Origin of the sequence: Pseudarthrobacter sp. NamE5, from assembly GCF_005796225.1 — a bacterium.
In the GTDB taxonomy this organism is placed as follows: domain Bacteria; phylum Actinomycetota; class Actinomycetes; order Actinomycetales; family Micrococcaceae; genus Arthrobacter.
The window spans coordinates 57,672-169,173 of the sequence record NZ_VAHO01000005.1 but is presented as its reverse complement, the minus strand read 5'-3'; the positions used below and the strand labels follow the sequence as shown (position 1 = coordinate 169,173).

General features: G+C 65.3%; 107 protein-coding genes, 2 pseudogenes and 1 riboswitch (2 of these 110 only partly in view). Of the genes and pseudogenes, 60 read left to right on the top strand and 49 right to left on the bottom strand.

What is annotated here, in order from left to right:
- Window positions 1-773, bottom strand: the 5' portion of a protein-coding gene (locus FDW84_RS08640; protein ID WP_138608509.1) for a bifunctional methylenetetrahydrofolate dehydrogenase/methenyltetrahydrofolate cyclohydrolase. 127 nt of this gene lie to the left of the window's left edge; only the first 773 of its 900 coding nucleotides appear in the window; its start codon is at window positions 771-773; the stop codon falls past the left edge of the window.
- A 4-nt stretch (window positions 774-777) separates the two neighbouring features.
- On the bottom strand, window positions 778-2,076 hold the full coding sequence (gene glyA, locus FDW84_RS08635) for a serine hydroxymethyltransferase (RefSeq protein ID WP_138608507.1): 1,299 nt from the start codon (window positions 2,074-2,076) through the stop codon (window positions 778-780).
- A 273-nt stretch (window positions 2,077-2,349) separates the two neighbouring features.
- Between glyA and purU the strand changes: the two genes are divergently transcribed.
- Both purU and FDW84_RS08625 read left to right on the top strand, forming a co-directional pair.
- The gene (purU, locus tag FDW84_RS08630; RefSeq protein WP_138608505.1) at window positions 2,350-3,210 is read left to right on the top strand and encodes a formyltetrahydrofolate deformylase; all 861 of its coding nucleotides are present in this window, start codon (window positions 2,350-2,352) and stop codon (window positions 3,208-3,210) included.
- 106 nt (window positions 3,211-3,316) lie between these two features.
- Entirely contained in the window at window positions 3,317-3,838 is a 522-nt protein-coding gene (locus tag FDW84_RS08625; RefSeq protein ID WP_138608503.1) for a gamma carbonic anhydrase family protein, read from the top strand.
- A gap of 6 nt (window positions 3,839-3,844) precedes the next feature.
- On the opposite strand, the gene FDW84_RS08620 is transcribed toward FDW84_RS08625, so the two are convergent.
- Window positions 3,845-5,578: a flavin monoamine oxidase family protein gene (locus FDW84_RS08620; RefSeq protein WP_171046727.1), complete on the bottom strand. Its 1,734-nt coding sequence runs from the start codon at window positions 5,576-5,578 to the stop codon at window positions 3,845-3,847.
- The gene (locus FDW84_RS08615) at window positions 5,575-7,122 is read right to left on the bottom strand and encodes an APC family permease (protein WP_138608501.1); all 1,548 of its coding nucleotides are present in this window, start codon (window positions 7,120-7,122) and stop codon (window positions 5,575-5,577) included. Before FDW84_RS08615 ends, FDW84_RS08620 begins: the two co-directional genes overlap by 4 nt.
- 108 nt (window positions 7,123-7,230) lie before the next feature.
- On the opposite strand from FDW84_RS08615, the gene FDW84_RS08610 reads away from it, so the two are divergent.
- The gene (locus tag FDW84_RS08610; RefSeq protein ID WP_138608499.1) at window positions 7,231-8,853 is read left to right on the top strand and encodes a PucR family transcriptional regulator; all 1,623 of its coding nucleotides are present in this window, start codon (window positions 7,231-7,233) and stop codon (window positions 8,851-8,853) included.
- On the opposite strand, the gene FDW84_RS08605 is transcribed toward FDW84_RS08610, so the two are convergent.
- On the bottom strand, window positions 8,832-9,632 hold the full coding sequence (locus FDW84_RS08605; RefSeq protein WP_138608497.1) for a nitrilase-related carbon-nitrogen hydrolase: 801 nt from the start codon (window positions 9,630-9,632) through the stop codon (window positions 8,832-8,834). The genes FDW84_RS08610 and FDW84_RS08605 overlap by 22 nt on opposite strands.
- Window positions 9,633-9,832: 200 nt before the next feature.
- On the opposite strand from FDW84_RS08605, the gene FDW84_RS08600 reads away from it, so the two are divergent.
- The 9 genes from FDW84_RS08600 (at window position 9,833) to FDW84_RS08560 (ending at window position 21,210) form a co-directional block, all read left to right on the top strand.
- Entirely contained in the window at window positions 9,833-11,023 is a 1,191-nt protein-coding gene (locus tag FDW84_RS08600; RefSeq protein WP_138608495.1) for an ROK family transcriptional regulator, read from the top strand.
- Between the two features lie 134 nt (window positions 11,024-11,157).
- Window positions 11,158-12,714, top strand: coding sequence for a multiple monosaccharide ABC transporter ATP-binding protein (mmsA, locus tag FDW84_RS08595; protein WP_138608493.1), 1,557 nt, complete (start codon window positions 11,158-11,160; stop codon window positions 12,712-12,714).
- A gap of 45 nt (window positions 12,715-12,759) precedes the next feature.
- A complete protein-coding gene (gene mmsB, locus FDW84_RS08590; RefSeq protein ID WP_138133965.1) occupies window positions 12,760-14,046 on the top strand; it encodes a multiple monosaccharide ABC transporter permease in 1,287 nt (428 codons plus the stop codon).
- A gap of 50 nt (window positions 14,047-14,096) precedes the next feature.
- The gene (locus tag FDW84_RS08585; RefSeq protein WP_138608491.1) at window positions 14,097-15,194 is read left to right on the top strand and encodes a substrate-binding domain-containing protein; all 1,098 of its coding nucleotides are present in this window, start codon (window positions 14,097-14,099) and stop codon (window positions 15,192-15,194) included.
- Window positions 15,195-15,366: 172 nt separating this feature from the next.
- Window positions 15,367-16,437, top strand: coding sequence for a Gfo/Idh/MocA family protein (locus tag FDW84_RS08580; protein ID WP_138608489.1), 1,071 nt, complete (start codon window positions 15,367-15,369; stop codon window positions 16,435-16,437).
- Window positions 16,438-16,613: 176 nt separating this feature from the next.
- On the top strand, window positions 16,614-17,540 hold the full coding sequence (locus FDW84_RS08575) for a hypothetical protein (RefSeq protein ID WP_138608487.1): 927 nt from the start codon (window positions 16,614-16,616) through the stop codon (window positions 17,538-17,540).
- A gap of 86 nt (window positions 17,541-17,626) precedes the next feature.
- Entirely contained in the window at window positions 17,627-19,177 is a 1,551-nt protein-coding gene (locus tag FDW84_RS08570; protein ID WP_138608485.1) for a beta strand repeat-containing protein, read from the top strand.
- A 279-nt stretch (window positions 19,178-19,456) separates the two neighbouring features.
- The gene (locus FDW84_RS08565; protein ID WP_138608483.1) at window positions 19,457-20,683 is read left to right on the top strand and encodes a serine/threonine-protein kinase; all 1,227 of its coding nucleotides are present in this window, start codon (window positions 19,457-19,459) and stop codon (window positions 20,681-20,683) included.
- Window positions 20,680-21,210 (top strand): hypothetical protein, encoded by a 531-nt coding sequence (locus tag FDW84_RS08560; protein WP_240721442.1) that lies wholly within the window; start codon window positions 20,680-20,682, stop codon window positions 21,208-21,210. Before FDW84_RS08565 ends, FDW84_RS08560 begins: the two co-directional genes overlap by 4 nt.
- Before the next feature lie 3 nt (window positions 21,211-21,213).
- Here the strand turns inward: FDW84_RS08560 and FDW84_RS08555 are convergent, their stop codons facing one another.
- Complete coding sequence (locus FDW84_RS08555; RefSeq protein WP_138608481.1) at window positions 21,214-22,128, bottom strand: LysR family transcriptional regulator; 915 nt, start codon at window positions 22,126-22,128, stop codon at window positions 21,214-21,216.
- A gap of 83 nt (window positions 22,129-22,211) precedes the next feature.
- Between FDW84_RS08555 and FDW84_RS08550 the strand changes: the two genes are divergently transcribed.
- Window positions 22,212-23,135, top strand: a complete 924-nt coding sequence (locus tag FDW84_RS08550; protein ID WP_240721441.1) for an EamA family transporter — start codon at window positions 22,212-22,214, stop codon at window positions 23,133-23,135.
- Between the two features lie 76 nt (window positions 23,136-23,211).
- On the opposite strand, the gene FDW84_RS08545 is transcribed toward FDW84_RS08550, so the two are convergent.
- Window positions 23,212-25,431, bottom strand: coding sequence for an NADP-dependent isocitrate dehydrogenase (locus tag FDW84_RS08545; protein ID WP_138608479.1), 2,220 nt, complete (start codon window positions 25,429-25,431; stop codon window positions 23,212-23,214).
- A 344-nt stretch (window positions 25,432-25,775) separates the two neighbouring features.
- Between FDW84_RS08545 and FDW84_RS08540 the strand changes: the two genes are divergently transcribed.
- Window positions 25,776-26,741 carry a trypsin-like serine peptidase gene (locus tag FDW84_RS08540; protein ID WP_138608477.1) on the top strand — a complete coding sequence of 322 codons (966 nt, stop codon included), beginning with the start codon at window positions 25,776-25,778 and terminating at the stop codon, window positions 26,739-26,741.
- Window positions 26,725-26,943 carry a hypothetical protein gene (locus FDW84_RS08535; protein ID WP_138608475.1) on the top strand — a complete coding sequence of 73 codons (219 nt, stop codon included), beginning with the start codon at window positions 26,725-26,727 and terminating at the stop codon, window positions 26,941-26,943. Before FDW84_RS08540 ends, FDW84_RS08535 begins: the two co-directional genes overlap by 17 nt.
- A 135-nt stretch (window positions 26,944-27,078) precedes the next feature.
- Here FDW84_RS08535 and purH read toward each other — a convergent pair whose 3' ends face one another.
- Window positions 27,079-28,764, bottom strand: a complete 1,686-nt coding sequence (gene purH, locus FDW84_RS08530; RefSeq protein WP_138608473.1) for a bifunctional phosphoribosylaminoimidazolecarboxamide formyltransferase/IMP cyclohydrolase — start codon at window positions 28,762-28,764, stop codon at window positions 27,079-27,081.
- 142 nt (window positions 28,765-28,906) lie between these two features.
- Here purH and FDW84_RS08525 point away from each other — a divergent pair, with 142 nt between their 5' ends.
- Window positions 28,907-30,259 (top strand): MFS transporter, encoded by a 1,353-nt coding sequence (locus FDW84_RS08525; RefSeq protein WP_138608471.1) that lies wholly within the window; start codon window positions 28,907-28,909, stop codon window positions 30,257-30,259.
- Between the two features lie 69 nt (window positions 30,260-30,328).
- Here FDW84_RS08525 and FDW84_RS08520 read toward each other — a convergent pair whose 3' ends face one another.
- The gene (locus FDW84_RS08520; RefSeq protein WP_171046726.1) at window positions 30,329-31,264 is read right to left on the bottom strand and encodes a hypothetical protein; all 936 of its coding nucleotides are present in this window, start codon (window positions 31,262-31,264) and stop codon (window positions 30,329-30,331) included.
- A gap of 148 nt (window positions 31,265-31,412) precedes the next feature.
- Complete coding sequence (gene purN / locus FDW84_RS08515; protein ID WP_138608469.1) at window positions 31,413-31,982, bottom strand: phosphoribosylglycinamide formyltransferase; 570 nt, start codon at window positions 31,980-31,982, stop codon at window positions 31,413-31,415.
- Between the two features lie 39 nt (window positions 31,983-32,021).
- Between purN and FDW84_RS08510 the strand changes: the two genes are divergently transcribed.
- The gene (locus FDW84_RS08510; RefSeq protein WP_138608467.1) at window positions 32,022-32,453 is read left to right on the top strand and encodes a hypothetical protein; all 432 of its coding nucleotides are present in this window, start codon (window positions 32,022-32,024) and stop codon (window positions 32,451-32,453) included.
- A 30-nt stretch (window positions 32,454-32,483) separates the two neighbouring features.
- Here the strand turns inward: FDW84_RS08510 and FDW84_RS08505 are convergent, their stop codons facing one another.
- A complete protein-coding gene (locus FDW84_RS08505; RefSeq protein WP_138608465.1) occupies window positions 32,484-33,797 on the bottom strand; it encodes a cell division protein PerM in 1,314 nt (437 codons plus the stop codon).
- Between the two features lie 154 nt (window positions 33,798-33,951).
- Here FDW84_RS08505 and FDW84_RS08500 point away from each other — a divergent pair, with 154 nt between their 5' ends.
- A complete protein-coding gene (locus FDW84_RS08500; RefSeq protein WP_138608463.1) occupies window positions 33,952-34,413 on the top strand; it encodes a DUF4383 domain-containing protein in 462 nt (153 codons plus the stop codon).
- Window positions 34,414-34,604: 191 nt separating this feature from the next.
- On the opposite strand, the gene FDW84_RS08495 is transcribed toward FDW84_RS08500, so the two are convergent.
- Window positions 34,605-35,474: a PRC and DUF2382 domain-containing protein gene (locus FDW84_RS08495; RefSeq protein ID WP_138608460.1), complete on the bottom strand. Its 870-nt coding sequence runs from the start codon at window positions 35,472-35,474 to the stop codon at window positions 34,605-34,607.
- Window positions 35,475-35,734: 260 nt separating this feature from the next.
- Here FDW84_RS08495 and FDW84_RS08490 point away from each other — a divergent pair, with 260 nt between their 5' ends.
- Entirely contained in the window at window positions 35,735-36,892 is a 1,158-nt protein-coding gene (locus FDW84_RS08490; RefSeq protein ID WP_205754739.1) for a glycosyltransferase family 4 protein, read from the top strand.
- 11 nt (window positions 36,893-36,903) lie between these two features.
- Window positions 36,904-38,295 carry a UDP-glucose dehydrogenase family protein gene (locus FDW84_RS08485; RefSeq protein WP_138608650.1) on the top strand — a complete coding sequence of 464 codons (1,392 nt, stop codon included), beginning with the start codon at window positions 36,904-36,906 and terminating at the stop codon, window positions 38,293-38,295.
- A gap of 15 nt (window positions 38,296-38,310) precedes the next feature.
- On the opposite strand, the gene FDW84_RS08480 is transcribed toward FDW84_RS08485, so the two are convergent.
- Window positions 38,311-39,177, bottom strand: coding sequence for an HAD hydrolase family protein (locus FDW84_RS08480; protein ID WP_138608458.1), 867 nt, complete (start codon window positions 39,175-39,177; stop codon window positions 38,311-38,313).
- A gap of 222 nt (window positions 39,178-39,399) precedes the next feature.
- Between FDW84_RS08480 and FDW84_RS08475 the strand changes: the two genes are divergently transcribed.
- Complete coding sequence (locus FDW84_RS08475) at window positions 39,400-39,669, top strand: GlsB/YeaQ/YmgE family stress response membrane protein (RefSeq protein ID WP_013600240.1); 270 nt, start codon at window positions 39,400-39,402, stop codon at window positions 39,667-39,669.
- A gap of 422 nt (window positions 39,670-40,091) precedes the next feature.
- Here the strand turns inward: FDW84_RS08475 and FDW84_RS08470 are convergent, their stop codons facing one another.
- The gene (locus FDW84_RS08470) at window positions 40,092-40,559 is read right to left on the bottom strand and encodes a hypothetical protein (protein ID WP_138608456.1); all 468 of its coding nucleotides are present in this window, start codon (window positions 40,557-40,559) and stop codon (window positions 40,092-40,094) included.
- A gap of 233 nt (window positions 40,560-40,792) precedes the next feature.
- Between FDW84_RS08470 and FDW84_RS08465 the strand changes: the two genes are divergently transcribed.
- Window positions 40,793-41,344, top strand: a complete 552-nt coding sequence (locus tag FDW84_RS08465; protein WP_138608454.1) for a dihydrofolate reductase family protein — start codon at window positions 40,793-40,795, stop codon at window positions 41,342-41,344.
- Between the two features lie 28 nt (window positions 41,345-41,372).
- Here the strand turns inward: FDW84_RS08465 and FDW84_RS08460 are convergent, their stop codons facing one another.
- Window positions 41,373-41,867: a hypothetical protein gene (locus FDW84_RS08460; protein ID WP_205754738.1), complete on the bottom strand. Its 495-nt coding sequence runs from the start codon at window positions 41,865-41,867 to the stop codon at window positions 41,373-41,375.
- Between the two features lie 112 nt (window positions 41,868-41,979).
- Here FDW84_RS08460 and FDW84_RS08455 point away from each other — a divergent pair, with 112 nt between their 5' ends.
- Window positions 41,980-42,192 carry a hypothetical protein gene (locus tag FDW84_RS08455; protein WP_138608452.1) on the top strand — a complete coding sequence of 71 codons (213 nt, stop codon included), beginning with the start codon at window positions 41,980-41,982 and terminating at the stop codon, window positions 42,190-42,192.
- A gap of 51 nt (window positions 42,193-42,243) precedes the next feature.
- On the opposite strand, the gene mmuM is transcribed toward FDW84_RS08455, so the two are convergent.
- Window positions 42,244-43,209: a homocysteine S-methyltransferase gene (gene mmuM, locus FDW84_RS08450; RefSeq protein WP_138608450.1), complete on the bottom strand. Its 966-nt coding sequence runs from the start codon at window positions 43,207-43,209 to the stop codon at window positions 42,244-42,246.
- 98 nt (window positions 43,210-43,307) lie between these two features.
- On the opposite strand from mmuM, the gene FDW84_RS08445 reads away from it, so the two are divergent.
- The 3 genes from FDW84_RS08445 to FDW84_RS08435 all read left to right on the top strand — a co-directional run bounded on the left by FDW84_RS08445 (window position 43,308) and on the right by FDW84_RS08435 (window position 45,435).
- Window positions 43,308-43,754 (top strand): hypothetical protein, encoded by a 447-nt coding sequence (locus FDW84_RS08445; protein ID WP_138608448.1) that lies wholly within the window; start codon window positions 43,308-43,310, stop codon window positions 43,752-43,754.
- Window positions 43,751-44,509, top strand: coding sequence for a cyclase family protein (locus tag FDW84_RS08440; RefSeq protein WP_171046725.1), 759 nt, complete (start codon window positions 43,751-43,753; stop codon window positions 44,507-44,509). The genes FDW84_RS08445 and FDW84_RS08440 overlap by 4 nt, the downstream gene beginning before the upstream one ends.
- Before the next feature lie 158 nt (window positions 44,510-44,667).
- Complete coding sequence (locus FDW84_RS08435) at window positions 44,668-45,435, top strand: IclR family transcriptional regulator (RefSeq protein WP_138608446.1); 768 nt, start codon at window positions 44,668-44,670, stop codon at window positions 45,433-45,435.
- 3 nt (window positions 45,436-45,438) lie between these two features.
- On the opposite strand, the gene FDW84_RS08430 is transcribed toward FDW84_RS08435, so the two are convergent.
- Window positions 45,439-46,230: an IclR family transcriptional regulator gene (locus FDW84_RS08430; RefSeq protein ID WP_138608644.1), complete on the bottom strand. Its 792-nt coding sequence runs from the start codon at window positions 46,228-46,230 to the stop codon at window positions 45,439-45,441.
- Between the two features lie 146 nt (window positions 46,231-46,376).
- A complete protein-coding gene (locus tag FDW84_RS08425) occupies window positions 46,377-47,822 on the bottom strand; it encodes an amino acid permease (RefSeq protein WP_138608444.1) in 1,446 nt (481 codons plus the stop codon).
- A 271-nt stretch (window positions 47,823-48,093) separates the two neighbouring features.
- Here FDW84_RS08425 and rlmC point away from each other — a divergent pair, with 271 nt between their 5' ends.
- Window positions 48,094-49,221 carry a 23S rRNA (uracil(747)-C(5))-methyltransferase RlmC gene (gene rlmC / locus FDW84_RS08420; protein WP_138608442.1) on the top strand — a complete coding sequence of 376 codons (1,128 nt, stop codon included), beginning with the start codon at window positions 48,094-48,096 and terminating at the stop codon, window positions 49,219-49,221.
- A 27-nt stretch (window positions 49,222-49,248) separates the two neighbouring features.
- On the opposite strand, the gene FDW84_RS08415 is transcribed toward rlmC, so the two are convergent.
- On the bottom strand, window positions 49,249-49,872 hold the full coding sequence (locus tag FDW84_RS08415) for an FMN-binding negative transcriptional regulator (RefSeq protein ID WP_138608440.1): 624 nt from the start codon (window positions 49,870-49,872) through the stop codon (window positions 49,249-49,251).
- A gap of 22 nt (window positions 49,873-49,894) precedes the next feature.
- Complete coding sequence (locus tag FDW84_RS08410; protein ID WP_138608438.1) at window positions 49,895-50,830, bottom strand: DMT family transporter; 936 nt, start codon at window positions 50,828-50,830, stop codon at window positions 49,895-49,897.
- On the opposite strand from FDW84_RS08410, the gene FDW84_RS08405 reads away from it, so the two are divergent.
- A complete protein-coding gene (locus tag FDW84_RS08405; protein WP_138608436.1) occupies window positions 50,829-52,238 on the top strand; it encodes an aminotransferase-like domain-containing protein in 1,410 nt (469 codons plus the stop codon). The two genes, FDW84_RS08410 and FDW84_RS08405, sit on opposite strands and share 2 nt — an antisense overlap.
- Before the next feature lie 59 nt (window positions 52,239-52,297).
- Here the strand turns inward: FDW84_RS08405 and FDW84_RS08400 are convergent, their stop codons facing one another.
- Window positions 52,298-53,122 (bottom strand): SDR family NAD(P)-dependent oxidoreductase, encoded by an 825-nt coding sequence (locus FDW84_RS08400; RefSeq protein WP_138608434.1) that lies wholly within the window; start codon window positions 53,120-53,122, stop codon window positions 52,298-52,300.
- Between the two features lie 146 nt (window positions 53,123-53,268).
- On the opposite strand from FDW84_RS08400, the gene FDW84_RS08395 reads away from it, so the two are divergent.
- The gene (locus FDW84_RS08395) at window positions 53,269-53,655 is read left to right on the top strand and encodes a TfoX/Sxy family protein (protein ID WP_138608432.1); all 387 of its coding nucleotides are present in this window, start codon (window positions 53,269-53,271) and stop codon (window positions 53,653-53,655) included.
- 88 nt (window positions 53,656-53,743) lie between these two features.
- Complete coding sequence (locus FDW84_RS08390; RefSeq protein WP_138608430.1) at window positions 53,744-55,327, top strand: alkaline phosphatase D family protein; 1,584 nt, start codon at window positions 53,744-53,746, stop codon at window positions 55,325-55,327.
- Between the two features lie 79 nt (window positions 55,328-55,406).
- Here the strand turns inward: FDW84_RS08390 and FDW84_RS08385 are convergent, their stop codons facing one another.
- On the bottom strand, window positions 55,407-56,810 hold the full coding sequence (locus tag FDW84_RS08385; protein WP_138608428.1) for a GntP family permease: 1,404 nt from the start codon (window positions 56,808-56,810) through the stop codon (window positions 55,407-55,409).
- Window positions 56,811-56,852: 42 nt separating this feature from the next.
- Window positions 56,853-57,398: a gluconokinase gene (locus FDW84_RS08380; RefSeq protein ID WP_138608426.1), complete on the bottom strand. Its 546-nt coding sequence runs from the start codon at window positions 57,396-57,398 to the stop codon at window positions 56,853-56,855.
- 191 nt (window positions 57,399-57,589) lie between these two features.
- Between FDW84_RS08380 and FDW84_RS08375 the strand changes: the two genes are divergently transcribed.
- Complete coding sequence (locus tag FDW84_RS08375) at window positions 57,590-58,324, top strand: FadR/GntR family transcriptional regulator (RefSeq protein ID WP_138608424.1); 735 nt, start codon at window positions 57,590-57,592, stop codon at window positions 58,322-58,324.
- Window positions 58,325-58,458: 134 nt separating this feature from the next.
- On the opposite strand, the gene FDW84_RS08370 is transcribed toward FDW84_RS08375, so the two are convergent.
- On the bottom strand, window positions 58,459-58,662 hold the full coding sequence (locus FDW84_RS08370) for a cold-shock protein (RefSeq protein ID WP_009372930.1): 204 nt from the start codon (window positions 58,660-58,662) through the stop codon (window positions 58,459-58,461).
- A gap of 358 nt (window positions 58,663-59,020) precedes the next feature.
- Between FDW84_RS08370 and FDW84_RS08365 the strand changes: the two genes are divergently transcribed.
- On the top strand, window positions 59,021-59,890 hold the full coding sequence (locus FDW84_RS08365; RefSeq protein WP_171046724.1) for a Rho termination factor N-terminal domain-containing protein: 870 nt from the start codon (window positions 59,021-59,023) through the stop codon (window positions 59,888-59,890).
- A gap of 155 nt (window positions 59,891-60,045) precedes the next feature.
- Window positions 60,046-60,495 carry a DUF4383 domain-containing protein gene (locus tag FDW84_RS08360; RefSeq protein ID WP_138608422.1) on the top strand — a complete coding sequence of 150 codons (450 nt, stop codon included), beginning with the start codon at window positions 60,046-60,048 and terminating at the stop codon, window positions 60,493-60,495.
- Window positions 60,496-60,858: 363 nt separating this feature from the next.
- Here FDW84_RS08360 and FDW84_RS08355 read toward each other — a convergent pair whose 3' ends face one another.
- Window positions 60,859-62,127, bottom strand: a complete 1,269-nt coding sequence (locus tag FDW84_RS08355) for a S8 family serine peptidase (protein WP_138608420.1) — start codon at window positions 62,125-62,127, stop codon at window positions 60,859-60,861.
- Window positions 62,128-62,398: 271 nt separating this feature from the next.
- Here FDW84_RS08355 and FDW84_RS08350 point away from each other — a divergent pair, with 271 nt between their 5' ends.
- Window positions 62,399-63,940 carry an alanine/glycine:cation symporter family protein gene (locus FDW84_RS08350; RefSeq protein WP_138608419.1) on the top strand — a complete coding sequence of 514 codons (1,542 nt, stop codon included), beginning with the start codon at window positions 62,399-62,401 and terminating at the stop codon, window positions 63,938-63,940.
- Window positions 63,941-64,111: 171 nt separating this feature from the next.
- Here the strand turns inward: FDW84_RS08350 and FDW84_RS08345 are convergent, their stop codons facing one another.
- The 3 genes from FDW84_RS08345 to FDW84_RS19700 all read right to left on the bottom strand — a co-directional run bounded on the left by FDW84_RS08345 (window position 64,112) and on the right by FDW84_RS19700 (window position 67,141).
- Window positions 64,112-65,071, bottom strand: a complete 960-nt coding sequence (locus FDW84_RS08345) for a metallophosphoesterase family protein (RefSeq protein WP_240721449.1) — start codon at window positions 65,069-65,071, stop codon at window positions 64,112-64,114.
- A gap of 362 nt (window positions 65,072-65,433) precedes the next feature.
- Window positions 65,434-66,687, bottom strand: coding sequence for a S8 family peptidase (locus FDW84_RS08335; RefSeq protein ID WP_138608415.1), 1,254 nt, complete (start codon window positions 66,685-66,687; stop codon window positions 65,434-65,436).
- Window positions 66,688-66,949: 262 nt separating this feature from the next.
- Window positions 66,950-67,141, bottom strand: a complete 192-nt coding sequence (locus tag FDW84_RS19700; protein WP_240721440.1) for a nucleoside hydrolase — start codon at window positions 67,139-67,141, stop codon at window positions 66,950-66,952.
- 377 nt (window positions 67,142-67,518) lie between these two features.
- On the opposite strand from FDW84_RS19700, the gene FDW84_RS08320 reads away from it, so the two are divergent.
- Entirely contained in the window at window positions 67,519-67,878 is a 360-nt protein-coding gene (locus FDW84_RS08320) for a hypothetical protein (RefSeq protein ID WP_138608413.1), read from the top strand.
- Window positions 67,879-67,933: 55 nt separating this feature from the next.
- Here FDW84_RS08320 and FDW84_RS08315 read toward each other — a convergent pair whose 3' ends face one another.
- Entirely contained in the window at window positions 67,934-68,848 is a 915-nt protein-coding gene (locus FDW84_RS08315; RefSeq protein ID WP_138608411.1) for a LysR family transcriptional regulator, read from the bottom strand.
- 278 nt (window positions 68,849-69,126) lie between these two features.
- On the opposite strand from FDW84_RS08315, the gene FDW84_RS08310 reads away from it, so the two are divergent.
- From FDW84_RS08310 to FDW84_RS08280, 7 genes are all read left to right on the top strand, one after another.
- Window positions 69,127-70,206: a PrpF domain-containing protein gene (locus FDW84_RS08310; protein ID WP_138608409.1), complete on the top strand. Its 1,080-nt coding sequence runs from the start codon at window positions 69,127-69,129 to the stop codon at window positions 70,204-70,206.
- A gap of 66 nt (window positions 70,207-70,272) precedes the next feature.
- Entirely contained in the window at window positions 70,273-71,466 is a 1,194-nt protein-coding gene (locus FDW84_RS08305; RefSeq protein ID WP_138608407.1) for a type 2 periplasmic-binding domain-containing protein, read from the top strand.
- A gap of 8 nt (window positions 71,467-71,474) precedes the next feature.
- Window positions 71,475-73,445, top strand: coding sequence for a tripartite tricarboxylate transporter permease (locus FDW84_RS08300; protein ID WP_138608405.1), 1,971 nt, complete (start codon window positions 71,475-71,477; stop codon window positions 73,443-73,445).
- A gap of 81 nt (window positions 73,446-73,526) precedes the next feature.
- Window positions 73,527-73,910 (top strand): universal stress protein, encoded by a 384-nt coding sequence (locus tag FDW84_RS08295; protein ID WP_138608403.1) that lies wholly within the window; start codon window positions 73,527-73,529, stop codon window positions 73,908-73,910.
- Window positions 73,911-74,129: 219 nt separating this feature from the next.
- The gene (locus FDW84_RS08290; protein ID WP_138608401.1) at window positions 74,130-74,393 is read left to right on the top strand and encodes a hypothetical protein; all 264 of its coding nucleotides are present in this window, start codon (window positions 74,130-74,132) and stop codon (window positions 74,391-74,393) included.
- Between the two features lie 16 nt (window positions 74,394-74,409).
- Window positions 74,410-75,852 carry an SLC13 family permease gene (locus FDW84_RS08285; RefSeq protein ID WP_138608399.1) on the top strand — a complete coding sequence of 481 codons (1,443 nt, stop codon included), beginning with the start codon at window positions 74,410-74,412 and terminating at the stop codon, window positions 75,850-75,852.
- A 245-nt stretch (window positions 75,853-76,097) separates the two neighbouring features.
- Complete coding sequence (locus FDW84_RS08280) at window positions 76,098-77,396, top strand: CBM96 family carbohydrate-binding protein (RefSeq protein WP_240721439.1); 1,299 nt, start codon at window positions 76,098-76,100, stop codon at window positions 77,394-77,396.
- A 32-nt stretch (window positions 77,397-77,428) separates the two neighbouring features.
- On the opposite strand, the gene FDW84_RS08275 is transcribed toward FDW84_RS08280, so the two are convergent.
- Window positions 77,429-78,394, bottom strand: coding sequence for a metallophosphoesterase family protein (locus FDW84_RS08275; protein ID WP_240721438.1), 966 nt, complete (start codon window positions 78,392-78,394; stop codon window positions 77,429-77,431).
- On the opposite strand from FDW84_RS08275, the gene FDW84_RS19695 reads away from it, so the two are divergent.
- Window positions 78,387-78,557, top strand: a complete 171-nt coding sequence (locus FDW84_RS19695; protein WP_240721437.1) for a hypothetical protein — start codon at window positions 78,387-78,389, stop codon at window positions 78,555-78,557. The two genes, FDW84_RS08275 and FDW84_RS19695, sit on opposite strands and share 8 nt — an antisense overlap.
- Window positions 78,558-78,728: 171 nt before the next feature.
- Here the strand turns inward: FDW84_RS19695 and FDW84_RS08265 are convergent, their stop codons facing one another.
- A complete protein-coding gene (locus tag FDW84_RS08265) occupies window positions 78,729-80,222 on the bottom strand; it encodes a GntP family permease (protein WP_171046722.1) in 1,494 nt (497 codons plus the stop codon).
- Window positions 80,223-80,369: 147 nt separating this feature from the next.
- Here FDW84_RS08265 and FDW84_RS08260 point away from each other — a divergent pair, with 147 nt between their 5' ends.
- Together FDW84_RS08260 and FDW84_RS08255 are read left to right on the top strand one after the other, a co-directional pair.
- Entirely contained in the window at window positions 80,370-81,104 is a 735-nt protein-coding gene (locus FDW84_RS08260; protein WP_371419149.1) for a FadR/GntR family transcriptional regulator, read from the top strand.
- A complete protein-coding gene (locus FDW84_RS08255; RefSeq protein ID WP_138608393.1) occupies window positions 81,101-81,874 on the top strand; it encodes an SDR family NAD(P)-dependent oxidoreductase in 774 nt (257 codons plus the stop codon). The genes FDW84_RS08260 and FDW84_RS08255 overlap by 4 nt, the downstream gene beginning before the upstream one ends.
- 232 nt (window positions 81,875-82,106) lie before the next feature.
- On the opposite strand, the gene FDW84_RS08250 is transcribed toward FDW84_RS08255, so the two are convergent.
- From FDW84_RS08250 to FDW84_RS08210, 9 genes are read right to left on the bottom strand one after another with little or no spacing between them, the layout of a single operon-like run.
- Complete coding sequence (locus tag FDW84_RS08250) at window positions 82,107-82,802, bottom strand: SDR family NAD(P)-dependent oxidoreductase (RefSeq protein ID WP_138608391.1); 696 nt, start codon at window positions 82,800-82,802, stop codon at window positions 82,107-82,109.
- Window positions 82,795-84,054 carry a sialidase family protein gene (locus FDW84_RS08245; RefSeq protein WP_138608389.1) on the bottom strand — a complete coding sequence of 420 codons (1,260 nt, stop codon included), beginning with the start codon at window positions 84,052-84,054 and terminating at the stop codon, window positions 82,795-82,797. The genes FDW84_RS08250 and FDW84_RS08245 overlap by 8 nt, the downstream gene beginning before the upstream one ends.
- 5 nt (window positions 84,055-84,059) lie before the next feature.
- The gene (locus FDW84_RS08240; RefSeq protein ID WP_138608387.1) at window positions 84,060-84,836 is read right to left on the bottom strand and encodes an HpcH/HpaI aldolase family protein; all 777 of its coding nucleotides are present in this window, start codon (window positions 84,834-84,836) and stop codon (window positions 84,060-84,062) included.
- 48 nt (window positions 84,837-84,884) lie between these two features.
- Window positions 84,885-85,874 carry an aldo/keto reductase gene (locus FDW84_RS08235; protein ID WP_138608385.1) on the bottom strand — a complete coding sequence of 330 codons (990 nt, stop codon included), beginning with the start codon at window positions 85,872-85,874 and terminating at the stop codon, window positions 84,885-84,887.
- Between the two features lie 52 nt (window positions 85,875-85,926).
- On the bottom strand, window positions 85,927-86,754 hold the full coding sequence (locus tag FDW84_RS08230; protein ID WP_138608383.1) for an ATP-binding cassette domain-containing protein: 828 nt from the start codon (window positions 86,752-86,754) through the stop codon (window positions 85,927-85,929).
- Window positions 86,751-87,680 (bottom strand): ABC transporter ATP-binding protein, encoded by a 930-nt coding sequence (locus tag FDW84_RS08225; RefSeq protein WP_138608381.1) that lies wholly within the window; start codon window positions 87,678-87,680, stop codon window positions 86,751-86,753. Before FDW84_RS08225 ends, FDW84_RS08230 begins: the two co-directional genes overlap by 4 nt.
- Window position 87,681: 1 nt before the next feature.
- Window positions 87,682-88,605 (bottom strand): ABC transporter permease, encoded by a 924-nt coding sequence (locus tag FDW84_RS08220; protein WP_138608379.1) that lies wholly within the window; start codon window positions 88,603-88,605, stop codon window positions 87,682-87,684.
- Window positions 88,602-89,537, bottom strand: coding sequence for an ABC transporter permease (locus FDW84_RS08215; RefSeq protein ID WP_138133905.1), 936 nt, complete (start codon window positions 89,535-89,537; stop codon window positions 88,602-88,604). The genes FDW84_RS08220 and FDW84_RS08215 overlap by 4 nt, the downstream gene beginning before the upstream one ends.
- A gap of 3 nt (window positions 89,538-89,540) precedes the next feature.
- Window positions 89,541-91,115 (bottom strand): ABC transporter substrate-binding protein, encoded by a 1,575-nt coding sequence (locus tag FDW84_RS08210; protein ID WP_138608377.1) that lies wholly within the window; start codon window positions 91,113-91,115, stop codon window positions 89,541-89,543.
- 190 nt (window positions 91,116-91,305) lie between these two features.
- On the opposite strand from FDW84_RS08210, the gene pdxA reads away from it, so the two are divergent.
- The 4 genes from pdxA to FDW84_RS08190 all read left to right on the top strand — a co-directional run bounded on the left by pdxA (window position 91,306) and on the right by FDW84_RS08190 (window position 95,652).
- Window positions 91,306-93,684 (top strand): 4-hydroxythreonine-4-phosphate dehydrogenase PdxA, encoded by a 2,379-nt coding sequence (pdxA, locus tag FDW84_RS08205; protein ID WP_138608375.1) that lies wholly within the window; start codon window positions 91,306-91,308, stop codon window positions 93,682-93,684.
- Between the two features lie 70 nt (window positions 93,685-93,754).
- Window positions 93,755-94,528, top strand: a complete 774-nt coding sequence (locus FDW84_RS08200; RefSeq protein WP_138608373.1) for a DeoR/GlpR family DNA-binding transcription regulator — start codon at window positions 93,755-93,757, stop codon at window positions 94,526-94,528.
- Between the two features lie 48 nt (window positions 94,529-94,576).
- Window positions 94,577-94,954 carry a hypothetical protein gene (locus tag FDW84_RS08195; RefSeq protein ID WP_138608371.1) on the top strand — a complete coding sequence of 126 codons (378 nt, stop codon included), beginning with the start codon at window positions 94,577-94,579 and terminating at the stop codon, window positions 94,952-94,954.
- A gap of 122 nt (window positions 94,955-95,076) precedes the next feature.
- The gene (locus FDW84_RS08190) at window positions 95,077-95,652 is read left to right on the top strand and encodes an HNH endonuclease (RefSeq protein ID WP_138608369.1); all 576 of its coding nucleotides are present in this window, start codon (window positions 95,077-95,079) and stop codon (window positions 95,650-95,652) included.
- 44 nt (window positions 95,653-95,696) lie between these two features.
- Here FDW84_RS08190 and FDW84_RS08185 read toward each other — a convergent pair whose 3' ends face one another.
- The gene (locus FDW84_RS08185; protein WP_138608367.1) at window positions 95,697-96,074 is read right to left on the bottom strand and encodes a VOC family protein; all 378 of its coding nucleotides are present in this window, start codon (window positions 96,072-96,074) and stop codon (window positions 95,697-95,699) included.
- A 186-nt stretch (window positions 96,075-96,260) separates the two neighbouring features.
- Between FDW84_RS08185 and FDW84_RS08180 the strand changes: the two are divergent.
- From FDW84_RS08180 to FDW84_RS08170, 3 genes and pseudogenes are all read left to right on the top strand, one after another.
- A pseudogene (locus FDW84_RS08180) lies at window positions 96,261-96,562 on the top strand (YciI-like protein).
- A gap of 117 nt (window positions 96,563-96,679) precedes the next feature.
- The gene (locus FDW84_RS08175; protein WP_138608365.1) at window positions 96,680-97,462 is read left to right on the top strand and encodes a GntR family transcriptional regulator; all 783 of its coding nucleotides are present in this window, start codon (window positions 96,680-96,682) and stop codon (window positions 97,460-97,462) included.
- Between the two features lie 172 nt (window positions 97,463-97,634).
- The gene (locus FDW84_RS08170) at window positions 97,635-97,937 is read left to right on the top strand and encodes a YciI-like protein (protein ID WP_138608363.1); all 303 of its coding nucleotides are present in this window, start codon (window positions 97,635-97,637) and stop codon (window positions 97,935-97,937) included.
- 61 nt (window positions 97,938-97,998) lie between these two features.
- Here FDW84_RS08170 and FDW84_RS08165 read toward each other — a convergent pair whose 3' ends face one another.
- The 5 genes from FDW84_RS08165 to FDW84_RS08145 form a co-directional block, all read right to left on the bottom strand.
- Window positions 97,999-99,387, bottom strand: coding sequence for an amidase (locus FDW84_RS08165; RefSeq protein WP_138608361.1), 1,389 nt, complete (start codon window positions 99,385-99,387; stop codon window positions 97,999-98,001).
- Between the two features lie 140 nt (window positions 99,388-99,527).
- Window positions 99,528-100,028, bottom strand: a complete 501-nt coding sequence (locus tag FDW84_RS08160; RefSeq protein WP_138608358.1) for an SRPBCC family protein — start codon at window positions 100,026-100,028, stop codon at window positions 99,528-99,530.
- 20 nt (window positions 100,029-100,048) lie between these two features.
- Window positions 100,049-100,786, bottom strand: coding sequence for a mycothiol-dependent nitroreductase Rv2466c family protein (locus FDW84_RS08155; RefSeq protein WP_138608356.1), 738 nt, complete (start codon window positions 100,784-100,786; stop codon window positions 100,049-100,051).
- A gap of 129 nt (window positions 100,787-100,915) precedes the next feature.
- Window positions 100,916-102,256, bottom strand: coding sequence for an LLM class flavin-dependent oxidoreductase (locus FDW84_RS08150; RefSeq protein WP_138608354.1), 1,341 nt, complete (start codon window positions 102,254-102,256; stop codon window positions 100,916-100,918).
- 14 nt (window positions 102,257-102,270) lie between these two features.
- The gene (locus tag FDW84_RS08145; protein WP_138608352.1) at window positions 102,271-103,035 is read right to left on the bottom strand and encodes a 3-oxoacyl-ACP reductase; all 765 of its coding nucleotides are present in this window, start codon (window positions 103,033-103,035) and stop codon (window positions 102,271-102,273) included.
- A gap of 96 nt (window positions 103,036-103,131) precedes the next feature.
- Window positions 103,132-103,227, bottom strand: a riboswitch (TPP riboswitch).
- A gap of 39 nt (window positions 103,228-103,266) precedes the next feature.
- On the opposite strand from FDW84_RS08145, the gene FDW84_RS19300 reads away from it, so the two are divergent.
- The gene (locus FDW84_RS19300) at window positions 103,267-103,431 is read left to right on the top strand and encodes a hypothetical protein (protein WP_171046721.1); all 165 of its coding nucleotides are present in this window, start codon (window positions 103,267-103,269) and stop codon (window positions 103,429-103,431) included.
- Window positions 103,432-103,538: 107 nt separating this feature from the next.
- On the top strand, window positions 103,539-103,817 hold the full coding sequence (locus tag FDW84_RS08140; protein WP_138138778.1) for a DUF4190 domain-containing protein: 279 nt from the start codon (window positions 103,539-103,541) through the stop codon (window positions 103,815-103,817).
- 147 nt (window positions 103,818-103,964) lie between these two features.
- Here FDW84_RS08140 and FDW84_RS08135 read toward each other — a convergent pair whose 3' ends face one another.
- Both FDW84_RS08135 and FDW84_RS08130 read right to left on the bottom strand, forming a co-directional pair.
- Window positions 103,965-104,960: a nucleoside hydrolase gene (locus tag FDW84_RS08135; RefSeq protein WP_138608350.1), complete on the bottom strand. Its 996-nt coding sequence runs from the start codon at window positions 104,958-104,960 to the stop codon at window positions 103,965-103,967.
- 29 nt (window positions 104,961-104,989) lie between these two features.
- Window positions 104,990-106,435 (bottom strand): MFS transporter, encoded by a 1,446-nt coding sequence (locus tag FDW84_RS08130; protein ID WP_138608348.1) that lies wholly within the window; start codon window positions 106,433-106,435, stop codon window positions 104,990-104,992.
- Window positions 106,436-106,583: 148 nt separating this feature from the next.
- Between FDW84_RS08130 and FDW84_RS08125 the strand changes: the two genes are divergently transcribed.
- The 4 genes and pseudogenes from FDW84_RS08125 to FDW84_RS20015 all read left to right on the top strand — a co-directional run.
- Window positions 106,584-107,453, top strand: a complete 870-nt coding sequence (locus tag FDW84_RS08125; protein ID WP_138608346.1) for a ribokinase — start codon at window positions 106,584-106,586, stop codon at window positions 107,451-107,453.
- A complete protein-coding gene (locus FDW84_RS08120; protein WP_138608344.1) occupies window positions 107,450-107,968 on the top strand; it encodes a GNAT family N-acetyltransferase in 519 nt (172 codons plus the stop codon). The genes FDW84_RS08125 and FDW84_RS08120 overlap by 4 nt, the downstream gene beginning before the upstream one ends.
- A gap of 60 nt (window positions 107,969-108,028) precedes the next feature.
- Window positions 108,029-108,160 (top strand): ArsR family transcriptional regulator, encoded by a 132-nt coding sequence (locus tag FDW84_RS20020; protein ID WP_371419148.1) that lies wholly within the window; start codon window positions 108,029-108,031, stop codon window positions 108,158-108,160.
- Between the two features lie 24 nt (window positions 108,161-108,184).
- A pseudogene (locus tag FDW84_RS20015) lies at window positions 108,185-108,403 on the top strand (hypothetical protein); the annotation flags it as partial.
- Window positions 108,404-108,560: 157 nt separating this feature from the next.
- Here FDW84_RS20015 and FDW84_RS08110 read toward each other — a convergent pair.
- Window positions 108,561-108,812, bottom strand: a complete 252-nt coding sequence (locus FDW84_RS08110) for a helix-turn-helix domain-containing protein (RefSeq protein WP_371419147.1) — start codon at window positions 108,810-108,812, stop codon at window positions 108,561-108,563.
- Window positions 108,813-108,825: 13 nt separating this feature from the next.
- Between FDW84_RS08110 and FDW84_RS08105 the strand changes: the two genes are divergently transcribed.
- Window positions 108,826-109,083, top strand: a complete 258-nt coding sequence (locus FDW84_RS08105) for a hypothetical protein (protein ID WP_171046720.1) — start codon at window positions 108,826-108,828, stop codon at window positions 109,081-109,083.
- Between the two features lie 641 nt (window positions 109,084-109,724).
- Window positions 109,725-111,502 carry the 5' portion of an SIR2 family protein gene (locus FDW84_RS08100; RefSeq protein WP_138608341.1) on the top strand. 7 nt of this gene lie beyond the right edge of the window, so the window shows 1,778 of its 1,785 coding nt (coding positions 1-1,778); its start codon is at window positions 109,725-109,727; the stop codon falls past the right edge of the window.

Here is a 111,502-nt window from a genome sequence, read left to right as displayed (position 1 = left end):
ATGTCCCCGTGGACGCGGCTCTTGCCGGTCTCGGGATCCGTCTCACGGGTGACGCCGACGTCCAGCACGGCAGCGCCGGGCTTGACGTCCTCAGCCTTGACAATGTGCTTGGCTCCCGCCGCGCCTACGATGACGTCCGCCTGGCGCAGCAGTTCGGACATGTTGGTGGTGCCGGTGTGAGTCAGCGTCACCGTGGCGTTGATTTCACGCCGGGTGAGCAGCAGGCCGATGGAACGGCCGATCGTCACGCCACGGCCCACCACCACTACGTGCTTTCCCGCCAGGCTGTAACCGTTGCGCTCCAGCAGCTCTATGACCCCTCGGGGCGTGCACGGCAGGGGCGTGGTGATCTCGTTGTTGACGTTCAGGACCAGCCGGCCGAGGTTGGTCGGGTGCAGGCCGTCGGCATCCTTGGCGGGATCGATGCGTTCAAGGATGGCGTCGGTGTCCAGGTGCTTGGGCAGCGGCAGCTGCACAATGTAGCCGTGGCAGGCAGGGTCCGCATTGAGTTCGTCGATGAGGGCCTCGACGTCGGCCTGTGTGGCGTCCGCCGGAAGCTCACGCTGGATCGAGTTCATCCCGATTTGCTCGGACTGTTTGTGCTTCATGGACACATACAGCTGTGAGGCGGGATCCGCGCCCACCAGGACGGTGGCGATGCCGGGCGTGACACCCTTTGCCTTGAGGGCGGCTACGCGTTCGGTCAGTTCAGCCTTGATGGCAGCGGCAGTCGCCTTGCCGTCAAGGATCTGTGCGGTCTTGGTGTCAGTCATCGGATCACCACTGCTCGTGCTGCGGGTACAGCGGGAAGTCGGCGGCGAGCTTGTCCACGCGTGCCTGCAGGGACTCGACGTCGGTGCTGTTTCCGGCCTTCAGCGCGGTGGCGATGATCTCGGCGACCTCGGTGAACTCGGCCGCACCGAAGCCGCGCGTGGCCAGGGCGGGGGTGCCGATGCGCAGGCCGGAGGTGACCATCGGGGGGCGGGGGTCGAACGGGACCGCGTTGCGGTTGACGGTGATGCCCACTGAGTGCAGGAGGTCCTCGGCCTGCTGGCCGTCCAGCTGCGAGTTGCGCAGGTCAACGAGGACCAGGTGGACGTCAGTGCCGCCGGTCAGGACGGAGACGCCGGCTTCGGCAACGTCGGCCTGGTTGAGGCGGTCGGCGATGATCCTGGCGCCTTCCAGGACGCGCTCCTGGCGCTCCTTGAATTCCCCGGTGCCCGCGATCTTGAACGCCACGGCCTTGGCTGCGATGACGTGCATCAGCGGCCCGCCCTGCTGGCCCGGGAAAACGCTGGAGTTCAGCTTCTTAGCCCACTGTTCCTTGGCCAGGATCACACCGGAACGGGGACCTGCCAGGGTCTTGTGCACCGTGGAGGTCACGACGTCGGAGTGCGGCACCGGGCTCGGGTGCAGTCCGGCGGCCACCAGTCCGGCGAAGTGCGCCATGTCTGTCCACAGCAGCGCGCCAACCTCGTCGGCGATGGAGCGGAACGCCGCGAAGTCCAGGTGGCGGGGGTACGCGGACCAGCCGGCAATGATGACCTGCGGCTTCTCGGCGATGGCCTGCTCGCGGAGCTTGTCCATGTCGATCCGGAAGTTGCCTTCCTCCACCTGGTAGGCAGCCACGTTGTAGAGCTTGCCGGAGAAGTTCAGCTTCATGCCGTGCGTCAGGTGGCCGCCGTGGGCCAGGGACAGGCCGAGGATCTTGTCGCCGGGGGTGATCATGGCGGACAGTGCGGCGGCGTTGGCCTGGGCACCGGAGTGCGGCTGAACGTTGGCGTACTCGGCGCCGAAAAGGGCTTTGACCCTGTCGATGGCCAGCTGCTCTGCCACGTCAACGTATTCACAGCCGCCGTAGTAGCGGCGGCCCGGGTAGCCCTCGGCGTACTTGTTGGTGAGGACGGAGCCTTGGGCCTCCATCACGGCCCGGGGGGCGAAGTTTTCCGAGGCGATCATTTCCAGCGTGCCCCGCTGGCGGCCGAGCTCCTGGTCCAGGACGGCGGCGATTTCGGGGTCAAGCTCAGCCAGCGGCTGATTGCTGACGGCGGTGGTTGAGGTGGCTGTAGTAGTCACGAAGAACTCCTGGCTAGGGATACGGGCACTGCTTAGGTCAGGCTACCGGCTAGCGCAACTTCACACCGCCTTGTGACGGGACGTGAAAGAGCGGCAGGCACTGCTCTGCTGGCGCAGGTGCAGCCCCAAATCCGGCAAGACATGACCCTCGGCCCAGGCGTACGATCCGTGGTCTTCGTGATTGCCGCTCCCTGGTGGTTAGCCACCCAACGCCAGTTGCGACCCCACCAGCCTACCAAATCCGGGGACGCCTGCGCGGGTAGGCTTGTACGTGTGAGTAATGAGCAGCTGAACCAAGCGTACGTAGTAACCCTCTCTTGCCCGGACCGCCGGGGAATCGTCCATGCGGTGTCCGGCGCCCTGATGGTGGCAGGGTGCAACATTACTGATTCGCAGCAGTACGGCAGCCCCGCCACGGGCAACTTTTTTATGCGGGTGGAGGTAACCACCCCAGCTTCCCGGCAAGAGCTGCGCACTGCTTTGGACCCGGTGGCCGAGGCCTTTGGCATGCAGTGGAGCCTCAACGCCGTAGGCCAGAAGGTGCGCACCCTGGTGATGGCCAGCACCTCCGCCCACTGCCTCAACGACCTCCTGTTCCAGCAGCGCAGCGGGACCCTGCCCATTGAAATCCCCGCCATCGTCTCCAACCACCAGGACCTGGCCGGACTTGCCGAGTTCTACGGCGTCCCGTTCCACTACATCCCGGTCACCAAGGAGACCAAGGCCCAGGCAGAGGACAAGCTGCGGGCCCTCCTGGCGGAGCACGACATCGAACTGACTGTCCTGGCCCGTTACATGCAGATCCTCTCCGACGAACTCTGCAGCGAGCTCACCGGCAAGGCCATCAACATCCACCACTCCTTCCTGCCGTCCTTCAAGGGTGCCAGGCCTTACCACCAGGCCCACGCGCGCGGGGTGAAGCTGATTGGCGCCACTGCCCATTACGTAACGGCTGCCTTGGATGAGGGCCCCATCATCGAGCAGGAAGTCATCCGGGTAGACCATGCCCGGACGCCTGAGCAGTTCGTCCAGATGGGCCGTGACGTGGAAGGCCGCACGCTGGTCCAGGCGGTTCAGTGGCACGCGGAGCACCGGGTGCTGCTGGACGGCAACCGGACTGTCGTCTTCAACTAGGCCCGGCTCCCCATATCTGGCTGGCACCTAACGTTCCGAAATCGCGTTTTCGCGACGTTAGGTGCGGGCCAGCCAGTTGGGTGGGTGGATGTCCTAGGCTTGGCCCATGGCTCCTCTCTACCCTTTCGCCGGCAGCTCCCCGGCCGTGCACGATTCCGTTTTTGTTGCCCCAACGGCGTCGATCATCGGCAACGCCACCCTCGCCCGGGATTCCAGTGCCTTTTACGGGGTCTCGGTCAGGGCTGACACCGCTCCCATCGCCGTGGGGGAAGGCAGCAACCTGCAGGACAACGTGGTGCTGCACGCGGACCCGGGCTTCCCTTGCACGGTGGGCGAACGCGTCAGCGTGGGGCACGCCGCCGTCGTGCATGGCTGCACCGTGGAGGACGACTGCCTGATTGGCATGGGCGCGACCATCCTCAACGGGGCAGTGGTCGGCGCCGGCTCGCTCGTGGCGGCCGGCGCCGTGGTGCTGGAGGGCACAGTGATCCCGCCGCGTTCACTGGTGGCGGGGGTGCCGGGCAAGGTCCGCCGCGAACTCACCGGGGAAGAGTACGACGGCGTGCGGGCCAATGCGGCGCGCTACCGTGAGCTGGCTGCCGCCCACCGGGAGATGCACGCGCGGTAGAACAGGTCAGTCCAGGCTGGTCGGCCCGAGCTCGTCCAGCAGCTCCCCCGGCCCTGGGTTCCCGGGCGCTGAGGAGCCGCCCAGGTGGTTCAGCACTCCCCAGGCCGCGTTCAGGGCGGTCGTCACGGCTCCTTCAGCCCAGCCGGCTGTGAAGGAGACATCGTCGCCGGCCAGGAAGATGCCGCGCTGGGACTCCGGCAGCTTGTCCTGCTTGAAGTGCGTGAACAGCCGCTGCTGGTACCGGTAGTGCCCGGGCAGGTTGGCCTTGAACGCGCCCATGAAGTTGGGGTCGGCCTCCCAGGAGACCGTGATCGGCTGGCCCACGATGTGCCCGGCGATGTCCACGCCCGGGTAGATCTGCTCGAGCGAATGCAGCATCAGTTCCACGCGTTCGTCCGCGTCCAGCGCCAGCCACTTCAGCGCGTCATCATTCCAGGTGTAGGAGAGCAGGATGACGGCGGGCTGGTCCGGGCCGTTGTCCAGCAGGTAGGTGGCGCGGTTCAGCCGGTCGGTGAGCGTCATGGACAGGACCTCGTTGCCGGTGTCCGGATCGATGTCCTTCCAGAACGGCCGGTCCACCATGACGAACGTCTTGGAGGACTGCATGTAGTGCGAGCGTTCCATGGCGGTCCACAGCTCGGCGGGGAACAGAGCTTCCTCTGTATGGATGCGGGTGGACAGCAGCCAGGACTGGCAGGTGGCCACGACGGCAGGGTAGCTTGCTTCACGGCCCCAGCGTTCGCGGACCCGCAGGTTTCCGTCCGGGTCGCGGCTGATCTTCCCTACGGCGCCGCGCGGCGAACCGGCGTGCAGCGAGGCCAGTGACGTTCCCTGCGGCCAGTGCACCAGGTCCGACGGCGCGTGCTGCCAGAGTGCCTCGGGCAGCCTTTGCGCTCCCCCGCGGATGAGGCGGTGCTGGTCGTCCGCATCGGTGTAGACCACCCGGAGGATTTCCAGGATGGAGTTGGGGAAGTCCGTGTCCCAGCCCCCGGTGCCGAAGCCCACCTGGCCGAAGGCTTCCCGGTGCGCGAAGCCTGCCTTCTTAAAGGAGTCGCTGGCGGCGATGAACCCATAGAAGGTTTGCTCGTCCATCAGCGGAAGCAGTTCGTTCCAGAGCTCCTTGATCCGGGAAGTGTCACGGGCGCGGATGGCTTCCTGCATTTCAACGAACTTTGCGCCATCGTTGACCGCTGCCTTCCAGGCGTCAGCGACCTCCCGGAAAAACGGAGGCAGGTCGCCGGGCTTCTCGGCGTAATGCTTCTTGCCGGCCAGTTCGATCACCGTACTGGAGGTTGCCGGCGACAACGGGTTGGGGAATTCCTGGGTTTCCAGGCCCAGCAGGTCAACGTAGTGGTAAAACGCCTTTCCGGACTCCGGGAACCGCATCCCGCCGAGGTCAGCTACCACTCCGGGCGCCGCCGGGAACGCCGCCGTCCGCAGCCGCCCGCCGATCTGGTCTGCCTCGTACACCACGGGCCGCAGCCCCAGCTTCATGAGCTCATAGGCGGTGACCAGGCCGGAAAGTCCTGCCCCGATGACGGCGACCTCCGTTCCCAGCAGTTCAACCGGCACGGATCCCAGCCCGTGCGGGTGGGACAGGTAGTGGTCGTAGCTGAACGGGAAATCCGGGTTGAGCATGGTGATGGGGCCGGGGGCTGAGCCGTCCGCGGCAGGGGCGGCAGCCCGGGTTGCCGTGGTGCTGGACGGGTCGAAGGCCGGCAGTTCGGTGGCGATGGTCATGGAAGTTCTGCCTTCGTCGTTTCAGGGGTGTGCTGGGGTGAAAGTTGCGGTCCGGCAAGCTCACCGTATTCCTCCGTGCTGAGCGCCGCCACCCGGGAGTTCCGCCGGCCGTAGCCGAAGTAGGCGGCCACACCGACCAGCATCCACACCGCGAAGGTGACCCAGGTGTCGGCGCCGAGGTTGGCCATCAGGTAGGCGCACATGGCCGCGCCAAGGATGGGGGTGAGCGGGAAAAGGGGCACGCGGAAGGTCCGCTCCAGCTCCGGCCGGGTGCGCCGAAGGTAGATGACAGCGACATTGACCAGGGCGAAGGCGAACAGAGTGCCGGTGCTGGTGGCGTCCGCCAGTGCCCCCAGGGGCACCAGGCCTGCCGTGAGGGCGACGGCGATGCCCACCAGGAGCGTGCCTGCCACCGGCGTGCCGGTGCGGCGGGAGACGCGGCCGAAGATTTTGGGAATGAGGCCGTCGCGGGACATGGACAGCAGGATGCGGGTCTGCCCGTACAGCACGGTGAGGACGATGCTGGCGATGGCCAGCACGGCACCCACCGCAAACACCAGGGCAATCCACGGCTGGCCGGTGGTTTCCTCGAGGATTTTCACCAGCGCGGCTTCGGTACCGTCGAACCAGCCCCAGGGGCGGGCGCCGATGGCGGCCACAGCCACCAGGACATAGATGGTGGTGACGATCAGCATGGAAAGCATGATGGCGCGCGGCAGGTCGCGCTTCGGGTCGCGGGCTTCCTCGCCCGCGGTGGAGGCGGCATCGAAGCCGATGTACGAGAAGAAAACGCGGGAGGCTGCGGCGGAGACGCCGGCTGCACCCATGGGCAGGAGCGGCTCGAAGTTTCCGGCATTGAAGGCGGTGAAGGCCACGGCGCAGAAGAAGACCAGGATGCCGACCTTTACCACCACAATGGACGTATTGATCCAGGCACTCTCCTTGGCGCCGCGCACCAGGAGGATGGTGGCCAGGACCACGATGACCATGGCCGGGACGTTGACCATTCCCCCGTCGCCCGGCGGCTGGGACACCGAGTCCGGGAGGACAGTACCGAACACGGCCAGGGTTTCGTTCACGTATTGCCCGGCGCCGACGGCCACGGCGGCAACTGATACGGCGTACTCCAGCACCAGGCACCAGCCGCAGACCCAGGCCATTCCTTCGCCCATGGTGGCGTAGGTGTAGGAGTAGCTGGAGCCCGCCACGGGCACCAGCCCTGCCATTTCCGCATACGAGACGGCGGACAGCAGCGCGGCCAGGCCGGCGATCGCGAAGGAGATCCAGATGGCCGGGCCGGCCAGGGGGACGGATTCGCCCAGGATTACCAGGATGCCGGTGCCCAGCGTTGCCCCTACCGAAATCATGGTCAGCTGCAGGACACCGAAGCTCCGGACCAGGCGCGGACCGCCGTTGTTGGTTTCCGCTTCGCTGACCATCTGGGCGATGGGCTTGCGGCGCAGCAGCTGGGCCCCCAGGGTGGGACGGGCCGCAGTCCCGGTGGCACCGCCCGGGGCCGGGCCGGAGAGTGTAGGCACAGTCATCGTTGACGTCCGTTCATGTCGGTGAGTGGTTGGTCTGGTTTCCCCTCCCACAGCCTATGGTTGTGAGCGGGATCTCAAGATGTGCAAAGTGACCTATAGTCTTCAGTGATGAGACGCAATGCACCAACCGCCGGTGACGGCCACGACCAGCTGGACGCCGTGACGCTGGGGCAGTTCCTGGCCGCACTGCCCGCCGGCGTGTCAGTGGTCAACGACGCCGGCAACGGCCCTGTACCCCTGCGGTGGGTGGAACCCAGCGAACTGGAGGACCCTACTCCCTACCTGCTGGACGGGGAATTCATCCTCACGGCCGGGCTGCCGTTCCGCGGCGGGGACGGCAGCAGCGGAGCCGGGTTTGAAGAGTACGTCGGCAGGCTTGTGGCAGCGGGGGTTGCTGCGCTGGGCTTCGGCCTGGAGCCCTACTTCGACGCCGTTCCGGACCTCCTGGTGGCAGCGTGCCGGGAGCAGGGGCTCACATTGGTGGAGGTGCCGGCCAGCATTCCGTTTGCCGCCCTTGGCCTGGAGTTTTATAGGCTCCTCGAGTCCGGCAACGCCCAGGTGTTCCGGCAACTGGCGGACACCAACCGGCACCTCATGCGGGCTGTCCTGTCCGCCCGGCCGGAGCACGAGCTGCTGGCGGCGCTCGTCCAGCGGGTTCCCGTGTGGGCTGTCCTTTTTGGTGCTGACGGGCGCGTACGCGCCAGGGCCGGTGCCGCCGTCGGGATTCCCCAGCTGCAGCCCCTGCTGAAGCGGCTCCTTGCCGGGAGCGGGCCGCGGGTGGAGACGGAAAGGTTTGACAGCGCCGGGTCTGCGCTGGTGTTTGGCCACCCGCTGCGGAGTACCCGGGACGCGACGCTCGGAGGGCTGGTGCTGGGGACCGACAAGCCTCTCACCCCGGCGCAGAACAACGTGGTCTCCTCGGTGGTGGGCCTGCTGGAGCTGCTTGTCCGGCAGCGGACCAGCGGCTCACTTGCCCCGAGCCAGCTGGCCACCGCCCTGCTTCTGCACCCCGAAAGCCTGTCCGGAAACAGCAGCCGGGAGCTGGAAAACCTGCACGGCCTGCTGGCACAAAGCGCCTCCGGAACCAGGCCCGGGCCGCTGCGGGTGGTCCAGGGAGTACGGGCAGGAACCACTGTTGCGGCTGCCGCTGACGGACCCGTGCGGGAACTGCTGCAATGGCGGCGGCTGTTCGACACCAAAATGGTGGAGCTTACTGACTATGGCTTCGCGGCAGTGACGCGCCTCAAGGTGGACGACTCCCTGCTGGCCGAGGTGGAGCAACTGGGCTGGCGGCTCGTGGTGGGCGAACCCGCAGGACTGCAAAACCTGGCCGAGGCATACCGGCGGGCCACTGCCCTGCGCCCGCGGGTGGCTGCTTCCGGTAAAAGCGTCCGGGAGGAGGAACTGACCTGGTCGGTGACGGGACTGCTGGGTAACGAGGCAGGGGCCCTGCTGGCCGCACGCCTCCTGGCGCCCATCCTGGAACTGGATCCGGAACGGCGGGCTTCCCAGCTTCGGGTGCTCCGGTCCTGGCTGGCTGCCCACGGCAGTTGGGATGCCACCGCCAAGGACCTGGGGCTGCACCGGAACAGCGTGCGGCGGCAGATCAACGCCGTGGGGGAACTGCTGGATCTGGACCTGGGCCAGGCCCAGGCCAGGGCGGAGCTGTGGATCGCCCTGCAGTACGTCGATCTGCCGGCGGGCAGCGGTCAGAAGCCCCAGGAACGGTAGAGGTCAGGCCGGCGTTCAGCCAGGTACGGGACGGTCCGGCGCTCACGGTGTGCGGCGGCAGGGTCCACTTCGGCGAAAAGAAGGTCTGCTTCCCCGCCCGCTTCCGCGAGCAGCCCGCCGTCGGGCCCTGCGATGACACTGCCGCCCAGGAACCTGCAGCCCTCCTCAAGCCCGCAATGGTTGGCGTAGGCGACGGTCAGCTGGCTCTCCAGCGCCCGCGCACGCAGCAGGACCTGGGGGACGTCGTCAAACCCGTGTGCCAGCGCGGTAGGGACCAGCAGCAGTTCGGCACCCCTGATGGCGGCTGCCCGGACCGGCTCCGGGAACTCCACGTCATAGCAGATCACAAGGGAGGTGGGTATGCCGTTGAAGTCCACGACGGCGGGAGGATCGGTGGCCGAGGTGAAAGCGTCCCGTTCTTCGGACCCGAACAGGTGCACCTTGCCGTAGGTGAGCAGGGTGTTGCCGCCGGCATCCAGGAGGGTGGCGCTGATCTGCCATTCACCTTGTTCCGTGAGCCGGGGCAGGCTGTAGACCAGTCCGATGCCGTTGCTGCTTGCGATGCCGGCCAGCCGGTCGTGAAGGGCGGGCAGGCGCGTGGGGTCGAATTCGGAGCGCACCCGGCGCGGAGCGTAACCCACCGGAAAAAGCTCAGGCGTCAGCAGCACGGCGGCACCACGGGATGCGGCGGTGCGGGCGGCGGCCTCGATCGCCTGGCAGTTCGCGTCAACATCGAGGACCGCAGAGTTCGCCTGCAGAAGCGCCAGCAGCACTGCCATCACCTTCCGTCATTGGAGGGGCCCGCGGGATGGGGCCGTGGTTCCAGCGTAACCAGCCTGGTGCAGGCCGGCGGGGTGTATCTGCACCTGCGGCGGGCCCTTCAGGGTCAGATCGTCCTACTTGGGGATACGACTGCCCGAACGGCAGCTATGCGTTAACTTCTTGACTACAAGAGTGGCAATAGGGCAATCTTCTTAGCATGTCCCCAACCCCGCGCTCAACGAGGAGCAAGCCGAAAAATCCCGGGTCCCAGTCAGCCCTGCGGCAGCTGAACCAGCAAAGGATTATCGAGACCCTGATGGGCGGGCCCGCCACCCAGGCTGAGCTTGCCAGGCAGACCGGCCTCTCCACCGCGACCGTCTCGAACATCGTCAAAATCATGCTCGATTCCGGCCTTGCATCCGCCGAGCCGATCACGAGTTCCGGCAGGCGGGCCCTCAACGTGCGCCTGAACAGCAACGGCGCGGTGGCGGTGGGAATCGACTTTGGCCGGCGGCACCTCCGGGTGGTCCTCGCCTCCCTCAGCTATCACGTTATCGCCGAGGAATCCGTCATGCTGCCGCTCGGCCACCAGGCGGATGAAGGCATCCGGGCCGCCGTCGCCCTGCTCGGGAAACTGCTGCGGGAAAGCGGAGTTGAACGCAGCGCCGTGGTGGGTGCCGGCGTCGGAATCCCAGGCCCTATCGACCGCCGCACCGGCACTGTGGCGCAGGGTGCCATCCTTCCGGAATGGGTGGGCATCAACATCCTGCAGCACCTCGAGGAGACCCTGAGAATCCCTGTCTACGTTGACAACGACGCCAACCTCGGGGCCTGGTCAGAGGTCACTTGGGGGCAGCATTCCGGAGTCAGCAACCTGATGTTCCTCAAGATCGGGTCGGGCATCGGCGCAGGCCTGATCCTCAACGGTGCGCCCTACTACGGGAACGTCGGAATCACCGGCGAAATCGGGCACGCCACCATTCATGAACAGGGGCTCGTGTGCCGCTGCGGGAACCGGGGCTGCCTGGAGACCATCGCCTCCACCACCACCATGATCGAACTCCTCAGCCGGGGCGAAGGCCGGCCGCTGACCCCGGCGGACATCGTCAGGAAGGCGCTGAACCGGGATCCCGCCACGCTCCGGGTGGTTGACGACGCTGGCTTTTCCGTGGGACGGGCACTGGGGAACGTGGCCAACCTGATAAATCCTGAAGTCATCGTGGTGGGCGGACCGCTGGCGGGGCTCGGAAACATCCTGCTCGATCCCATCAGGCGCGGACTCGTAAGGCACGCGGTCCCCGTCATCGGAGAGACCACAACCTTGGCCATGTCCTCCCTGGGTGACCGGGCAGAAGCGCTCGGCGCAGCCGCCCTCGTCTTCCAGCATGCGGGTATCAGGAAGACGTAGACCGTTTCGTTATCCCCCTTCTTGCGTTCAAGACTTGACGACAAAGGGAGTGATCCAGTTTACTTTTGCATCAGACGGCCCTGCGCTTTGCCGGCCGGACAAAGAAGTCATTTTGCATTGGAGGGTTAGGGCTCATGACGTCCCAGACCACGCAAACGGAACCGATCATCCTCGAGATGCGGTCCATCACCAAGGAGTTTCCCGGCGTCAAAGCGTTGGACAACGTGAGCCTGCGGGTGAAGGCCGGCGAAATCCACGCCATTTGCGGCGAGAACGGCGCCGGCAAGTCCACCCTGATGAAGGTCCTCTCGGGCGTCTACCCATACGGCAGCTACGACGGCGACATCGTCTACCAGGGCCAGGTCCAACAGTTCCGTGATATCCGCGCCAGCGAGCATGCGGGCATCGTGATCATCCACCAGGAGCTGGCGCTCATCCCTGAGCTGTCCATCATGGAAAACATCTTCCTTGGCAACGAACCCACCAAGCGGGGGGTCATCGACTGGGCCGAAGCGCGGCTGCGCTCCCTGGACCTGCTGGCCAGGGTTGGGCTGCGGGAGGACCCGGACACGCCCATCAAGGAGATTGGCGTCGGCAAGCAGCAGCTGGTGGAGATCGCCAAGGCGCTGAACAAGTCCGTGAAGATCCTCATCCTGGATGAACCGACGGCGGCCCTGAACGAATCAGATTCCCAGCACCTGCTGGACCTGATGCTCGGCCTGAAGGCAAAGGGCATCACCTGCATCATCATTTCGCACAAGCTCAACGAGATCGAGCAGATCGCTGATTCCATCACCATCATCCGTGACGGCAAGTCCATTGAGACCCTGAACGTGAAAGCCGACGGCGTGGACGAGGACCGGATCATCAAGGGCATGGTGGGCCGTACCCTCGAATCCCGGTTCCCGGACCACACCCCGAAAATCGGAGAGGTATTCTTCGAGGTCAAGAACTGGACCGTGGCCCACCCGAATGTGCCGGACCGGCTGGTCTGCAAGAACTCCAGCTTCTACGTCCGCCGAGGCGAGATTGTGGGCTTCGCCGGCCTCATGGGCGCAGGCCGCACGGAGCTGGCACGGTCCATTTTCGGCCGGTCCTACGGTCGATTCATCAGCGGCCAGATTTTCAAGGACGGCAAGGAGATCACGCTCAAGAACGTCCGCCAGGCCATCGATGCCGGGCTGGGCTACGTCACGGAGGACCGCAAGTCCCTGGGCCTGAACCTGCTGGATGACATCAAGACCACCACGGTGGCGGCCAACCTGCGGAAGATCAGCCGCAACTCCGTGGTGGACCCCAACCAGGAATTCACCGTGGCGGAGCAGTACCGCAAGTCGCTGCGCACCAAGACCCCGTCCGTCGAGGAGGGGGTGGCCAAGCTCTCCGGCGGAAACCAGCAGAAGGTGGTCCTTTCAAAGTGGATGTTCACCGACCCTGACCTGCTGATCCTGGACGAACCGACCCGCGGCATCGACGTTGGCGCCAAGTACGAGATTTACGGCATCATCCAGCAGCTCGCGAACCAGGGCAAGGGAGTCATCGTGATCTCCTCGGAGCTCCCCGAACTCCTGGGCCTGTCGGACCGCATTTACACAATTTTCGAAGGCGCCATCACCGGTGTCCTGAACAAAGACGAGGCCAGCCAGGAAAGCCTGATGAAACTGATGACCTCCGCCCGTAAAGCCGCCTGATCCCCTGGATCACTCCCGAACCTTCCGGACACAAGGACAGACACCATGAACGCCCTTAAAAAGCTGTTTGGCGGCAACACCCGCCAATTCGGCATGATCTTCGCCCTGGTGGCACTGATCATCTTCTTCCAGATTGCGACCGACGGCCGGACCCTCACCCCCGGCAACGTCATCAACCTCTTCAACGGCAACTCCTACATCCTGATCCTGGCCATCGGCATGGTCCTGGTGATCATCGCGGGCCACATCGACCTCTCCGTGGGCTCAGTCGCGGCGTTCGTGGGGGTTACTGTGGCCCTGGCAATCCGCGACTGGGGCATCCCCTGGTATGCCGGCGTGCTGCTGGGCCTGGCGCTCGGTGCGGTGATCGGCGCCTGGCAAGGCTGGTGGACCGCCTACGTGGGCATACCCGCGTTCATCGTCACCCTGGCAGGCATGCTCCTGTTCCGCGGCTTCAACCAGTTTGTCGGCAAGTCCAACACCATTCCCGTCCCTTCCGACTTCCAGTACCTGGGCGCCGGCTACCTCCCTGAGGTCGGTCCAAACACCGGATTCAACAACCTGACCCTGCTGCTGGGCATCGCAGCTGCAGCGTTCGTCGTGTGGGGGGAGCTCCGCTCCCGCAACCGCGCCAAGGCCCTGGGTGCCGAAGTGCCGGAGATGTGGGTCACCGCCCTGAAGCTGGTCCTCATCAGCGGCGCCATCCTGTACGCCACGTACCTGTTCGCCACCGGCCGCCCCGGAACCTCCTTCCCGATCCCCGGCCTCATCCTGGCGGTCCTGGTCCTGCTTTACGGCTTCATCTCTTCCCGCACCATCCTGGGCCGCCACGTCTACGCAGTGGGCGGGAACCGGCACGCTGCCGAACTGTCCGGCGTGCAGTCCAAAAAGGTCAACTTCCTGGTCATGATGAACATGTCCATCCTGGCCGGCCTCGCCGGCATGATCTTCGTGGGCCGCTCCACCGCATCGGGCCCCTTCGACGGCGTTGGCTGGGAACTTGACGCCATCGCGGCGGTCTTCATCGGCGGCGCCGCCGTGACGGGCGGCGTGGGCACCGTCGTCGGTTCCATCATCGGAGGTCTGGTCATGGCCGTCCTGAACAACGGCCTCCAGCTGCTGGGCGTGGGCGCCGACCTCACCCAGATCATCAAGGGCCTGGTCCTCCTGATCGCCGTCGCGTTCGACGTCTACAACAAGTCCCAGGGCAAGAAGTCGATCATCGGCCTCATGACCAGGAACTTCAACCGGCCTTCCGGCGGCGGACCCAGCAACCCCCTGCAGCCGGACGAAACCACCTCCACCAAGGAAGCGATCGCCAGGGAAGCCTGAGCTCCGCAGCCTGGACAGAGTTACACCACCACAAAGAAAGAGAACCAACAATGCGAATGATGGGTAAAGCAGGAAAGGCAGCAGCAGTCGCTGCCATCGCAGCACTGGCGCTGACGGGCTGCGGACGGTCAGAGACCACCACAGGCGGCGGCACCGAGGGCGCCGGCGGCTTCGAGCAGGACTCCGCCATCGGCGTCGCTCTTCCGCAGAAGACCAGTGAAAACTGGGTCCTTGCAGAGAAGCTGTTCAACGACGGCCTCAACGAAGCAGGGTTCAAGCCTGACGTTCAGTTTGCCAACGGCGGCGTGTCGGAGCAGCAGAACCAGATCAGCGCCATGGTCACCAAGGGCGCCAAGGTCATCATCGTGGGCGCCATCGACGGCTCCCAGCTGGGCACCCAGCTCAAGCAGGCCAAGGACGCCGGCGCCACCGTCATCGCCTATGACCGCCTGCTGCTGAACACCGAGAACGTGGACTACTACGTGGCCTACGACAACTTCAAGGTGGGTGAACTGCAGGGCCAGGCACTGCTGGAAGGCCTCCAGGAGAAGAAGGGTTCCGGTCCGTACAACATCGAGCTGTTCGCCGGTTCGCCCGACGATGCCAACGCCAAGGTCTTCTTCGACGGCGCCATGAGCGTCCTGAAGCCGAAGATCGACGACGGCACCCTCAAGGTCCTCTCCGGACAGACCGAGTTCGAGCAGGCTGTCACCCAGGGCTGGAAGGCTGAGAACGCACAGCGCCGTGCCGACACTCTGCTCACGGGCAGCTACTCCAGCGAAACCCTGCACGGCGTCCTGTCCCCGAACGACACCCTGGCCCGCGCAGTCCTGACGTCCGTCAAGGCCGCCGGCAAGGAGCTCCCCATCGTCACCGGACAGGACTCCGAGGTGGAGTCCGTAAAGTCCATCATGGCGGGCGAGCAGTACTCCACCATCAACAAGGACACCCGCAAGCTCGTTGAGCACGCGATCACCATGGTGAAGGACCTCCAGGCCGGCAACGAACTGGAAATCAACGACGAGAACTCCTACAACAATGGTGTCAAGACCGTTCCGGCCTACCTGCTGGAGCCGGTCATCGTTACCAATGAGAATGTCAAGGAAGCCTACGCGGGGGACCCGGTCCTCGAACCGATCACCAAGTAAGCAATCCTGAACCAGGAAGTGCCCGGTCCCCTCTTGAGGGCCGGGCACTTCTGCGTCTGGCCTCCATACTTCCACCCGCGCCCTCACACCTTTCGCCAGAATTTTCCGAACGCTCCATCAGCTTCGCCGGGTCGTTCCGGAACCCTCTAACTGAAGTGAGAGGATGGTCACCATGAGTGCGCCCATTGCCAAGCCATGGCTGTTCAGCCAGTCCGATCAGGACCCCCGCTACGCTACCGGTTCTCCCCTGCGCTGGGGGGTCATCGCGACTGGCGGCATCGCCCGTTCGGTATCGCAGGACCTGGCTTTGTTGGCCGACGCCGAGCTTTACGCCGTGAGCTCCAGGGCCCAGGACACGGCAGACGCGTTCGCGGCTGCGTATGACTTCACCCGGGCTTACGGGGACGACGGCGGTGTGCCCGGCTACCAGCGGCTGCTTGCCGACGAGCAGGTGGACGTTGTCTACGTGGCGACTCCCCACGCACAACACCATGAGATCGTCCTTGCGGCGCTCAATGCAGGCAAGCACGTCCTCTGCGAAAAGGCGTTCACCATAAACGCCCGTGAGGCAGCAGAGCTTATCGAGGTAGCCCGAAGCCGCAACCTGTTCCTGATGGAGGCGGTGTGGAGCAGGTTTTTGCCGAGTATGCAGCGCGCCTTCGAAATCGCGGCGTCCGGTGAGCTCGGGAACGTTCGTTGGGTGACAGCAGACCTCGGCTTTCCAGCGCCTTATTCCCCTACCGCCAGGCTTTGGGCGCGGCAGGACGGCGGTGGAGCTTTGCTCGATATTTCGGTCTACCCGCTGCTGTGGGCGCTGGGAACCCTTGGTTTTCCCCAAACGGTGAGTGCTACCGGATTCATCAATGACGACGGAGTGGACGCGCAGAATGCCCTCACGCTGGGCTATAACCATGGGGCGCAGGTGCAGTTGACGTCCTCCCTGCTGGCCCACGGGCCTCGGATTGCCACAGTCGCCGGAGACTTGGGCTTCCTGCAAAGCGTGGGCTCGATCAACAACCCCCGTCAACTGGTAGTGGCTACAGGCCTGAATGACCGCCGCACTGAAACCTTCGAAGCTGTGGGCCGTGGCTACGCCTATGAGCTTCGCGAGGTTACGCGCTGTATTCAGCAGGGCCTGACGGAAAGCCCTGTAATGCCGCTGGAGGACTCACTGAACACCATGCGCCTTTTCGATGGAGTCCGTGCCCAGCTCGGTGTCACCTACCCCAATGACCACCACTGAGGACGCGGGTTCTTACTAGCCCGTTGATACTTGACGGGTATCGGACCGATTGTCATACCGCCGCGACTTAAAGTTTTCCTTTTTGTCGAGTTGTTTTAACAGACCCTAGACTTCCTGCAACAATCGGTTTTAGGCTGTAGACATCGTCGGATGCAACAGTACTGGGGGTGGTACGCATGGCTAGAAAAGTCTCGCCATGGCGTGCGCTCAGGCCGGTGCTGCTTGCTGGAGCAGCCACGTTCACTTGGCTCACGTTCTCAGCAACGGCAGCTTCCGCCGATGCGCTTCCGGATGCAGCATCCGTGTTGGGGGGCGTCACCGCTTCTGTATCCTCGGTGGCGGACAGGCTGCCCGTTCCGGACTCCACGGCTCCGGCCGCCACTGTCTCGGCAGCACAGGCGTCACCATCTGGCCTGCTGAAGCCGATAGTCGGCGGAGTCTCGGGGCTGGCCGATAACGTTGTAGCCTCCGTCCCTGTAGTTAGCCAGGTGGTGCCCGCGGGAACAGTGTCGGCGGTTGCGGTTCCGGTCGCCCAAGTGGCGGATACAACAGCTTCGGAAGCCATAATGGTAGTTGCCGCGCCTGTAGTCGAGGCGACGCCTGTGCTGGAACCGGTACTGCAACCTGTTTCCGCCGTGATCACCGGCAACGCTCCGCTTCCCGTTCCGCTTCCTGACCTTGATGGTGTGCTGGCGCACGAGGATGTTGAGCAGCAGGCGGAAGCGCCAACCAACACCACTGAGACCGTGGCTCCGGGCGCAGTCGCTTCGACTGCGGCCATTGCAGCCGCGGCAGCTTCCGTTATTGCCGGCACCAGCGACTTAGTCTCGGCGGACTCGTCCCGGCTGGAGTGGGTTTTCGCTGAGGCGCAGGTCGGGGAGCAACCCGACACCAACGATCCTTCGTCCTTTCCTTTCCCGGCACCTGGCGTGCCCGCTTCAGGTACGGGAAGCGGAGCATCTTCGGGTGTGTCCTCCGGTGCCGCAGCCTGGTTGAGTCCCTGCGATCTTGACCTGCCTATCACCGGCCCCGCTCCTGCTGGTGAGCTCCTCGAGCACATCCCTGCGCCGGTGTCCTACGACCCCGGCTCCTCTCCTGACTAGTTGAGTCCCCTCTGCCCTTTCCGGCAGAACACGGATCCTACAGGCGCTGCTCAGCGCCGTAACTCAACTATTCAGGAGATACCATCATGAGTTCAAACCTTCGCAGGGGGATGCTTGGCACCCTCTTCGCCGGCGGGCTTTTAGCCCTCGGCTGCACCGCGGCAAATGCCGCGGACACTACCAGCGGATCGGATCTTTCCGCCTCCGCCCTCATCTCGGCGGCGACGTCCGCTGATTCGGCGTCGTTGGGTCTGCTGGGTGATTCAACGCCGTCCGGGTCAACTGGCGTCGCCGCCGCAGCGGATGTAGCACTCGCTGGTGATACAGTCACCGGCATCGACGGCGTCACGGGTGCCCTGGCAGCCGCCGCTACCGTTGATCTGGGACTTGGCAACGTTGGCTTGGCTGACGCGTTCACAATAGATGTGGCCGTAGCTGCAGACGCAACTCTGGGTCTGGGAACCGCTACAGGCACGACGGAACCCGCCGGGGCAGACGTAGTGGCAGTGGCCGACGGCAACCTGTCCCTGGGCGCTGCCGACGTTGCAACCACGGACCTGGCCGTAGCTGCAGACGCAGCGATCGGACTAGGAACAGCGACAGGCACCCCAGAACCTACCGGGGCAGACGTATCGGCAGTTGCCGACGTCAACGTGGCCCTTGGTGCTGCCGACACCGCAACCACGGACCTGGCCGTAGCTGCAGACGCAGCCATCGGACTAGGAACAGAGACAGGCACCACAGAACCTACCGGGGCAGACGTAACGGCAGTTGCCGACATCACCCTGGGCGGCACCAACGGCACCACCGGCGGCAACGGCGGCAACGGCACCCTCGCCGACGCACTCGTCGACATCACCCTCGGCGGGACCAACGGCACCGATAGCAACAACGCCACCGTCGCCGACGCACTCGTTGACATTTCACTCGGCGGCTCCAACGGCACCGACGGCACCACCGGCGGCAACGGCACTATCGCCGACGCACTCGTCGACATCACCCTCGGCGAAACCAACGGCACCACCGGCGGCAACGGCACCCTCGCCGACGCACTCGTCGACATCACCCTCGGCGACACCAACGGCGGCAACGGCGGCGTAAATGCGGGGGCGGGCCTGGGGCTCGACCTGGGCACCGGCAGCAACGGTGAGGCTGACGCAGGACTGGGCGTAGACCTTGACCTTGGCCTCGGTCTGGACGGCAACGGAAACGGGACGGACAATCCCGGTAACGAGACGCCCGCTACTGAGAACCCGGGAACTGATACCCCCGGTGACGGTGCTACCGGCGGTGTTGGCACGGTGAATCCCGGAACGAACACCCCCGGAACCGGCACCGATGTCGGAGCCGGTTCCGGCGACGGAAACACCGGCCAGAACGATGGCAGCGGCTTTGGCACCGTTGACACCGGCAACGGCAACGGCAACGGCACCTTCACGGTAGCCCCCGCTGGTTCCACTTCGGTGGGCGGTGCCATCGCCGTCGACACTTCCGCCGGCAGCGCCAGCCTCCGCAGCACCCCGTCCCAGGGCAGCACCGGCCTGGCCAAGACGGGCGTGGACGCCTCGTTGGCGCCCCTCGCCCTGCTGCTTCTGGCGGCAGGACTCCTGATCCTACGTAAGCGGAAAGTCTCCTAACTCCAAAGACATCCAGAAGCGCCTGCCCACGCGCCTGAAACGGCAGCACCCGGCAGGCTGAGGGAAAGGAGGCATTTCAAACCAACCATCAAAACTATTTAGAACATGTCCTCAGCACACATGTCCTTGTAACCGGTGGTCCGGCGGCGAAAGCCATGTATCTTCGCCGCCGGACCACCGGCATGCCTCCCGTCGCCACGGGCCCGATCGCCCGATTACCCTACTCGCCCGTATAATTTGGGGTACGACAGTGCCGCAGCGCACCGGGAGGAACGGGTCATGGTGGCGGAATCGCCTAGCTCCATCAAGAATGAAGTGGTCGGCGGACGTTATCGGTTGGGCGAAGTCATTGGCCGCGGCGGTATGTCGTCCGTGTACTGCGCCCGGGACGAGAAACTGGGCCGCGACGTAGCACTCAAGCTCTTTGCACCGCAGGCTCCGGACGCGGAAGAACTAAAGCGCCAGGAAGCGGAAATCCAGCTCCTTGCCACGCTGAACCACCCAGGACTGGTGACGCTCTTCGACGCCGGCATCGATACGCGAATACCTGACGAGCCGAGGCCGTTCCTTACCATGGAACTCGTTGAGGGCCAGGACCTCAGGAGCCGGATCCGCCACAGTACGGTTCCCTTGGAGGAGTTGGCCGTCATTGGCGCCGGAATTGCTGACGCACTCGCCTACGTTCACGGTCTGGGTGTCATTCACCGCGACATCAAACCCGGCAACATCCTGCTGGTCCAGATCCGCCCCGGTGAGCCCCTGCGCCCGAAGCTCACCGACTTCGGCATTGCCAGAATCGTGGACTCGACCCGGCTGACAGCCACGGGAACGATGGTGGGCACCGCCGCCTACCTCAGCCCCGAGCAGGCCATGGGGCAGCCCCTCTCCCCCGCCACGGACATCTACTCCTTTGGACTGGTACTGCTGGAATGCATCAAAGGGACTGTGGAGTACCCAGGCAGCGCAGTGGAATCTGCCGTGGCCAGGCTGCACCGCGCACCCGAGGTTCCTGACGGCGTCCCCTCCGAGTGGGCTGACCTGATCCGCTCCATGACAGCGATCAATCCGCTCGAGCGGCCGGCAGCGGCGGACATCGAAACAGTTCTGCGCCAGGCACTGGTCTCGCCCGCGTCCACTCCGGGTGAGCTTGCGCCGGAAACCACCAGGGTCCTGCCGGCCATGCCCTTCCACCCTCCGTCCATCACTGCGGAGGAGTCGGTGGAAGAGATGCGGGAAGCTGCAGGACCTAATGCTCCCTTTACTGGCGCGCTGGCCACGGCGAGCCCTGCGGCTGTCGTGGCGCAGGTACGGGCGAAAGACTCGAAGCGCCGGACCAAGCGCTTCTGGCTCACCGCCCTTTTGGGACTCGTGGTAGTTGCGGCGGCTGTCGCGGCACTGATGATGACCCTGTCCACCCAGGCAACTCCCGACGTCGTACCCTACCCTGAGGTGACCGGCGTCCTCGGCGAACACCTTGAGGAACTCCAAAAGAGCGTGGAACCGTGAGGTTGACGCCTGCCGGCAGCGGCCGGCTGGCGCTGGGATGGTCGGCCGCCGTGCTGGCGGCTGCTTTGCTGGGTGGCTGCGGCACAGCGGAAACCGGCCTGCAACGCGACGCCGCACGGCAGCTGCAGGCCCGTGTGCTGGAGGTGACCCAGGCGTCATCGCAGGACGATCCCGCCGCAGCGCTGAGGGCACTTGAAGGTCTCGAAGCTGAGCTGGAGGCCGCCCAGTCGGAGGGCCGGATTTCCGAGGAACGGCGCAGGAGCATCACCACGATCGCAATCGCTGTGCGGGCAGACCTTAATGAGGCTGTTGCGGCGGCCGAAAAAGCTGCGGCTGAGAAGGCAGCCGAGGAGGAGAGGATTGCCGCGGAAAAGGCCGCTGCCGAAGCTCCGCCGCCGGCAGTTGAAATTCCTGCACCTGCACCTGCACCTGCACCTGTTCCCGTCGCTCCCCCAGCCCCCGGTCCGGAGGCAGACAAGGACGATGACAAAAAGGGCCATGAGGGCAAAGGCAAAGGGAACGGCTGACGCTTAGGGACCAGCAGCGCCAGGCAATCCAGCGGCCCTGCGGGTGATGTGCTCCAGGACCGCCGCGAGTGCCGGCCAGGTGCTGTTGCCGCTCCGGGTCCTTGCGTAGGCGCGCACCCGGACGTCCGGATTGAGCAGTGGAACCAGCGTGACGCCCGGGCGCGGCTCCCTGTCGGAGGGCAGGAGGCCGACCCCCATACCGGCCAGGATGAGGTCTTCCACCAGCTCAAGGCTGTCGGCCTGGTGCCTCACCCGCGGCTCGAAGTCTGCCATTGACGCAAGCAGCCTGAGGACGTCCTCGTCTGCCCTGTTCCGCGAGTTGCCGATCCAGTCGAGGTCCCGGTACGCCCTCAGAACCTCCGGCGCGCTGCCCGCGGCCCCAGCGCCAGCATTTGCAGGAACGCCAAGGCTCCATGGAGTGTTCCAGAGGTGGAGGGAATCGAAGGAGGTTCCGCTGCTGTCCGGGGCGAGGTTGTAGTCATAGGTCAAGGCGAGGTCCACAGTGTCTTCTGCCAGGAGGGCAAGGGCCTCTGCCGGTTCGTGTTCCCTTACTTCGAGTTTCACCTCGGGATGAGTGACGGCCAGGTCCGAAACGATGGGCATGAGGATCTTGCGGACTGCCGTCACGAATCCAGCTACCCGCACCGTTCCAGCCGGCTCGGCGCCCGGATCCAGTTCTGCAGTGGCAGCCTCCACAGCTGCAAGGATGGCGACGGCGTGATGGGCAAGGCGGCGGCCCGCAGGAGTGAGCCGCACGCCCCGGCCGGCGGGTTCGAGCAGCGCGGTACCAGTTTCGCGTGCCAGCGCCGCTATCTGCTGGGAAACGGTGGATGTGGTGGTGCCCAGTGTTTCGGCAACGTTGCGCATGGAGCCCTGCCGGGCGAGTTCGAGCAGGACTTCGAGCCGCCGTGTTTCCATAAAGCTATTGTCCACAAATTCTGGACGATGTGTGAAGCAATGTCACGTGGACGTACACATTCCCTTCACGGTGTACTGAATCCATGCCATCTTCTTCCACACACCACTTCAGCGGAGCGCGCTCCGGTACAGCCATGGCCGGAGCGGCGATGTGCTGCGTGCAATTGGGTCTGGCCGCCTCCGTCGGACTGGCCGACCGTCTCGGTTCCGACGGCGTGGCCTGGCTGCGCCTGGCCTGGGCAGCGCTGATCCTGGTCGCGTTCACCCGCCCCTGGCGTTCCCGGTTCAGCAGGCGCGGGCTGGTGACGTCCATCCTGCTCGGGTTGGTTACAGCGGGGATGACACTGATGTTCATGGCTGCTGCCGTCCGGATACCGCTTGGCACAGCCAGTGCCCTTGAGTTCCTCGGCCCCCTGTCAGTCGCGGTCATCCGCGGAGGGAAGGCAGGCCGCTGGTGGGCCCTGCTCGCCGCCGCCGGCGTTGCGGCTCTGACGGAACCGTGGCACGGCGGCACTGATGTGACCGGCGTCGTGCTTGCCTTGGGTGCTGCCGCCTGCTGGGCCGGCTACATCCTCCTGACCCAGCGCGCCGGCGATGAAGTGAACGGCCTGCAGGCACTGGCAGTCTCCATGCCCGTGGCCGCACTGGCAACCACCGTGTTTGTGGGGCCGGCGGTGGCGGCGCACCTCGACTGGCAGCTGCTGCTGGTGGGCGCGGGCCTGGCGCTGCTGATGCCCGTGGTCCCCTTCAGCCTCGAACTTCTGGCCCTGCGCCGGCTGAAGGCTTCGGCCTTTGGAACGCTGATGAGCCTGGAGCCGGCCATCGCGGTTGCGATTGGATTCCTGGTCCTGGGGCAGCTGCCGGGCCTGAGTGCCGTCCTGGGCATTGTGCTGGTGGTAGCCGCAGGCATCGGGGTGACCCTGCAGGCTGAAAGGGAAAAGCCGGCAGACAGCAGCGCAGTGAACGACGGCGGTCCGGAGACAGTGGAGAGGGCAGCAGTACGTTAGAGGTGGGTGCGAAAGAGGCGGCGCCCCGGAGTTCAGACTCCGGGGCGCCGCCTCTTTCCCGTTGCTGGTGAAGGTCCTAGCCCAGGGTGGCGAGGACCTTGTTCAGCGTGGCCGACGGACGCATCACGGCGGAAGCCTTGGCGTCGTCCGGGTGGTAGTAGCCTCCGATGTCCACCGGGGAGCCCTGCACCTCGGCCAGCTCGCCGACGATCGTCTCCTCCTTGGAGGAAAGCTCGCTGGCGACGGAGCTGAACGCGGCGGCAAGGTCGGCGTCATCCGTCTGCTTGGCCAGTTCCTCAGCCCAGTAGCGGGCCAGGAAGTAGTGGCTGCCGCGGTTGTCCAATTCGCCGGCGCGGCGGCTCGGGGACTTGTTTTCCAGCAGGAAGGTGCCGGTGGCGCGGTCCAGGGTGTCGGCCAGGACCTGTGCCCGGGCGTTGCCCTTGGTGGTGGCCAGGTGCTCGAAGCTGACGGCCAGGGCGAGGAACTCCCCCAGGCTGTCCCAGCGCAGGTGGTTTTCCTTGAGCAGCTGCTGGACGTGCTTCGGGGCAGATCCGCCGGCGCCGGTCTCGAAGAGCCCGCCGCCGTTCATCAGCGGAACAATCGAGAGCATCTTGGCGCTGGTGCCCAGCTCGAGGATCGGGAACAGGTCCGTCAGGTAGTCGCGGAGAACGTTGCCGGAAACGGAGATGGTGTCCTCGCCCTTGCGGATGCGCTCGAGGGTGAACGCGATGGCCTTGACCGGAGACATGATGTGGATGTCCAGCCCCTCGGTGTCGTGGTCCTTGAGGTACTCGTTGACCTTGGCAATGAGGTTGGCGTCGTGGGCGCGCTCCTCGTCCAGCCAGAACACGGCCGGCGTCTGGGACGCGCGGGCACGGGTGACGGCCAGCTTGACCCAGTCGCGGATGGGCAAGTCCTTGGTCTGACAGGCGCGCCAAATGTCGCCCTCGCTGACCTGGTGCTCGATCAGGACGTTGCCGGAGCCGTCGACGATCTGGACGGTGCCCGGTTCCTGGATTTCGAAGGTCTTGTCGTGGCTGCCGTATTCCTCGGCGGCCTGTGCCATGAGGCCGACGTTCGGCACCGTTCCCATCGTGGTGGGATCGTAGGCGCCGTTGGCGCGGCAGTCATCGATGACTACCTGGTAGATGCCGGCGTAGGAGCTGTCCGGCAGGACTGCCAAGGTGTCCGCTTCCTTGCCGTCCGGTCCCCACATGTGGCCGGAGCTGCGGATCATGGCGGGCATGGAGGCGTCCACGATGACGTCGCTGGGGACGTTCAGGGTGGTGATGCCCTTGTCCGAGTCCACCATGGCCAGCGCGGGACCCTCTTCGAGGCCCTTCTTGATCAGGGACTGGACGCCTTCGCGGACGTCCTCCGGGAGGTCCTCAAGGCTGCTCAGGATTGCGGCAAGACCGTTGTTGGGGCTGATGCCGGCGGCGGCGAGCTGCTTGCCGTAGGTCTCGAAGAGCTCGGAGAAGTAGGCCCTGACCACGTGGCCGAAGATGATGGGGTCCGAGACCTTCATCATGGTGGCCTTGAGGTGGGCGGAGAACAGCACGCCCTCTTCCTTGGCGCGGGCAACCTGGGCCTTCAGGAATTCATCCAGCGCTGCGGCGCGCATGACAGTGCCGTCGATGACCTCGCCGGCCTGGACCGGGAAGGCCTTCTTGAGGACCTTAACAGAGCCGTCCTCACGGACCAGCTGGATGGCGATCGTGCCCTCGGAATCCATGACCACGGACTTCTCGTTGGAGCGGAAGTCGTCTTTGCCCATGGTGGCCACGTTGGTCTTGGACTCCGCGGTCCAGGCGCCCATGGAGTGCGGGTTCTGGCGGGCGTAGTTCTTGACGGACAGGGGTGCACGGCGGTCGGAGTTGCCTTCACGCAGGACCGGGTTCACGGCGGAGCCCTTGATCTTGTCGTAGCGCGAGCGGATGGCCGTCTCCTCGTCCGAGGAGGGGTTGTCCGGGTAATCCGGCAGCGCGTAGCCCTGGCCCTGCAGCTCCGCAATGGCGGCCTTCAGCTGGGGGATGGAAGCGCTGATGTTAGGGAGCTTAATGATGTTGGCTTCCGGCGTCTTTGCCAGCTCACCGAGCTCAGCAAGGGCGTCACCGATCTGCTGCTCCGGGGTGAGGTAGTCACCAAACTGGGCGATGATGCGGCCGGCGAGCGAGATGTCGCGGGTCTCCACCTCCACACCTGCTGTCGAGGCGAACGCCTCAATGATCGGCAGGAACGAATAGGTAGCCAGCATCGGCGCTTCGTCGGTGTGGGTGTAGATGATCTTGGACATGCGCGGGCGTCTCCCTGTGGGTCGGCTTGGTTGTGAAAATTCTGTCTATTCCACCATGTACAACTTACCCGAGGACGCGGCTTTGAATCGTACGGGAGTCCGAGCGTTACCCCGCCGTGAGCAGGATTACAGCGATGGAGAACGGACGACGACGGCACGCACCCTGGCGGGCACGCCGCCGTCGTGCTTCCCCCATCCGAACCGCACCCACGGCCCGAGGCGGAGGACCGGCAAAGCCTACATGATACGTCACTACTATTTACAACAGGTGTCACATGGCGGTAAATTCGCTAAGTCACTTTCGGCCCTCCCCGGGGCCTATCCCCGTTCAAGACAGGACAACAATGACACGCACCCGGTCTCTGGCCTCCGGCTTCCTTAGCCTTTCAGCCGCTGCCGTTCTGGCACTCAGCACTGCCGGCGCAACCGCCGCCGCGCCGGCCCTCGAGGACAGGAAAAAGGATCCTTCCGTTGTCAGCATCACCGTTGACAGCACCGGAGTAGCTGAATACTGGACGGCCGAGAAGATGAAGAACGCCATTCCCGGGGATGTCCTGGCCGGGAAAGCGCTGGAACGTGGCAACCGCTCGAAGGACTCCACCGTGGAGAAGGGCAAGGGCAGCGAAGTCAAGGCCACCAAGGGCAAGCCAACCATCGCCCAGAACGAGGCTCCCGTCAGCCATATCGGCAAGGTGTTCTTCAGCCTGGGCGGATCGAACTATGTCTGCTCGGGCAATGCAGTGACCTCAGCCAATAAGAGCACCGTTTCTACCGCAGCCCACTGCCTTAGTGAGGGACCTGAAGCATCCGCCAACTTCGTATTTGTTCCCGGCTACGAGAACGGCGTCGCCCCGTACGGCCGGTGGACGGCAAAATCCCTGCACGTCCCTGTCCAGTGGAGCGCCGCCGGTGACATGGCCTACGACACCGGCTTCGCCGTGATGGACAGGCTTGATCAGAAGAACCTGACGGACGTCGTCGGCGGTTCCGGCGTGGCCTTCAACCAGCCCCGCGGCCTGACATACAAGTCCTTCGGCTACCCGGCCGCTGCACCGTTCGACGGGAAGACACTGAAGAGCTGCACCGGAACAGCTGCAAACGACAAGCGCAACCCACAGTTCAACTCCCAGGGCATACCCTGCGATATGACCGGTGGTTCCTCTGGCGGTCCATGGTTCATCGGTACCGACTCCTCGGGCCCCCAGAACTCGGTCAACAGTTACGGCTACAACAACGGCTCCGCAGTGATGTACGGCCCGTACTGGGGCACGGTCATCCAGGCAACGTACCAAAGTGCGTCAGTCTCCTAGCAGCGAGCCGTCCGGCAACGATTCGGTCAGCCGCTGCGATGTAAACCAGACGCACGACGAGATCCTCGAGTACTGGACAGAGCAGCGGATGGCGGAAGCCAGGCCCCGGGAGCTGCTGCTTCCGGAGGAGGGTCCGCGTCTCAAGCAGAGGGGCGCGGACACCGGTGCATCGGAATCCGGCCCGGAAGCCTCCGCTCCCTAGGAACCTCTAGAACAGCAGGCAACAACAACGGCGCCTGTCCCCACTGCGGGGACAGGCGCCGTCGTTCCTCTTACTTGAGCGCACGCCGGCAGGGTTTCCTGGCCGAGCGCAGCGAGGTTAAGGAGCCGGTGGGGATTAGTGGAAAAAGTGGCGGGCGCCGGTGAAGTACATGGTGACGCCTGCCGCGTTGGCTGCCGCAATGACTTCCTCATCCCTGACGGAACCGCCGGGCTGGACCACGGCGCGGACGCCGGCGTCGATCAGGATCTGCAGGCCGTCGGCGAACGGGAAGAAGGCGTCGGAGGCTGCCACTGCCCCGCGAGCCCGTTGGGGTGCGCCCTCGGTGCTGGTATTCGAGGCACCGCCGGCGCCTTCGATGTCCGACTCCACCTTCACGCCCAGGGTGTTGGCCCGCTCCACGGCCAGCCGGCAGGAGTCCAGGCGGTTGACCTGGCCCATGCCGATGCCAACGGCGGCACCGTCAGCGGCAAGGAGGATGGCGTTGGACTTTGCGGCGCGGCAAGCCCGCCAGGCGAAGGCGAGGTCGGCGAGGGTTTTCTCGTCAGCGGCATCACCGGCGGCAAGGGTCCAGTTGGCGGGGTTGTCGCCGTCGGCATCTACCTTGTCGGTGACCTGTACCAGCATGCCGCCGGATACTTGGCGGAATTCCGTGGGGTAGCGGCCGTAGCCCTCGGGCAGGGCGAGCAGGCGGATGTTCTTCTTCTTGGACAGGATCTCCACGGCCTCCGGCTCGAAGCCTGGCGCGATGACCACCTCAGTGAAGATGTCCTTGACCGTGTTGGCCATGCCGGCGGTCACGGTGCGGTTCGCGGCGATGACACCGCCGAAGGCCGAGACGGGGTCGCAGGCGTGTGCCTTGGCGTGGGCGTCGGCGATGGGGTCGGCCGCGTCCTTGGAGGCGACGGCCACGCCGCAGGGGTTGGCGTGCTTGATGATCGCTACGGCCGGTTCCGTGAAGTCGTAGGCTGCCCGCAGGGCCGCGTCGGCATCCACGAAGTTGTTGTAGCTCATGGCCTTGCCGTGGAGCTGGTCGGCCTGGGCGATGCCCACCGGCGCCGCCTTGTCCACGTACAGGGCTGCCTGCTGGTGCGGGTTCTCGCCGTAGCGCAGGACCTCGGAGCGCTCCAGGGAGAGGCCGGCGTATGCGGGCCAGTCAATGACGCCGTCGCCGTCTTCGTCCAGGAACTGGCTCGCCGTCCAGGAGGCCACCGCGTTGTCGTAGGAAGCGGTGTGGGCGAACGCCTTGGCGGCCAGCCGGCGTCGGGTCTTCAGGTCGAACCCGCCTTCAGCCGCTGCGGTGACCACTTCACCGTAGAAGGAAGGGTCAACAACAATGGCGACGGCGGCGTGGTTCTTCGCTGCCGACCGCACCATGGCGGGACCGCCGATGTCGATTTGTTCAACGACGTCGTCCTGGGCAGCGCCGGACTTGACGGTTTCAACGAACGGGTAGAGGTTCACCACCACCAGGTCGAACGGCTCGATTTCCATTGTAGTGAGCGTTTCCATGTGCGCCGGCACGCGGCGGTCGGCCAGGATGCCGCCGTGGACTCGCGGGTGGAGCGTCTTGACGCGGCCGTCCAGCATTTCCGGGGAGCCGGTGACTTCCTCGACTTCCTGGACCGGAATGCCGGCGGCGGCGATCTTCTTGGCCGTGGAGCCGGTGGACACGAGCTTCACTCCCGCTGCGTGCAGGCCCTGCGCGAGCTCCTCCAGACCGGTCTTGTCGTAAACCGAGATCAGCGCCCGGCGGATGGGAACACGGTCAATGGATACGCGCTCATGCTGCGTGAAGCTCACAAATGTCTCCGTCTTATCTCGCGGAACAACGCCGCGGTTGGTGGGGATACGGCCAGTTTAGCGCGAAGGCGACATTGCCCGGCGTGCCAGCGTGAGTGTGAACGCCAGTGGGCCCGGCTAGAGTTTTCCCCAGGAGGCTGCGATGAATACTTACACCACTGTGCCGAGCGGCGAACAGGTGGTCCAGGAACTGCCATGGCGATGGAAAGTCCAGGGCAGGATCTTTCTGATCGGCGGCCTCGGCTTCATGTTCGATGCCTGGGATGTGACGCTCAACGGCATCCTCATTCCGCTGCTCTCCGCGCACTGGGCTTTGACCCCGGGGGAAGTCGCGTGGGTGGGCACGTCCAACCTGATCGGCATGGCGCTGGGTGCCTTCATCTGGGGCACCATCGCGGACACCATCGGGCGCAAGAAGGCGTTCACTGCGACGCTGCTGATCTTCTCCCTCTTCACGGTGCTGGGTGCCTTCTCCCCCGACTTCATCTGGTTCTGCATGTTCCGCTTCATGGCGGGCTTCGGGCTGGGCGGCTGCATCCCGGTGGACTATGCCCTGGTGGGCGAGTTCACCCCGCGCAAGCAGCGCGGCAAGGTACTTACTGCCATGGACGGCTGGTGGCCCATCGGTGCAGCGCTCGCAGGCTTCGTCTCCGCCGCGCTGGTGGCTTTGTACGGAGACTGGCGGCTGACCATGCTGGTGATGGTCCTGCCCGCCCTGCTGGTCTTCTGGGTTCGGCGGAGCGTGCCGGAGTCCCCGCTGTTCCTGATCCGCAAGGGCCGGCGCGAGGAAGCGGCCAAGGTGATTGACGGCCTGGTGGCAGCCACGGGAGCGGAAGCCCGGGCCTACAGCCTCCCCGATGCGAAGGACGTGCCGCGGCTCTCCGCCGGCAGCGCCTGGACCCAGCTGCGCTCGGTGTGGCAGTTCAATTGGAAGATCACGGCTGCGGCCTGGGCACTGTTCTTCAGCATCCTGCTGGTCTACTACCTGTCCCTGACGTGGATGCCCCGGATCCTGATCGGCGCCGGGTTCGCCGAGTACAAGGCGTTCGTCACCACAGCGTCCATGGCCGCCGTCGGACTCCTGGGCGTGATCGTGGCGGCCCTCCTGGTGGAACGCGTGGGGCGTAAATGGATCCTGGCAATCACCGGGCCGCTGTCCGCGCTGACCCTGGTGATCGTTGCCTTCGTGGTGGACATCCCCACCGCAGCAGTGTTCTGGCTGCTGGTGTTCGGGTTCGTGGTGCAGGTGGCCATTCCGGTGCTCTACGCCTACGTGTCCGAGCTCTACCCCACCGAACTCCGCGGCACCGGCTTCGGCTGGGCGTCAACGTTCTCACGGCTTGGGGCTGGCTTCGGCCCGCTCATCTTCGCGAACTACTTCTGGCCGGAGCTGGGCCTGGCCACTTCCTTTGCGCTGGCCGGCGGACTGGTGCTGCTGGCCGTGCTGTGGATGGCCTTCTTCTCCCCGGAAACCAGGCAGCGCCGCCTCGAGTAGCCCCTCTCCCCTCCCAACTAGGTAGCAGCAGATGTCGTATTGGGCCCGTATTCCGACATCTGCTGCTACCTAGTTGGGCGACCAGCCGCGGCTGAGCAGGGCCGAGCGGACTTTGCCGACGGCAGCCCGTGCACCATGCTCCATGTGCCGCTTCGAAATCCTCACAAGCAGCCAGCCGGCACGGGCAAAGTCCTCCTCACGGGCGATATCCCGGACGATCTGACCCGCCTCGGAGTGTCCCTCGCCGTCGTATTCCACCGCCACTTCCTGTTCCGGATAGCTGATGTCGGGCTGGCGTACGACGCCGGCTCCCAGGTCCATGCGCATGTTCAGGAGGGGTTCGGGCAGGCCGGCATCCTCCAGCGCAAGCCGCAGTTTGGTTTCCCGCGCGGAATCCGAGCCTACCCGTGCACGCTCCAGGGCAACCCGCGCCTTCCTGATACCGGGTGTCCCCTTGTGCCGGTCCAGAATTTCCTCGAGATCATCCCTCGTCGCATACGGCGCGGTCCTGCCCTCAAACTCCGCCCGCGGGATCCGCAGCAAGTGGTCGGCCACAACGGTCAGTTCTTCGATGCACATCTTGCGAGAGCAATCCAACCAGGTCCTTACCCGCGAGGTGATCAGGAGTCCGTTATGAGTCACGATCTCATCCGCAAAGAACTGGCCACGGTGTCCCTGGACTCCGCTGCGGCGCGGAATCGCGAGAGTGTCCGGCCTGGAGATGTGGGTAACGGGATCATCCTTCCCCGGCAGGAACCCGGGAAAGGACCACAACGTGAAGGCTGTGGCATGAGAGGCAGCGCAGAACTCGGTGACCATTGTCAACGGCCGGACAACCGACTCCAGTTCAGGAAGCGGAGGGTGAAGCGGCTGCCTTATCCCCCTGCTCGGCGTAGCGAGAGAATGGTGCCGGAGCCGCCCTGCTGTTACCCCGACGTCGGCCGCTTCCTGGAAGGTGAAGGCGCCGGAAGGCAGCACGTCCGGCATTGGCCGCGGAGTTCTCATGGCTCATGATGACAAAGTGTCCCGGGGAGCTGCAGAAGTTATCCACAGGAACGTCCTCCGTCCCCAACTAGGTAGCAGTAGATGTCGGTATGGGCCCTTATTCGGACATCTGCTGCTACCTAGTTGGGTGGGGAGGAGGGGTGGAGGGTTAGTGGCGGGCTGCGGCGAGGGATGCCAGGGTGGACACCAGGAGCCGGCGTTCCACCACCTTGATGCGTTCGTGCAGGGTTTCCTCGGTGTCCGAGTCCTCAATGTTGACGGCTTCCTGGGCGATGATAGGTCCTGTGTCCACCCCGGCGTCGGCCCAGTGGACGGTGCAGCCCGTGACTTTCACGCCGTATGCCATCGCATCCCGGACACCGTGCGCCCCCGGGAAAGCGGGCAGCAAGGCCGGGTGGGTGTTGAGGTACCTGCCGTTGAAAGCGTCGATAAACTCGGGGCTCACAATCCGCATGAAGCCCGAGGAGACCACCACGTCCGGCTCGAACGCGGCAACGGCCTTCGTCAGCGCCGCGTTCCATTCGGCCCGGTCCGGATATGCCTTGAAGTCCACCACGAAGGTGGGAATGCCTGCCGCAGCGGACCGTTCCACCCCATAGGTCCCCGGACGATCGGCACCAACAGCAGCGATCTGAACGTCCAGTTCCCCTGCCTTAACCGCGTCAATGACAGCCTGGAGGTTGGACCCGGTACCGGAAACGAGGACTACGATGCGCATGGTCCAAGCTTATGGGCAGGCTCGCGTAGGCTGGAAAACATGAACAGCACTCCGGAACCGGCTGGGCAGCAGCGGACGAAACCGCCGCTCAGCGAGGCAGCCAAGGCCTCGCTTGCCAGGACCCATACCCTGTTCCGGATGTTCGTCGTCTCGGTGCTCGGCGCCTTCTTCGTCTACCAGCTGGACGTCAACTACCTGTGGCTGGCGGGAATCCTGACGGCGGCCAGCGTGGCCCTGGGCGTTGTCCTGCTGGTCCGGGCTGCCAGGTTGAAGGAGTCCAGGCTGGTGCTGATCGGCACCATTTCCGGACTGGTGGTGGCAGCGATCATGGTGCTGCTGATCCTGGTCACGTCCCTGTTCTTCGACGAAGTGCGCGAATACCAGGCGTGTGTGGGCCGTGCACTGACCGACAAGGCGCAGTCGGCCTGCCGGATCCAGTTGGAAAATTCCCTGCCCCGCCAACTCCCTTAGCCGGACGGCAAGCAGCAAGGTGCCAACGGCCTAGGACACCAGTTTCGCGTCCGCTTCCTGCGCGGCGTGCTCGCGTTCCAGCCACGGCCCAGCCGCGTTACCAATCACGACGCCGGCCCCCACCTCAACAGCCAGCCAGACTGACGTCCACAACGGGTCCGGGCCGATCTCGGTGAGCCGCCCAATGCCGGCTGAACCGCGGGCCACCCATGCGAGACCAAAAGCCAGCAGCCCCGCAGCCAACCCGACGAGCACTCCGAGGACCAGGGTGGAAACCGTGGCCGTGAACCAGCGGGCACGGACTTTGATGGAAAGCCATTCGTCAAAGTGGTTTTCACCTTCGCGCAGGAACCACCAGCCAGCCAGCACACCGGCCAGCACCGGGACGATCAGCGCAACAAACGCATAGTCGAGCGGTCCAGAGGGAATGGCTGCCAACACCGGAATGGACGGCAGCGGGCCGACTGCCGTGCCCAGCGGGCCCACCTGGGAGCCGGCACCCATGGCGAAACCCGCCCCCGAAGTCCAGGCCAAGGCAAAGACCACGAGGTTGGGCAGGAACCCAAGCTGCGCGATGGTGAGCGCCGCACCTCCGATGGCGCCGGCGTCGAGCGCTTCGTACACCGCGACTACCAGGTTCCAGTGGATGAAGAGGTCAGCGGCCAGCAGCACCGCCGCCAGGGCGAGCGCGGCAATTGCCGCCACAAAGCCTGCCTTGGCAGCCGACGCCAGGTAGGAACCGGCCCAGCGCGAATGCTGGCTGGTGCGGGAAATCCAGTCCACGGCGTCGACGCCGATCAGCCGGCTCCATGAACCGGCCTCGCGCCGTGCCCCGATCACCATGCCCAGCGCGTAGGGAATGAGCGGGATGAACATGGCGTGCAGGGGGTTGATGCCGACGTCCGCTGTTCGGCAGACGAAGCCGGTGGCGGCCCCGAAGGCGGCATAGACAGCCCATGAGCCGAGCAGTGCTTGCCAGAGCTGGTCGGTGTAGGATGCCCGGGCAAGACGGCGGCCCGCCCGCCAGGCCAAGAGGAACGGCAGCAGGGTCAGGCCCAGCGGGATGAGCGAGAGCCCGCCGGCTTCCCCGTTCGCCGCTGCATCGGAACCGGCGGCCCTCAGTTCCAGCGGTACACCGTGGACCAGCAGCCAGGACTGCCCGGCGAGCCGTGCAAGGACATCGAAGGCGCTGTTGTTGAAGCCGGCGGTTGCCCATACCGCGATGATCGGGGCGATAACAACCAGCGCGGAGATGACAGCTGCCTGCGCCGTTTCGAGGGCCCCCTGCAGCCACAAAGGCATGGGAAGGCCGCGGTCTCCGGTCTGATCAGCACGCAGTTTCATCGTGCTCCATAGTGTCACGGCCACCCCCGGCGGCCTGCAAGCGACAGGCTGAATCCCGCAATCCGGGCGAACCTCAAAGAGGCCTGCAGCGGCGCTTTTCGCAAGTCTCCGCCGTAAAATTTAACTGTCCACAAGAGTGGATAGGAGGCAAAGAATGACTACCGCATCCCCACATGCACACGGCGTTCACTTTGGCCGGGCAGACGTCCAAAACGTGGGCATGGGAGTGGGAATTGTTTTGATGCTGGTGGGTGTCCTGGGCTTCATCCCGGGCGTCACCACCCAATACAGCGAACTGATGTTCCTTGGACCGGCTTCGCAAGCCATGCTCTTTGGCGTGTTCCAGGTGTCCATGCTGCTCAACATCGTGCAGCTGGCCGTCGGTGCCACCGGCTGGGCCATGTCCCGCACCGAGCATGGAGCGCGGAACTTCCTCCTGGGGGCAGGCGTACTGTATATCGTCCTGGCCCTCTACGGGCTGATTGTCGGAGTGGACTCAGCAGCCAACTTCCTGGCGCTGAACATGGTTGACAACTGGACCCACCTGGCACTGGGCGTTGCAATGGTTGTTGCTGGCTGGCTGTTCTCCAGGGACATGGCGGAGGACAGGACATAGCCCGGAATCCGTAAGCCGGGAAACAGGAGCCGCGAATGGAAGAAGAACCTAAGTTCTGAAGGTATTCGTCCTACTGGCTGGTGCAGTCACCGCATGGCGGGGGCTGCACCAGCGTTCAAGAAAGAACCGCACGCACGGCGACGCCGGGAGCCCCCAAGTTGGCTCCCGGCGTCGTTCGTCGCGCTGGTGAATTAGCGGCGGGTGTCGCGGTCCACGCCGTCTGCGTCAATCTGCTCCTTGCGGACTTCCTCATTGACCGTGACCTCGTCCTGGACGACGTCCTTGTCCAGGCGGACGCGCTCCACCGGAACTGTTTCCTTTTCCACCACGGGGCGCTCCTCGTGGAGGATGACCTCGTGCTCGTCTTCGCTGATGTCCGGCCCGGACATGGCAGCGCCGCGGTTGGCGTCCGTGATGGGCTCACGCTCCAGGCGGACTTCCTCACGCTGCACGGGGACAGTCGTGGTGACGTTTTCCGTGGTGACGTACTTGCGGAGCCGGGCGCGGCTGGTGGCCTCACGCTCGGTGCCGACGCGGAGCTGCTCCTCGGAGCGGGTCATGGCGTCGTCAGTGTTGGGTCCGGAAGTGTCGTGGCCGACAGTACCGCGGTCCGTGTCATAGTCGCGGTCAGCGGTACCGCGGTCGGATGCAAGTCCCGCCGTCGGGGTTCCCGCGTTGAGGTCGGCGTCGCCCTGGAAATCAACGTCGTTCCGGGTGTCCGACTGGGTGTCTGAATACGTCCGTGCCCCGCGGTCGTAGTAGGTGTAGAGGCGGTCCTCTTCCTCAGGGGTGAGGTGGCCGTCCACGTCCACCCGCGGTGCGTCTTTGACGTGTTCCTTGGTGTACGGAACCACCAGGTCATCGCCCTGGCTGTGTGCGCCTTCAACGGGAACGAAAGACTGGGAGGTGCCGAAGAGGCCCGTCTTGACGGTGACCCATGTGGGCTCGCCCGTGTCGTCGTCCGCGTAAAGCTGCCCGATCGAACCGATCTTCTCGCCGTCGGATCCGATGACGTTGCCGCCCTTGTTGAGCAGGCTTTCAATGTTTTCCCTGTTGAGCATGACGTCTCCTTGGATGTGTCGTTGCGCTGGGCTTAGCTAACAGAATGGATGTCCCGCCACCGGATTCCCGGCAGTCGGCCTCCGCCCCGGCTGCTTGAGGCTTCGCGTTAGCTGCCCTCCTACCGTAAGCATGCTTAGCATCAAATGCAAAGCCTGCTTAGTAATTTTTTTGCGCCCCGGAGGCTGCTGTTCACCCAGCCTTTTCCTCGGGGTAACGCTTTCTCCCCCGCCTTTTCAAGGCAGGCGCCCACCGTGGAGGAGTGAGGATCGCAATTGTTGCTGAATCATTTCTTCCGTTGATGAACGGTGTCACGCATTCCATCCTGCGGGTGTTGGAGCATCTTGAAGGCCGGGGCGACGACGTCCTGGTCATCGCTCCTTCCGCGCAGGACGGCGAAGCGGCCGGCACGGTCAAGGGCGCCGAGGTGCACCGGCTGCCGGCCGTGCCGCTTGCCGGGTACACCAACGTGCGGGTGGCGATGGGCGGTGTGTACCGGGTCAAGCGAATCCTTGCCGACTACGCACCCGACGTCGTCCACCTGGCCTCGCCGTTCGTCCTGGGCTGGCGGGCGGCCCAGGCTGCACACCAGCTGGGCATCCCCACGGTGGCCATCTACCAGACCGAAGTTCCCAGTTACGCGGCGCGGTACGGCGTTCCGTTCCTGGAGAGCTGGGCCTGGAACCGGGTGGAAAACATCCACCTGCTCGCCTCCCGCACCCTGGCGCCCTCCACCTTCGCGCTGAACCAGTTGCGCGGCCGGGGCATCCCCAGGGTGCAGATGTGGCGCCGTGGCGTGGACACCGGCAGGTTCACTCCGGAGAAGCGCGACGACGGGTGGCGGGCCTCGGTGGCTCCCGGCGGCGACCGGATCATCGGCTATGTGGGACGGCTGGCCATGGAGAAGCAGGTGGAGGACCTGGCCGCCCTGGCAGGGGTTCCTCATGCGACGCTCGTCATTGTCGGGGACGGGCCACAGCGGGCCGCGCTCGAGGAGGCCCTGCCGGACGCGGTGTTCACCGGCTTCCTGGCCGGCGATGAGCTTGCCCGCGCCATGGCGTCCTTTGACCTTTTTGTCCATCCGGGCGAGTTCGAAACGTTCTGCCAGACCATCCAGGAGGCCATGGCATCGGGTGTGCCGGTGGTGGCCACAGGCCGGGGCGGACCGCTGGACCTGGTGGAGAACTCCCGGACGGGCTGGCTCTATGAACCCGGGGACCTGTCCGCCCTGCGCGCCCGCGTCCTGGACCTGATGGGCGACGACGCCAAGCGCCGTGCGTTCGCTGCTGCGGCGCATGCCTCCGTCCAGGAGAGGACCTGGCCTGCGCTGTGCGGGGAGCTGGTGGGCCACTACGAACAGGTCATGGCAGCCAATCCTGCAACGTCAGGAGCCGGGATCCGGGCGGAGGCGGCGCAGTGAACGTTCCGGCCCTGAAAATCTCGGCGATTGGCTGCGGGTACCTTGGCGCCGTCCATGCGGCCACCCTCGCCTCCATGGGGCATACAGTGGTGGGGATCGACGTCGATCCGGGCAAGGTGCAGCAGCTCTCCCGCGGTACGGCCCCGTTCCACGAGCCGGGACTGGACGAACTGCTTCAGGACGGCCGAACCAACGGCCGGCTCACCTTCTCCACCAGCGCGGCAGATGCCAAGGCTGCACAGGTGCACTTCCTGTGCGTGGGCACCCCGCAGGATAAAGCGTCCGACGCCGCCGACCTCACCTTCCTGGTCTCCGCGCTGGAAACGCTGCTGCCGCACCTGGTGGCGGGCGCCGTCGTCGTGGGTAAATCCACCGTGCCCGTAGGCACTGTGGACATGCTCCGGCACCTGCTCGCCGGACGTCCTGACGTGCTGCTCGGCTGGAATCCCGAGTTCCTCCGCCAGGGGACCGCAGTGAAGGACTCGCTGGTGCCGGACAGGCTGGTGTATGGAGTGGAGGGCGGACGGGCAGCTGCTTTCAGTCCCGGCACCGGCGCCCCGCTCGGGGTGACGGCAGCGCTGGATGCCGTCTATGAGCCGTTGCTCCAGGCCGGCATCCCCCGCCTGGTGTGCAACTTCAGCACGGCGGAACTGATTAAGTCCGCGGCCAACGCGTACCTTGCCACCAAGCTCAGCTTCATCAACGCGGTGGCGGAACTCTGTGACGCCTCCGGCGCCGATGTCTCGGAGTTGAGTGAAGCCATGGGACTGGACCCGAGGATCGGCGGACGGTACCTGCACGCCGGGCTGGGCTTCGGCGGCGGCTGCCTGCCCAAGGACATCCGCAGCTTCCGCACCCAGGCCGCGCGCGTGGGCGCCACGGCAGTGGATGACTGGATGCGCCTGGTGGATTCGGTCAACCTTGGCCAGCGCGAGCGGACTGTGAACCTGGCCGCGGAGCTTTGCGGCGGCACCGTCTCAGGCCGCTCCATCACAGTGCTGGGAGCGTCTTTCAAACCGGATACCGACGACATCCGCGACTCTCCTGCCCTGGACGTCGCCGACCGGCTTGCCGCAGCGGGCGCCCACGTCACGGTGACGGATCCCAAGGCCGTGAACCACGCCTGGCGCCGCTACCCCGGCCTGCGGTTCGAGTCCGGCACGGAGCGGGCGCTGGAGGGCGCCGAACTGGTGCTGCTGCTGACGGAGTGGGACGAATACCGCTGCCTCTCCCCCGCCGCTGCGGCCGGGATGGTACGACGGCGGGTGGTGCTGGACGCGCGCAACGTGCTGGACGCTGCCGCCTGGCGCAGCCACGGCTGGCTGGTGCGCGGTCTGGGAACGGGACAGGCCATGCCTCAGGCGGTTACCGGCGCCGCCACTGCTGAGCCAGCCGCCCGCTGACCACGGTCCACAAGCTCAGCCCAGGAGGCCCAGCTCGGCAAACGCGAGCGCCACGCCGTTGCCCGCCGGGCCCGGTGTCAACCGGTCCGCCACGGCCAGCACTGCGGGATGCCCGCCTTCCACGGCGATGCCTATCCCCGCATACTCGAGCATCTCAATGTCATTGGCACTGTCGCCGATGGCCACAATGTCCTTCCGGTCCAGCCCAAGATGCGCCTCCACCACCTGGATGCCCACCCCCTTGTGCGTCCCTGCCATGAAGATCTCGCCGGCACGGTCACCCAGTGCCGAAAGCGAGCTGGGGATGAGCCCCACCTCCGGGCCGAAGGTGTCCATGAGCTGCGTCAGCGGCACCGGTGAGTCGAAGCAGGAGACCTTGGCAAAGGAGGTTCCGCTCAGGTCGTCGCTGTACTGCATTGGCCCCAGGATGTCCTCAAGCGGGTCCACGTCCGTGCTGAGCACGCCATCATGCTGCGGGCGGCCGGCAAAAACAGGTCCGAGCACCTGCCGGAGGCGCTGATCCACGCCGGTGCGGCCGTGCAGGGCCTCGGGGGCTTCCAGGATGTAGGCCGCGTGGTGCTTGTCCAGGGTATCGACGATCAGGGCAGCCAGGTCCGGGCTGAAGCGGGTGTCCTTGAGTACCTGCCCGTCCAGCTCCACGCGGGCTCCGGCACCGGTGATGACGCCGTCGAAGCCGGCGTCAAGGATATGCCCGGGCACCATGGACAGCGGGCGTCCGGTGCACACGAAGACAAGATGCCCGCGGCCGCGCGCCGTGCGGACAGCCTCAACATGCGCCTCCGGGGCCAGGCCGTGGTCGGCATAGGTACCGTCGATGTCGAGGAAGACGGCACGCGGCCGGGCGGTCTGGTGGCTGGACATGCCGGAGCTCCTTGCTGGTTGCGGGACACCAATTTTATCCAAACAGCTGCCTCCGCCTGCCGAAACGCCGTGCCGCGCAGACACCTAAAAATGGCACATTAGTACCGGAAACTGACAGTCATCCCGTGATATTCAAACTCTTGCAGAGCAGTAAGCACGCTGATTGAATTATGGAACCGGAAATGGGGGCCCGGCACAACTTACTGATTAAGGAGTGACAACATGGGCATTCTCGGATTTCTCATTTTGGGCCTGATCGCCGGCGCCATCGCCAAGGCAATCCTGCCGGGCCGCCAAGGCGGAGGCTGGGTGGTAACCCTGGTCCTCGGCGTTGTCGGGGCTATCTTGGGCGGCTGGATCGGATCGCTGGTATTCGGCGGCGGGCTGGCCGAATTCTTCGACATCCGCACTTGGCTGCTGGCAATTCTCGGTTCAGTCATCGTGCTGCTGGTTTATGGCGCGATCACCAACCGCAGCCATCGCCGGGTATAGCAACACCGCTCACTTACGCAAACGCAGAAAGCGCCGCCCCCAGGGGCGGCGCTTTCTGCGTTTCCCCCGCGGGCGTGGAAATCAGCCGACGCCGGGATTTGCAGCCCTCAAGGAAACCGGCCCTGATCACCCGCCCAATTCCCGCATCGGCGCTTTATGATGTGCAGGGGTTGGGGAAATGACTGATTCCTGGGGCCGCAGCAGCAGCAACGTCCGGTGCTGCAAACTTTTGGCACAATCCTGGACGCCAGCCCCGATGCACTCCTGGGTATTGCAGCGGGCGGCAGTATCACTGTGGCCAATGCCGCCGCGGCAAAGTTGTTCGGGGTACTCGATGGAGGATCTGCTGGGGCGGGACCACCGGACGTGCGCTCAGCCGGCTCAAAGGGCGGTAAGGACGAATGTCCGACGGCGGTGCGGGGCTAGGCCGCCTGCTTGCGTCCTGCCTGTTTGGGGTGCTTCTTCGGCTGTGATGGCTCCGGGGCGGGCGCCGGCTGGCCTGTGCGAACGTCCTCCGTTGGCTGCGCCGGGACCTCCGGTTCAGCCGCAGCTGCCGGCGGTGCCTGCAGTGTTTCTTCTTCGACCTCACGGGGTTCTTCCACCGGTTGTGGTTCCTCTTGGCCTGCGTCCATGGCCTGCACCGCTTCCTCCGCCCGGGTGCGGCGCCAGCGCCGGACCAGGTCGGCAGCGGCGACGGCCCCTGCCAGCGGGGTGAGGACTGCAGCCGCGTAGACGAACAGCATCCAGGTAAGGGTGGTGAGCGGAGGCTGGTTGTTGTTCAGCAGGGACAGGCCGCCCAGGAGCCCCACGGCCCAGAAAAGCACCACGGCGGTGAGCACGGCACCGGCCGGGAAATACTGGCTGCTCACGATTTTTTTCAGGGTTTCCATGCACTTCCTCCTGCCTGGCCGGGGGACGGCAACAGCCGCTCACCACAAGTATGGGGCTCAGTTTCAGCGAAACCCTGCAAGACGCCACGGCGAGTGATGAACGTAACGTGGCCTCCGGCGTCGGGCGCTTTTGCCCCCTCTTGGCACAGGTGGTTCTACGGCTCAGGACCTTCCGCACGGCGAATCCACCGCATACCTTGGTGCTTGTCCGCTCGATTCCCAGGAGGCTCCTAATGCGTAAAGTGACCGCCGGCCTGTTCCATTCCGTTGACGGTGTGGTGTCAGATCCCTACAAATTCCAGTTCGACAGCTTCGACGATGAACTCGGCGAGGGGCTCACCCGGATGATGGACACCGTCGATACCGTGGTTCTGGGCCGGGTGAGCTACCAGGAGTGGTCGGCGTACTGGCCCAATGCCTCGGTGGATGAGGACTTTGCGGCCTTCATCAACCCTGTGGAGAAGCACGTGGCGTCCCGGACGCTCACCGAACCACTGGAATGGCAGAATTCGCGCCTGATGGACGCGCCACTGCAGGAATTTGTGGCCAAGCTGAAGGAGCGTGACGGCGGCGAGATCGCCGTGTGCGGCAGCATTTCGGTGACCCGGCAGTTGCTGTTCACAGGACTGTTGGATTCGCTGACGCTGATGACGCATCCGGTGGTGGCAGGAACGGGGCGTCGGCTCTTCCAGGACGGCGACCCCACCACCCGCCTGGTACTCCAAGACCAGTCACGGACCAGCAAGGGGAACGTGATCAGCACCTACGGCCGGCTCGCGGAGTAACTGCGGGAGGTCCTGGGCCGTGCACGCCTTAGTGGCTGACGGTCCCGCGCCGGGACTCCAGCACAGGCTTGATCCAGCGGTCCGCCGCCAGGCCCGTGGCCATGGCATACAGCGCCTTGTGGGCCACGTCCACCAGCTGCTCCTGCCTGGGCCAGCTGGTGGGCGGGGCTCCGGCGCCGGTGGCGTTCTCGAGGGTCTGGTCGAACGCGAGGCGGACCACCGCATGTTTGGCATGGGCCAAAGGACCACGGATGCCGGTTACCGCCCAGATTCCCCGCAAGGAGCCTAGGATGGCGCCGGTACCCCAGTGCATCACGTGGTTCCATACCACGGGCTTTTGCGAATCGCCCGGCTGTTGCCCCAGCAGCGTCAGCAGTGTCCGCGCCGGAATGTACGAGTTGGGTCTCTTGGTCAGGGCCTGCTCAACCTTCTCCCCTGCCGTCATCACAGCCACTCCGGCCAGGCCACAGAGCGCCCCCCTTGCGGCTGCCGCCAGCAGTGTTCGTCCTCGGGATTGGGGCACGGTTTCCTCCAGTTGCTGCGGGGGCGGTGACAGCCCATCCGTACCCCTCCGCGCTTCCGCCAAACAGCGGACGGCGCTTCTTTCCTCGGCCGGCCTGTGAAACGATCCGGTTATGAATGACAACATTCACGAGCACGGAGACGACGAGGCCGCCCCCAGCACCGGCGTCAATGACCACGCGTGGGAACGGGAGCACCGGCACCCTACGCCCGAGCAGGCACGCGCCATCGGCTACCGCCGGCGGGATGCGGAGGCGAAGCTGGAACAGCACCAGCAGGAAGCCAGGGAGAAGGCAGGCGAACAGCACGGGGGACACGAGGATTAGCTGCCGCCCAAGGCAGTGCCGGTTGTGCGGTTGTTTCCTGTTGTTCCCGGCCTAAGGGGCTGCGGAAAGAACGCGTCCGACGGCGGCGATGTCGCCAGGGGTGGTCCGGCAGCAGCCGCCGATGATGCGGGCGCCGAGTTCCCGCCAAATTGTGGATTCCTCCGCAAGGTTTTGCGGGCGTTCCTGTCCTTCGGATGCTGCGGACGTTCTTGCCGCGCCCCAGGTTTTGGTCACGGGATCGTAGGTTTCTCCGGAGTTGGGGTAGGCCACCAGGGGTTTGTCCGTTGCTTTACCCAGTGCCTCCAGGGCCGGGGTGACAAGCTGCAGCGGCACGCAGTTAACGCCGATGGCCGCCACACGGGGCTGCCTGCCGAGCAGTGCGCCTACTGCCGCCAGCGGGGTGCCGTCACTGATGCGCGTGCCGTCCTTCAGCGAGAAGGAGAACCAGGATTCGATGCCCAGCTCCGCGGTCAGTGCCAGCAGCGCCTCCGCCTCGGCGAACGACGGCAGTGTTTCGAAGGCAAGAAAATCCACCCCTGCGGCCGCGAGCGCCTCGATGCGTGGACGGTGGAAGGCCGCGAATTCTGCGGCAGCCAGATCGTAGTCGCCCCGGTACTCCGAGCCGTCCGCCAGGTAGGCGCCGTAGGGGCCAACAGATCCGGCAATGAGCAAGGGACCGGCGCCCGGGTTTCGGGCCAGGTGTTCGCGCCGGGCCTCGTCCGCGAGCCGGACGGACATGGCCACGAGTTCCAGCGCCTCCTTTTCCGCCAGCCCCCGCCGCGCGAACCCTTGAGGAGTGGCCTGGTAGCTGGCGGTGGTGGCCACCTTTGCCCCCGCTCCAAAGTAATCACGGTGGACATCCCGGATCAGCTGGGGCTGTTCGAGCAGCACTTTGGCTGACCACAGGGGGTCGTCCAGGTTGCAGCCGCGGGCTTCGAGTTCGGTGGCCAGGGCGCCGTCGGAAATCACGAGATCGTCGGCGTCGAACAGACGGGACAGGGAAGCAGTGCGTGGCATGTAGTCACTATACGCATTTCCATATGCTTGTAATGATTGTTTCTTTCTGTCACGATGGCTGCCGACCGCCGCGCGTTCGGCAGGAAAGAGGACAGGTCTTGGACGTTCAATTGCACCGGGTACGCAAGCTGCGCGTGCACTGGCCCATCAGCGGAGCCACTTTTACCCGGCTTTCCACCGGTGATGCTGCGGCGGTCAGTGCTGACCCTGGAATAGCGTCCCTGCTGCAGGCCCTGTCCCAGTTCGGGGAACTGGGCGACTTTGGCAGCTATAAGCACGTGTTCGAGTCGGGGCTGGGGTTCGAAGGATTCACCACAGCCCCGGGTGCCAACCCCACCCTGGGCCGCGTGGGCGAACAGACGGTGTCCCCCACCTTTATTTTCACTACCTACTTTGATGCGTCGCTGGAAGAAGCTGCCGTTGAGTATCTCGTGCGGCGGCTCGTGGACATCCATCCCTGGGAAGTGCCGGTCATTGAACTTGGCGGCCCCATCAGTGTTTTAACAAGCCCACCGTCATCAGCCCCAGAGGGAGCAGCAGCATGACCGAAATCACCATCGGCACCTTGTCCCTGTGGGAGCACCTGCGCACAGCCCTTGCGGGCAGGCAATTCATTGATCTGACGCATGCCTTCCACCCCGGACAGCCGCACTTTCCGGCCTTTCCCAATGAGGTGCGGGAAGCATTGTTCTCTTTGGAACAAGGTGACGGTTTCACTGCCCACCGGTATTCGATCGTGGGCCAATGGGGAACGCATGTTGACCCGCCCTCCCACTTCATCAAGGGCGGCAGGACACTGGACCAGATCCATGTCAGCGAGATGATCCTCCCCCTGGTGGTCCTGGACATCACTGCGCGGGTAGCAGAGGACCATGACGCCACGCCCACCCTCCGGGACGTGCAGGACTGGGAGCACCGGAACGGCGTTATCCCCGAAAGCGCCTTCGTGGCCTTGCGCACTGGCTGGAGCAGCAGATGGCCGGATCCGGCAGCCATGGCAAACAGGGACGCCGACGGCGTAAGCCGCACCCCCGGCTGGTCCTTGGACGTGCTGCAGTTCCTTATCAAGGAGCGGCAGGTTGCGGCGGTGGGCCATGAACAGACGGACACCGACCCTGGACGTGCCACCTCCCGCCAGGACTTCAGCCTCGAAACCTACGTCCTGGGGCAGGACCGCTGGCAGATTGAACTGCTGGCAAACCTGGACAGTCTTCCCGAAGCCGGGGCGGCCCTCGTGGCAACCTGGCCGAAGCCCGAGGGCGGGAGCGGTTTCCCGGCGCGGGTCTTTGCCATCTGCTGAGCGAAAGCTTCCCCGGGCGCCAGCTTTGCCCCGCAGCCGTCTGCAGCGCAGTCGCGGCAAGAGCGCTCAGTAGCCGGAAGAAACCAGCGTCCCGGCACTGTTCCGGCGAATGCGGGGCGCTGCCCGAGCAGGGAAACGGCTCCACTAGACTCAACCCCATGTCGAAGACCTCCAGCATGGGCCGCGGAATCATGGCCCTACTCGCTGTAGGTTGGCGCCACGAGGCCGGATTTTCCGGCGGTACGGTGGCGGACATCGCCACAGAGCTGGGCAAGGACCGCAGCCAGGTGTCGCGCAACCTGCGCAGCGCTGAGCAGGAAGGATTCCTGGCCCGGACCTCCCAGCGGAAGTACAGCCTGGGCTGGTCCCTCCTGACTGATGCCCAGTTGCTGACCGAGCGCCGGCTGCAGTCCGATGGGGCCACGGCCCTTGAAACCCTTGCCAGGGAAACAGATGAGGCCTGTTTCCTTGGCGTGCTGCATGCCGACAGCACGGTGACCATCGGCGAGAGCGTTCCGCCCAGCAGCAACCTTGTGGGCTCCTGGCTGGGCCGGCCCTACCCTGCCTACTGCAGTGACGCAGGGCAGGCAGTGCTCTGGGAAGCATCAGAGGCGGAGGTGCGCACTGTCTTCGCAGCCACCGAGTTTGTCCGCCATGGCCCTAACACGCCAGCAGGCGTTGAAGACTTCCTGGCCCGGCGCGAGGCAGCCCGGAAGCGCGGCTACTCCATTGTTGACGAGGAAGCCGAGCCGGGGCTCTACTCCCTGGCAGTTCCCATCCGGGACTTTAAGGGCGAGGTGGCGGCGGCGCTGCAGATCGTGGGCATCAAGGCCCGGTTGGAGCCCCGCCGGGAGGCGTGCGCCGCAGCCCTGGTGGCGCAGGGCAGGTGGCTTGAGTCCAGGCTCGGCTACATTCCGAAGGACTGAACGTCAGGGGAACTGGCCGCCGGCAGGACCAGCAGCTTCCTGAAGGAGTCCAAGACGATCGGCGGATCGGCGCAGCACGTCGGCGAAAGCCCCGGCGTCGGCGCCGATGTCCGCCCCGCTCCCGAGGATACTCAGCGAGGCAAGGACGCCTCCCCCGCCGTCCCGCACGGGCACCGCGAGCTCCACCACCCCATGCTCGTATTCCTCATCGGCGGCAATGAACCCCGCTGCCCTGTCACGCACCATCAGATCCCAGACCTGGGCTGTTGAATGTGCAGCGCCCGGGCCGCCGATGCCGATGTAGTTGACGCCGGCCAGCAGGCGGTCCAGGGCCGGGCGGTCAAAGTCCCACAGCAGGGCCCGCCCGGCCCCGGTGCACCATACCGGCGTCACCATTCCGGGCTTCACGAAGCTGCCGGGAACGGCGTCGTTGCTGGAGGCCCGAAGGAGTGTCACGCGGAAGCCGTCCCGGACGGAAAGCCTTGCCCGCAGCCCGAGCGAAGCCACGAGGGACTCAAGCTCGGTCCTGGCTTCCCGGACCCAGCCGGTGTTGAGTGCAGCCGCCAGGGTGAAAAAGCGCTGGCCGGTCCGGAACGGTCCCCGGTCCACACGCTCAAGCAGTCCCAGGCCGCACAGTTCCTGCGTCAGCCGGGAAACGCGGCTCTGCTCCAGGTGCAGCTCGGCGGCGATCTGGGAGACTCCCAGCAGCTGGCCGCCCCGTTTTTCCCGGTCGGCCACCAGCCGCACGATCCGCAGCCCTTGCGCCATCGACGACGCCTCTGCAGACGACTCCACGCTCACTTGCCCCTCCCGGCCGGAAACCACGCCCCATTCTTCCACGCCCCCTCCCCCTCGGAAGGGCAGGAAGAGTTTCTGGAAAGAACGACGGCGACCGTCCGGGAAGGTGCCCCCCGCACCTGCCACGGCCGCCGTCGTCCGCGTTACTTGGCCGGCACTGCCTTGCGTCCGTGCCGGAAGTGGAACCAGATGTAGCAGGCGGCCACGAAAGGGATGCCGAAGTAGAGCGCGGCGGCCTGGGTGGAGTCGAGGGCGATGCCGACCAGGGACACGACGCACAGCGAGAATGCAAGGATGGGGACCAGCGGGAACAGCGGGGCCTTGTAGGCGAGGGCTGACAGGTCGCCGCCGTTCCGGATAAAGGTGCGGCGGTGGAAAAAGTGCGAGGCGGTGATGGACATCCACACGCCCACCACGGCGAAGCCGGCCACGGACACCAGGACCAGGTAGACCGTTTCGGGGGCAACCACGCTGCTGATCAGGGATGCAAGGCCGCCCACCATGCTGACGGAGAGAGCGACCAGGGGGATTCCCCGGCGCGTCAGCTTCTTGAAGGCGCGGGGCGCGTGGCCCTCCTCTGCCAGGGAGTAGAGCATGCGGGCGCAGGAGAAGAGGCCGCTGTTCCCGGCGGAGAGGAGGGCGGTGATGATGACGAAGTTCATGATGTCGGCGGCGAAGGGAATGCCGATGGCGGAGAACACCGTGACGAACGGGCTCTCGTCCAGGCCCACCTCGCTGTAGGGAATGGTGGCGGCGATCACCGCGATAGCGCCGACGAAGAAGATGAGCAGGCGGAGGACGGTGGTGCGCAGGGCCTTGGGGATGCTGGTTGCGGGGTCCTTGGTTTCGCCGGCTGCCACGCCGATCAGTTCGGAGCCGGAGAAGGCGTAAAAAACCGCCAGCACGGTGACCAGGACGCCGGTGAAGCCGTTGGGGAAAAGGCCTGATTCAGTGGCGAAGTTCTCGAACAGGAACGGGTGGCTCCCGCCGCTGCTGAGCGGGTGGAAGCCGAACAGGGCGGCCCCGCCGAGGACGATGAGGCCGATTATCGCCGCCACCTTCACAATGGCGAACCAGAACTCGGACTCACCGAAGAATTTCGAGGAGACCGCGTTGAAGCCGAACAGGACAGCGGCAAAGACCAGGCACCAGACCCACACCTCAACGTCGGGGAACCAGCGCTGCATCAGCAGCCCGGACGCGGTGAACTCCGAGCCGATGGCCACCGCCCAGCAGAGCCAGTACAGCCAGGCTGTGGCGAATCCGGTGGCCGGGCCAATGGAGCGGGCGGCGTAGATGTGGAACGCGCCGGATACCGGGTAGGCGACGGCGAGTTCGCCAAGGCAGGCCATCACCAGATAGACCACGAACGCGCCCACGAGGTACGCGAGCACCGCGCCCAGGGGCCCTGCCTGGGAGATGGTGTAGCCCGAGCTGAGGAACAGGCCCGAACCGATAACGCCGCCCATGGCGATCATCACCAGATGGCGCGGCCCCATGGAGCGGCGAAGCCCGGATTCCGCCGGTTGCGGCGTCCTCGGCTGCAAGTCCGACTGCTCATCCAGCGTGAGCGGTGTTGTTGGTTCCACGGGCGTCTCCAATGAGGGTCAGTCTGGGTCAGTTAATGCGATGCGCGCGACTCGCTGAGTCGAAGAAGTGCGCACTCCAGAGCTGAAAGTAGCACGCGGCCCGAACTACCGATCATCAAAGGCATCTATTGATGCTTATATTGCACGCTTGTTACTTTCCGCGGCAGCTTGCCTTTTGAGGCCACTGCGCTGGCGGACGGACCACGGCGGCGCTCGCCAGGTGCCGTCGTCGTGGTTTCCTGTTTCCTGCACCCGGTAGAATTGAGCGGTCATGCACTGTTCCTACTTCGATGCCGGCCGCTGCCGTTCCTGCACCCACATGGGCAGGCCCTACGACGAACAGCTGGCCGGTAAGCAGCTGCATTGCCAGACACTCCTCGCCGGCCACACCTCGATGGAGTGGCTGCCGCCCGCTGCCAGCCGGGAGTCCGGCTTCCGCAACAAGGCCAAGATGGTGATCGGCGGAACCGCGCAGCACCCGACGATCGGGATCCTGGACGCCGAAGGCCGCGGGGTGGACCTGCGCAAGTGCGGCGTCTGCTCCCCCGGACTGCTGGCCTGCTTTCCGGTGCTGGCCCGCTTCATCCGCCAGCACCGCCTGACGCCGTACGATGTTCCGCGGCGGACCGGCGAGCTCAAGCACGTCATCATCACCGAGTCCCCGGACGGTGAGGTCATGCTGCGCCTGGTCCTGCGGTCGGAACAGCTGGTGCCGCGCATCCGAAAAAACCTCCCCGCGCTCCTGGCTGACCTGCCGCAGGTGAAGGTGGTCTCCGTCAACCTGCTCCCGGAACACAAGGCAGTGCTGGAAGGTGACCGGGAGATCCTGCTGACTGAACGGTCCACCCTGCGGATGCGGGTCAACAACCTCGATCTGCACCTGCGGCCGCAGAGCTTTTTCCAGACGAACACCGAGATGGCTGCTGCCCTGTACCGGCAGGGACGCGAGTGGGTCAACGAACTGGCGCCGGCCTCGGTCTGGGACCTCTACTGCGGCGTGGGCGGGTTTGCTCTGCACGTTGCTGATCCCTCCCGGACGGTAACCGGCATCGAAACCAGCAGTGAGGCCATCGTCTCGGCCAAACTCAGCAGCGGGGAGGCCGGCCTGCAGCGGATGGATTTCCGGGCCGGCGACGCCACAGCCTTCGCGCTCACCGCGGAACAGTCCCCCGAACTGGTGATCGTCAATCCGCCCCGGCGTGGCATCGGCAAGGAGCTGTGCGGCTGGCTTGAATCGTCCGACGTGCAGCACGTGGTCTACTCCAGCTGCAACGCACAGTCACTGGCCCGCGACCTGGCGGCACTCCCCTCGTTCACCGCCCGGCGGGCCCGGGTGTTGGACATGTTTCCGCAGACCACCCACTACGAGGTGATGGTTCTGCTGGAGCGCGCCGGCTGAGCGACCTCGTATTCGTGCCCGGACCGCTCACTGACGGCGGACGCGTTCGACGGCAGCCGCGCTGGCTTCCTGCCCCTCCGCCCGCAGTCCTTTCACCACGCCTTCCGCATCATCGGCAGAGCGGTTCTGGCTCAGCTTCTCCTTGGCCTCAATCCGGGTGATCACCAGCTCTACCCCCACAATGGCCCGCAGCTGGCCCGCGATGAACTTGTCCGGTGCGTCATCCACCGACCAGGGATGTTCCCGTTCCCCCTCATGCTGGTCCGTCAGGCGCCGGACGTGCCGGGCCAGCCAGCCGGCGTCGTCATGGATCCTCAACTCTCCGTACACATGCGCGGTGGAGTAGTTCCAGGTGGGCACCACGCGGCCATGCTGCGCCTTTGACGGGTACCAGGACGGCGAGATGTAGGCGTCCGGACCCTGGAGGATGGCCAGCGCCTCGCCAATCGTTGCGGTGCCGGCCTGCGGGTTGTTCCGTGCCAGGTGGGCGTGCAGCGCGCCGTGCTCCCCCACCGACGGCTCGTAGACAAAGGGCAGCAAAGTGGCAAGAAGGCCGCCGTCCGTCATGGTGACGAGATTGGCGGCACCGGGGCTGGCCAGGAGGTGCCGGACGGCGGCCGGGCCGGCGGCGAAGTGCGCGGGGATGTACATGAGGGTCCTTTCCAGGGGCTTGTCAGGAACTTGCGGGGGCGGGCTTGAGCCGGACACGGATAGCGGCACCGGCGCATAGGATGACGGCAAGCGCGCCGATCATGGTGGCCCAGCTGAGCACCTCGCCCAGCAGCAGCGCCGCCCAGCAGATGCTCATGACGGGCTGGAGCAGCTGGATCTGGCTGACCTGCGGTATCGGTCCGATGGCCAGGCCCCGGTACCAGGCGAAAAAACCGAGAAACATGCTGACGACGGCGAGGTAGGCGAAGGCGCCCCACTGGACCGGCGTAGCTGACGGCGGGTGACTGGCCGCCGAAAAACACGCCAGAACCAACATCAGCGGCAGGGCAAGGACCAGCGCCCAGGCGATGGTTTGCCAGGAACCGAGCTCCCTTGCCAGCAGGCCGCCTTCGGCGTATCCGACGGCGGCGCACACCACGGCACCGAGCAGCAGCAGATCCGCCCAGTGCAGGTGGCCGAATCCGCCGGACTGCAGGAAGGCGAAGGTGACGGCGGCCAGCGAACCGAGCACCATGACAACCCAGAAAACTGCAGGGGGCCGCTCACGGCTGCGCAGCACCGCCGCCGTCGCAGTGGCTGCCGGCAGCAGCGCGATGACCACGGCACCGTGCCCGGCGGGAACGGCGGTTAGGGCGTAGGAGGTGAGCAGCGGGAAGCCGACGACGACGCCTCCGGCCACCAGCGCCAGTCTCACCCAGACGCGGGGCTGGGGAAGCCGCTGCCGGGTTAGTGCGAGCGCGGCCGCCGCGAGGACCCCTGCCACCACAGCGCGGCCGGAACCGATGAACAAGGGCGACAGTCCGGCGACGGCCACCCGTGTGAACGGGACCGTGAACGAGAAGGCCGCCACCCCGAGCAGTCCCCACCAAATCCCGGTGGAGGTCCGGGGCAGTACCACTGGGCGAATGGCAACAGTAGCGCTACTATGTTCTCTCATGAATAACGATAGCAGTTCGCGGATCGTTCTGGCACTGAAGCAGTGGATTTCCGGAGCTGCTCCGGGTGCCAGGCTACCCTCCACACGGTCGCTGGTTTCGGAGTACCAGGCCAGCCCCGTGACGGTGCAGAAGGCATTGCAGACCCTGACCGCACAGGGGCTCATCGAGAGCCGCCCCGGCGTGGGAACCTTCGTCCGGGGTGTCCGGACGGCGCGGCCCGCTGACTACGGCTGGCAGACCGCGGCGCTGGGGACACCGCCGTCGGCCCTTCCCTCCGCCTCCGGGACCATGCGCAATGTCCCCAACCAGGTCATCCCGTTCCATTCCGGGTACCCGGACCGGGAACTGCTGCCGGAGCGTCTGGTCCGGGGAGCACTTACCCGCGCCGCCCGGGGTGATGCTGCATTGTCCCGTCCGCCCGCCGCCGGGATGCCCGAGCTGCAGCAGTGGTTTGCCCACGAACTTGGTTCAGCCACCCCTGCCGGCGTCATTCCGCCGGCGCCCAGCGACGTGATCGTGCTGCCCGGAAGCCAGAGCGGACTCAGTTCGATTTTTCGTGCACTGGTTGGCGCAGGCCAGCCGCTGCTGATGGAATCGCCCACCTACTGGGGCGCCATCCTTGCCGCCGCGCAGACCGGTGTCCGGGTGGTGCCGGTGCCGAGCGGCCCGGACGGCCCGGACCTCGCTGATTTGGCCCGTGCCTTTGAGGAAACCGGAGCCCGGGCGTTCTATGCGCAACCCAACTACGCCAACCCCACCGGTGCGCAATGGCCTACCGGACGGGGCGGGGAGGTGCTGGACGTTGTCCGCCGGTACGGGGCCTTTGTGGTCGAGGATGACTGGGCCCACGATTTCGGCATCACCTCTGATCCTTTGCCGGTGGCGACGCGTGATGATTCCGGACACGTGGTCTACATCCGGTCGCTGACCAAGAGCGTTTCCACGGCCATCCGGATTGCCGCTGTCATTTCCCGCGGTCCGGCGCGGGAACGCATCCTGGCCCAGCGCGCGGCGGAGTCCATGTACGTGAGCGGGCTGCTGCAGGCAGCGGCGCTGGATGTGGTGACCCAGCCGGGATGGCAGACGCACCTGCGCGGCCTGCGCCAGCAGCTGCAGTCGCGGCGGGACCTGCTGGTCACCAGCATCCGCGAACATGTCCCCCAGGCACACATCGACCTGCTGCCCAAAGGCGGGTTGAACCTGTGGCTGCGCATGCCGGACGGGACGGATCTGCCGCGGCTGATGCGGGACTGTGAGGAGAACGGGGTGATCATCGCCGCCGGCACCGAATGGTTCCCCGCCGAACCCGCCGGCCCCTACGTCCGCCTCAACTACTCCGGTCCCAACCCCGCCGCCTACCCGGAAGGAGCCCGGGTCATCGGCGAGTCGCTGGTTAAGCAGGGCTGACGCCTTTATTAGTCGCGCATTCCCGTTGTGGAGGAGAGCTCGGATGAGCCGGCCCAGCACTAGGCGGATACGCGGACCAGCTCTTCGCTCTTCTCCCACAGGCCGCGGGCCAGCCCGGCGTCGTAGGCCTGGGCGTTGGCCTTGGCCAGGGCGCGCTTGTAGTAGTAGGCGCCCGAGATCCAGTCCTTGCCCGCCGTGCCGTTGACCAGCCACAGCAGGGTGTCGGCGCCGTGGTCCGGGGTGAGCATGAAGCGGTTCAGCAGTGTTGTGTAGGCGTGCCGGAACGGACTGGTGGACTCCGCGGCGAAGTTGGTCCGGACCACGCCAGGGTGGAACGCCGCCGTCGTGATGCCCTTTTCGCCGAAGCGGCGATGCAGCTCAGAGGTGAAGAGGATGTTGGCCAGCTTGCCGGTGCCGTACGCACGGTTGGTGGAGTAGCCGTGTTCGGAGTTGAGGTCCCAGAGGTTCAGTTTGCCGAAGCTGTTGGCGCCGCTGGAGGTGTTGATGACCTTGGCACTGCTGGAGACCAGGGTGTCCATCAGCAGCGTGGTGAGCAGGAACGGCGCCAGGTGGTTGATCTGGAACGTTGACTCGTTGCCGTCGGCGGTAACGGTGCGCCTGCCCATGATGCCGCCCGCATTGTTGGCGAGGACATCGATGCGCGGGTAGTCGGACTTCAGGTGGGCAGCGAGGGTGCGGACCTGTGCAAGCTCGGAGAAGTCGCTGACAAAGTAGTCCGCGTCCAGTTCCTTGGCGATGGCCCGGCTCTTCTCCGCGGACCGGCCGACCACGACCACCTGCTCCCCCGCCCTGGCCAGCGCCCGGGCGGCTGCTGCGCCAATGCCGTCGCTGGCTCCGGTGATCACGATCGTGCGAGGCGTCAAGGAGTGTCCTTTGGTTGGGGATTTCGGTGCCCGGCTGGGCGCACTGCCTAACGGCACAACGACGGCGGCCTGGACGGTGTTCCCCAGCGCACCTGGCAGGGCATATCCTGCACACACCTGCCCCCGCCGGAAATGAGGAACAACCGATGGACATGCCCAAAGCGTCAGACGAGGACAAGGAGCGTTTCCGGTCCCTGGTGCCCGGCGGTCCGGGTGCCGTGGTCAAGCCGATGTTCGGGAACCTCGGGGCTTTCGTGAACGGCAACATGTTCGCCGGGCTGTTTGGGTCCGTCATCGGCGTCAAGCTTTCACCCGCGGACAAGCAGCAGCTCGAGGAAAGCGAGCGGACGGTGCCCTTCGGCCCGGCCGATCGGCCGATGGGCGACTACACCGGGTTGCCGGACATCTGGAACGAGGAAGGCGACGGCGACGATGCCCGGGCGAAGGCGTGGATCCGCAAGGCCTTCGATTATGTGGCGGGCCTGCCGCCCAAGGAGCCGAAGACCGCTCCAGCACGTAAGGCCAAGCAGTAGCCCGTCAACACAGCTCTTGTCACGTAGTTAACCACGTATTCATATCGCCCTCAGCACCTGTCCAACCGGCCTCCCTACCGTCGGGGGCATGGACAACATCTCACGCAGATCCCTTATTTCCGCCGGCCTCGGAGCCGGCCTCGTCGCCGCCCTGCCCAGTGCCGCCGCCGCTGTTTCAACAGCTGACGACGCCGGCCTCCGCACTGATCCCTTCATGCTCGGCATCGCCTCCGGTGAGCCGTGGCCGGACGGCTTCGTGATCTGGACGCGCCTGGCGCTGGATCCGCTGGCCGGGGACGGCCTGGGCGGCATGCCCTCCCGCAACGTTGCCGTCGCGTGGGAAGTAGCCGAGGACGCCAGCATGCGCACGGTAGTAGCCCGCGGCGTCGAGCACGCCCGGATTGACACCGCGCACTCCGTGCACGTCGAGCTTAAGGGCCTCAAGCCGGGCCGCGAATACTTCTACCGGTTCCGCACGGGCAAGCACCTGAGCGCTGTGGGCCGCACGCTTACCGCGCCGGCGCCGCATGAGACCCCGGCTGCGCTGGCCATGGCGTTCGCCAGCTGCTCCCAGTACGAGCACGGCTACTTCACCGCCTACACCCGCCTGGCGGAGGACCACCCGGACCTCGTGCTGCACCTGGGCGACTACCTGTACGAGTACAAGAAGGACAGCTACGTGATCGGCGGCGGCAACCCGCGCGACCACCAGGGCCCCGAGACCGTCACGCTTGAGGGGTACCGGCAGCGGCACGCCCAGTACAAGTCCGACGCCGACCTGCAGGCAGCGCACGCGGTGGCGCCGTGGCTGGTGGTGTGGGACGACCACGAGGTGGACAACAACTGGGCCGACGAGATTCCGGAGAACCGGGACGCGAACCAGCTCAATGACACCACGGAGCGGTTCCGGCAGCGCCGCGCCGCCGCCTTCCAGGCCTACTACGAGAACATGCCGCTGCGCAGGTCGTCGGTGCCTGCCGGGTTCGATATGAAGATTTACCGCACCATACAGTGGGGCCAGCTGGCCAATTTCCATATGATGGACACCCGGCAGTACCGCGACGACCAGCTCGCCGGGGACGGCTGGAAGAAGAACGTGGCCGAGCGCCTGGCGGAGAACCGGACCATCACCGGCGCCGAGCAGGAAAAGTGGCTGCTGGACGGCTTCCGGAACTCCACCCAGCGCTGGGACATCCTGGGCCAGCAGGTGTTCTTCGCCGAGCGGGACCGCAGTGTCGCCCCGGAGATCGACGACGTTTCCATGGACGGCTGGGACGGGTATGCCGCCTCCCGCCGCCGCATCACGCAGGGCTGGATGGACGCGAAGGTGCGCAACGCCGTCGTCCTCACCGGCGACGTGCACCGCAACTGGGCCAATGACCTGAAGGTTGACTACAAGGACCCGGCCTCGCCGGTGGTGGGCTCGGAGCTGGTGTGCACGTCCATCACCTCCACCGGCAACGGCACCGGCTCCACCACTGACCCGGTCATGGCCTGGAACCCGCACCTGAAGTTCTACAACGATAACCGCGGCTACGTGAACACCAAGATCACCAGGGACGCGATGACGGCGGACTTCCGGACGCTGGACTACGTCACGACGCCGGGCGCCCCCGTGAGCACGAAGGCGTCCTTCACGATCCAGGACGGAGTTCCTGGCCTGCAGGCGTAAGGCGGGCCCTTAAAGGGAACAGCGCCAGGTGCCGTGGTTAAACGGCACCTGGCGCTGCTTGCGCGGGTAGCTGGCTGTACTAGCCTGCCAGTCCGGCCAGCAGGAAGATCACCGCGGCGATGGCGAAGCCCATGACGCCGATAAGGGTTTCCATCACGGTCCAGGTCTTCAGCGTGGTCTTCACGTCCATGCCGAAGAAGCGGCCCACCAGCCAGAAGCCTGAGTCGTTGACGTGGGAGACCACGACGGAGCCGGCCGCGACGGCCAGGACCATGGCCGCCACCTGCATGCCGTTCAGTCCCGCGGTGGCCACAGCCGGCGCAATGAGTCCGGCGGTGGTGGTCAGTGCCACCGTGGCGGAGCCCTGCGCAACGCGCAGGATGGAGGAGATCAGGAAGCCGGCCAGGATCAGCGGGATGCCCAGGTTGCCCAGGACGTCGGCCAGGGCCTGGCCGATGCCGGAGGTGCGGAGCACGCCGCCGAACATGCCGCCGGCGCCGGTAATCAGGATGACCGAGCAGACCGGGCCGAGGGAGGATTCGAGCAGCTTCTCCAGCGCCCCGGCATCCTTGCCGCGCTTGGCGCCCAGCACGAACATTGCCACGAGCACGGCAATCAGCAGGGCAACCGGGGTCTCACCGATGGTGCGCAGGACCTGGTACCACTGCTCGTCCTTGACGCCTTCCGGCAGGACGCCGGACGTGGCCAGGGTGTTCAGGCCGGTGTTCATGAAGATCAGGACCAGCGGCAGGAGCAGCAGCCACACGATGGTGCGGAAGCGCGGCGGGTGTGCTTCTGCTTCGGCGGTGGCGTGGCCCAGGAGCTCCGGCACGGGCAGGACCAGCTTCTTGCCCGTGTAGAGGCCGTAGAGGTAGGCGGTGACGTACCAGGTGGGGATGGCCACGAGGAGGCCAGCGATGGTGACCAGGCCGATGTTGGCGTCAAAGAACGCGGAGGCGGACACCGGGCCAGGGTGCGGCGGCAGGAAGATGTGCATCACGGAGAACGCGCCGGCGGCAGGCAGGCCGTAGCGGAGCACTCCCCCGCCCAGGCGGTGGGCGACGGCGAAGACGACGGGCAGCATGACCACCAGGCCGGCGTCGAAGAAGATGGGGAAGCCGAAGATCAGCGAGGCGAGGCCCAGCGCGAAGGGGGCGCGCTTTTCACCGAAGACGCCGATGAGGTAGTCGGCCAGCACCTTGGCGCCGCCGCTGGTTTCCACGATGCGGCCGAGCATGGCGCCAAGACCCACCAGCAGGGCAACAGTTCCGAGGGTGGTGCCGAAGCCGTTGATCAGCACCGGGACCACCTGGTTGGCGGGGATACCGGTGGCGAAGGCCGTGGCAAGGCTGACAATGATCAGTGCAACCAGGGCATGCACGCGCAGCTTGATGATGAGGAACAGCAGGACGACGATCGCGGCCGCTGCTATGAGCAGCAGGGGACCTGCTCCCAGCGTTTGGGTCCATCCTTCGATGGTCATGGTTCTCCTTTGAAACAGAACTTTTTGTTGGGGTTTGGGGACTCAGGAGGCGCAGGGCGCCTGTCCGGTGGGAAGGTTCAGAGCCTGCACGACGGCGGCGACGAGTTCCTCCGGTGAGCGCGAGATGTCGAGACGGAGGCTGCCGGCGTCGAGTTCTTCCTGGCTGAGGGGCTCAAGGGCGGCCAGCTGGCTGGGCAGCAAAGTGGGCGGCATGAAATGGCCTTCGCGGCCCTGCATGCGCTGGCTGATCAGGTCCGCGCCGCCGTCGAGGTGAAGGAAGAGGACGCGGCCTTCGGCTTCGGACAGCAACCGGCGGTAACTCCTCTTCAGGGCCGAGCAGGTCAGGACCGTGCTGCAGCCGGCTTTGGCCTGGGCGGTCATCCAGTCGCGGATTTGACGGAGCCACGGCCAGCGGTCCTCGTCCTGCAGCGGGATGCCCTGGCTCATTTTGGCGATGTTCGCTGCCGGGTGGAACTCGTCGGCTTCGGCGCAGGCCCAGCCCGTCCTCTCCGCCAGCGCGGCGGCCAAGGTGGATTTGCCGGATCCGGCAACGCCCATCACCACAAGATGCGTGGGTGGATACTGCATGTTCATACCTCCGGAGAAGACGTCTTTGGCTTTCGAAGAAGCGCGCTGCGTGGCCCGTCATGAAGTGGGCTACGCCATAAGGTACCACCTTTTGTCAGATTTGATACTACCTATTCGAATCGTAAGTCATACCTTTCGCTGTTTCCCCGGTATTCTGGAGGGGCGCTGCGGCGCAGAGAAAGGCGGGCAGGATGTCGACGGGGACAGCAGAAGGTGCGGATGACACGCACGACGGCGGGGCCTCCCCCGCCATGCATGAGCGCGTTCTCGAGGCGGTGGGCGTAGCCATTGCTTCCGGGAGCCTTGCCCCGGGCAGCCGGCTCACCCTCGAGGGGCTGCAGCAGGAGTACAAGATTTCACGGACGGTGGCGCGGGACACCATGAAGGTCCTGGAGTCCATGAACCTGGTTTATTCACGGCGCCGGGTTGGCATCGTGGTGCAGGAACCGTCCCTTTGGAACGTCTACGACCCCAAGCTTGTCCGCTGGAGGCTGGCCTCCGAGCGCCGCGCCGAGCAGTACAGCAGCCTGACCGAGCTGCGCATCGCCGTCGAACCCATTGCCGCAGCCGGCGCCGCCCGGCGCGCAAGTGCCTCCGAACGCTCGCAGCTGGTTGCCCTTGGGGCGGAGTTGCGCCGTTTGGGCGAGGCCGGGGATCTCCAGGCGTTTCTTGCGGCCGATATCGAGTTCCACCAGCTGCTGCTTAGGAGCTGCGGCAATGAAATGTTCCGCGCCTTGGAGGAGATGGTGGCCGAGGTGCTGACCAGCCGGACCAGGCAGGGGCTGATGCCGTTCAAGCCGCGGAGCGAGGCGCTTCAGGCGCACGAGGACGTCGCAGCTGCGGTGGCGCGCGGCGACACAGCGGTGGCCGAGCGGGCGATGCACCACATTCTGGATGAAGTTCGGGAGGCAATGGGGCTGCACTGACCGGCGTCTTCCGACAGCAACCGCCCTGACGCAGCGGGGCAGCACGCGCGGGTTAACAAAAGCAGGGCCGGTCAGCTTAACTGACCGGCCCTGCTCAAAATTCGAAACCCATAGGCCCCGGATTCTCTAAGGAATTAGAGAGCCTGGATGTTGGTGGCCTGGGGACCCTTGGGGCCCTGCTCGGTGTCGAAGGAAACCTTCTGGTTCTCTTCCAGTGAGCGGAAGCCGTTGGAGTTGATCGCGGAGTAGTGCGCGAAAACATCCTGTGAAGAGTCATCGGGGGAAATGAAGCCGAAGCCCTTTTCAGCGTTAAACCATTTGACGGTACCAGTAGCCATTATTTTTGTCCTTCGTGAAGGTGGAGGGAAAGTTCCGACTCTCGGGCCCTCCGGCGTGAGATGTTCAAACCGCTACTTCAGAAGAACGCGGACTTTCGACCGCGAGTACTGCCTGAACTACCAACTGCATAAACACAACAACAGGGTCCACACTACAGGAGATTCGAGGCACCGTTTACCACGGCTGAATCGTGGCGCTGATTCGCGCTGGTGCCGCGGCGGAACGCCGAAACCTGCCGGGCACTTCGCAACTCAGAAGCGGGGCGGGCCGGCGGGAACGCTTGACGGCACGATTGGCACGGGCTAGAAAAGTAAGCAGCCTTATTATTTTCCCGAACCCGCGAAAAGAGGAATGGCCATGAGTGACAAGCCCGGCAACCAGACACCGAACACCCCCGATGTCAGTGAAACCGAACTGCGCAGGATGAAGGTGGACGAGCTCCGCCAGGAGGCCCGGAACGAGAACATTGAGGGAACCTCCGGCATGCGCAAGGAGGAGTTGGTGAAGGAGGTTGCGAATGCCCGGTCCCACGTCGATGGGCGCAGCAAGGATGAAGAGGCCGCCTCTGGCCGGGAGGAAACGGGTACCACCCGTGACGGCGGCAAGAACAAACCCAACGACAGGCCCGGCAACCAGACACCGAACACCCCCGACGTGAGTGAAACCGAGCTGCGCCGGATGAAGGTGGACGAGCTCCGGCAGGAGGCCAAGGACGAAAAGATCCCCGGGGCCTCCGGCATGCGCAAGGAGGAGTTGGTGAAGGAGGTTGCGAATGCCCGGTCCCACGGCGACGACGGGGGCGGCCAGGACGAAGGCGATGGCTCCGAAGAGGGCGACTTGGGCGCCGGCCCCGAGGGCGGCAAAATCCGGTACGGCGATGCCTCATCCAAATCGTTGAAGTACTCCCAGGAGGTCACCTCCACGGAGGACGAGCCAGAGCGGGAAGGCCGGAGCCTGGCAACAACCCATCACGAGGTCATCAGGCAGTGGGCTGAAGAGCGCGGCGGTGTTCCGGCCACGGTCGAGGGCACTGAACATGACGACCACCTGGGCGTCCTGCGCTTTGATTTCGGCGGCGACGACAGCAACCTTCGGCATGTCAGCTGGGAGGAGTGGTTCAACACCTTTGATCTCCGCCGCCTCAATTTCATCTATCAGGAACAGCGCACCGACGGCAGCCAGTCCAACTTCTTCCGGCTGGAAAACCCGGAACGCGAAGACGCCTGAGGGCACCGCGGGCGGGGCCGTGGAGGCTCCTGATAAAAAACTTTTACAAATACACCCATCCGGAATGCAATAAGGGCCGAATCGCTGTCATAACCCTTTGGGTTGGCAGGTAAAGCGCTGATTCATAAAACACATATCGCATTCAGGAGATCACCATGGCAACACACACAAGTAACGGAATGGCCACCCGCACCAACGTCCAGAAGGCGTCCATGGCGGTCGGCGCAGTGTTCCTGCTGGTAGGCGTCCTGGGCTTCATTCCGGGGATCACCGGCAACTTTGACCAGCTGCACTTCGCCGGCCACCATTCCGAGGCAATGCTGCTGGGCCTGTTCCAGGTCTCGGCGCTGCACAACATCGTTCACCTGCTCTTCGGGGTGGCCGGCATCGTCCTTGCCAAGACAGCAGGGGGCGCCCGCTCGTTCCTCCTCTATGGCGGGATTATCTACCTGGTCCTGTTCGTTTACGGCCTGGTCATCCCCCAGGATTCCGCCGGCAACTTCGTGCCGCTGAACGGCTACGACAACATCCTGCACCTGCTGCTCGGCGTCGGAATGGTCGCTCTGGCGCTGGTCCTCACCCGCGGGCACAAGGCACGCGCATAAGGGTTGCCCCGGCGCGGGACTCCATCCGCAGACGTCGATGGGCCTGGCAACAGCTTCTGCTGCTGCCGGGCCCATCGCCCGTTAACGAATAATCCAGTCCCGCCGGTTACCGTCCTGCCGCGTAGCCCTGGCCGCCCCTCGGGTTGGCGGCCGCCTTCAGGACGCCCGTTCTTGGGTCACGCACTACGGCCGAGAGCCGGCCGAGAGCCCAGTCCCTGCCCCATCAGCACCACTGGTTCCGAGGGCTTCCCGGCCGTGACGAAAATGCCAGTCATGTTGCCACTCACATCCACGCCAGGAGGGCGGGCCATTGCAAGCATCAGCCTCAGCCAGGCGGGTGCCTGGCTGAGGCTGCGGCCTCTACTAGTGCTGGTGGCAGCCGACCGCTTTGCAGGCGTTCACCCGGCCCTCGTCCCAGAACATGCCGGTGCCTTCTATCTCGTCCGCTGATGATTCGACTTTTGCCCGGACGGACCTGTTGGAGGTGCCGGCGGGTGTGCTCCAGGTGAGCGCGGCAACAGCAGCGACCACCGGTGAGGCCATCGAGGTGCCGCTGGCTATGTCATAGCCCATGGACCGGTCGTTCTGGGTGCCAATGACGAATTCGTGATTGGGGAAGGTCGAGTAAACGTCCTCACCGGGAGCGGCAACATCCACCCAATCGCCGTAGGTGGAGAAATGCGCCTTGGTGTCCTTGTTGTTGGTTGCTGCGACGGCAATGACGTTCGAATAGGCGGCAGGGTAAATCCGGTCCTCCGTGCCGGAGTTTCCGGCTGCGGCCACAATCACCACGCCTTCCTTCCACGCGTTTTGGACGGCTGCTTCGAGAGTCCGGGAGGGAAGGCGTTGCCCCAGGCTCATGTTGATGACCTTGGCGTCGTTGTCCACTGCCCACTCGATGGCCTTGACAATGGCGGAACTGGTGGCAGTTCCCATGTCGTTGAGCACCTTGGCATCAAGGATGGTGCAGCCCGGGCAGACGCCGGCGACACCCTCGGCATCGTGGTCTGCGGCAACGATGCCGGCCACATGGGTGCCGTGGCCGTACTTGTCGTAATCCTCGGGATGATCGGGACGGATGGGCGTGTCACTGAAGTTCTCCCGTGCCACCACCTTGGCCGAAATGTCCTCGTGGTTGATCGCCACGCCGGAATCGATGATCGCAACCTTGATGCCGTTGCCGGTGGTGACTCCCCATGCTTCGACGGCGTCCACGTCAGCATCCTTGGTGCCTCCGGGAACAGTCAGGGTGTTGGCCGTATTGGTGAAGGACTGTCCCTCGTTATGCAGCGCGTACTGCCGGGGGAAAAACGTGTCATGCGTGGCGGCCGTGACCACCTGGTCCGGCTCAGCGTATTCAACTGCGGGGTTCCGGCTCAACGCCTCGATGTACTGATGCTCTTTACCGGCCGGGACTTTGATCTGTTGTGTGCCTGTGCTGCCCATGCTTGCTCCCTGGCTGAGCCCATGCTGCGGCAGGACCTGGGACGCCGCAGCATTGTCCCGGAACTTAACCAGGATGCTCCCCGGGAGGCGAGATGGATCAGGTGCTGCAGTACTCACGTCTGCCGAATGGACAGCGCCCAACACCATTGTTGCCGCTGCGAAACCAGCCATAAGGATCTTTTTCATGGGGGTCATCTTGCGCCAGGCGGGTGCCGGCTGGATAGGGGCAATGGGCACATACTTTTTCAGAGTGTTAGGGGGGCGTTCCGGAGCTGTCCGCTTCCCCAGGCAAAACGAAGTGCCTACAGCATGCCAGGAAACAGGCTTCAAATGGACTGCTACTGGTCGAGTGTGAGAAGCTTCACAAGTTTTGTGTGCCGCGCGCCACAGTGTCCACCCACTCCGGGCAGCACGGATCGCACCACCCACACGCTCTTCATGGAGGGAACCCACACTTATGAGCGATGTCTTGTCAGCCATCAATGACGTAATTTGGAGCGACTGGCTCGTCTATCTCTGCCTCGCAACCGGTGTCTACTTCTCCGTCCGTACCCGCTTCCTGCAGGTCCGGCACGTCAAGGGAATGCTCGAACAGATAGTCCACGGTGAGAAGTCCGCCTCCGGCGTCTCGTCGTTCCAGGCCCTGGCCATGTCCCTGTCCGGCCGCGTCGGCACCGGCAACGTCGCCGGCGTCGCCACCGCCATCGCCTTCGGCGGACCTGGCGCCCTCTTCTGGATGTGGGCCGTCGCCTTCCTAGGCGCGTCCACGTCGTTCATCGAGTCCACTCTCGGCCAGATTTATAAGGCCCGCGACCCGCTGACGGGCGAGTACCGCGGCGGCCCGGCCTACTACTTCTCCCGGGCCTTCGCCCACACCAAGGGCGCAGGCTTCTTCAAGGTCTACGGCTACGTCTTCGCGGCCGTAACGGTCCTTGCCTGCGGCGTTCTCATGCCGGGTGTCCAAACCAATTCCATGGCCACCGCGATCGGCGGCGCATGGACCATCGAGCCTTGGATTGTTGCCGTCGGCTCGGTTATCCTCCTTGCCCTCGTCGTGATGGGTGGTGTGAAGCGCATCGCCAGTGTTGCCGCCTTCGTGGTGCCCTTCATGGCCGCCGGCTACATCATCCTCGCCCTGATCGTGGTCGTCATCAACGCCGCCCAGCTGCCGGAGATTCTCTCGCTCGTCTTCCGCAGTGCCTTCGGCATGGATTCCGCCCTCGGCGCCATCATCGGCCTGGCCGTCATGTGGGGTGTCAAGCGCGGCGTCTACTCGAACGAGGCCGGCCAGGGAACCGGCCCGCATGCCGCGGCCGCCGCCGAAGTTTCGCACCCGGCCAAGCAAGGCCTAGTCCAGGCATTCGCGGTCTACATCGACACGCTCTTCGTGTGCTCGGCCACCGGCTTCCTAATCCTCTCCACCGGCGCCTACCGCGTCTTCTCCGGCGGCAGCGAAGACGGTGAGATCCTCGCCGAAGGCGGTCTGCTGTCGGCCTCGGCCGTCGTCGGACCGCAGTTTGTGCAGGCCGGATTCGACTCCGTCTTCCCCGGCGTCGGTGCCGCCTTCATCGCTGTCACACTCGTCTTCTTCTGCCTGACCACGGTCATCGCCTACTACTACATGGCCGAGACCAACCTGCGCTTCCTCCTGGGCACCTCGTCGGCCAAGATGATTCCCGGCCTCCGCACCAGCCTCGGCCGCGCCACCACCATCGCCCTGCAGGTGGCCATCCTGGTCGCCGCTGCTTACGGTTGCGTGAATACTGCCGCCGATGCATGGGTGATGGGCGACATCGGTGTTGGGCTGATGGCCTGGCTGAACATCGTGGGCATCCTGATCCTGCAGAAGCCCGCGTTCAAGGCGCTGAAGGACTTTGAGCGGCAGCAGAAGCTCGGCCTTGACCCCGTCTTCGACCCGCAGCCTCTCGGGATAGTAGGTGCCACCTTCTGGGAGTCCTACAAGAAGGCAAACCTCGAGAAGGAATCTAGTCGCGTTTAGCACGCAGAGCACCATCACTTTGTACCAGTGCGCCGCCCCGTTCATCCGGCGCGGCGCACTGCCGTTTTCCGCTTATGGGGAGTGAACAGTGGAGCCCGTTGATGGAGGGTGGCAGTCCCGGCGCGAAGAAAAGAGCCTGCGCGTCCTGAAGTGGACCTGCGGCCGTGGCTGCTACTCAGACGCCGAGCGCGTCCCCGAGTCCGTGCCGTCACCGGTCGTTGCCACGAAGTTCCAGTCGAAGGACCCGTCATGGCGCAGCGTCAGCCGGAGGAACCCGTGGGTGTCACTGAACCGTTCCTCGATATATCGGGGTTTGCTGGTGAAGGGGCGGAGATCGATGCCTCCCGTGGAAACCTGGAATGCGGTCATCCCATCGCGGACGCACCGGTCGGCGTTGTTCACCGGGCATGACCGTTCGTAGTTGTGCTGTGACCCCGACAGGGTCAGACGGACCCCGTGCTTCCACATCACGTTGATCCATGGCCTGTGGTCGCTGGCCCGATCATGGGACTCCGTGTTCGAGGTGAAGTACGGCTCGTGGTGCACCACCGCCAGGTGCTTGCCCGCCGCTTTGGCAGCGGCGAGGTCCTTGTCCAGCCACCTCGTCAGTTCCCGGGCCCGCTTGCTGTTGTACTCCCAGTGCGCGGACGACAGGAATGCGAAGTGCCAGTTCCCAAAGTCCTTCGAGTACGGTTCCCCGTTCGAGATGTACCCGCGTTCCTGGTTGATCGCAGCCTTCTCAGTAAACCCCGGACACTGGCCGTCCATAAAGTTGTCCAGGTCTTCATTGCGGCCGGGTTCCCAGTCGTGGTTGGGAGCTGACACCCAGTACAACTTGGGCATCGTGCCGCCCCACAGCGGCGCCCAGTAGTCCACGTAATCCTCGCAGTACGCAGTGTCGTACTGGAAGTCCCCCAGCCCCAGGAACGCGTCAATCTCGTTGTTCTCCACGAGCTCGGTGATCGCCGCGGCGTTCCGGCCGGCCGGGCTGTCAGGGTCAAGGTTCTCTTCTGGGTTCATGTCACCGACGGCAGCGATCCGGACATCAGGCGCAGGGGTCTCGGGTGGCTCGGGATCGCCGGTGCAGCCCGCGACAGAGACCGCCAGAAGGGCAGCGGCGGCTGCGGACATCACGCGGAAAGGTCTGAGACGAAGGAGTGCTGACTGCATCCGATTACCCCCTTCGAGAAGCAGGACCGCAGGTCGGCTGGCCAGAGACAGCCATGCCTGCCGGCACCTTGATACTCCTAAAGGGCTGGACCGGCTGTCAAGCGTGGGCGGCGCACCTCAGATATGCGCTCTCCTGTATCAGGGGTCAAGCCGCCTGCCCTGGAGGCAGAACTCGTTGCCCTCGGGGTCGGACCCGGTGCTGGTCCTCACCCAGTACGTGCGGAAACGGCAACCGGCCCTTCTACCCCGCCAAGTGCCTGGTCTCGGCCCGGGCCGGGCACCTCTCGGTTATGCAGCAGTTCCAGTCGTGGTGCGGGCTGTTTTTACTGGCGCACACAACCGACAGCGTCGCAGGCATTCACGCGCCCGTATGCCCAGTAGGTCTGCTGGCCGGTAATCTTCTCGGCCGTTGATTCCACCTTGGCACGCACTGAAGTCGGTGTAGCTGCGGGGTTGGTACTCCAGACAAGCGCGGCAGTCGCGGCGACTATTGCTGAGGACATTGAGGTTCCGTTGCCGACGTCATACCCCTGCGAGCGCTTGTTTTGTGTCCCCAGGACGAACGTGTGGTTCGGGAAGGTGGAGTAGACATCGGCTCCGGGTGCAGCGACGTCCACCCAACTGGCTCCATAGGTTGAAAATGAGGCTTTGGCGTCGTTGTTGTCGGTGGCGCCGACAGCGATGACGTTCGGGTAGGCGCCAGGGTAAATCTTGGTCTGGTTGCCGCCGTTACCAGCTGCGGCAACCAGCACAGCGCCCTTGTTCCATGCGTTGTTCACAGCCGTTTCCAGGGTGCGTGACGCCCGGACTCCGAGGCTCATGTTGATCACCTTGGCACCGTTGTTGATGGCCCAGTTGATGGCGTCCGCAACGCCTGAGCTGGATCCGATCCCACTGTCGTTCAGGACTTTGCCGTCCAGTATCGTGCACCCTGGGCACGTCCCCGCCACACCGCGGGTGTTGTTGGCTGTGGCGGCAACGAGGCCGGATACGTGGGTGCCGTGGCCGTAATTGTCGTCCCCGGTTTCCCCGTTGGTGAAATTCGCATGGGCGGCCACCTTTGGGTGAATGTCGGGGTTGTCGTTGGCGACACCGGAATCGAGTACGGCAACCTTGACGCCTGCCCCGGTGGTGGCGTTCCACGCTTCCACCGCGTCCACGTCAGCGTCCGCCTTGCCGCCGGCTACCGTCAGCGTGCCCTCGGTATTGGTGAAGGATTGACCGGTATTTTGCAGCGCGTACTGCCGGGGGAAGTATTCGTCATCGGACGAGGCTGTCACCAAATGGTCCGGCTCGGCGTATTCGACTGCCGGGTTTCGGCCTAACGCATCCATGAGTTGCACTTCCTTGCCTGCCGGGACCTTAACGAGGTGCGCGCCGGTGCTGCCGATACTTCGGCCTTCGCTGAGTCCATGCTGGCGCAGCACGTTTGGCGCTGCGCCAGCATCCCGGAACTTGACCATGATCTGCCCCGCGACGTGCGACGGATCCGGCGCGGCATGGCCTGCCACTGCTGGGTTAATCGAGCCAAACGCCATTAATGCGGCTGCACAACCAACCATAAACGTCTTCTTCATGGCGTCATCTTGCTCCAACCCGCGCCGGGTGGATAGCCCCGACCGCAAATCCCCCTGCTGTTACGCGGGTGACCGAACCGCCGAGGCGAGCGCTGCCGTCGTGCCTTCGGAGTAGCCGAGCAGTGTCGACCAGGTGAACTTCGAGCGAGAGCACCACGCGCCCTTCACCTCCGGGTACTCCGCGTACAGCCCGCGCAGGTCGCACACGGTCTGCCCGCGGCCGGGTTCGGAGGACGTTCGACGGCGGCGCGCACCACGGGTGCTAGCGCCGGAATAACAGCAGCGGCACCAGGGTCACGTCCCAGTCTGCGGTCAGCACCCGGGCGGCGGCCTCGGGGTCGTGCCAGATGTTCGCCTCGGCCACGGGCGTGATGTTCCCTGGAGCCAGGGCCGCCCCACCCATCCCCGTCACCGACTCCGCCAAAGATGGCAGGGAAGGCCCCAGCCGGAGCACCTCGGCATGTTGGTCAGCGGCCTGATGCCCAGCACCCGCAAGAAACCGGGGTAAATACGCGCCTGTCCCGGCTTAGCAGGGCGGCGGCGTGGGCCGCGCCGTGGTGCGGGAGATCGGAGCACGCCCGGCAGCTGGCCGGCCTAAAAGCAATCAGCATCACCAGTGCAACGTTCATGGAACGCGCCCACAGCCTTTACGAGTCGCTGGGTTTCCGCCGGGCGCCGGAGCGGGACTGGTACGCGCCGGGCGAGGACGTGCTGCTGTGGGTCGTCACGCTGGAGGTACAAATAGCTTTAAATGGGCCCCATCAGGGGGTGCAGGCAGAGTTTTCAGGCCTCCTCTAAACGAGGGTCAGGTCCCTAAAATGGATCATGGTGGTGTTTTTCTCCGCAATCGGAATTCTGCTGTGGATTGCCTTCCTTATCGCCGTCTTGGTTTTGAGCGGCATCATCTGGGCGGCGGGCAACCTGATTCTTTGGGTGTTGGACCTGAAACCCCTGCCCAACCAGCGGTCGGGCCGGCAGAAGCCGCCGGTCGCGCCTGCGGTGGGCCCCCGACGGAACGTACCTCCGGCACCCGCCGCGCGAAGCGTTCCCCGAGTCCCCGCCCCTGTTGCCCCGCCAACCCAGGCCGGACCCGATATCTGGCCCAAATGGACCCCCTCGCACAGGCTCTACAAGGCCCGCGAGCTGTCCCTTTGGCAGGAGCAGTTCGACGCCCTGGACTCCCGCGGGTAGCCAAACAACGACGGCGGGCGGCCGGCTTGGGTGCCCACCGCGCCGCTGGCGCGTGTCACCGGAAGTCGGCGCTGCTCTCTTTCGCGACCTCCAGCAGCGTAGTTTGGAACGCGATTTCAGCGGCAGCCCTGACCCTGTCATGCCGGTGCGCCAGCAACACCCGGCGGGAGGGTGCACTGGAACCCAGGGATACGATGCTGACGCCCGGATGCTTGTTCACCACAGCGGTCCGCGGGGCCAGGGCGACACCCAAACCAACACTGACCATGGCCTGGGCTTCCTGGTAGTCATTGGCGTGGAATGAGATACGGGGCGAAAATCCTGCAGCCCGGGCGCTGCGGTGCAGCACCTCGACGACCGGGTGTTCCTCTTCCCGGACTATCCACTCCTCGTTGGCCAAATCAGCCATATCCACCTGCTTGCGGCGGGCAAGCCTGTGGTCCTTGCCTACGATCAGGGCTGTGGCATCCTCGAAGACCGTGGTGAGGGCGAAATTGTCGGGGCTGATCCGGTTCCACTCGTAGTCCCAGAGCAGGGACATCCCCACCTGCCCGCTTTCCAGCATTTCGAGCAGATCGTTAAAGCGGCTGCTGCGCACGTGCAGGTCTATGGCCGGGTACTGGGCCTTGAATCTGCTGATCACCAGCGGGAGGAATGATCCGCCGAGGGTCGGAAAAGTCCCCATGGTCAGGCTCCCCCGGTTCAGCCCTGCAATCTCGGCCAGGTCCGCTTCCGCCGCTGCCATCTGGCGGAGGATTCTGCGCGTGTGGGCCGTGAGGACATGCCCGGCATCGGTGGGTACCATCCCGCGGGCCGTTCGCTGCAGCAGTGGCTGCCCCACTTCAGCCTCGAGCCTTCGTAGCTGCTGGGAAACACCCGAGGGTGAATAGACGTGCTTGTCCGCCGCGGCCGTGATCGAACCCAGTTCCACCACATCCAGCAGCAGTTCCAGCCTTCTGACGTTCAGCACAGCCCTTGCCTCCTTGAAGCTTTCCTTAATCCCCCCTCCCAATTCTATGCATTCGCTTCAACAATCGAGCGATCACGCGACGTTTTGTAAGCGAAACTCTGCGCTTCCTCCCCTCGGACCACCGTTCCTACCCCATACGCGCCTGTACGTTTGAAGTAATAGTGCATAGACCTGCATATTTTAGCGTTTGTAATTCATCTGGGACCGGCATCACACTGGGTTATCCGAGACGGCCAACCACCCCCAAAGAGGCCCCCGGGAAAGGTGTTGAAGCAATCATGATAAAGATCCCCGCCACGTGGATGCGTGGAGGAACCAGCAAGTGCTGGGTCTTCGAATGGGACAGCCTGCAGGTCCCCGGAAAAACCGTCGATGAGGTTCTCCTGCGGCTGTTCGGCAGCCCGGACAACCGGCAGATCGACGGTGTCGGCGGTGGTACTTCCACCACCAGCAAGGCCGTCATTCTTTCCCGCTCCATCACGGACGAAGCGGACGTGGATTACACCTTCGCCCAGGTGGGCATCGAGGAACAGCGCGTGGACTGGGGCAGCAACTGCGGTAACTGTTCAGCCGTCGTCGCGCCCTATGCCATCCAGCGTGGCTGGGTGGCCACCGGCCAGGAAAGCACGGCCGTGCGGGCGTTGAACACCAACACCGACCAGCTCATCCTGCAGAAGGTCGCCACTCTCGGCGGCGCGCTGCCTGACTCCGGGGACCAGATGATCCCCGGCGTTCCCTTCCCCGGACTGGCGGTCGGTATGGGCTTTTTCGACCCCGCCGGCAAGACCACGGGGAAGCTCTTCCCCACGGGGGACCCCATGGACAAGGTGGCCTTCGACGGGCGCCAGGTGCCCGCCACCCTGATCGACGCCGGCGCGCCGGTAATCGTCCTTGAGGCTGAAGCTGTTGGCCTGACCGGGCACGAAACGGCTGCGGAGATCGACAGCCGGGCAGACCTGCTGGTGCACCTTGATGATGTCCGCAGGGACGCCGCCGTTCGGATGGGCCTGGCCAGAAGCCGGGCGGACGCCGAACGTGCCATCCCCAAGCTGGCCCTGGTGGCCAAAGCGGATGACGACGACGACGCCGATGTGGTGGTCCGGATGCTCTCCATGGGCCGGCTGCACCCCGCCCTGGCCATCACCGGCAGTGTTGCCCTGACCATGGCCGCCCAGCACGAGGGAACGGTGGTGGCGGACCTGATCACCGGCGACGCTGCCTCCGGAGTGAACCTGCGGACGCCGGCGGGCCTGGTCCAGACCTGGTCCGAGACCCGGGACGGAACCCCGGTTGTCGGCGCCCTGCGAAGCGCGCGGCGGCTGGCCGACGCAGAACTCCTGCTGCCGGACGTCTGGTAGCGCCACCCCAAACCATGCCGCTTCCGTGAGCCTGTTCACAGGACGGCACCAACGAAGGACACCTCAATGACGAGTCAAAAATCTGCCCTGGAACCTCCCCTGGGCTTGGACGACACAGCGGCTTCCGAATTGCCTGAGCCGCCGCAACACAGCCGCCGGACCGTGCTGGGAGCAGTCGCTTCCTTCGCCGTCCTGGGCCTGGCAACCACCGTATTGGGCGAAGGGCTCCTCAATCCGCCGTCCAGCACCGAAGACGGGAACTTCAGCGGTGAAACCCTTGAATTCCTGATTCCCCTGGCCTCAGGCGGCGGCACCGACACTTGGGCGCGCTTCATCGGCACCGAACTGACCAACTACATTCCCGGCCGTCCCGGTTTCGCTCCAGTCAACGAACCCGGCGGCGAGGGCATCTCGGGCACCAACAAGTTCGCCCGCTCCGCCACAACCGACGGAACGGAAATTCTCGTGGGAACCGCCTCCACTGTGGTTCCGTGGGTCCTGGGTCGCTCCGCGGTGAAGTACTCGTTCGAGGACCTGAAACCGGTGGTGGTCAACGGCACCGGCGGGGTCATCTACGCCCGCACCGAAGCCGGCGTCAACGGAATCGGTGACCTCGTAAACAGGGACAAGCCGCTCGAATTCGGCGGGATCAGCGCCACCGGCCTGGACATCACCACACTCGTTGCTTTCGACCTGCTCGAGGCCGACGTCACGTCCACCTTCGGCTTCGAAGGGCGCGGCCCGGTCAACCTGGCACTCCAGCGCGGCGAAATCGACCTGGACTACCAGACCACCTCCGCCTACGGCTCCGCCGTCGAGGGCATTGCGAAGGAGGGCAAGGCCACCGTCCTGATGTCCTTCGGGCAGCTTGACGGCTCCGGGGAGGTGGTCCGGGACCCGAACTTCCCCGAGGTCCCCACTGTTGCAGAGGCCTACGAGCAACTGCACGGCAAGAAACCGTCCGGCGAGAAGTTCGAGGCCTACAAGACGCTGCTCGGGCTCACTTACACCTACCAGAAAGGCCTCTGGGTCCCGCAGGAGACGGCCGACAAAGCCGTGACGCTGCTGCGTGAATCAAGCGAAAAGCTCGGCGCTGACAAGGAATTCCAGACCAAAGCCGCCAAAGTCCTCGGCGGCTACCCCCTTGTAGCGGACGCCGACATGGCCGACCGTGTCCGGGACGCCTACACCGTCAGCAGCTCCGTCAGGTCCTACGTGAAGGAACTGCTCGAGAGCAAGTACAACATCCACGTTGAATAAGGACCATCATGCTTGACTCCGCTATGGCAGCGCTGGCATCACTCGCTGACCCGTCCCTGCTCCTCATGCTCCTGATCGGCACCGTTGCCGGACTGGTCATGGGCCTCATCCCCGGCCTCGGCGGCACCGGCGCCGTCGCCATCCTGCTGCCGATCACCTTCGGCATGGAACCGCCCCAGGCCCTGGCTCTCCTCATCGGGGCCCTCGCCGTCGTCCATACCTCAGACACGGTCTCGGCCGTCCTGCTCGGCGCTCCCGGTTCAGCCTCAGCGAGCGTGACAATGCTGGATGGCTACGCCATGGCTAAACAGGGAAAAGCCGCCAGGGCCCTGACCCTTGCCTTCCTGTCCTCCATGGCCGGCGGCATCATCGGTGCCATCGGCCTGACGCTCGCCATCCCGCTGGCCCGCCCCCTGGTGCTGTCCTTCGCAAGCCCCGAACTGTTCATGCTGACAGTCCTCGGCGTCGCCCTTGCCGCCGTCCTCTCCCGCGGCAACATCATCAAGGGCGTTTCTGCGGGCCTGCTCGGCCTGGTCCTCGGCATGGTAGGCACCTCCCCCACCACTGCTGAAGAACGATTCACCTTCGGCAGCCTGTTCCTCGGCGACGGCCTCTCACTCGTTGCCGTGGCGCTGGGCATCTTCGGCCTGGCCGAAATCGCCTCCCGCGCCAGCCAGCGGCGCGGCCAAAAGGAGAACATCACGCTCGGCGGCGGCTGGGGCCAGGGCATCCGCGAATGGCTGTCCCACTGGACCCAGGTGATCCGCGGCGCACTCATCGGCATCTGGGCAGGCGTCCTGCCCGGAGTCGGCGCTACCGCCGGAACCTGGCTGGCCTATGGACAGGCAGTGGCCACCGCCAAGGACAAGCGCAAGTTCGGCAAGGGCGACCCCCGCGGCATCGTGGGCCCCGAAAGCGCCAACAACTCCGTGGAAGCCGGCGACCTCATCCCCACCCTCCTGTTCGGCATCCCCGGCGGTGTCCCCTCGGCGATGCTCCTGGGCATGCTGCTCACCTACGGCATCCAGCCGGGCCCCTCGATCATCACCGAACACCTGGACCTGATGTACCTGATCGTGTGGTCCTTCGCGATCGCTTCGATCCTGGGCGCCCTGTTCTGCTTCCTCAGCGTCAAGCAGCTCGCCAAGCTCACCAAGGTTCCCTTCGCCGTCCTGGCCGCAGGCCTCGTCGCCGTGATGCTGCTCGGCTCCTTCCAGGAAGGCGGCCAGCTCGGGGACCTCTGGGTCATGATCATCCTGGGCGTCTTCGGCTGGCTCCTGAAGTCCACAGGGTTCCCCCGGGCCCCGTTCCTGATCGGCTTCGTCCTGGCCATCCCGCTGGAGCGCTACTACTTCCTCACGGACAGCCTTTACAACGGGCTGGACTGGATGGCCCGCCCCGGCGTACTGGTCTTCCTGGCGATCCTGGTCCTGCCGATCCTCTGGGCCTTCATCAAATTCATTCGCGCCCGCCGGAACACCAACCTCGACGACGGGCACCGCAACGAGCGCCCGGAAGACGACGAGAGCCCGCTGAAGAACTCCGTATGGTCCCTCACCGCCGCCGGAATCTTCGCCGTCGCTTTTGCCGCGGCGCTGATCTCCTCCGCGTCGTTCTCCCCCGAGGCCCGCCTGGTGCCCCAGCTCGTAAGCATCGGTGGACTGGTGTTCTCCGGCATCCTGCTCTTCACCGAGATCCGGACACGTGTCCGGGCCAGGACAGCCTCCACCGGATGGACGCTCGATGCCGGCTTCGCGATGAAGACGTTCCTGTGGATGACAGCCTTCCTCGCCCTTACCGCGGCATTCGGCTACCTGATCGCCGTGACGGTCTTTATCCCGGCGTTCCTGCTCATCGTCGCCAGGGCCCGGCTCAAGGTGGCCATCATCTACACCGCCGCGCTGTACATCGTGCTCCTGGCGCTCCCGTCGCTGCTGCCCATCGATTTGCCGCAGGGCTGGCTGAACACCCTTGTCTAGGCGATCCGCGGCCTGCCCCGAAAACCACCGAAAACACCGGAACCACCGCACCCACCGGATTTAAAGGAAAGAAGCAACGCCATGACGGTTCTCGTCGCCTACGTCCCCTCTCCCGAGGGCCGCGAAGCCCTGGCCCAGGGCATCACCGAGGCAGTCCTTCGGACCTCGGACCTCCTGATCGTGAACGTCGGCCGCGGCCACCACGGCCTGGAGCCAGCCGAAATGCAGGACATTGAAGACCAGCTTCGGGCCGCCGGGCGCGAACTGGCCATCGAGTCCTCCATCCTTGCGGACCCCGGAGACGCGGTGACTCAAATAGCGCAGGACCGGAACGTGGACATGATCGTCGTCGGCCTGCGACACCGCTCCATGGTGGGAAAACTCATCCTGGGCAGCACCGTGCAGCGCATCCTGCTGGACGCCACCTGCCCGGTCCTCGCAGTCCGCCCGGACCGGCTCAACTAGCCCTCCGGCCCACCAGCCACCCAGCGGGATTGGATCTGCCCTGGTCCCCGCTGTGGCTGCCGGCCATCGCCGGCAGGCGTGTCCGAAACCCCGCATTCCATCGCAACAGGAACCCCGAAGGACGGGCGCGGGAAAGGGCCACGCAGAAGAAGGAGGCAGGGGAACCCAACGTCCCCTGCCTCCTTCCCAACATCCGTTTAAGCAGTCAAAGGAACAAACATGTTTACCCGCCAGATCCATCCGGGTTCAGCCAGGAAGCCTGCCCGCCCCGAACCGGTTCCGAACTGGTGCACGTTGTCCAAAGCGGACCAGATCGAAATCCAGCAGCAGGGCAAAACGATTGCCACCGGTCGCGTCGACATCCTCGCACTTGACGGCAGCATGCTCTGGATCCACCGGGACACCGGTAACGGCCGTGCCCTCTTCCTGCGCAGCGACGGCGTCACGGTTTACCGGCGCCCGAAAACCGGCGCCACCACCTGAACCCCTGAGGAGAACCATGACTAAAACAGCGCAACGCACCGCGGCCCCCGAGGCCGGGTCCACGCAGCAATCTCCCCTGCGCAATCCGCGCCGCCGTATCCTACTCATTGTTGCGGCTGCTTTTGTGATTCTGAGTCTGGCCGCCCTCGTGCTGGGAGGGAGCCTCTTCAACCCGGCGGCCGCCACAACCTCGGAGCCGACCTTGACTGCCACCCAGATCATCCCGCTCGTGATCCTCGTCCTGATGTTCATTATCGCCACGAAGTGGCCGCTGAACATCGGCGTCATGGGCCTGGTGGCATCCTTCGGCGTCGGCTACTTCATGCTCGGAATGACCGACCGCGAGATCCTCGCAGACTTCCCCGCCAGCATCGTGCTGACCATCATCGGGGTTACCTACTTCTTCAGCATGGCCCAGCGGAACGGCACCATCGACGTCATCGTCCAGACCTGTGTCCGCCTGGTCAGGGGCAAGACCATGGTGCTGCCCTGGGTGTTCTTCCTGCTGGCCGCCGCACTGACGTCGCTGGGCACCTTCTCGCCCGCCGCCGTCGCGCTCCTCGCCCCGGCTGCCATCGGCTTCGCCTACGAATCCCGCATCCACCCCGTGGTGATGGGCGCCTTCATCATCAACGGCGCCCACGCCGGTGGTTTCTCCCCGTTGTCCGTGGCCGGGGTGCTGGTGCACGACATCGCCGAGGAGAACGGTTTTCCCATTTCCCAGGGCGGGCTCTTCGTCGCCAGCTTCGCCGTCAACCTCATCCTGTCCGTCCTCACCATCGCCGTGTTCGCCCTGGTGGGGCGGCTGCACGAGGGTGGTACCGGGCAGGCCATTGACCTGGATACCTCGAAGACCACCCGCCCCCGCGGCCAGCAGATCCTCACCCTGGTGCTGATTCTGGTGATGCTCGTCTGCACCCTGGGCTTCCGCATGCCAATCGGCTTCGTTGCACTGTCCGCCGGCCTGCTGCTGGCGCTGATCAACATCAAAGAGCACCAGACCTTCATCGGCGGCATTTCCTGGTCCACGGTCCTGCTGGTGGCGGGCATGATCACCTACGTTTCGCTGCTCCAGCATGTGGGCGTCATCGACACACTCGCCGAGCAGGCCCTTGCCCTCGGGGCTCCGCTGCTCATCGCGCTCGTCCTCTGCTACGTCATCGGCATCGGCTCGGCGTTCGCGTCCTCCACGGCGCTTCTCACCGCTTTCATTCCCCTGGCCGGACCCCTCCTTGCCACCAGCAGCCTCAGCGCCTCCGGAACCGTAGCCGCCCTCGCCATCGCCGCGACCGTCGTCGACGTTTCCCCGTTCTCCACCGACGGCGCCCTGGTGGTGGCCAACGCGCCGGAAGACGACCGGCAGCGCGTCTACCGGCAGCTGATGATCTACGCCGGGGCCATTGTCCTGGCCGCCCCGATTCTGGCCTGGGCACTGCTGGTTCCCACGGGCATCATGTAGGTCTCCCCTCTTATCCCGCAAGGATTGGGGGAACGTACGACGGCGGGCGGCCAGCTTGGGTGCCGGCAATCCGTAAAGGGGCTATCACCCATGCCACGGATTAGGTATAGGTGTTTCACTAGTCCCAAAAAACTTGGGTATATGGGATCAATTGCTCACGCTTTTCGTCCAGGTCTACGCTTTGAGATAGCTCGCATGTGGCCGTCGTTGTTTCTGGGTCGACGCCGGCTCGAGCAGCCGGATACATGAAATTCCTAGTAGAAACAGCGATGAACATGAAGGCCACGAGCATTCAGGCGTTGCCAACCCAGCAAAACCGACGCGGCACGATATTTCGGCGTAAATGCTTAGCGGTTGCATCGTCCATTCTGTTGATGTTTGCGATCATCACCCCGACAACCGCAAGCGCCGCAGCGACAACCTCTTTAGTTATGGACAGCTACGTGCAGGCGGACAGGGCGACGTCGAACTTTGGGACCAGCATCCGTTTATCCACAGAGGGCCGTGCCTTTATCTGGCGGAATTCGCTCCTGCGGTTCTCCGTGCAAGTTCCCGCTGGCGAACATATTGTTTCAGCCAAACTTCGGGCATATGCCGAGGCATCTGCAACTTCCACTGAGTTCGTGGATGTCTACACTACGTCTGGCGGCTGGACTGAGCGGGGCGTCACTTGGAATAACGCACCGGCACGCGGGACGTGGCTCGGGAAGGCCGGCGGATTCGCCACCGGCTCCTGGGTTGAATGGGATGTCACCAAGGGCGTCAACGCAAAGGGCGGCGAGCAGAATTTCAAGCTGGAAAGCAACGCGCAGAAGTGGATCGGGTTCAGGTCAAAGGAATCGTCGAACTCCGCCCTGCGCCCAAGACTGGTGGTTACGACCGCGCCAGATACGGTAACTTCCAGCGAGGCAGCCGTAGTCCATGGGTGGGGCGCGCGCGTAGCCGGCGACGAGTTCAATTATTCCGGCGCGCCCGATGCCACGAAGTGGAATGTTTACAACAGCCCCGGCCACGCCGGCAACGGTATCCGGAGTCCCCAGCAGGTCACCGTGAACGGTTCCAGCATGGTCATAACCGGAACGGCGGATGGCACTACTGCCGGAATGGGCGCCAAGTTTGCAAACCAGAAATACGGCCGGTGGGAAGTCCGGGCCGCCGGGTCCGGCGATAACGAATACCACATGGTGTCCATCCTGTGGCCCGATAGTGAAAATTGGCCCTGTGACGGCGAGGTGGACTACGCCGAGACGACCGGCGACTGGAACGTCATCAAGTTTTTCCACCACTATGGATGCTCGAACCTGCAGACGTGGGCGTCCAGGCCTCTGGACGTCACTCAGTTTCACAACTACGCGGTCGACTGGTCATCCCGCGGTATTGTGGGCTACGTCGATGGCGTGAAGTGGTTTGAGGACCTCGACCCCACGCATCAGCCTCCCGGTCCGATGCACCAGACCTTACAACTGGACTGGTTCCCTGACAGCACTGCCGACGGCGCCGGCGAGATGCGGGTGGATTGGGTCCGGGTGTACGCGGCGGGTTGAATGTCCGAGTGCTGAGTCTGCACCTCCGGCGGCTACTCCGGGGCAGGCCGTGTGCCTGAGTCTGTGCTCGAGCCGGTGGTCGGAACGAAGTTCCAGTCGAAGGACCCGTCGGGCCGCAGTGTCAGCTTGAGGAACCCGTGAGTATCGCTGAACCGCTTCACGATGTACGGCGGACTGCTGGTGAAGGGGCGGAGGCCTATGCCTCCGGTGGAAACCTGGAAAGCGGTGATCCCGTCAGGTACGCACTCGTCGTCGTTGCTCACCGGACATGACCGTTCATAGTTGTGCTGCGACCCGGACAGGGTCAGACGGACCCGGTGCTTCCACATCACATCGATCCATGGCTTGTGGTCGGCCGCGCGCTCATGTTCATCGGTGTTCGACGTGAAGTATGGCTCGTGATGTACCACTGCCAGGTGCTTGCCAGCGGCCTTGGCAGCGGCGAGGTCCTCGTCCAGCCACGTCGTCAGCTCCTGTGCCCGCCCGGGGTTGTACTCCCAGTGCGCGGAGGACAGGAACGCGAAGTGCCAGTTCCCAAAGTCCTTCGAGTACGGTTCCCCGTTCCTGATGAACCCGCGCTCCTGGTTGATCGCGGCCTTCTTTCGCGACCCCCGGCATTGGCCATTCATGAAGTTGTCCAAGTCTTCGTTGCGGCCGGGTTCCCAGTCGTGGTTGCGGCCGGTCACCCAGTACAACTTGGGCATCGTGCCGCCCCACAGCGGCGTCCAGTACTCCACGTAGTCCTCGCAGTACGCGGTGTCGTACTGGAAGTCCCCGAGCCCCAGGAACGCGTCAATCTCGTCGTTCTCCACGAGCTCGGTGATGGCTTCAGCGTTCCGGCCCGACGGGCTGTCAGTTGAAGAGGTCTTGACGCCGTTCATGTCGCCAACGGCGGCGATCCGGACATCACGCGCAGGGGATGCGGACTCGGGCGGCTCGGGATCGCCGGTGCAGCCCGCCACAGAGACGGTTGAAAGGACTGCGGCAATTGTGGCCACGCTCCGGAAGGCTGTCAGAGGACGCTTACTCATTACCGTTCACCAGACGGAGTCCCCGCTGGAGGACAACGTCGCTGCCGCCGTCGACATGCCGGAGACCCACCCCAATCGCACGTTCACCCCGCTGCTCGAGCAGCTCTTTGGTCGCCTTGCCGATGCCTGAGGCGGCGCCAGTGCTAACAGAGCTACGGGGCATTGTGCCTTCTTTCCCTGTCCTGATGCGGTCGGCTCCACTCTGCATGCCAGTCCGGAGCCCGGCCAGAGTCCAAAGGCCCTGGTGACGGCAACGTGCCCCGGAATGCTGGACTCCGGGGCACTTTTGGCATGAAGGGATCTACCCCATGACAAGGTTGAGGATAAACAACAGCGGGATGGACCCCGCCCACACAGCCGTGGTGATGCCCGACCAGCCGCGAAGCGCTGCGGTGCCTTCCAGCCCGGTGAACCGGGTAACCACCCAGAAGTAGGAGTCATTGAAGTAGCTCAGGATCATGGACCCGGCGGTGCAGGCCATGGCGGCCACCAGCGGGTCGATGCCTAAGGTGCCCACCAGCGGAGCTGTGACGGAGGCGGCGGTGATCATGGCCACGGTGCCGGAGCCCTGGGCCAGCCGTACCAGGGTTGCCACGAGGAAGGGCACCAGGAAGGCCGGCAGGGCGGTGGCAGCAATGGCTTCAGCCAGTGCGTCGCCGACTCCCGAGCTCCGGAGCACCTGTCCCAAGGCGCCGCCTGCGCCGGTGATCAGCAGGATGAGGCCTGCGGAAGCAGCTGCTTCGGCAAACCAGTGCTGAACCCTGCCCCGGGGAGTCCACCGCGGCAGCAGCACGTAGACGGCAAGCAGTACGCCGATGATCAGGGCGATCACCGGGTTGCCGATGAAGGCGAAAGGAACAACCCAGGCGGACGGCACGTATTCGCCGCCGACGACTCCCTGCGCGTTCTGGTCGATGGCGCCCGTCACGGTGTTCAGCACGATCAGCAGCAGCGGGACCACGAGGGGCAGGGAGGCGAGGAACGCCCCGACCCGGTGCGGCTTGGCTCCCTCGGGCGGGGTGCCCAGGTCCAGCTGGGGATCGGCGGGAAGGTCCCTCTGCGCGGGGTCGTCGGCGTCGTCGTCGGCGGCGGTTCCCGTGCCCCCGTGGTGGGGTCCTTCACCGGCGCCCACCAAGGCAGCACGGCCGTAAACCGCTTCGCGGACCTCCTCAGTGATGGAGTTTTCGAGCTTGGGTCCCATCCACTTGGCGTAGCCCACGGCAATGGGGAGGAGGAGCACGGTGAACACCAGGCCCGTGAGGATGACCGCGCCCAGGTCCGTGCCAAGCAAACCGGTCACGGCCAGCGGACCGGGCGTCGGCGGCACCAGGTGGTGCGTCAGGGTCATGCCAACCCCGAGCGCCAGGGCCAGCGTCACGTAGCCGGCGCGCTTAACCCGTGCGATGGACCGGGCCAGCGGGTTCATGATCACGTAGCCGGAGTCGCAGAAGACCGGGATGGACACCAGGGCACCGACGGTACCCATCGCCCAGGGTTCCCTGCCCTTGCCAAAGAGCCGGAGGAAGGCGAGGGCCAGCGCGTTGGCGGCGCCGGACACTTCCAGGATCTTGCCGATGGCCACGCCCAGGCCGATAACGATGCCGATCGAGGCAAGGGTGTTGCCGAAGCCTGTGGTGATTGCTTTGACGATGTCGAGGGGGCTTTGGCCAGCCACGAGGCCTGTCACCAGGGCGGCAATGAGCAAAGCGACGAATGCGTCGAGCCGGGTGCGAAGGACGAGCACGACAATGGTCGCGATGCCCAATACCAGCGCAAGCAGTAGTTGTATATCCACGTTGATGTACTCCTTGGGGACAAGAGCCCGGGCGCGTTGCCCGGCTGCTCCTCGAAGGGTGTCAGTGCTTTTTTGGAATTGACTCCATCGAGTGACGAGTGCCACACTAGCGGGACATAAGACATCTGACAAGCCAAGGGAGGAGAAATGCCGGTGGGCCGCCAGACACTTGCGGATTCTGTGTTCGTGGATTTGCTGGAGCGCATTCTCTCCGGAGACATCCCGCCGCAGGCGTCACTGCCCGCGGAGGCAGAGCTGGCAAAGACTGCCGATGTAAGCCGGCTGACGGTGCGCGAGGCACTGAAGACACTGCAGGCCCAGAACATCGTGACGGTGCGGCGTGGCCTGGGTACCTTTGTGAATCCCCCCGACGAGTGGACAGGGCTGGAAGCCATCCTCCGTGCAGCAGCCCGCGGCACCGGGAATGACGAGGCAGCGCTGAAGCTTCTCGAGGTCCGCCGCATCATGGAAACGGGGGCTGCCGAATTGGCGGCCCGCCATGCCACGCCTCAGCATTTTGCGGCCATGGAAAAGGCGATTTCGGACTTGGAGGCGGCCCACGAGGCCGGCGACCTGGACGCCGTGACCCTGGCGGACCTGGCCTTCCACAACGTGGTGTTCAGGGCCTCGGCGAATCCGTTCCTCCCGGCGCTGCTGGGCCAGCTGGGCCACCTGCTCTACACCACGCGCCGGGAAACATCAGCGTTCCCGGAGGTCCAGCGCCATGCCCTGGAGCACCACCGGCTGGTCCTGGCGGCGATCGCCACGGGTAATCCGGAAGAGGCCCGCAAAGCCATGGACGAGCACATCAACCAGACCTACGACGACTACGCGCGGTTTATCAAAGCACGGAAATCCAACACAGGAGTTGAAACAGCATGACCGAGACCACTTTCCCCGCAGCACGCACCGCCGTTCTGACCGGCGCAGCTTCAGAACGCGGCATCGGACGCGCAACAGCAGACCGGCTGGCCCGTGAAGGATGGAACATCGCCATTTTGGACATCGACGGTGAAGCCGCGGCTGTGGCTGCCAAGGAGATCGGGGACAAGCACGGGGTGCAGGCTCTGGGCCTTCAGACGGATGTATCGGATGAGGAGTCCATTGATGCTGCCATCGGCAGGGTGGAAGCCGAACTGCCTCCCATCGTTGCCCTGGCAAACATCGCCGGCATCAGTTCACCGCGGCCCTTCATGGAAGAAACCAAGGAAGGCTGGGAGCGGGTCTTCGCGATCAACATGACCGGGACATTCCTGGTGACCCAGCGCGTACTTGGGGGCATGATTGACCGGAAACTTGGCCGGGTTGTCAGCATTTCGTCCATCTCCGCCCAGCGTGGCGGCGGCACCTACTCCAAGGTCGCGTACAGCTCGGCCAAGGCCGGCATCATCGGGTTCACCCGGGCGCTGGCACGGGAAATGGGCGAACACGGGATCACTGTCAACTGCATCGCGCCGGGGCCCGTTGACACGGACATCATGGGCGGCACCCTGACGGAAGAGCGGAAGAAGGAGATGTCCAAGGACATCATGGTCGGCCGGGTTGGAACAGTGAAAGAAATGGCAGCTCTTATGACTTTCCTCATGGGTGAGGACGCCGGCTTCATCACCGCCGCAACGTACGACATCAACGGCGGACTGCAGGTTTCCTAAAGCGGTTTCGGGATCGCCCGGCTTCCGCGGCGATCCGATCCCTCCGCAAAAGTACGACGGCGGTGCGGCCGGCATGTCTGCTGGCCGCACCGTCCGTGAGAGAGCGTCACGCCAAAACCGGCGTTAAGTGATAGAGCGTCGCCAAAAAACCCGCGTTAGGTGAGAGAGCGTCACCGGAAAACCGACGTTAAGTGAGAGAGCGTCCCGGGGTTTGTGTTTGGGGAGTTAGGGGCTAGAGGGAGGCGCCGCCGCAGATCACGTAGTTCTGGCCTGTGATCGACTTGCCGTGCGGGCCCAGGAGGAATGCGGCGAGGGCTGCCACGTCCTCCGGGTCCACAAGGGCTCCCAGGGCCGGCATGCGTACTGGGGTGGCGGCGCGACCGGGGTCGTTCAGCATCGGGGTGTCCGTGGGACCCGGGGAGAGCACGTTCACTGTGATCCCGCGCGGCGCCAGTTCCTGCGCCCAGGTCCGACCGAGCCCCATCAGCGCCGCCTTGGTCGCGGCATAGTGGCTCTTGCCCGGCGACCCCGTGGAGGTGCGGCTGCCCACCAGGACGATCCGGCCGCCGTCGGGCATGGACGGCACCAAAGCATTGGCCAGCACGGACGCCGCCGCCACGTGCACCGCAAACATACCCGCCAGGGCGGCGGGCTCCAGATCCCCCAGGTGCGCGGTCCGCTGGAAGCCTGCGGCGTGCACCAGGGCATCGGCCGGCTGCAGCCCGGCCACAGCGTCAGCCAAAGACTCGGGCTCGGACAGGTCAGCCTGCAGCCACTCGAACTTCCCGTCCAGCGCTGATTCGGTGCGGCTAAGCCCGGTCACGGCCCACCCGTCGGCGAGCAGGTGCTGGGCTATCGCCTTGCCGATTCCCGAGCTCGTGCCGGTAACAACCGCGTGCTTCTGTGCGCCGTCAGCCGTATCAGTCATTGATGGAGCCGTCTTCCAGGCCGCCCGGCGTCTCGGTGCCCTCGTACGCCCACTGCGGGTCAACCCGGACGAACTTGATGGCCTGGCGGAAGTACGTGTAAGCGATGTTTAGGGAACCGTCCGGGCCCTGGTGGATGGACGGGTAGGAGTATTCGCGGTTGAGCCCGTCGCGGGAGTTGTTGGACAGGCAGTACCCGTCCCCCACATCCAGGTTCCGGCGGATGGGCCACGAGCGGCCGGAGTCCTCGGAGATGGCCAGCGTCATCGGCGAGCGCGGTGTGCCCCAGAACGCCTTCCGGGAGCCGTCATCGGCAACGGCGGCAGCATCCGGCTCGGCCAGCTGGCCCTGCTCCTCGGCCAGGCCGTCGTCGTCAATTTCGTCGTAGAGGGACAGCCGCCGCTCGGTGTTCTCCTGTGCCCGGCTGTGGTTGTACACCAGGGCCAGGCGGCCGTCCGCGAGCGCGGTGAACTGGATGGATGAGTTGTTGTTGGGCAGCTCGGTGGGGACGGGCTCGCTCCAGGTGGAGCCGTCGTCGGTGGAGCGGGATTCGTAGATTGAGTCGGCCCAGCGGCTGCGGAACAGGGCCAGCAGAGAGCCGTGGGCCACGGGCTGGATGTTCATGTGGACGCAGCCCACGCTTCCGGGCAGGACGTGCTCGCTCCAGGTGGCGCCGGCGTCGTCGGAGATCATCACGGCGCTGTCGTCGCTGTTGCCCACCCACTTCTCCCCCGGCACGGTGATGCAGCGGAAGATCGGCACGATCAGGCGGCCGGACGGCAGCACCACCGGCAGCTGGCGGACGAACACACCGCCGGTCTCGTTGGCGGGGAACAGCGTCTCCACCTCGCCCCAGGTGCGGCCGCTGTCCGTGGAAATACGACGGCGGACCTCGGCGGTGTCCTGGTTGCCCGCCTTCTGCGCGGTGTACAGCAGCCAGAGCAGGCCGTCGGGGGCGGTGAACAGGATCGGGTTCTGCTCTGACCTCGTCGAATCATCAGAGAGCTGCTGCGGTTCGGACCACTGGCTGCTGCCGGGTTCAAGGGCGGAGAACCAGATGGAGATGTCCGGCACGCCTTCCTGGGTGCCGCCGAACCAGACGCAGCCGAGGCGGCCGTCGGGCAGGGTGAGCAGGTTAGCGGCGTGGCTCTGCACCGTGGGGGCCGGCAGGTAGGCATAGTCGGCGCCGTCGGCCCGCTTCACCTGTCCGTCCGGGGTGATGGTGCTGTAGGCGTCGGTGGTGGTGTTCTGCATAAGAATTAGTCCTTCTTGGTGGCAGCGTCGAGGTGTGACTTGGCGATCTGTTCCAGGTGCGTCAGATCGGAAGCGATGGTGGCGAAGGTGTAGCCCTGGGCGAGCCGCTGCGCTGCAACGGAACCGGCGGCGGTGTGGATGCCGGCGGCGATGCCCGCGGAGGCTGCGGCCTCGGCGATGGCCTCCAGCGCGGCGTTGAACTCGGCCTCAACCTGCGGGTCACCAGGGAACGCCCCGCCCACGGCGATGGTGAGGTCCGAGGGTCCCACGTAGATCGCGTCCAGGCCCGGGGTGGCGCAGATTTCCTTGACGTTGGCCAGCCCCTCCGGCGTCTCGATCATAGCCAGCACCAGCGTGGTGCCGTTGGCGTCGGCGGGCTTCGGCCCGATCCGCAGCGCCGAGCGCATCGGACCGTAGGAGCGACCGCCCATCGGCGGGTACTTGGCGGCGGCCACGGCTGCGGCGGCGTCCTCGGCATTGTTGATGAGCGGGACGATGACGCCCACTGCGCCGGCGTCGAGTGCCTTGCCGATGGCGGTGAAGTCGTTTGCTTCCACCCGGACCAGGCCGACGGCGGTGTGCCCGGCGTCGATGGCCATCAGCCCGTTGAGCACGCCCGAGTAGCCGAGCAGGCCGTGCTGCGCGTCCAGGGTCACGTAGTCATAGCCGAGCCGGCCGATGCGCTCGGTGGCCACGGGCGCGTCCAGCACTGCCCAGTAGCCCACCGCCTGCTCACGGGCGCGGATCTTGCGGGCGAATTCGGTGGCCAGTTCGGAGGTCATCAGAGTCCTTCAGTCAGTCGGTTCAGCAAGGGTTCAGTAAGGCAAGTGTCAGCGGTTGTAGGCGGGCATTGGGCCGCGCAGCGAGGTGCCCACGGCGTCGCAGGTGTCCCCGACGTCGGTTGGCAGCGGTCCGTTGGCGACGGCGGCGATGTTGGCGCGGAGCTGTTCCACCTTGGACCCGCCCAGCAGCATGGACCCCACGCCCTGCCGGTAGGCGAGCCAGCGCAGGGACAACTCGGCCAGGGAAATCCCGGCGTCCGAAGCGATGCGGGAGAGCTCGCCGATCGCGTCGAACAGCTGCTTGTCCCAGTACCGCTGCGTGTACATGGCGGCGAGCTTGGAATCGCCGTAGCGGCCCTCGGTGGGCTTGGCGTCGAAACTGTGCTTGCCGGTGAGCAGGCCGCCGCCCAGCGGGTTGTAGACCATTGTGTGCACGTTATGGGTGGCGGCGAACTCGAGGTATTCCTCCTCCAGCCGGCGGGCCACCAGGTTGTAGAGCTGCTGCGCGACGACGGGCTGCGGCGCCCCGACTTCCCGCGCCGTGTGGATCACGTCGGCGATCTGCCAGGCGGCGAAGTTGGACACACCCAGCGCGCCGATCTTTCCCTCCGCAACCAGTTCGGCCACGGTCGAAAGCGTCGAGGCCAGGGGCGTCGCCCGGTCCGGCTGGTGCAGGTAGAACAGGTCGATGCTGTCCACGCCGAGCCGGCGCAGGCTCCCCTCAACGCTGGCACGCAGCCCGGCGGGCGAAAGCGGCGAATTGGAGCCGGTGTCTGCGTGGGGCATGCCGGCCTTGGAAGCCAGGATGACGCCGTCGCGCTTTCCCTTCAGGAGCCGCGCGAGCATCTCCTCGGTGACCCCGCCCACGTAGGCGTTGGCGGTGTCGATGGTGGTGATGCCGGCGGCGAGCGCCTCCTCCACCATCCGGCCTGCGGTGGCTTCGTCGACGGTGTCACCGAAGGTCATGGTTCCCAGGACCAGCCGGGAGATGGGAAGTTTCAGGCCGTCCACCTGGGCGCCTTCGGGCTGAGTGCTCATGCGTTGATTCCTCGTGGTTGCGTTCGTTGGAGAGTTAGGAGCTGAGCTGGTTCTACTGGTTCGTTAGGGCCAGCGAGCGGACAATGTGCCGCGGCTTCAGGCCAGTCATGGTGGAGGGGTCCAGCGCCGCGCGGCGGAGCTTGCGGGTGTAGTCCTCCTTCGGGCTGGTCAGGACGGAGGCGGTGGAGCCGTGTTCCACCAGCTTGCCCTTCTGCATCACCATGACGGTATCGCTGATTTCCTGCACCACGCCAAGGTTGTGCGAGATGAACACGTAGGTGATGCCGGTTTCGTCCTGGATGGACTTCAGCAGCCGCAGCACCTGGGCCTGCACGGAAACGTCCAGGGCGCTGGTGGCCTCGTCGCAGACCAGCAGCTCGGGCTTGGAGGCGAGCGCGCGGGCGATGCCGATGCGCTGGCGCTGGCCGCCGGAGAACTCCCCCGGGTGCTTGTCCAGGGACCGGACGGGCAGGCCCACCTGGTCGATCAGCTTCGCGGCCGCCTTGTGCCGTTCTGCCTTGGACCGGACGCCCTGCAGCTTGAGCGGCTCGGCCACGATCTCCTGCGCGGTCATGTGCGGGTCCAGTGAGCCGTACGGGTCCTGGAACACCATCTGGAACTTCGAGCGCAGCGGCCGCAGCTTGGACTCGCTCATGGCCGCGATGTCCGTGCCGTCCAGGGTGATGCTGCCGCTGGTGGGGGTCACCAGCCGCATCAGTGCCTTGGCCACGGTGGACTTGCCGCAGCCGGATTCACCCACGACGGCGATCGTCTTGCCTTTGTCCACGGAGAACGAGACGTCATCCACGGCCCGGAAGGTGCCGCCCGGCACGTGGTAGTCCACCACCAGGTTGTCGACGGCGAGGAACGGCTTCGTCATGGCTTTGCTCCGGTCTGGGTCAGGGCGGGGTCAGTGGTGGTGGCGGAAGAACCGCCGGAAGCGGCGTGCGCACCGCGCGCATCAGCGGGCGTTTCGTCCCACGGCCCCAGCACCGGCACTGCGGCCAGCAGGGTGCGGGTGTACTCGGTGGCGGGATGGTCAACGATCTGCTGGACCTCCCCGGACTCCACAAACGAGCCGTCCTTCATCACGTGGATGCGGTCCGAGATGAGCCGGGCCACACCAAGGTCGTGCGTGATCATCAGGATGCCGATGCCGCGCTGTTCCTGCAGCTCCAGCAGCAGATCCAGGATGCCGCCCTGCACCGTGACGTCCAGGGCCGACGTCGGCTCGTCCGCCACCAGCAGCTGCGGCTCGGAGGCCAGCGCGATGGCGATCAGCACGCGCTGCAGCATGCCGCCGGAGAGCTGGTGCGGGTACTTCTTCAGCTGCTTCTCCGGGGTGGGAATATGCACCTGCTCCAGCAGCCGGACGGCCCGGGCCTGCAGCGCGTCCTTGTCCTTGGCGGAGGCGGCGCCGGCGATCCGGATGGCCTCAAACAGCTGGCTGCCGATCGAATGCACCGGGCTCAGCGCCGTCATGGGATCCTGCGGGATCAGGGCGAGGGTCTTGCCGCGCACCTTGTCGATGGCCTTGGGATCGGCGCTGATGTCGACGCCGTCAATCAGCACGGTGCCGGACAGTACCGCCAAATCCTCGGGCAGCAGGCGGAGGATGCCCATCGCCGTCGTGGATTTTCCGGAGCCGGACTCGCCGATGATGGTGACCGTCTCGCCGCGGTGGATGCTGAAGCTGACGGAGTCAACGGCGCGGATGATGCCGGCGTCGGTGATCAGCTCCACCTGGAAGTCGCGGACCTCCAGCAGCGGCTGCTCCCTGAACGGAGTCTCAGTGGCAGCGTTCATGTCAGGCACCCTTCTTCTTGCGGCGGGGACGGTCGCGCAGGCCGTCGCCCAGCAGGTTGACGCCCACCACCATGAGCACGATCACCAGGCCGGGCAGGGTGACCATCCACCAGGAGGTGGTGATGTAGTCCTGGCCGTCGGAAATGATGCGGCCCCAGGTGGCGAAGGGCCGCTGCGGGCCGGCGCCCAGGAAGGACAGCGCGGATTCGAGCAGCACGGCCTGGGCCAGCAGGAGCAGCACCACCAGGGTTGCCTGCTTGATTACGTTGGGGATGATGTGCTGGATCAGGATCTGGATCTTGTGCAGGCCCAGAATCCGGGCGGCGGAGACGTAGGGCTTTTCGCGTTCCACCAGCACCATGGAGCGGGTGAGGCGGGCAACTTCGGGCCACTGGGCGATGGCGATCACGAACGTGATCACCGGGATGGAGGGGCCGAACAGGGCCACCACCAGCAGCAGCATCATGAGCAGCGGCAGGGACATCTGGGCTTCGAGGAGGCGGGAGACGATGGTGTCCACCCAGCCGCCGTAGTAGCCGGCGGCCGCGCCGAGGATCACGCCGATGGCGCCGGAGACCAGGACGGCCAGCAGGCCGATGGTCAGGGAGACCTGGCCGCCGTGCAGCACCCGGGAGAGCAGGTCGCGGCCCAGCTGGTCGGTGCCGAACAGGTGCCCGTCCGTCAGCGGCGGCAGGCGCCGGGCGGAGAGGTCCTGGAAGTTGGCGTCCGGCAGCGGCAGCACCTGGGCCAGGATGATCGGGATGATCACCAGCAGGGTGCAGACGGTGCCGATGATGAGCTTCCACTGGGCGGATTTACGACGGCGGGTGGCGCCTGCCCTGGCGATGTCCGCCTTGGTGACGGCGGAGGGGCTGGGCTGCCGGGCCGGTTGCGCTGCAGCAGGTGTTGCTGTGTCGAGGCTCATGCTGTTGCCGCCTTTCCAAGACGAACACGGGGATCAAGGAGCGGGTAGGCGAGGTCGATCAGCAGCTGCACGGCCACGGCCAGGAGCGCTGTGACCAGGACGGTCGCCTGGATGAGAGGGTAATCGCGGGTTTCGAGGGCCCGGACAATGAGAGAGCCGACGCCGGGCCAGGCGAACACCACTTCCACCACCACCACGCCGTTGAGCATCGCGGCGAACCGGGTGCCCAGGGCGGTGAAGACGGGAATGGCCGAGTTGCCCATGGCGTAGCGCCAGGTCAGCACCGAGTTCTTGACCCCGCGGGAGCGGGCCACGGTGAGGTACGGGGCGGCGAGGTTGTTGGTCATTTCGCGCCGGACCATGCGGGAGATCAGGGCGATCTGGAGGATGGCGATGGTCACCGTGGGGAGGACCAGTCCGCCCCAGGTGGCGAAGCCGGAGGCCGGGAACAGCGGGATCAGCACGGCAAAGCCGGTGAGCAGCATGATGCCGGTCCAGAAGTCGGGCATGGACTGCCCGGCGATGGTGAGCACGTTGACGCCGAATTCCTTGCCGGTGTCCGGGCGGCGGGACATCCACACACCCAGCGGGATGGCGACGACGGCGGTCAGCAGGATGGCCGACGTCGCCAGGGTCAGGGTGTACGGCATCCGTTCGAAGACCACCTGCATGGCGGGGGCCTGGAAGGAGTAGGACTGGCCCAGGTTGCCGGTGAACAGCTGCTGGAGGAAGATCCAGTACTGCTCCAGCACGGGCCGGTCCAGGCCGAACTGCTCCCGGACCGCGGCGAGCTGTTCGTTGCTGGCCAGCGGGCCGGCGTAGGACACGGCCGGATCGCCGGGGGCCATGCGGATCAGGATGAACACGGTGGACACCGTGAGGAACACGGTGAGCAGGCCCTGTCCCAGGCGCTTGAGGATGTAGTTCGTCATGGCTTAGGCCTCCAGCCGGACATCAACGAGGGGGTAGGAGTTAGTGGGTGCCAGGTTGATGTTGGACACCCGCTCCCGGTGGGCGAGGACGGACTTTGGGACGAACGCCCAGGCGCAGGGCCAGGTGTCCCACACTGCCTGCTGAGCTTCGTTGAGCAGTTCGGTCCTGCGGGCCGGGTCCGCTTCGGCGGAGGCGGCCTGGATCTTGGCGGTGACCTCGGGGATCACGTAGCCCTGGTAGGTATCGCGGGTGGCTTCCTTTTCGGGGGTGCCGGCGTACATGCCCTGCAGCATGGTGATGGCCAGGCCTGTGGGGCTGGGGTAGCCGTTGCCGAGGAGGTCCCAGTCGCCCTGTTTGCCCTGGCGCCAGGCCAGGATGTTGCCGCCGGGTTCGAACTGCTGCAGTTCGGCCTTGACGCCGATCTTGCCGAACATCTCCACCAGGGCCTCCATCACGGAGGTGTCGGAGGCGAACTCGCCGGTTTCCCAGATGATCTTCAGGGTGAGGTCCTTGACGCCTAGCTCGGCCAGGGTGGCCTTGGCCTTTTCGGGATCGTAGACGTACTCGCCGGTCTTGTAGTAGCCGGTGAGGCTGGAGGGGGTGACGCCCTCGGCCTGGGTGACGGAGTCCACCAGCACGTCGCGGACCAGGGACTCGCCGTCGATCGCCATGCTCAGTGCCTGGCGGACACGGGGATCGGCCAGCGGGTGGCCGGCGGGCTTGCGGAAGTTGAAGAAAATCTGGTTCAGGCGGAGGCTGGACGCTTCCTGGAGTTCGACGCCGGGAAGTCCGGCGAGCTGTTCGCGGGAGTCGGGGGTTATGGAGTCGATGACGTCCACCTCGCCGCTGCGCAGGGCAATGACGCGGCTGGATTCCTCGGGGAGGAACCGGACTTCCACGTTGTCCACCTGCGGGGCGGGGCCCCAGTAGTTCTCGTTCCGGGCCAGGCTGTAGGTGCCGGCGCCGCGGTTGAACTTGGTGACCACGTACGGGCCGGTGCCCAGGCCTTCCTGCAGTTCCTCCGGCTTGTTCTGCGCGGCGGGGGTAATCAGGATCATGCTCATGAGCGAGTCCAGGATAGGAATCGGCTTCTTGGAGACCATCTTGAAGGTGCGGTCATCCACCGGCACCACCTCGGGGAATTCGGGGAAGAAACCGGCCACGAAGGAGCCCTGCACCTGCTGGTACATCTTCAGTGCGGTGGCAACGTCCTCCACCTGCACGGGGCTGCCGTCCGAGTAGCGGATGCCTTCGCGGAACCGCACGGTCCATTCGGTGGGTCCGGTCATTTCGAAGCGTTCGGCCAGGACCAGGACGGGCTTGGTTTCGGGGCCGATGGCCGTGAGGCCCTGGCGGACGGCGCGCTGCACGGTAACGGCGGCGTCGAACTGGTTGAGCTTGTTGTCCAGGCTGACCAGCGACCGGTTGAGGGCCAGGGTCAGGGTGCTGGGTCCGGGAAGGCCGGTGGGGCCGGCACAGCCTGTGAGGCTGCCGGTGCCCAGCAGAAACCCTGCGGCCGCGCCGAACTGCAGCAGGCGGCGGCGGGAAATCTCACTTCCTTGAGGAAGAACGGTCATCGTTGACCTCTCGGTAGATCGGGGGACGGCTGCCGGCCGGACTGGCTGCGCCGAATGTTGTGTCCATCACTTTGCCACTCCTGCGCAAATTGCGCAACCCCTCTAGCGCGATCCGCGCAACCGTGTCATGATGATGGGGAGCTTCCCGCTACATGGCGGGATCCAGCCGACTACGGACGAGAGGAGCAACGTGGCTTCCGTATTTGTGCAGGCCGACGATTTCTCCGGCGCCGCCGAGGTTGGCTACTGCTTTGTCCAGCACGGGCTCTCCGCGCAGGTCCTGCTGGGCGCGGGCAAAGCTTCGGAAACGCACGACGGCGGCCCCTCCTTCAGAGGCTCCGCCACCGACGTGGTGGTAGCCGATACGCACTCCCGCGGGCTTGCCGAGTCGGCCGCCGAAGCGCTCGTGAAGGAAGCTTTCTCCGGTCCCGCAGCTTCGAGTGCGCAGGTGATGTTCAAGAAGGTGGACTCCCTGTGGCGCGGCAACATCCATGGCGAAGTGGCAGCGCTGACAAGCCTCGGTTTCCATGCTGTTGTTGCGGGGGCACTCCCCCAGCTGCAGCGTTCCGTCGTGGACGGCCGGCCGCTGGTGACCGGCACTCCCCTGGCGGAGACGGACCTGTGGCAGGCAGAACTTTCGGCACCACCGGCCGACATTCCATCCCTGCTCCGGCCGGAGAATCCCGCCTCGGTGCGGACACTGGGCCTGGCCGCGGTCCGGTCCGGTTCGCTGCCTGGGGAACTGTCCGCGCTACTGGAACCCAACCAGTCGCAACTGCTGGTGACAGACTCCGAGACGGTCCAGGACTTGGAGCACGTGGTGGACGCGGTGCTGGAACTGGAGTTCCACGCCGGTGGCCGACCCATTGTGCTGGTGGGAACGGGCGGGGCGGCCGATGTCCTCGCACAGCGACTCGCTGCACAGCTTGCGCGAAATGCGCAAACTGCGACACAGGCCGACGCAACCACCGCAGAACCGCAGGAAGCCCCAAGGCCGGTGCTCGCCGTCGTCGGCTCTGCCTCCAAGACTGCCCAGGCGCAGCTGGCCCGGCTCGAGACCCAGGGCTTCACCGTGGTAAGGCTGCACCCGCTCTACGCCGGCGCCAAGGATGCTTATGCTCCCCAACTGGCCCATGTTATAGACGCTTTAAGGGCAGGCAACCCCGTGATCATCACGCTGGCGGCCCAAAAAGTGGACCCGTCTGCATCAGCCCGCATCGTGCAGGCCCTGTCGAAGTTCGCCGCCGAGGCAGCGAAGGCAACCCCCACTGACCTGATCCTCACCGGCGGTGAGACGGCCCGGGAAGTCCTGGACGCCGTCGGCCGCCACAGCCTGCTGCCGCTCGCGGCCGTGCAGCACGGGGCCGTGCTCAGCCGTGCCGATGACGGGACGCTGGTGGGCACCAAGCCCGGCAGCTTCGGTGACGACCTGGCCCTCCTGCAGCTTTACGACGAAATCCGGGAGCGCCGCGGACAGCCCGCGCAGGCTCCCACCACCAACCTTCCCCCGCTGGACCAACCCTCTGGAGCAGACATGACAACCGAAGCAAGCAAGACCGAGCAGAACGAACTCCCCTACGTGGCCGTGACCATGGGCGACGGGGCCGGGGTGGGGCCGGAGGTGGTGGTGGCCGCCGTACTGGATCCGCAGAGCAACGCCGAGTGCCGGCCCGTGGTGATCGGCGACGCGCTCCGCCTGCGCCAGGCCGCTAACGTTCTGGGGATCGAGGCGGACATCCAGAGCATTGAAAACGTGGAGGACGCGGTGTTCACGCCGGGCCGGGTGAACGTGATCGATCTGGCGCTGCTGCCGGAGGACCTGCCATGGGGCCAGCTCTCCCCCGTGGCCGGGCACGCCGCATACGAGTACATCCGGGTGGCCAGCGAGCTGGCGATGGCCGGGAAGGTGCAGGCCATTTGCACCGCGCCGCTGAACAAGGAGGCGCTGCACGCGGCCGGTCACATCTTCCCCGGGCACACCGAACTGCTGGCGCACCTGACGGGCACGGAGGAAGTGTCCATGATGCTCTCCACGCCCAAGATCCGGGTGATCCACGTGACCACGCACATCGGGTTGATGGACGCCATCCGCAAGATCAACCCGGACCTGGTGGAGCGCACCATCCGCCGCGGCCACGAGGCGCTGGTGCGGGCGGGCATCCCGAACCCGAAGATCGGCGTGTGCGCCATCAACCCGCACGCCGGCGAGAACGGACTGTTCGGCCAGGGCGAGGAAGCGGAAAAAATTGAACCGGGCGTGAAGGCGGCGCAGGCGGACGGGATCAACGCGGTGGGCCCGCTGCCGGCGGACACGCTGTTCTTCCTGGCCGGCCGGGGCGATTACGACCTGGTGGTGGCCATGTACCACGACCAGGGGCACGGGCCGGTGAAGGTGCTGGGCATCGAGGCCGGCGTGAACATCACGGTGGGCCTGCCGGTGATCCGCACGTCCGTGGACCACGGCACCGCGTTCGACATCGCCGGCAAGGCGATCGCTGATTCCCGGTCGATGGTGGAGGCGCTGCACCAGGCCGCGGAAATGGCCACGCGGCCTGCCGTCGCCGTGTAGGCGTTGCTGCGGGGACTGGGCGGGGGCCGGAACTAGCATGGTAACCACTGCCACGGGAAGGAGACCGGGAATGCTGAGCGCAAACGCGCGGCGCGAGGAGATCTACCACCTTGCCGTGACCACCGGGCTGGCGTCCGTGGAGGAACTCTCTGCCCGGTTCGAGGTCACCGCGTCCACCATCCGCCGCGACCTGGCTCTCCTGAACGGGCAGGGCAGATTGGCCCGCACCTACGGCGGCGCCATGGCCCTCGGCGCGCACCCCGAAGCGTCGCTAAGGCAGCGCACCGGCGAGGCGTTCGAGCAGAAGCACGCGATCGCCCGCTGGGCGGCGTCCGTGATCGTGCCTGGGGAGAACATCCTGCTCGACGCCGGCTCCACCGCAGGTGCCCTGGCCCACGAACTGCGCGGGTTCGATCGCTTGTCCGTGACGACGCCGGGCATCAACACTTTGCAGGAGCTCGCCGACTCCGAGGGCATCGAGGTGGACTGCCTGGGCGGCCGGCTCCGCGCTGTTTCGCAGAGTTTTGTGGGGCCGCTGGCCGAGGCGGCGCTGGAGCGGATGAGCTTCGACCGGGTGTTCCTCGGCGCCGACGCCGTCACCGCCGAGGACGGCATCTGCGAGGCGGACCACGCCCAGACCCGCCTCAAAGAGCTCATGGCCCGCCGGGGCCAGGACGTGTACGTACTGGCGGATTCGTCCAAGCTCGGCCAGCGGCCGTTCCACGCCTGGGCGCGGCTGGCCCTGCCCTGGACGTTAGTTACGGACGACGGCGCCGACCCCGCGCAGGTGCAGAAGTTCCGGGACGCGGGGATACAGGTTGAGGTGGCAGCCGTCAGCGGCTGAGTCTCCGGGGATCTCGTCTAACCGGCGGTCGGCCGGATAAAATGGGAAATGGTGCTCTTCCCCATCATCGGGCTCCTCCTCTGGATCGTATGTCTTGCTGGTGTCGTGCTGATTTGCGGCGCCAGCTGGGCGTTGGGCAAGACGGTCTGGTGGTTCCTGGATCTCCCGGACAAACTCGACAAGCAACATTCGAAGGCCTTCAGACCGCGGACAGCCCCGCCGCCGTCGCTACGGCCCCAGCCGCACAAAGCCCCGGTCCCGGGACGCCCCCCGCCGCCGCCAAAAGCTCCCCCGTCTCCTGTCCAGCCCGGACCCTACGACTCGTCCGACATTTGGCCCAAATGGACCCCCGCCTACCGGCTGTACAAGGATCGGGAACTGGCCATCTGGCAGGAGCAGTTCGACGCCCTGAACTCCCGCGAGTAAGTCCTGCCTGTATACAGCTTGCCTAGGTCAAGAGAAACGCCCTGTGGGCACTGATAGTACGATCTCCCTAGTTTCTGACGGAGCGCAAGCTTCACAGATGAGGACGAGTTGGGGGACGAATCATGCCGGAACTGAAGCGCATCTACTGGACACGGATAGGCCTACGCCTTGCTTTCGTGGCCATGGTTGTATGGTTATTTGCCTCAGCCTTCCTCGCGCTCATGCCCAAGGCGGACGTGAGCGCCGCTGCGCGTCCATCCTCTGTGGCAGAGGTCCTGCGCGGCCTGGTGGATAACGTCGTCGCGGCAGCTACCCTGCCAGCCGTTTTCACCGTCCTCGTCATCATCATCGCCGCAATCACTGTTGCCCGCGATGTTCGCCGCCGGGATCCGGTCCGCCGCTTTACGCGTCAGCAGCGTCGCGAGGGTATGGCCCGGGCCGGCGGACAGTGTGAGATGGAGGCAGGATTCCGGCGGCGTTGTTCGCGCCCCGCTGAACACGGTGACCATTTCTATCCCTGGTCCAAGGGCGGGTCCACCCGCCTGCAAAACTTTGTGGCCGCCTGCGCCAGGTGCAACCGCGCCAAGGGTGCCAGGATTCCGTCACCGGGCCAGCAGGCAAGGCTGGAACGACGACGGCGGGACTACCTTCCGCTCGAGTCTTCCGTCAGCGTCGGGGAACGGCAGCCGCTCCGCTGACGTCGTGCTCGGGCAATACAAAGCCTGAAACTTCCAGCGCCCCGTTAGGGGTCAAGCCGCCGGCGCAGAAGGCAGAACTCGTTGCCCTCGGGGTCGGCTAGGACGTGCCACTGCTCGTCGCCCGTCTGCCCGACGTCGGCTGGGCGGGCACCCAGGGCAAGCAGGCGTTCCAGTTCGGCGTCCTGGTCCCGGTCCACCGGGTTCACGTCGATGTGCAGGGGAAGGCGCCCGGTACGCGGGTTGCTGCTCGGGCTTAGGATGATGGTCGGCTGGAGGCCGCCGAACCCGGCGTTCGGCGGGCCGATCTCGATGGCGCCGTCCTCCCTGTCGAGTTCGACATACCCGAGGACGCCGCACCAGAACTCCGCCAGGAGTTCCGGATTGGCGCAGTTGAGGACCAGTTCGCTGATACGGGAGACCATGGACCCCAGTGTACGGAGGACCGGGCTGAAGAGTCAGGGTCGGGCTCTTCGTGAACCGGTCAGTAGAAGTCGGCTGCTGTTTAAGGCGTCTTAGGGCTTGGTTCAGAGGTTGGGTCCCGGGATAGGAAGGCTGGAGAGGATGCGTCTACAAAGAGCCAAACTCGTCGATGAGATGGACGGACCCACATGCACGCCGTACTCGAATACACCTACGAGGACAACTACCTTCAAACCCGAGAGAAGTACCGCTCCGATCACCTCAGGGCAGCGTGGGAAGCAGTCGAACGGGGCGATCTTTTACTGGGTGGAGCCGTTGCCGACGGACTCTTCACCGGGTTGCTCATCTTCACAGGCGGGAACGCACTTGACGCTGCAAAGCCTTTGCAGCCGCCGATCCCTATGTCACCGGCGGCGTCGTGACATCGTGGACAGCCCGCCCTTGGACAACGGTGGTCGGAAAAGAAGCGGCCGCACCCGTTCGCCCCTAAAGCTCAATCTCCTCCTCACCGCATGCCAGGACCGCTCTGCCGGGCTGTCCAACAAACGCATCAGACGTTGCACTAGGCTGGAGTCCCCGGACCCACCACCAGCAAGTGAGGCATAACGTGCACCAGGACGCCGCCCGGTTCCTGTCCCAGCCGGTGGCCGCCCAGCCCGGCGCCCCCCTGCGTGTGGCGGTGTACTCCCGGGTCGCCGAAGCCATCCGCAACGGCCTCCTCACGCCCGGCTCCATGATCCCCACCGAAACGGAGCTCGGCACGGACATGAAAGTCAGCCGCACAGTTGTCCGCGAAGCCCTCATGCTGCTCGAGGAGGACGGGCTGATCAGGGCAAGGCGCGGCGTCGGGCGCTTCGTTTCTGACACGCTCCCCCGCATCGGCATCGAACGCATCCAGCCCTTCGAAGACGTCCTGGGCAGCCCGGGCCAGCAGGCGGAGGTCAAGCGCACCCAGGTGGTCCGGCAGGCCGCCTCCGAATTCGTCGCCCCCGGCATCGGCGTCGATCCCGGCAGCGACTGCTGGCTGTGGGAATCAGTCCTGATTCGCGACGGCGAGGCCATCGCCCACTTGCAGGAGAACGTCACGGCCCAGCCGGTCAGCTTCGGCAAGGGCGCCGCCGCGCCCCTTGAGATAGAGAACGACGGCGGCACCACCTTGCTTGCCGCGCTCAACAACCAGCTGGGCAGGATGGCCGGGCCGGGCGAATGCCAGATCAGCCTCAGCCAGGTGGGACCCAGCCGGGCGAAGCTCCTGGACCTGCGCCCGTCCGACCCCGTGCTGGTCCTGACCCAGTACGTCCGAAACGGCAACCAGCCCTTTTACCTGGCCAAGTGCCTCGTCTCGACACGGGCCGGGCACCTCTCGGTGATGCAGCAGTTCCAGTCCTGAAGCCGCCGTACCGTTCACTTATCGCGCGAGGATGCAACAAGCCCCACCTCGCGCGGGCATATCGGCCAAGGCCCGCGACTTGTGCCTGTGCCAAGTGCTGGTTTCTGGCTAGGTCCCGCTGGGTAGGCTACTTCTACAACGAGAGAAACGCCCGAACGAAACGGAGACGCCCATGCACGCAGTGCTCGAGTACACGTACGAGGACAACTACCTTGAGACCCGCGAAATATACCGCGCAGACCACCTTCGGGCGGGATGGGAAGCAGTCGAAAGGGGCGAACTCCTGCTGGGTGGGGCCGTTGGCGAAGGACCGTTCACCGGGCTGCTGATCTTCACCGGCGAGAACGCGCTTGAGGCCGCACGAGCCTTTGCAGCTGCCGACCCCTACGTCACCGCTGGGGTCGTGACCTCGTGGACCGCCCGCCCCTGGAAAACGGTGCTGGGAAAAGAAGCGGCAACGCCGGTTCGCCCCTAGACCCGGAGACCGATAGACCCGTAGCCCGGTGGGAACTCGAGCTCTGCCAAGAGGATGAGCCTCACCCTCTGAAGCCCTCCAGCCATTCGGCAAAGTCCAGCGCCAGCGCATCCCAGCCAGGGGCTGCGACCACCTGGACGGACAGCGGCAGGCCCTCGGTTGACCACGCGACGGGCAGCGAAACAACAGGGGCGCCGACCATGGTCACAGCCCTGCATTGGCCCATGATGTCCCAGCCAAAGATGGACTGTCCGTCAATGTCCAGTTTTCCGGACACGTCGCACGCCGGGCCGCCGGCCACGGGCAGGAGGACGATGTCTGCGGTATCGAAAATTGCCAGGTCCCGTTGTCTTGCCTGTTCGGATTCGGCGACAGCCGCTTCGAGTTGCCCTGCGGGAGTCTGCAGGGAGCGCTCGATGACGTCGAGGTTCGCGGGAAGGACCAGGTGCTCACGGCCTGCGACAGCCGCGGCGTGATCAATCATCGGATCAAGAGGGCGGAGCCGGTTATAGGCTGCCAGCGATCCCGCAAACAGATCCGGTACCTGGGTCAGTGTCCGGACCTCCGGCGCGACCTGTTCCGCCACTGCAGCGATCATCGCTGACACTTCACGCCGTACCGGCCCCAAAGCGGACCCGTCACTCCATGCCACCGCAACGTTGCCGGGGACCGCCGCGCCAGGCAAGGTCCGAACGCCGGGACGAACATCCGAAAGCACTCCGAGCGCGGTCCGCAGGTCCCGCACTGACCGTGCGAGCGGCCCAATGACTTGCGTGGCGGCTTGAAGGCGGGCAGCGGGCGGGAACGGGTCGCCGCCTCCGTACCAGCCGCCGGCTCCCGGGACGATGCCAAGGTCCGGAACTGTATCCGGGGTGGGCCGCAGGGCAGTGATACCCACGCATTGCGCCGGCCACCGCAGGGATCCGCCGTAGTCGGTGCCCAACCCCAGTGCCGATATGCCGGCAGCGACGGCTGCAGCCTCTCCCCCGCTCGAGCCACCCGCCGTCGCACCGGGAAACCGGGAATTGAGCGTCCGGCCCCCGACGGCGCTCTCGGTGATGGCACCGAACGCAAACTCGGGGCAATTGGTTTTCCCAATCACTACCGCGCCCGCCTCCTGCAGACGCCGCACCGCAGTGGCAGTGAAGGTGGCAACATTTCCGGCGTAGGCGGCACTGCCGCCGGTCAGCCTCAACCCTGCCACAGCGATGACATCTTTGACGGTCAGGGGAACACCGGCGAGCGGCCCCGGATCCTCCCCGCGGGCCCGACGGCGGTCCACCTCCTTGGCGGCACTGGCAGCGCCGTCCCAGTCTTCCTCGATGAACGCGCACATGTCGGGAGCTGCATCGGCCCGTGACCGCGACTCCGCCAGGACGCTCTCCGCGGAGGCCTGACCGGCGCGAACTGCGGAGGCGACCGCCATGGCGTCACGAAGCGCAGTCTCCATGGACCGAATGTATCAGCACGGTCTCGACCCGAAGCGCGCTTCCGCTGCGTTCGCCGGAACACGTGACTGAAGGCCCGGCTGCGGCAGCAGCCAAGCCTCGGGGTGCTTAACTGCCCCTCGACCTCGTGCAGATTCCAGTCCTAGGACCGGACCTCCTGATCTGCAGCGATAGACTCGGCGATCTGCTTGATCGCGGCGAGCGTTACCGGGATGCCGTGGAGCGCCTGCCGGGTGCGGTCAGCGATCTGCTCGGGGGCCTTGTCACCGAACTTTTCCTCGAACATGGCTATCCCGTCCGGTAGGAATTCCCACGACTCGGTCAGCGTCGTCCCTGCATCAGCCGGAGCCATGCTGAAGCTCCAGCGGACGAACTTGCCGCCCACCACCCAGGCGAACTCGCGGCCGCGCTCCGCTGCCACCACCTGCGACCGCGTCTCCCAGGTCCTGTGGGGCAGTTCGTTGCGCCCCGTGAACCAGGCTCCGATGTGGCCGGCGCTGTTCTCATCGTCCCACCAGCATGATGTACAGACCGGGCTCCACTCGCCGGTCCGGGTGATGTCGGAAACCAAGTCGTAGACCGTCTCAACCGGTGCCTGGACCGTAACGGACTCCTGGTACTGGCGAGTGCTGCTCTGGTTCATGGGTCCATCCTCACTGAAAGTCACTTCTTCTGCCGCCGGCTGCCGCCGTGCCAGTCCTCCTGCGTGCCGACCGTACCGGCGGAGACTCCGAAGGCGGGTAGCTGCGGCTGCTCACGCACGCTTCGCTTGAGTTCGGCGAAACCGGGGAAGCGTGCCAGCCCGACGACATGGTCCCACAGCTCGGCGGCCGACTCTTCGTCCGGCAGCCGGCTGATCACCGGCCCGAAGAAGGCCACGCCAGTTGGCGGCTCAAAATGGATGATGGGCGTGCCGACATCCTTACCCGTCAGCGCCAGCGCCTCATCTGTCTCCTGCCGGATCTCCTGGTCCCAGGACTCGTCGTTTAAGGCTCCCGCCAGCGACAGAGGCAAGCCGGCCTCGGCGAGGATCGGCTCAACGAACTCGCGCGTCCCGCGCTGCTCACGCACCTCACCTTCGGTGAGCTGGTTTACCGTGTCGGGGGCAACTTCGAAGATGTGCGTCCCGAACGCCTCATACAAACGGGCGATCGACTCGCGGCCATGCTCCGCCCGTGCCTGGGCCGCCACCCGCAGGAGCCGGAGGCCGGCCGTGTGCCCGGCCTCGTACTCAGGCGGGAAATGGGCGTCATAGTCAACGTTGGCGTTGATGAGCCGCAACGAGATGAACCGCCAGTCGACGCTGTATCCGCGCTGCGCCTGCACCATGCGCACCCACTTGCTGGTCATCCAGGCAAAGGGGCAGACCGGATCAAAATAGAAGTTGATGTCGGCATTCACCCGTCCACCTTTACACCGGCTAGTGACTTGGGTCGAATCGGTTTCAGACTGCAGCCCGGACACTGCGGGGTGGCTTTCGCGGCGCTGTTCGCAGACTGTGAGCATTTTTCGAACCGCGGGAAGAGTGGCTCAGCTCGATTCCCGCTGCTGCCGGTGTGCAGCCGGGCGTTCGAGTCCCAGATGTCCGCGCAGGGTTTCCGCGGTGTAGCGGCTGCGGAAGAGACCTCGGCGCTGCAGTACAGGGATCACGCGGTCAACGAACTCCTCCAGGGAGTCCGGCAGCAGCGGCGGCATCAGGTTGAAGCCGTCGGCGGCATTTGAAGAAAACCACAGCTCAATCTGGTCGGCGATCTGCTCCGGAGTTCCCACCATGGTGCAGTGGCCTCCGCCCGCGGCCAGCCGGCCCAGCAGTTGCCGCACCGTGGGCTTTTCCGCTTCGATGATCCGCAGGATCGTGGTGTAGCGTCCCTGCGGGCCGGTGAACTCGATCGCCGGCGGCAGGGCCGGAACAGGGGCATCCAGCTCCCACCCGCTGCAGTCCTGGCCAATAAAGGTGCCAAGCTGCGCCAGCGAGTGCGCGGCCGGGAGCAGCGCGTCCACCTCGGCCTGCCTGCGGCGGGCCTCCGCCTCGGTAGTACCAACGTAGGTGACCAGGCCCGGCATGATGGCGACCTTGCCCGGGTTCCGCCCGGCCGATGTGATCCGCCTTTTCATGTCGGCGTAGTAGTCCTGGGCGGAGGGCAGGTCATAGGCCACAGCATAAATCCCCTCGGCGTACCGGGCCGCCAGATCGCGTCCCTGTTCGGAGGCGCCTGCCTGGAACAACACCGGCCGGCCCTGGGGCGGCCGGGGTACGGTCAGCGGGCCCTCCACCCGGAAATGATCACCGGCGTGGTGCAACGGCTGCAACGTGTCCGGATCCGCGTAAAGGCCGGCGCGGTCCATCACCAGCGCATCGTCAGTCCAGGAGTCCCAGAGCCGCCCGGCTACCTCGATGAACTCGGTAGCCCGCGCATACCGTTCCCCGTGGCCGGGCATCGCTTCCATGCCGTGGTTGCGGGCTTCGGCGTCGAACATGGACGTCACCACGTTCCAGCCCACCCGGCCGCCGCTGATGTGGTCAAGGGATGCCAGCATCCTGGCGGCGTGGAAGGGCGTGTAGAAGGTGGTGGATACGGTGCTGACCAGCCCGATCCTGCTGGTGGCACGCGCCATCGCGGCCAGGGCGGTCAGGGGTTCCAGGAACCACCTCGGTCCCTGCTCCGGACTGCCCACGCTGTGGCCGTCGGCAAAAAACACCGCATCGAAGAGCCCGCGTTCGGCGCTTTGCGCCAGTTGCTCATAGTAGGCAATATCGCCAAGCTGCTCCACCTGCGAGTCCGGCCGGCGCCAGGCGGCTCCGTGGTGGCCGCAGCCAAAGAGGAAGGCGTTGAAATGGAGTTGGCGCTGGGTCCCGTCCGTGTCCTGCATGGCCTACCCTTCCGTCAGTTCATGACCAGGCCGCCGTCGACCACAAGATTCTGGCCGGTGACGGAACGGGCCCACGGGGAGGCGAAGAAGAGGATGGCGTCAGCAAAGCTGGACGGAGTTGTTACCCGGCGCAGGGGCGTGGCGGCGGCGATGTAGTCAAAAACCTCCTCCGGCGTGGCGGCGCTGGCGTCGGTGGTGCGGAGCAGCCCGCCTGAGACCATGTTCACCGAGACGTTGTGCTGGCCCAGGTCCGCGGCCATGGTCCGGGTCAGGGCCAGCAGCGCTGCCTTCGCTGCTGTGTAGTCGTGGTAGGGAACCACCGGGTTCTGGAACAGGTTGGTGCCGATGTTGATGATCCGGCCGAACCCGGTCTCCAGCATGCCCGGCAGTGCCTGCTGGGTGGTGTTGAGCGCGCCGCGGACGCTGCCGGAAAACTGGGCTTCGAATTCCGGCCAGGTGATGCCGGCCGCGCTAGAGCGGGCGTCACCGTTGAAGGAAAAGTCCGCCAAGGCGTTGTTGACCACGGTGGTCACGGGGCTGCCGAAATGCTTCTGGGCTTGGGTGAGCATGGCGGCCACCTGGTCGGCGTCGGTCACGTCCGCCTGCAGGGCCACAGCCTGGCCGGGGCCGTACTTTGCTGCCAGGGCTTCACTCTCCTCGGCACTGTTCCGGTAGTTGATGACAACCCGGGCACCCTGTTCGGCAAAGGCCTGGACGATGCTGTGGCCGAGGCCGCGTCCGCCGCCGGTGACGAGGACGAGCTGTTCTGAAATGTGCACGGTTTCCCGCTTTCTATTCGTGGGAGGAAGAGAGCACTAGCGGGTTCCAGCACGGCCCGGGCACAGGCAGCCCAAGGCATGGTGAGGCGTCAGGCGAATAGTCATCCGCGACATCCCTTCGCTAGTACTAACTAGATCAGGTTCAACGGGTGTTATCTCAGCCCCTTGAGCGGGGCACCCCGTGTCACTAACGGAAGACTCTACTCCGCCGGGGGAAGCGGAAGAAATGTTGTGCCGCACCGCGACAGGAGCAACGACTACGCCAACAGCGTCACCCAGCAGGCTGCCACCGGGATGATGGGCGGTGCGGTTGGACCAAAATGCGACACTTTTGGCCCTGTGCCCGCCCTGATTTTCCTCTCCGCGTGCGCCAGGCCCGTCCGGGCCACCCATTAGTGACGCAACAGGTCGCCGTTTTTCTGTCGAATGTTGGTACTTTGTGATTGCCGTTCCGCAATGTGCGGGCCGGGGGACCCATCATTCGGATTTGAAAGGCATCACTTATGAGCACACCTCAGTACCAGCCGCAGTACCAGGGCTACCAGCAGCCCAACACGCCGGCCAAGACCAACACCCTGGCGATCATCGCGCTGGTCTCCTCCTTTTTCATCAGCCTGCTCGGCGTCATCCTGGGGCACATCGCGTTGAACCAGATCAAGACCACCGGCGAGGGTGGCCGTGGCTTGGCCATTGCCGCGCTGGTCATCGGCTACGTGTCGATGGCACTGGCCGTCATCCTGATCATCATCATGTTCGCCACGGCTGCCGCCTACCAAGGCTGACCACACCACAAGAGGACCCTATGCCCGGAAAAGTCCGGGCATAGGGTCTTTCTGTTGACGCGACAGAAATGCTCCTCCAGATATGCAGGCTTGAATCGTGCCAAAGCCTGCATACCTGGACAAAAACTCCGAGTGGTGGGGCTGCTGTCAGGCGGCTGACCCTGCAGAGGCGAGCGCCGCCGTCGTGGTTTTGAAGTGACCCAGGAGCGTCTCCACCAGGTGCGGAGCGAAGTCCTCCTCCAGCGAGAGCACCACGCGGCACCGCGCGCCCTTCACCTCCGGGTACCCCGCGTACAGCCCGCGCATGTCGCACACGGTTTGCCCACGGCTTGGCCCGTCAGAGGTGTCGACGGCGGCGCGCACCACGGGTGCCAGCGCAGGCTTAACAGCACCGACAGCGAGCGCCGCCGCCAGCGGATCGTGCATGGCGGAGCAGGGCCGGCCGTAGATCCCCTCGTAGAACCGGAAGTAGTAACCGAGCATCTCCCCCAGCGCCCTCGGCACCGCCCCGGCAGAAGCCAGCAGCACCTGCCGGTGCGACTCCTCCAGAACAGACGCCATGGTCACGTCAAGCGGCACCAGCGTCACGTCCCAGTCGGCGGCCAGCACCAGAGCGGCGGCCTCAGGGTCGTGCCAGATGTTCGCCTCAGCCACGGGCGTGATGTTCCCGGGCGCCAGCGCGGCCCCGCCCATCACGGTCACCGACTCCACCAGGGACGGCAGCGCAGGCTCCAGCCGCACCGCCTCAGCAACATTCGTCAAAGGACCGATCGCCACCACCCGCAAGGAACCAGGGTACAAACGTGCCAGCCGCACCAGCATCTCCGCCGCTGACTCGGCAACAACAGAAGCAGCAGAAGGCTCCAGCGAAACCTCCCCAACACCGTTCTCCCCGTGCACCCATGGCGACCCTCCGCCAAAAGAACCAACAAGCGGATCGTGCGCACCAACAGCCACGGGCACGGAAGCAGCCCCGGCCAACGACAGCAGGTCAAGGGTATTCCGGGCACCAACGGCAGCACTCACGTTCCCGCTCACCGTCCCGATCCCCACCACGGAAGCAAGAGGTGAGGCGAGCAGGTAGGCCAGGGCGAGGGCGTCGTCGATGCCGGTGTCGCAGTCCAGGTAGACGGGGGCAGTCACAATAAATTCCTTTGAAACAAATAGCGGGGTTAGACCGTCTCGCCCTTGGGGGCGGCGACGAAGAGGCTGACGATGAACGCGGCGGCGGTGATGCCCACCGAGATCCAGAGGGCGGTGGCGTAGCCTGCCGAAGTACTGAAGGCGGCGAACGGGGCCACGAGCACGACGCCGAGGCTCGCCCCGATCCCGAACGACGCACCGTTGATGCCAGGCAAGGAAGCCGGGGCCTCCTTCGGCGACAACAGCACCGAGAGCCCGTTGATGGCGGTCAGGAAGAAGCCGTTGTAGAAGATCCCCAGGCAGGCAACGGCAACAAACACCGCCGCAGGGCTGGAAGAAAACAGCGCCGCGACCACGGCACACACCAGGCTCAGCGAAGTCCCCAAACGCAACGTGCGCACCCAGCCCCGCCTATCCGCCAGCCACCCCGCCAACGGTGCGGCGAAGACGCCAATCAGCGCGGCGGGGGTGAGGAACAGCAAAGCGGAGATGGAGGCGGAAAGCCCGAAGCCGCCGTCGTTATCCTGGCTCAGCAGCACCACGGTGAAGTTGATGACCGCGAAGATGCCGGCGAGGGTGAGGACGGTGGTGGCGATGACCGGCCACACCTGGCGGGAGCGCAGGTGGTGCACGGCGATGAGCGGGTGGCTGCGGCGCTTCTCGATGAACCAGAATCCCGCAAAGGACAAAACGGTGCCGGCCAGCAGGGCCAGGGCGGTGGGCGACGTCCAGCCGGCGGCCGACCCGTCGGTCACGAAGTACGTCAGGAACACCAGGAACAACGACAGGGAGCCGGCGCCCCACCAGTCCATGGCGCCCCGCACCCCTACAGGCCGTCCGGCGGGTACCAGGCGGAAAATGCACACAGCGGCGATGGCGGTGAGGACGAGCACGACGACGAAGATGGACCGGAAGCCGAGGGTCTCGGCCATGAGCCCGCCCACGTAGCCGTCCACGCCGCCCACTCCCCCGTTGATGGCGGCGATGATGCCCACGGAGGTGCCGAAGACCTTGGCCTGCAGGTTCTCGCTGAGCACGATGTAGGCGAGCGCGAACACGGCGCTGGAGACGCCCTGCAGGAACCGGCCGGTGACCAGCAGCGGCAGGGTGGGCGCGGCGATGCAGAGGATGGTGCCGGCGCCCATGATGCCCAGGACCAGCAGCAGCGCGGCGCGGCGGCCGATGAAGTCGCTCCACCGGCCGATCACGGGCCCGGCGATGGCGCCGGCCAGGAAGAACATGGACTGGACGGGGGCGGCGCTGTCCGCGCTTTCGCCGAAACTGGCGGCGATCTGCGGCAGCGCGGGGGTGACCATGCTGGCGTTCAGCTGGAAGGACAGCACGCCCAGCAGCAGGGTGGAGATCAGCAGGGCGGCGCGGCGGCCGGAGAGCTTGGCCGCGTCGCCGTCGGGAAGTACGACGGCGGCGCCTCCTTGCGCGGGAGGCGCGGCTGCGGCGGGGGTCGGGGTGTTCACATCAAACTCCTTTGTTCGAGCAGAAGGGGATCATCTTTCGTGGCGTCGAGTTGTTATACAACCATGTATGACTCACAAGTACAACCTTGCGCTACACTTTTTCGAAAGCCCGGCCGCTTCCGGCCCTCCCCCCTGAGAGAGTTTTCCCATGAACACAACACGTCCTGCTGTCACTGTGGTCGGCAGCATCAACCTGGACCTGATCGCCACCGCCGAACGGCTTCCGACGGCGGGCGAAACCATCGGCGGCGCCGTCCTGTCCGAACAGCCCGGCGGCAAGGGCGCCAACCAGGCCGCGGCCGCGGCACGCCTGGGGGGCAGCGCCCGGATGGTCGGGGCCGTCGGGAACGACGCGTCCGGGCAGCGGATGCTCGATGCTCTGGCTGCTGCCGGTGTGGATACGTCCGACGTGGCCGTCCTTCCCCAGCCGACCGGGACGGCGCTGATCGTGGTGGACCGCGACGGCGAGAACCAGATCGTGGTGTGTCCGGGGGCCAACTCGCACCTGTCGCTGGACGGGGTGGAGTTCGGCCCCGAGGAGACGGTGCTGTGCCAGCTGGAGGTCGGCCTGGACGTGGTGCTCCAGGCTTCGCGGAAGGCGCAGGGCTTCTTTGTGCTGAACGCCGCGCCGGCCATGGACCTGCCGGCGAAGCTGCTGGAGAGGTGCGACCTGGTGATCGTCAACGAGAGCGAGTACGCCCTCATCCCGGCCCTCGCCGAGGCGAAGCTCGTGGCGGTGACCTACGGCAAGGACGGCTCGGCCATGTTCGAGCATGGCCGCAAGGTAGCAGAGGCTCCATCCGAGGCGGTGACGGTGGCGAACACCGTCGGTGCCGGCGACGCCTTCTGCGCCGCCCTGGTCCTGGCACTGCGGAGCGGGCTGGACTACACACGTGCCCTGGCCGTGGCTAATGCCGTGGGTGCCGATGCCGTGGGTGATCCGTCGTCGCAGCCTGATTTGGCACACCTGGGCCACTACGTGGAGCGGGCTGCTGCTGCTTCGGGCGCTTCCTCGTGACTGTCACTTTGCCGTTGACTGTCACCTTCCGGCGGGCGGTGCCGGGGGACTTTCCGGAGGTCCGGCGCATCACCCGCGACGCCTACCTCCGGGCCGGGCACTTCACCGACAATCATCCGTACATGAGTGTGCTGGAGGATGTGGAGCACCGCGTCGAACATGCCGAGGTGTGGGTGGCGCAGACCGCCGGGAAGGTGGTTGCGGCGGTGACGCTGACATTCGCCGGCCAGCCGTACAGCGAGATCGCGCAGGACGGGGAGCTGGAGTTCCGGATGCTGGCGGTGGACCCGGCTCAGCAGGGCGGCGGAGTGGGACGGGCCGTAGTGCGCAAGATCGTGGAGCACGCCCGGCAAGTGCCCGGCATCGAGGCGATCAGCATCACCAGCGCCACGTTCATGGAGCGGGCCCACGCCCTCTACGAGTCCTTGGGCTTCCGCCGGGCGCCGGAGCGGGACTGGTACGTGCCCGGCGAGAACGTGCTGTTGTGGGTGTTCCGGCTGGAGCTCCGAGGCTGAACGTGTTGAAACCCCTGCCCGAACTTGCAGGCTACGACCGCCACCGCTAGGAGACCGGGTTTGCTGTCCGCAAATGCGCGGCGCGAGGAGATTTACCACCTTGCCCTGACCACCGGCCTGGCCTGCGTGAAGGAACTGTCGGCCCGATTCGAGGTGACGGCGTCCACCATCCGCCATCACCTTCGCTGCTGAATCCCAGGGGAGGCTGGCACGGAGGTGCGGTGGCGCTGGCCGCAGGCTCGGAGGCGTCACTGCGGCAGCCTCACCAGGGAGGCGTTCGAGCAAAAACACGCGATCGCGCGCTGGGCGTCGTCAGTGATCCGGCCCGGGGAGAACATCCTCCTCGACGCCGGCTCCGCCGCGAATTTGTTGGCGCACGAGCTGCGCGGCTTCCAGAAGCTGTCAGTCACGACGCCGGACATCAACACTTTCCAAGAACTAGCCGACTGCGAGGGCCCTCTGCTGGATTCTCTACTTCCTAAACCGGATCGTGAGCGCCCGGATCCGGCGCCATGGAAATCGACGGTCGGGAACGCCGAAGCAGTGTACCGGCTTGTTTGTGAAAGTCTTGGGGTGACCCCCCACGGTACCGCTACGCCTCCTCGCCGTCCGGCCCTGCGTCCTCGATCTCTCCACGGGCGATCCGTTCAGCGGTGCGCCGGTAGGCTTCGGCGATGTAGTCCTCGACGTCTTGCCGCCCAATGCGCCACATGCCGCGGCCACCAACCTGAAAAGCCCGCAGCTCACCGATCTTGATCAGTGCGTGGATCTGGTTTGGCTTCACGTTCAGCTCTTCGGCTACCTGGGTGGGAGTCAGGAAGCGGCGCATGGATTCATCAGTCACTCGGCCATCCTATGTGTGTGAGAAACTTCTCGGCTCGCTCCACGTGCGTCCCGGTAAAGCCAAGGTCCGGATCGCGCTGCTTCAGGTGGACGGGCTGGGCATGCTCCTCGCCCCATGCCTTGGCATCGCGTCCTGTCATGTCATCGACCCGCACCACGGAGTCCCAGTCGGCGTCCCCGGCGACGGTGACATCTCTCCTGCCCAGCCAGCGCTGCAGGTCCGCGGTTTCGGTATCGGGGCGCCGGCGTCAGCATGCCGAACACCATGGTGATCAGTGAGCTGATCCGTGACGAGCTCCAACTGCGCCTCCAGGCCGGCCGCTACATCCGTAGGCCAGGTGGACAGGGCGCACTTCTCATTTGAGGGCCACAACAGTGGCCGGTCACCGCCGCTGTTCGGGCACACCGAAGGATTATGGATTCGTCAATGTCGAGCAGGATGACCGGCTTCACAATGCCCCTCAGTTCGCGATTCTCTTGTGTCCGTGGCACGCCCTGGCGGGTAGTTCCGCTTTGGTGATAGCCGCCGGACAGCCCAGCTGCCAGCAGCCTGAGGCAGAACGATAGCCAGGGAACGCCACCAGCCGAAACAAGCTCCACGAAAACCAAAGGGCACCCGCGAAAGCGGGCCCACTCCCCCAGGAACATTCGCAGCCGCCGCCAGCCCATCGAAAACTAACAACCCAAACACTGCTTGCATTCATGCCGGCGGCTTTGCAGCCGGGCCGTGGCCGCGAGCTGACCAGTATGGACAGGCTCCGGCGCCAGGAGGCCCAGCTGCACGACGGAACAACCGCAAATATCGCTGGACAAGCCAACGAACAGTAGTAGACCAGGCAGAAAACCCCGACAGCAGCCGACGGCACCACGAGGCCACCAGAGGCCATGTCGGTAGCTTGGCTATTGTGGCACTATGACTCATCGCACCATCGACCCCCGTATTAGCCTTGCGCTCTCCCTGCATGCTCAGCCGGGCGTTTATGCCCTTCTTATCGGCTCCGGAACATCTACGGGTGCCGGCATCCCCACGGGGTGGGGCGTCATCAAGGATCTTGTGCGGCAAGCGGCGGCGGCGGCTGGCGCCCCAATTAGCACAGACGCCGGTGATGCAGAAATAGATGCATGGTGGGCAAAGCACGGCGATGGCAATGAACTTGGCTACTCTGGGCTCCTTGAATCCCTAGGCCCAACGGCTGCCGCGCGTAGTGCGCTCCTGCACGGATACTTCGAGCCCACGGATGAAGACCGGGCTGATAATCGCAAGGTGCCAAGCCGGGCGCACCACGGGATCGCGGAACTCGTCCGCCGAGGAGCCATCCGAGTCATCCTTACGACCAATTTCGATAGCCTTATTGAGCAGGCGCTAGACCAGGCATCTGTTCCTTATCAGGTGCTGTCAACCGAAAACGCGATAAAAGCACGCAAGCCTCTCCATCATGCCGGGTGCACCATTATCAAGCTCCACGGCGATTACAAGTCTCTTGACCAAAAGAACACGCTTGCCGAGCTTACCGATTACGGGCCCTCCACCCACCAAATCCTGCAAGAGGTTATCGAGAACTTTGGTCTGATCATCAACGGATGGTCGGCGGACTGGGACACAGCTCTGGTGGAAGCTCTCGAAGGCCGGCAGAGCCGGCGCTATCCCTTGTACTGGTCCACCTTGTACGGGCTAGGGTCTGCCGCCGGCGCCCTGATCGAACAACATGCGGGCGCCGTCATCAGTAATGTCACAGCAGATGAATTCTTTCCAGACCTGCAACAGCGCCTCGATTCGCTGGATGCCCTGGCGACGCCAGAACTGACCGAAGACATGGCCATCGCCCGCCTAAAAAGACTCCTGCCCTATAGAGAGTCCTACATTGAAATCCGAGAGCTCCTCGCAGCCGAAATCAGCCCCATCGCCGCATACATCCGCGAGCGCGGAGTGACGGGTCCTTCCGGGGACTATGCAGCCGTTTTCGACAACGAATGTATATCTCTCCGTAGTAGCTCTCAGACACTGGTGCGTCTCATTGCTTCCGGCGTAGCGCTTGATCGGGACCGCATCCACGCCGATCTTTGGGTGTGGGCAATTCAACAGCTGTTGAAGGTCAGGCTGCCGGTTTCTTCGTATTCAGAGGCGTGGTACAACCTCGCGCACTACCCAGCCCTCCTTGCCCTTCGGGCCGTCGCCATGATTGCTGTCACCGAAGAAAGGGAGGATGTGTTCATCCGTGCGGCAACTGAGCCGAAGTGGAAGGACGCGTACTCTCAGCGCGATCCTGAACCCGCCTTCATGGCACTGCAAGACGAGATCGTTGTTGACTACAACCTGGCGAAAGCAGCACCACGTTGGAACGGAAGTTCGTGGATCTACCCTCAAAGCGAATTGATCGCGAACGACATGCAAGAGCTGATCGGCCACCTGATCGGGTCTGGCGACGACTTTAAGCGGGCTTTCTGCCAGGCCGAATACCGTATGGCCCTGGCCCACGCGTTCCTTACCAACGAACGCAGTAGGCCCTCAGCCGGGAAGTATCTCCATGCAGCCCGTACGAGGATTTCAAGAGATAAGAACGCCTGGCGAAAAGACTTTGAGCTGCACGGCGACCACCAGGCCTGGAACTGGTCACCATCACCTGACGGGGAGCCAGATTTATTTGCCACAAAGTTAGATGAACTGGACTCCGTCCTGGCCGGGTTGGAGCG

What these genes read in the sequence shown, in the direction of transcription:
- purN (WP_138608469.1), bottom strand. Translation starts at nt 31,982, where the DNA reads ATGCGCATCGTAGTCCTCGTTTCCGGTACCGGGTCCAACCTCCAGGCT.
- FDW84_RS08370 (WP_009372930.1), bottom strand. Translation starts at nt 58,662, where the DNA reads ATGGCTACTGGTACCGTCAAATGGTTTAACGCTGAAAAGGGCTTCGGC.
- FDW84_RS08345 (WP_240721449.1), bottom strand. Translation starts at nt 65,071, where the DNA reads ATGTCCGCAGCCGCCGCTGCCCTTCTGGCGGTCTCTGTCGCGGGCTGC.
- FDW84_RS08150 (WP_138608354.1), bottom strand. Translation starts at nt 102,256, where the DNA reads ATGCAGGACACGGACGGGACCCAGCGCCAACTCCATTTCAACGCCTTC.
- FDW84_RS08225 (WP_138608381.1), bottom strand. Translation starts at nt 87,680, where the DNA reads ATGAACGCTGCCACTGAGACTCCGTTCAGGGAGCAGCCGCTGCTGGAG.
- FDW84_RS08470 (WP_138608456.1), bottom strand. Translation starts at nt 40,559, where the DNA reads ATGGAAACCCTGAAAAAAATCGTGAGCAGCCAGTATTTCCCGGCCGGT.
- FDW84_RS08390 (WP_138608430.1), top strand. Translation starts at nt 53,744, where the DNA reads ATGGACAACATCTCACGCAGATCCCTTATTTCCGCCGGCCTCGGAGCC.
- FDW84_RS08600 (WP_138608495.1), top strand. Translation starts at nt 9,833, where the DNA reads ATGTCCCCAACCCCGCGCTCAACGAGGAGCAAGCCGAAAAATCCCGGG.
- FDW84_RS08475 (WP_013600240.1), top strand. Translation starts at nt 39,400, where the DNA reads ATGGGCATTCTCGGATTTCTCATTTTGGGCCTGATCGCCGGCGCCATC.
- FDW84_RS08585 (WP_138608491.1), top strand. Translation starts at nt 14,097, where the DNA reads ATGCGAATGATGGGTAAAGCAGGAAAGGCAGCAGCAGTCGCTGCCATC.
- FDW84_RS08335 (WP_138608415.1), bottom strand. Translation starts at nt 66,687, where the DNA reads ATGAAGAAGACGTTTATGGTTGGTTGTGCAGCCGCATTAATGGCGTTT.
- mmuM (WP_138608450.1), bottom strand. Translation starts at nt 43,209, where the DNA reads ATGCCACGCACTGCTTCCCTGTCCCGTCTGTTCGACGCCGACGATCTC.
- FDW84_RS08540 (WP_138608477.1), top strand. Translation starts at nt 25,776, where the DNA reads ATGACACGCACCCGGTCTCTGGCCTCCGGCTTCCTTAGCCTTTCAGCC.
- FDW84_RS08410 (WP_138608438.1), bottom strand. Translation starts at nt 50,830, where the DNA reads ATGAGAGAACATAGTAGCGCTACTGTTGCCATTCGCCCAGTGGTACTG.
- FDW84_RS08190 (WP_138608369.1), top strand. Translation starts at nt 95,077, where the DNA reads ATGCCGGAACTGAAGCGCATCTACTGGACACGGATAGGCCTACGCCTT.
- FDW84_RS08570 (WP_138608485.1), top strand. Translation starts at nt 17,627, where the DNA reads ATGAGTTCAAACCTTCGCAGGGGGATGCTTGGCACCCTCTTCGCCGGC.
- FDW84_RS08500 (WP_138608463.1), top strand. Translation starts at nt 33,952, where the DNA reads ATGACTACCGCATCCCCACATGCACACGGCGTTCACTTTGGCCGGGCA.
- FDW84_RS08290 (WP_138608401.1), top strand. Translation starts at nt 74,130, where the DNA reads ATGTTTACCCGCCAGATCCATCCGGGTTCAGCCAGGAAGCCTGCCCGC.
- FDW84_RS08355 (WP_138608420.1), bottom strand. Translation starts at nt 62,127, where the DNA reads ATGAAAAAGATCCTTATGGCTGGTTTCGCAGCGGCAACAATGGTGTTG.
- FDW84_RS08200 (WP_138608373.1), top strand. Translation starts at nt 93,755, where the DNA reads ATGCTGAGCGCAAACGCGCGGCGCGAGGAGATCTACCACCTTGCCGTG.
- FDW84_RS08440 (WP_171046725.1), top strand. Translation starts at nt 43,751, where the DNA reads ATGACCGAAATCACCATCGGCACCTTGTCCCTGTGGGAGCACCTGCGC.
- FDW84_RS08465 (WP_138608454.1), top strand. Translation starts at nt 40,793, where the DNA reads ATGCGTAAAGTGACCGCCGGCCTGTTCCATTCCGTTGACGGTGTGGTG.
- FDW84_RS08545 (WP_138608479.1), bottom strand. Translation starts at nt 25,431, where the DNA reads ATGTCCAAGATCATCTACACCCACACCGACGAAGCGCCGATGCTGGCT.
- FDW84_RS08165 (WP_138608361.1), bottom strand. Translation starts at nt 99,387, where the DNA reads ATGGAGACTGCGCTTCGTGACGCCATGGCGGTCGCCTCCGCAGTTCGC.
- FDW84_RS08170 (WP_138608363.1), top strand. Translation starts at nt 97,635, where the DNA reads ATGCACGCAGTGCTCGAGTACACGTACGAGGACAACTACCTTGAGACC.
- mmsA (WP_138608493.1), top strand. Translation starts at nt 11,158, where the DNA reads ATGACGTCCCAGACCACGCAAACGGAACCGATCATCCTCGAGATGCGG.
- FDW84_RS08255 (WP_138608393.1), top strand. Translation starts at nt 81,101, where the DNA reads ATGACCGAGACCACTTTCCCCGCAGCACGCACCGCCGTTCTGACCGGC.
- FDW84_RS08185 (WP_138608367.1), bottom strand. Translation starts at nt 96,074, where the DNA reads ATGGTCTCCCGTATCAGCGAACTGGTCCTCAACTGCGCCAATCCGGAA.
- FDW84_RS08365 (WP_171046724.1), top strand. Translation starts at nt 59,021, where the DNA reads ATGAGTGACAAGCCCGGCAACCAGACACCGAACACCCCCGATGTCAGT.
- FDW84_RS08195 (WP_138608371.1), top strand. Translation starts at nt 94,577, where the DNA reads ATGGTGCTCTTCCCCATCATCGGGCTCCTCCTCTGGATCGTATGTCTT.
- FDW84_RS08580 (WP_138608489.1), top strand. Translation starts at nt 15,367, where the DNA reads ATGAGTGCGCCCATTGCCAAGCCATGGCTGTTCAGCCAGTCCGATCAG.
- mmsB (WP_138133965.1), top strand. Translation starts at nt 12,760, where the DNA reads ATGAACGCCCTTAAAAAGCTGTTTGGCGGCAACACCCGCCAATTCGGC.
- FDW84_RS08240 (WP_138608387.1), bottom strand. Translation starts at nt 84,836, where the DNA reads ATGACCTCCGAACTGGCCACCGAATTCGCCCGCAAGATCCGCGCCCGT.
- FDW84_RS08300 (WP_138608405.1), top strand. Translation starts at nt 71,475, where the DNA reads ATGCTTGACTCCGCTATGGCAGCGCTGGCATCACTCGCTGACCCGTCC.
- FDW84_RS08375 (WP_138608424.1), top strand. Translation starts at nt 57,590, where the DNA reads ATGTCGACGGGGACAGCAGAAGGTGCGGATGACACGCACGACGGCGGG.
- FDW84_RS08295 (WP_138608403.1), top strand. Translation starts at nt 73,527, where the DNA reads ATGACGGTTCTCGTCGCCTACGTCCCCTCTCCCGAGGGCCGCGAAGCC.
- FDW84_RS08160 (WP_138608358.1), bottom strand. Translation starts at nt 100,028, where the DNA reads ATGAACCAGAGCAGCACTCGCCAGTACCAGGAGTCCGTTACGGTCCAG.
- FDW84_RS08610 (WP_138608499.1), top strand. Translation starts at nt 7,231, where the DNA reads ATGAGACGCAATGCACCAACCGCCGGTGACGGCCACGACCAGCTGGAC.
- FDW84_RS08350 (WP_138608419.1), top strand. Translation starts at nt 62,399, where the DNA reads ATGAGCGATGTCTTGTCAGCCATCAATGACGTAATTTGGAGCGACTGG.
- FDW84_RS08245 (WP_138608389.1), bottom strand. Translation starts at nt 84,054, where the DNA reads ATGCAGAACACCACCACCGACGCCTACAGCACCATCACCCCGGACGGA.
- FDW84_RS08285 (WP_138608399.1), top strand. Translation starts at nt 74,410, where the DNA reads ATGACTAAAACAGCGCAACGCACCGCGGCCCCCGAGGCCGGGTCCACG.
- FDW84_RS08395 (WP_138608432.1), top strand. Translation starts at nt 53,269, where the DNA reads ATGGACATGCCCAAAGCGTCAGACGAGGACAAGGAGCGTTTCCGGTCC.
- FDW84_RS08565 (WP_138608483.1), top strand. Translation starts at nt 19,457, where the DNA reads ATGGTGGCGGAATCGCCTAGCTCCATCAAGAATGAAGTGGTCGGCGGA.
- FDW84_RS08305 (WP_138608407.1), top strand. Translation starts at nt 70,273, where the DNA reads ATGACGAGTCAAAAATCTGCCCTGGAACCTCCCCTGGGCTTGGACGAC.
- FDW84_RS08250 (WP_138608391.1), bottom strand. Translation starts at nt 82,802, where the DNA reads ATGACTGATACGGCTGACGGCGCACAGAAGCACGCGGTTGTTACCGGC.
- FDW84_RS08605 (WP_138608497.1), bottom strand. Translation starts at nt 9,632, where the DNA reads ATGGCAGTGCTGCTGGCGCTTCTGCAGGCGAACTCTGCGGTCCTCGAT.
- FDW84_RS08260 (WP_371419149.1), top strand. Translation starts at nt 80,370, where the DNA reads ATGCCGGTGGGCCGCCAGACACTTGCGGATTCTGTGTTCGTGGATTTG.
- FDW84_RS08220 (WP_138608379.1), bottom strand. Translation starts at nt 88,605, where the DNA reads ATGAGCCTCGACACAGCAACACCTGCTGCAGCGCAACCGGCCCGGCAG.
- FDW84_RS08620 (WP_171046727.1), bottom strand. Translation starts at nt 5,578, where the DNA reads ATGACCATCGCCACCGAACTGCCGGCCTTCGACCCGTCCAGCACCACG.
- FDW84_RS08505 (WP_138608465.1), bottom strand. Translation starts at nt 33,797, where the DNA reads ATGAAACTGCGTGCTGATCAGACCGGAGACCGCGGCCTTCCCATGCCT.
- FDW84_RS08405 (WP_138608436.1), top strand. Translation starts at nt 50,829, where the DNA reads ATGAATAACGATAGCAGTTCGCGGATCGTTCTGGCACTGAAGCAGTGG.
- FDW84_RS08210 (WP_138608377.1), bottom strand. Translation starts at nt 91,115, where the DNA reads ATGACCGTTCTTCCTCAAGGAAGTGAGATTTCCCGCCGCCGCCTGCTG.
- FDW84_RS08140 (WP_138138778.1), top strand. Translation starts at nt 103,539, where the DNA reads ATGAGCACACCTCAGTACCAGCCGCAGTACCAGGGCTACCAGCAGCCC.
- FDW84_RS08520 (WP_171046726.1), bottom strand. Translation starts at nt 31,264, where the DNA reads ATGAGAACTCCGCGGCCAATGCCGGACGTGCTGCCTTCCGGCGCCTTC.
- FDW84_RS08385 (WP_138608428.1), bottom strand. Translation starts at nt 56,810, where the DNA reads ATGACCATCGAAGGATGGACCCAAACGCTGGGAGCAGGTCCCCTGCTG.
- FDW84_RS08415 (WP_138608440.1), bottom strand. Translation starts at nt 49,872, where the DNA reads ATGTACATCCCCGCGCACTTCGCCGCCGGCCCGGCCGCCGTCCGGCAC.
- FDW84_RS08525 (WP_138608471.1), top strand. Translation starts at nt 28,907, where the DNA reads ATGAATACTTACACCACTGTGCCGAGCGGCGAACAGGTGGTCCAGGAA.
- FDW84_RS08125 (WP_138608346.1), top strand. Translation starts at nt 106,584, where the DNA reads ATGAACACAACACGTCCTGCTGTCACTGTGGTCGGCAGCATCAACCTG.
- FDW84_RS08550 (WP_240721441.1), top strand. Translation starts at nt 22,212, where the DNA reads ATGCCATCTTCTTCCACACACCACTTCAGCGGAGCGCGCTCCGGTACA.
- FDW84_RS08615 (WP_138608501.1), bottom strand. Translation starts at nt 7,122, where the DNA reads ATGACTGTGCCTACACTCTCCGGCCCGGCCCCGGGCGGTGCCACCGGG.
- FDW84_RS08575 (WP_138608487.1), top strand. Translation starts at nt 16,614, where the DNA reads ATGGCTAGAAAAGTCTCGCCATGGCGTGCGCTCAGGCCGGTGCTGCTT.
- FDW84_RS08360 (WP_138608422.1), top strand. Translation starts at nt 60,046, where the DNA reads ATGGCAACACACACAAGTAACGGAATGGCCACCCGCACCAACGTCCAG.
- FDW84_RS08230 (WP_138608383.1), bottom strand. Translation starts at nt 86,754, where the DNA reads ATGACGAAGCCGTTCCTCGCCGTCGACAACCTGGTGGTGGACTACCAC.
- FDW84_RS08480 (WP_138608458.1), bottom strand. Translation starts at nt 39,177, where the DNA reads ATGTCCAGCCACCAGACCGCCCGGCCGCGTGCCGTCTTCCTCGACATC.
- FDW84_RS08455 (WP_138608452.1), top strand. Translation starts at nt 41,980, where the DNA reads ATGAATGACAACATTCACGAGCACGGAGACGACGAGGCCGCCCCCAGC.
- FDW84_RS08215 (WP_138133905.1), bottom strand. Translation starts at nt 89,537, where the DNA reads ATGACGAACTACATCCTCAAGCGCCTGGGACAGGGCCTGCTCACCGTG.
- FDW84_RS08380 (WP_138608426.1), bottom strand. Translation starts at nt 57,398, where the DNA reads ATGCAGTATCCACCCACGCATCTTGTGGTGATGGGCGTTGCCGGATCC.
- FDW84_RS08555 (WP_138608481.1), bottom strand. Translation starts at nt 22,128, where the DNA reads ATGGAAACACGGCGGCTCGAAGTCCTGCTCGAACTCGCCCGGCAGGGC.
- FDW84_RS08235 (WP_138608385.1), bottom strand. Translation starts at nt 85,874, where the DNA reads ATGAGCACTCAGCCCGAAGGCGCCCAGGTGGACGGCCTGAAACTTCCC.
- FDW84_RS08280 (WP_240721439.1), top strand. Translation starts at nt 76,098, where the DNA reads ATGAAATTCCTAGTAGAAACAGCGATGAACATGAAGGCCACGAGCATT.
- FDW84_RS08625 (WP_138608503.1), top strand. Translation starts at nt 3,317, where the DNA reads ATGGCTCCTCTCTACCCTTTCGCCGGCAGCTCCCCGGCCGTGCACGAT.
- rlmC (WP_138608442.1), top strand. Translation starts at nt 48,094, where the DNA reads ATGCACTGTTCCTACTTCGATGCCGGCCGCTGCCGTTCCTGCACCCAC.
- FDW84_RS08435 (WP_138608446.1), top strand. Translation starts at nt 44,668, where the DNA reads ATGTCGAAGACCTCCAGCATGGGCCGCGGAATCATGGCCCTACTCGCT.
- FDW84_RS08495 (WP_138608460.1), bottom strand. Translation starts at nt 35,474, where the DNA reads ATGCTCAACAGGGAAAACATTGAAAGCCTGCTCAACAAGGGCGGCAAC.
- FDW84_RS08310 (WP_138608409.1), top strand. Translation starts at nt 69,127, where the DNA reads ATGATAAAGATCCCCGCCACGTGGATGCGTGGAGGAACCAGCAAGTGC.
- FDW84_RS08510 (WP_138608467.1), top strand. Translation starts at nt 32,022, where the DNA reads ATGAACAGCACTCCGGAACCGGCTGGGCAGCAGCGGACGAAACCGCCG.